Source organism: Aquabacterium humicola (assembly GCF_030167915.1).
Lineage (GTDB): Bacteria > Pseudomonadota > Gammaproteobacteria > Burkholderiales > Burkholderiaceae_C > Pseudaquabacterium > Pseudaquabacterium humicola.
In genome coordinates this window covers 55,486-167,871 of sequence record NZ_JARGNB010000008.1, presented here as the reverse complement: position 1 = coordinate 167,871, position 112,386 = coordinate 55,486, and the positions used below count along the sequence as shown (strand labels likewise).

102 protein-coding genes, 4 tRNA genes and 6 rRNA genes (2 of these 112 cut by a window edge) are annotated in these 112,386 nt (G+C 68.7%); 43 read left to right on the top strand and 69 right to left on the bottom strand.

Annotated elements, in window-relative coordinates:
- On the bottom strand, positions 1-811 hold the 5' portion of the coding sequence (locus P1K89_RS27680; RefSeq protein WP_284619767.1) for an ABC transporter substrate-binding protein. The gene continues 779 nt to the left of window position 1, outside the view; only the first 811 of its 1,590 coding nucleotides appear in the window; it begins with the start codon at positions 809-811; the stop codon falls past the left edge of the window.
- Positions 812-966: 155 nt separating this feature from the next.
- Here P1K89_RS27680 and P1K89_RS27675 point away from each other — a divergent pair, with 155 nt between their 5' ends.
- The 9 genes from P1K89_RS27675 (at position 967) to P1K89_RS27635 (ending at position 11,409) form a co-directional block, all read left to right on the top strand.
- Complete coding sequence (locus P1K89_RS27675) at positions 967-2,772, top strand: SulP family inorganic anion transporter (RefSeq protein WP_284619766.1); 1,806 nt, start codon at positions 967-969, stop codon at positions 2,770-2,772.
- 63 nt (positions 2,773-2,835) lie between these two features.
- On the top strand, positions 2,836-3,984 hold the full coding sequence (locus tag P1K89_RS27670) for a sensor histidine kinase (RefSeq protein ID WP_284619765.1): 1,149 nt from the start codon (positions 2,836-2,838) through the stop codon (positions 3,982-3,984).
- Positions 3,984-4,670, top strand: a complete 687-nt coding sequence (locus tag P1K89_RS27665) for a response regulator (protein WP_284619764.1) — start codon at positions 3,984-3,986, stop codon at positions 4,668-4,670. Before P1K89_RS27670 ends, P1K89_RS27665 begins: the two co-directional genes overlap by 1 nt.
- Before the next feature lie 143 nt (positions 4,671-4,813).
- Complete coding sequence (locus P1K89_RS27660) at positions 4,814-6,244, top strand: CmpA/NrtA family ABC transporter substrate-binding protein (RefSeq protein ID WP_284619763.1); 1,431 nt, start codon at positions 4,814-4,816, stop codon at positions 6,242-6,244.
- A 127-nt stretch (positions 6,245-6,371) separates the two neighbouring features.
- Positions 6,372-7,265 carry a nitrate ABC transporter permease gene (ntrB, locus tag P1K89_RS27655; protein WP_284619762.1) on the top strand — a complete coding sequence of 298 codons (894 nt, stop codon included), beginning with the start codon at positions 6,372-6,374 and terminating at the stop codon, positions 7,263-7,265.
- Positions 7,255-8,220, top strand: coding sequence for an ABC transporter ATP-binding protein (locus P1K89_RS27650; RefSeq protein WP_284619761.1), 966 nt, complete (start codon positions 7,255-7,257; stop codon positions 8,218-8,220). The genes ntrB and P1K89_RS27650 overlap by 11 nt, the downstream gene beginning before the upstream one ends.
- Positions 8,217-8,660, top strand: a complete 444-nt coding sequence (gene cynS, locus P1K89_RS27645; RefSeq protein ID WP_284619760.1) for a cyanase — start codon at positions 8,217-8,219, stop codon at positions 8,658-8,660. The genes P1K89_RS27650 and cynS overlap by 4 nt, the downstream gene beginning before the upstream one ends.
- Positions 8,660-9,127 (top strand): nuclear transport factor 2 family protein, encoded by a 468-nt coding sequence (locus tag P1K89_RS27640; protein WP_284619759.1) that lies wholly within the window; start codon positions 8,660-8,662, stop codon positions 9,125-9,127. The genes cynS and P1K89_RS27640 overlap by 1 nt, the downstream gene beginning before the upstream one ends.
- Before the next feature lie 95 nt (positions 9,128-9,222).
- A complete protein-coding gene (locus P1K89_RS27635; protein ID WP_284619758.1) occupies positions 9,223-11,409 on the top strand; it encodes a hybrid sensor histidine kinase/response regulator in 2,187 nt (728 codons plus the stop codon).
- A gap of 82 nt (positions 11,410-11,491) precedes the next feature.
- Here P1K89_RS27635 and P1K89_RS27630 read toward each other — a convergent pair whose 3' ends face one another.
- The 12 genes from P1K89_RS27630 to P1K89_RS27575 all read right to left on the bottom strand — a co-directional run bounded on the left by P1K89_RS27630 (position 11,492) and on the right by P1K89_RS27575 (position 22,371).
- Positions 11,492-12,865 (bottom strand): PAS domain-containing sensor histidine kinase, encoded by a 1,374-nt coding sequence (locus P1K89_RS27630; protein WP_284619757.1) that lies wholly within the window; start codon positions 12,863-12,865, stop codon positions 11,492-11,494.
- A gap of 43 nt (positions 12,866-12,908) precedes the next feature.
- On the bottom strand, positions 12,909-13,721 hold the full coding sequence (locus tag P1K89_RS27625) for a triose-phosphate isomerase (protein WP_284619756.1): 813 nt from the start codon (positions 13,719-13,721) through the stop codon (positions 12,909-12,911).
- A 7-nt stretch (positions 13,722-13,728) separates the two neighbouring features.
- The gene (locus P1K89_RS27620) at positions 13,729-14,868 is read right to left on the bottom strand and encodes an ABC transporter substrate-binding protein (protein ID WP_284619755.1); all 1,140 of its coding nucleotides are present in this window, start codon (positions 14,866-14,868) and stop codon (positions 13,729-13,731) included.
- A 7-nt stretch (positions 14,869-14,875) separates the two neighbouring features.
- A complete protein-coding gene (dhaK, locus tag P1K89_RS27615; protein WP_284619754.1) occupies positions 14,876-15,859 on the bottom strand; it encodes a dihydroxyacetone kinase subunit DhaK in 984 nt (327 codons plus the stop codon).
- On the bottom strand, positions 15,856-16,509 hold the full coding sequence (gene dhaL, locus P1K89_RS27610; RefSeq protein WP_284619753.1) for a dihydroxyacetone kinase subunit DhaL: 654 nt from the start codon (positions 16,507-16,509) through the stop codon (positions 15,856-15,858). The genes dhaK (P1K89_RS27615) and dhaL overlap by 4 nt, the downstream gene beginning before the upstream one ends.
- Before the next feature lie 23 nt (positions 16,510-16,532).
- On the bottom strand, positions 16,533-16,757 hold the full coding sequence (locus P1K89_RS27605) for a hypothetical protein (RefSeq protein WP_284619752.1): 225 nt from the start codon (positions 16,755-16,757) through the stop codon (positions 16,533-16,535).
- A gap of 33 nt (positions 16,758-16,790) precedes the next feature.
- A complete protein-coding gene (locus P1K89_RS27600) occupies positions 16,791-17,810 on the bottom strand; it encodes an ABC transporter ATP-binding protein (protein WP_284619751.1) in 1,020 nt (339 codons plus the stop codon).
- Entirely contained in the window at positions 17,803-18,909 is a 1,107-nt protein-coding gene (locus P1K89_RS27595; RefSeq protein WP_284619750.1) for an ABC transporter ATP-binding protein, read from the bottom strand. The genes P1K89_RS27600 and P1K89_RS27595 overlap by 8 nt, the downstream gene beginning before the upstream one ends.
- 11 nt (positions 18,910-18,920) lie before the next feature.
- Positions 18,921-19,094, bottom strand: coding sequence for a hypothetical protein (locus P1K89_RS27590; protein WP_284619749.1), 174 nt, complete (start codon positions 19,092-19,094; stop codon positions 18,921-18,923).
- A complete protein-coding gene (locus P1K89_RS27585; RefSeq protein ID WP_284619748.1) occupies positions 19,091-20,038 on the bottom strand; it encodes a carbohydrate ABC transporter permease in 948 nt (315 codons plus the stop codon). The genes P1K89_RS27590 and P1K89_RS27585 overlap by 4 nt, the downstream gene beginning before the upstream one ends.
- Positions 20,035-20,892: a carbohydrate ABC transporter permease gene (locus P1K89_RS27580; RefSeq protein ID WP_284619747.1), complete on the bottom strand. Its 858-nt coding sequence runs from the start codon at positions 20,890-20,892 to the stop codon at positions 20,035-20,037. Before P1K89_RS27580 ends, P1K89_RS27585 begins: the two co-directional genes overlap by 4 nt.
- A gap of 147 nt (positions 20,893-21,039) precedes the next feature.
- Positions 21,040-22,371 carry an ABC transporter substrate-binding protein gene (locus P1K89_RS27575; protein ID WP_439898040.1) on the bottom strand — a complete coding sequence of 444 codons (1,332 nt, stop codon included), beginning with the start codon at positions 22,369-22,371 and terminating at the stop codon, positions 21,040-21,042.
- A 387-nt stretch (positions 22,372-22,758) separates the two neighbouring features.
- Between P1K89_RS27575 and P1K89_RS27570 the strand changes: the two genes are divergently transcribed.
- Both P1K89_RS27570 and dhaK (P1K89_RS27565) read left to right on the top strand, forming a co-directional pair.
- Positions 22,759-23,796 carry a LacI family DNA-binding transcriptional regulator gene (locus tag P1K89_RS27570; protein WP_284619746.1) on the top strand — a complete coding sequence of 346 codons (1,038 nt, stop codon included), beginning with the start codon at positions 22,759-22,761 and terminating at the stop codon, positions 23,794-23,796.
- A gap of 62 nt (positions 23,797-23,858) precedes the next feature.
- Positions 23,859-24,842, top strand: a complete 984-nt coding sequence (gene dhaK, locus P1K89_RS27565) for a dihydroxyacetone kinase subunit DhaK (RefSeq protein ID WP_284619745.1) — start codon at positions 23,859-23,861, stop codon at positions 24,840-24,842.
- Between the two features lie 24 nt (positions 24,843-24,866).
- Here the strand turns inward: dhaK (P1K89_RS27565) and P1K89_RS27560 are convergent, their stop codons facing one another.
- A complete protein-coding gene (locus P1K89_RS27560; protein ID WP_284619744.1) occupies positions 24,867-26,933 on the bottom strand; it encodes a methyl-accepting chemotaxis protein in 2,067 nt (688 codons plus the stop codon).
- A 208-nt stretch (positions 26,934-27,141) separates the two neighbouring features.
- Between P1K89_RS27560 and P1K89_RS27555 the strand changes: the two genes are divergently transcribed.
- Together P1K89_RS27555 and P1K89_RS27550 are read left to right on the top strand one after the other, a co-directional pair.
- On the top strand, positions 27,142-28,107 hold the full coding sequence (locus P1K89_RS27555) for a porin (RefSeq protein WP_284619743.1): 966 nt from the start codon (positions 27,142-27,144) through the stop codon (positions 28,105-28,107).
- A 369-nt stretch (positions 28,108-28,476) separates the two neighbouring features.
- Positions 28,477-29,229 (top strand): DUF72 domain-containing protein, encoded by a 753-nt coding sequence (locus tag P1K89_RS27550; RefSeq protein WP_284619742.1) that lies wholly within the window; start codon positions 28,477-28,479, stop codon positions 29,227-29,229.
- 19 nt (positions 29,230-29,248) lie between these two features.
- Here P1K89_RS27550 and P1K89_RS27545 read toward each other — a convergent pair whose 3' ends face one another.
- The 3 genes from P1K89_RS27545 to P1K89_RS27535 all read right to left on the bottom strand — a co-directional run bounded on the left by P1K89_RS27545 (position 29,249) and on the right by P1K89_RS27535 (position 31,510).
- Entirely contained in the window at positions 29,249-30,295 is a 1,047-nt protein-coding gene (locus tag P1K89_RS27545; RefSeq protein WP_284619741.1) for an NADP-dependent oxidoreductase, read from the bottom strand.
- A 62-nt stretch (positions 30,296-30,357) separates the two neighbouring features.
- Positions 30,358-30,942 carry a DinB family protein gene (locus P1K89_RS27540; RefSeq protein ID WP_284619740.1) on the bottom strand — a complete coding sequence of 195 codons (585 nt, stop codon included), beginning with the start codon at positions 30,940-30,942 and terminating at the stop codon, positions 30,358-30,360.
- A gap of 94 nt (positions 30,943-31,036) precedes the next feature.
- On the bottom strand, positions 31,037-31,510 hold the full coding sequence (locus P1K89_RS27535) for a nuclear transport factor 2 family protein (RefSeq protein ID WP_284619739.1): 474 nt from the start codon (positions 31,508-31,510) through the stop codon (positions 31,037-31,039).
- A gap of 97 nt (positions 31,511-31,607) precedes the next feature.
- Here P1K89_RS27535 and P1K89_RS27530 point away from each other — a divergent pair, with 97 nt between their 5' ends.
- Positions 31,608-32,606 carry a GlxA family transcriptional regulator gene (locus tag P1K89_RS27530; protein WP_284619738.1) on the top strand — a complete coding sequence of 333 codons (999 nt, stop codon included), beginning with the start codon at positions 31,608-31,610 and terminating at the stop codon, positions 32,604-32,606.
- A 3-nt stretch (positions 32,607-32,609) separates the two neighbouring features.
- On the opposite strand, the gene P1K89_RS27525 is transcribed toward P1K89_RS27530, so the two are convergent.
- The 3 genes from P1K89_RS27525 to P1K89_RS27515 form a co-directional block, all read right to left on the bottom strand.
- Positions 32,610-33,806 (bottom strand): glycerophosphodiester phosphodiesterase, encoded by a 1,197-nt coding sequence (locus P1K89_RS27525; RefSeq protein ID WP_284619737.1) that lies wholly within the window; start codon positions 33,804-33,806, stop codon positions 32,610-32,612.
- Between the two features lie 107 nt (positions 33,807-33,913).
- A complete protein-coding gene (locus tag P1K89_RS27520; RefSeq protein WP_284619736.1) occupies positions 33,914-35,074 on the bottom strand; it encodes a 50S ribosomal protein L11 methyltransferase in 1,161 nt (386 codons plus the stop codon).
- A 43-nt stretch (positions 35,075-35,117) separates the two neighbouring features.
- Entirely contained in the window at positions 35,118-35,726 is a 609-nt protein-coding gene (locus tag P1K89_RS27515) for a 2-hydroxychromene-2-carboxylate isomerase (RefSeq protein WP_284619735.1), read from the bottom strand.
- A 142-nt stretch (positions 35,727-35,868) separates the two neighbouring features.
- Between P1K89_RS27515 and P1K89_RS27510 the strand changes: the two genes are divergently transcribed.
- The gene (locus P1K89_RS27510; RefSeq protein ID WP_284619734.1) at positions 35,869-37,014 is read left to right on the top strand and encodes a GGDEF domain-containing protein; all 1,146 of its coding nucleotides are present in this window, start codon (positions 35,869-35,871) and stop codon (positions 37,012-37,014) included.
- Here the strand turns inward: P1K89_RS27510 and P1K89_RS27505 are convergent, their stop codons facing one another.
- The 18 genes from P1K89_RS27505 to P1K89_RS27420 form a co-directional block, all read right to left on the bottom strand.
- Positions 37,015-37,962, bottom strand: a complete 948-nt coding sequence (locus tag P1K89_RS27505) for a homocysteine S-methyltransferase family protein (RefSeq protein ID WP_284619733.1) — start codon at positions 37,960-37,962, stop codon at positions 37,015-37,017.
- Positions 37,963-38,533: 571 nt separating this feature from the next.
- Entirely contained in the window at positions 38,534-39,664 is a 1,131-nt protein-coding gene (locus tag P1K89_RS27500) for an acyl-CoA dehydrogenase family protein (RefSeq protein ID WP_284619732.1), read from the bottom strand.
- A 37-nt stretch (positions 39,665-39,701) separates the two neighbouring features.
- A complete protein-coding gene (locus tag P1K89_RS27495) occupies positions 39,702-40,370 on the bottom strand; it encodes an SDR family oxidoreductase (RefSeq protein WP_284619731.1) in 669 nt (222 codons plus the stop codon).
- A gap of 12 nt (positions 40,371-40,382) precedes the next feature.
- Positions 40,383-41,561: an acetyl-CoA C-acyltransferase gene (locus tag P1K89_RS27490; protein WP_284619730.1), complete on the bottom strand. Its 1,179-nt coding sequence runs from the start codon at positions 41,559-41,561 to the stop codon at positions 40,383-40,385.
- Positions 41,562-41,598: 37 nt separating this feature from the next.
- A complete protein-coding gene (aceK, locus tag P1K89_RS27485) occupies positions 41,599-43,389 on the bottom strand; it encodes a bifunctional isocitrate dehydrogenase kinase/phosphatase (protein ID WP_284619913.1) in 1,791 nt (596 codons plus the stop codon).
- 21 nt (positions 43,390-43,410) lie between these two features.
- Positions 43,411-44,094, bottom strand: a complete 684-nt coding sequence (gene can / locus P1K89_RS27480; protein WP_284619729.1) for a carbonate dehydratase — start codon at positions 44,092-44,094, stop codon at positions 43,411-43,413.
- A gap of 42 nt (positions 44,095-44,136) precedes the next feature.
- Positions 44,137-44,826 carry a Type 1 glutamine amidotransferase-like domain-containing protein gene (locus P1K89_RS27475; protein ID WP_284619728.1) on the bottom strand — a complete coding sequence of 230 codons (690 nt, stop codon included), beginning with the start codon at positions 44,824-44,826 and terminating at the stop codon, positions 44,137-44,139.
- Complete coding sequence (locus P1K89_RS27470; protein WP_284619727.1) at positions 44,823-45,356, bottom strand: GNAT family N-acetyltransferase; 534 nt, start codon at positions 45,354-45,356, stop codon at positions 44,823-44,825. Before P1K89_RS27470 ends, P1K89_RS27475 begins: the two co-directional genes overlap by 4 nt.
- Positions 45,357-45,370: 14 nt before the next feature.
- Positions 45,371-46,552: an isovaleryl-CoA dehydrogenase gene (locus P1K89_RS27465; RefSeq protein ID WP_284619726.1), complete on the bottom strand. Its 1,182-nt coding sequence runs from the start codon at positions 46,550-46,552 to the stop codon at positions 45,371-45,373.
- 34 nt (positions 46,553-46,586) lie between these two features.
- A complete protein-coding gene (locus tag P1K89_RS27460) occupies positions 46,587-47,045 on the bottom strand; it encodes a PaaI family thioesterase (protein ID WP_284619725.1) in 459 nt (152 codons plus the stop codon).
- 81 nt (positions 47,046-47,126) lie between these two features.
- Positions 47,127-47,582, bottom strand: a complete 456-nt coding sequence (locus P1K89_RS27455; protein WP_284619724.1) for a MerR family transcriptional regulator — start codon at positions 47,580-47,582, stop codon at positions 47,127-47,129.
- Between the two features lie 70 nt (positions 47,583-47,652).
- Positions 47,653-48,552, bottom strand: a complete 900-nt coding sequence (locus tag P1K89_RS27450; RefSeq protein ID WP_284619723.1) for a M48 family metallopeptidase — start codon at positions 48,550-48,552, stop codon at positions 47,653-47,655.
- 60 nt (positions 48,553-48,612) lie between these two features.
- Positions 48,613-49,386 (bottom strand): lysophospholipid acyltransferase family protein, encoded by a 774-nt coding sequence (locus tag P1K89_RS27445; protein WP_439898039.1) that lies wholly within the window; start codon positions 49,384-49,386, stop codon positions 48,613-48,615.
- Positions 49,386-49,988 carry a D-glycero-beta-D-manno-heptose 1,7-bisphosphate 7-phosphatase gene (gmhB, locus tag P1K89_RS27440; protein WP_284619722.1) on the bottom strand — a complete coding sequence of 201 codons (603 nt, stop codon included), beginning with the start codon at positions 49,986-49,988 and terminating at the stop codon, positions 49,386-49,388. Before gmhB ends, P1K89_RS27445 begins: the two co-directional genes overlap by 1 nt.
- A gap of 37 nt (positions 49,989-50,025) precedes the next feature.
- A complete protein-coding gene (gene glyS, locus P1K89_RS27435) occupies positions 50,026-52,131 on the bottom strand; it encodes a glycine--tRNA ligase subunit beta (RefSeq protein WP_284619721.1) in 2,106 nt (701 codons plus the stop codon).
- Positions 52,128-53,057 carry a glycine--tRNA ligase subunit alpha gene (glyQ, locus tag P1K89_RS27430; RefSeq protein WP_284619720.1) on the bottom strand — a complete coding sequence of 310 codons (930 nt, stop codon included), beginning with the start codon at positions 53,055-53,057 and terminating at the stop codon, positions 52,128-52,130. The genes glyS and glyQ overlap by 4 nt, the downstream gene beginning before the upstream one ends.
- Positions 53,058-53,093: 36 nt before the next feature.
- A complete protein-coding gene (gene lnt, locus P1K89_RS27425) occupies positions 53,094-54,671 on the bottom strand; it encodes an apolipoprotein N-acyltransferase (protein WP_284619719.1) in 1,578 nt (525 codons plus the stop codon).
- Positions 54,668-55,540 carry a CorC family transporter gene (locus tag P1K89_RS27420; protein ID WP_284619718.1) on the bottom strand — a complete coding sequence of 291 codons (873 nt, stop codon included), beginning with the start codon at positions 55,538-55,540 and terminating at the stop codon, positions 54,668-54,670. The genes lnt and P1K89_RS27420 overlap by 4 nt, the downstream gene beginning before the upstream one ends.
- A 175-nt stretch (positions 55,541-55,715) precedes the next feature.
- Between P1K89_RS27420 and P1K89_RS27415 the strand changes: the two genes are divergently transcribed.
- The 5 genes from P1K89_RS27415 (at position 55,716) to hslU (ending at position 61,457) form a co-directional block, all read left to right on the top strand.
- Positions 55,716-56,777 carry a CobW family GTP-binding protein gene (locus P1K89_RS27415; protein ID WP_284619717.1) on the top strand — a complete coding sequence of 354 codons (1,062 nt, stop codon included), beginning with the start codon at positions 55,716-55,718 and terminating at the stop codon, positions 56,775-56,777.
- 125 nt (positions 56,778-56,902) lie between these two features.
- The gene (gene dksA / locus P1K89_RS27410) at positions 56,903-57,667 is read left to right on the top strand and encodes an RNA polymerase-binding protein DksA (protein ID WP_284619716.1); all 765 of its coding nucleotides are present in this window, start codon (positions 56,903-56,905) and stop codon (positions 57,665-57,667) included.
- Positions 57,668-57,674: 7 nt separating this feature from the next.
- Complete coding sequence (locus P1K89_RS27405) at positions 57,675-59,483, top strand: STAS domain-containing protein (RefSeq protein WP_284619715.1); 1,809 nt, start codon at positions 57,675-57,677, stop codon at positions 59,481-59,483.
- Between the two features lie 74 nt (positions 59,484-59,557).
- Positions 59,558-60,106 (top strand): ATP-dependent protease subunit HslV, encoded by a 549-nt coding sequence (gene hslV / locus P1K89_RS27400; RefSeq protein WP_284619714.1) that lies wholly within the window; start codon positions 59,558-59,560, stop codon positions 60,104-60,106.
- Positions 60,107-60,110: 4 nt separating this feature from the next.
- Positions 60,111-61,457, top strand: a complete 1,347-nt coding sequence (gene hslU / locus P1K89_RS27395) for an ATP-dependent protease ATPase subunit HslU (RefSeq protein WP_284619713.1) — start codon at positions 60,111-60,113, stop codon at positions 61,455-61,457.
- 45 nt (positions 61,458-61,502) lie between these two features.
- On the opposite strand, the gene P1K89_RS27390 is transcribed toward hslU, so the two are convergent.
- Entirely contained in the window at positions 61,503-62,270 is a 768-nt protein-coding gene (locus P1K89_RS27390; protein ID WP_284619712.1) for a type III pantothenate kinase, read from the bottom strand.
- Between the two features lie 167 nt (positions 62,271-62,437).
- On the opposite strand from P1K89_RS27390, the gene P1K89_RS27385 reads away from it, so the two are divergent.
- From P1K89_RS27385 to P1K89_RS27335, 11 genes are all read left to right on the top strand, one after another.
- Positions 62,438-63,175 (top strand): energy transducer TonB, encoded by a 738-nt coding sequence (locus P1K89_RS27385; protein WP_284619711.1) that lies wholly within the window; start codon positions 62,438-62,440, stop codon positions 63,173-63,175.
- A gap of 12 nt (positions 63,176-63,187) precedes the next feature.
- Positions 63,188-63,931 carry a MotA/TolQ/ExbB proton channel family protein gene (locus P1K89_RS27380; RefSeq protein ID WP_284619710.1) on the top strand — a complete coding sequence of 248 codons (744 nt, stop codon included), beginning with the start codon at positions 63,188-63,190 and terminating at the stop codon, positions 63,929-63,931.
- Positions 63,932-63,950: 19 nt separating this feature from the next.
- Positions 63,951-64,370 carry an ExbD/TolR family protein gene (locus tag P1K89_RS27375; RefSeq protein ID WP_284619709.1) on the top strand — a complete coding sequence of 140 codons (420 nt, stop codon included), beginning with the start codon at positions 63,951-63,953 and terminating at the stop codon, positions 64,368-64,370.
- A gap of 108 nt (positions 64,371-64,478) precedes the next feature.
- Positions 64,479-66,770 carry a TonB-dependent receptor gene (locus tag P1K89_RS27370; RefSeq protein ID WP_284619708.1) on the top strand — a complete coding sequence of 764 codons (2,292 nt, stop codon included), beginning with the start codon at positions 64,479-64,481 and terminating at the stop codon, positions 66,768-66,770.
- Positions 66,771-66,792: 22 nt separating this feature from the next.
- Positions 66,793-67,470 carry a Fe2+-dependent dioxygenase gene (locus tag P1K89_RS27365; protein WP_284619707.1) on the top strand — a complete coding sequence of 226 codons (678 nt, stop codon included), beginning with the start codon at positions 66,793-66,795 and terminating at the stop codon, positions 67,468-67,470.
- Positions 67,455-68,537, top strand: coding sequence for an alpha-hydroxy acid oxidase (locus tag P1K89_RS27360; RefSeq protein ID WP_284619706.1), 1,083 nt, complete (start codon positions 67,455-67,457; stop codon positions 68,535-68,537). The genes P1K89_RS27365 and P1K89_RS27360 overlap by 16 nt, the downstream gene beginning before the upstream one ends.
- 24 nt (positions 68,538-68,561) lie before the next feature.
- Positions 68,562-69,173, top strand: coding sequence for a hypothetical protein (locus P1K89_RS27355; RefSeq protein WP_284619705.1), 612 nt, complete (start codon positions 68,562-68,564; stop codon positions 69,171-69,173).
- A gap of 466 nt (positions 69,174-69,639) precedes the next feature.
- Complete coding sequence (locus tag P1K89_RS27350) at positions 69,640-69,801, top strand: hypothetical protein (RefSeq protein ID WP_284619704.1); 162 nt, start codon at positions 69,640-69,642, stop codon at positions 69,799-69,801.
- Between the two features lie 60 nt (positions 69,802-69,861).
- Positions 69,862-70,122, top strand: coding sequence for a hypothetical protein (locus P1K89_RS27345; protein WP_284619703.1), 261 nt, complete (start codon positions 69,862-69,864; stop codon positions 70,120-70,122).
- Between the two features lie 137 nt (positions 70,123-70,259).
- A complete protein-coding gene (locus P1K89_RS27340) occupies positions 70,260-71,414 on the top strand; it encodes a DUF2855 family protein (RefSeq protein WP_284619702.1) in 1,155 nt (384 codons plus the stop codon).
- A 54-nt stretch (positions 71,415-71,468) separates the two neighbouring features.
- Complete coding sequence (locus P1K89_RS27335; RefSeq protein WP_284619701.1) at positions 71,469-72,311, top strand: HDOD domain-containing protein; 843 nt, start codon at positions 71,469-71,471, stop codon at positions 72,309-72,311.
- Between the two features lie 24 nt (positions 72,312-72,335).
- On the opposite strand, the gene P1K89_RS27330 is transcribed toward P1K89_RS27335, so the two are convergent.
- Positions 72,336-72,818 (bottom strand): Lrp/AsnC family transcriptional regulator, encoded by a 483-nt coding sequence (locus P1K89_RS27330; protein WP_284619700.1) that lies wholly within the window; start codon positions 72,816-72,818, stop codon positions 72,336-72,338.
- A gap of 114 nt (positions 72,819-72,932) precedes the next feature.
- Between P1K89_RS27330 and phhA the strand changes: the two genes are divergently transcribed.
- Positions 72,933-73,844, top strand: a complete 912-nt coding sequence (gene phhA / locus P1K89_RS27325; protein ID WP_284619699.1) for a phenylalanine 4-monooxygenase — start codon at positions 72,933-72,935, stop codon at positions 73,842-73,844.
- Between the two features lie 24 nt (positions 73,845-73,868).
- Here phhA and P1K89_RS27320 read toward each other — a convergent pair whose 3' ends face one another.
- Positions 73,869-74,771, bottom strand: coding sequence for an esterase/lipase family protein (locus tag P1K89_RS27320; protein WP_284619698.1), 903 nt, complete (start codon positions 74,769-74,771; stop codon positions 73,869-73,871).
- A 107-nt stretch (positions 74,772-74,878) separates the two neighbouring features.
- Here P1K89_RS27320 and P1K89_RS27315 point away from each other — a divergent pair, with 107 nt between their 5' ends.
- From P1K89_RS27315 to P1K89_RS27305, 3 genes are all read left to right on the top strand, one after another.
- Positions 74,879-75,625 carry a DUF8198 family protein gene (locus P1K89_RS27315; RefSeq protein ID WP_284619697.1) on the top strand — a complete coding sequence of 249 codons (747 nt, stop codon included), beginning with the start codon at positions 74,879-74,881 and terminating at the stop codon, positions 75,623-75,625.
- A gap of 62 nt (positions 75,626-75,687) precedes the next feature.
- A complete protein-coding gene (locus tag P1K89_RS27310) occupies positions 75,688-77,373 on the top strand; it encodes a long-chain-fatty-acid--CoA ligase (RefSeq protein ID WP_284619696.1) in 1,686 nt (561 codons plus the stop codon).
- 9 nt (positions 77,374-77,382) lie between these two features.
- Positions 77,383-78,339 carry an MBL fold metallo-hydrolase gene (locus P1K89_RS27305; protein WP_284619695.1) on the top strand — a complete coding sequence of 319 codons (957 nt, stop codon included), beginning with the start codon at positions 77,383-77,385 and terminating at the stop codon, positions 78,337-78,339.
- 155 nt (positions 78,340-78,494) lie between these two features.
- Here the strand turns inward: P1K89_RS27305 and rrf (P1K89_RS27300) are convergent.
- The 11 genes from rrf (P1K89_RS27300) to ptsP form a co-directional block, all read right to left on the bottom strand.
- Positions 78,495-78,607 (bottom strand): 5S ribosomal RNA (gene rrf / locus P1K89_RS27300).
- 124 nt (positions 78,608-78,731) lie between these two features.
- Positions 78,732-81,605: ribosomal RNA gene (locus P1K89_RS27295) — 23S ribosomal RNA — on the bottom strand.
- Between the two features lie 295 nt (positions 81,606-81,900).
- Positions 81,901-81,976, bottom strand: a tRNA-Ala gene (locus P1K89_RS27290).
- A gap of 10 nt (positions 81,977-81,986) precedes the next feature.
- Positions 81,987-82,063, bottom strand: a tRNA-Ile gene (locus tag P1K89_RS27285).
- Between the two features lie 168 nt (positions 82,064-82,231).
- Positions 82,232-83,760, bottom strand: a 16S ribosomal RNA gene (locus P1K89_RS27280).
- 248 nt (positions 83,761-84,008) lie between these two features.
- Positions 84,009-84,121: ribosomal RNA gene (gene rrf / locus P1K89_RS27275) — 5S ribosomal RNA — on the bottom strand.
- Between the two features lie 124 nt (positions 84,122-84,245).
- Positions 84,246-87,119: ribosomal RNA gene (locus P1K89_RS27270) — 23S ribosomal RNA — on the bottom strand.
- Between the two features lie 295 nt (positions 87,120-87,414).
- Positions 87,415-87,490 (bottom strand) — tRNA-Ala (locus tag P1K89_RS27265).
- Between the two features lie 10 nt (positions 87,491-87,500).
- Positions 87,501-87,577, bottom strand: a tRNA-Ile gene (locus P1K89_RS27260).
- Positions 87,578-87,745: 168 nt separating this feature from the next.
- Positions 87,746-89,274: ribosomal RNA gene (locus tag P1K89_RS27255) — 16S ribosomal RNA — on the bottom strand.
- The 16S, 23S and 5S rRNA genes sit together here with 4 tRNA genes alongside, the layout of an rRNA operon.
- 493 nt (positions 89,275-89,767) lie before the next feature.
- Positions 89,768-91,525 carry a phosphoenolpyruvate--protein phosphotransferase gene (gene ptsP / locus P1K89_RS27250; protein ID WP_284619694.1) on the bottom strand — a complete coding sequence of 586 codons (1,758 nt, stop codon included), beginning with the start codon at positions 91,523-91,525 and terminating at the stop codon, positions 89,768-89,770.
- A gap of 129 nt (positions 91,526-91,654) precedes the next feature.
- On the opposite strand from ptsP, the gene P1K89_RS27245 reads away from it, so the two are divergent.
- Positions 91,655-92,455 (top strand): GNAT family N-acetyltransferase, encoded by an 801-nt coding sequence (locus P1K89_RS27245; RefSeq protein WP_284619693.1) that lies wholly within the window; start codon positions 91,655-91,657, stop codon positions 92,453-92,455.
- A 36-nt stretch (positions 92,456-92,491) separates the two neighbouring features.
- Here the strand turns inward: P1K89_RS27245 and P1K89_RS27240 are convergent, their stop codons facing one another.
- The 4 genes from P1K89_RS27240 to P1K89_RS27225 all read right to left on the bottom strand — a co-directional run bounded on the left by P1K89_RS27240 (position 92,492) and on the right by P1K89_RS27225 (position 95,045).
- Positions 92,492-92,761: an HPr family phosphocarrier protein gene (locus P1K89_RS27240; RefSeq protein ID WP_284619692.1), complete on the bottom strand. Its 270-nt coding sequence runs from the start codon at positions 92,759-92,761 to the stop codon at positions 92,492-92,494.
- A complete protein-coding gene (locus P1K89_RS27235) occupies positions 92,730-93,179 on the bottom strand; it encodes a PTS sugar transporter subunit IIA (RefSeq protein ID WP_284619691.1) in 450 nt (149 codons plus the stop codon). Before P1K89_RS27235 ends, P1K89_RS27240 begins: the two co-directional genes overlap by 32 nt.
- Before the next feature lie 23 nt (positions 93,180-93,202).
- Complete coding sequence (locus P1K89_RS27230) at positions 93,203-94,417, bottom strand: MFS transporter (protein WP_284619690.1); 1,215 nt, start codon at positions 94,415-94,417, stop codon at positions 93,203-93,205.
- Positions 94,418-94,601: 184 nt separating this feature from the next.
- On the bottom strand, positions 94,602-95,045 hold the full coding sequence (locus P1K89_RS27225) for a hypothetical protein (protein WP_284619689.1): 444 nt from the start codon (positions 95,043-95,045) through the stop codon (positions 94,602-94,604).
- Positions 95,046-95,282: 237 nt separating this feature from the next.
- Here P1K89_RS27225 and P1K89_RS27220 point away from each other — a divergent pair, with 237 nt between their 5' ends.
- Complete coding sequence (locus tag P1K89_RS27220) at positions 95,283-96,326, top strand: hypothetical protein (protein ID WP_284619688.1); 1,044 nt, start codon at positions 95,283-95,285, stop codon at positions 96,324-96,326.
- An 87-nt stretch (positions 96,327-96,413) separates the two neighbouring features.
- Complete coding sequence (locus P1K89_RS27215; protein WP_439898038.1) at positions 96,414-96,914, top strand: TlpA family protein disulfide reductase; 501 nt, start codon at positions 96,414-96,416, stop codon at positions 96,912-96,914.
- Between the two features lie 34 nt (positions 96,915-96,948).
- Here P1K89_RS27215 and lipA read toward each other — a convergent pair whose 3' ends face one another.
- The 11 genes from lipA to P1K89_RS27160 form a co-directional block, all read right to left on the bottom strand.
- Positions 96,949-97,935, bottom strand: a complete 987-nt coding sequence (gene lipA, locus P1K89_RS27210) for a lipoyl synthase (RefSeq protein ID WP_284619687.1) — start codon at positions 97,933-97,935, stop codon at positions 96,949-96,951.
- 32 nt (positions 97,936-97,967) lie between these two features.
- Entirely contained in the window at positions 97,968-98,657 is a 690-nt protein-coding gene (gene lipB, locus P1K89_RS27205; protein WP_284619686.1) for a lipoyl(octanoyl) transferase LipB, read from the bottom strand.
- Between the two features lie 31 nt (positions 98,658-98,688).
- Positions 98,689-99,501, bottom strand: coding sequence for a cupin domain-containing protein (locus P1K89_RS27200; protein WP_284619685.1), 813 nt, complete (start codon positions 99,499-99,501; stop codon positions 98,689-98,691).
- Positions 99,501-100,262 (bottom strand): sigma-70 family RNA polymerase sigma factor, encoded by a 762-nt coding sequence (locus tag P1K89_RS27195; RefSeq protein WP_284619684.1) that lies wholly within the window; start codon positions 100,260-100,262, stop codon positions 99,501-99,503. Before P1K89_RS27195 ends, P1K89_RS27200 begins: the two co-directional genes overlap by 1 nt.
- Positions 100,263-100,444: 182 nt before the next feature.
- Positions 100,445-100,732 (bottom strand): YbeD family protein, encoded by a 288-nt coding sequence (locus P1K89_RS27190; protein WP_284619683.1) that lies wholly within the window; start codon positions 100,730-100,732, stop codon positions 100,445-100,447.
- A 14-nt stretch (positions 100,733-100,746) separates the two neighbouring features.
- The gene (locus P1K89_RS27185) at positions 100,747-101,622 is read right to left on the bottom strand and encodes a D-amino acid aminotransferase (RefSeq protein ID WP_284619682.1); all 876 of its coding nucleotides are present in this window, start codon (positions 101,620-101,622) and stop codon (positions 100,747-100,749) included.
- A gap of 106 nt (positions 101,623-101,728) precedes the next feature.
- The gene (locus P1K89_RS27180) at positions 101,729-102,880 is read right to left on the bottom strand and encodes a D-alanyl-D-alanine carboxypeptidase family protein (protein WP_284619681.1); all 1,152 of its coding nucleotides are present in this window, start codon (positions 102,878-102,880) and stop codon (positions 101,729-101,731) included.
- Positions 102,880-103,506: an alpha/beta hydrolase gene (locus tag P1K89_RS27175; protein ID WP_284619680.1), complete on the bottom strand. Its 627-nt coding sequence runs from the start codon at positions 103,504-103,506 to the stop codon at positions 102,880-102,882. Before P1K89_RS27175 ends, P1K89_RS27180 begins: the two co-directional genes overlap by 1 nt.
- 15 nt (positions 103,507-103,521) lie before the next feature.
- A complete protein-coding gene (locus P1K89_RS27170; RefSeq protein WP_284619679.1) occupies positions 103,522-103,848 on the bottom strand; it encodes a (2Fe-2S) ferredoxin domain-containing protein in 327 nt (108 codons plus the stop codon).
- A 60-nt stretch (positions 103,849-103,908) separates the two neighbouring features.
- Positions 103,909-105,021 carry a VanZ family protein gene (locus tag P1K89_RS27165; RefSeq protein ID WP_284619678.1) on the bottom strand — a complete coding sequence of 371 codons (1,113 nt, stop codon included), beginning with the start codon at positions 105,019-105,021 and terminating at the stop codon, positions 103,909-103,911.
- On the bottom strand, positions 105,021-105,461 hold the full coding sequence (locus P1K89_RS27160) for a CopD family protein (protein ID WP_284619677.1): 441 nt from the start codon (positions 105,459-105,461) through the stop codon (positions 105,021-105,023). The genes P1K89_RS27165 and P1K89_RS27160 overlap by 1 nt, the downstream gene beginning before the upstream one ends.
- A 301-nt stretch (positions 105,462-105,762) precedes the next feature.
- Here P1K89_RS27160 and hemB point away from each other — a divergent pair, with 301 nt between their 5' ends.
- Positions 105,763-106,767 (top strand): porphobilinogen synthase, encoded by a 1,005-nt coding sequence (gene hemB, locus P1K89_RS27155; protein ID WP_284619676.1) that lies wholly within the window; start codon positions 105,763-105,765, stop codon positions 106,765-106,767.
- Between the two features lie 70 nt (positions 106,768-106,837).
- Here hemB and ybeY read toward each other — a convergent pair whose 3' ends face one another.
- Positions 106,838-107,311: an rRNA maturation RNase YbeY gene (gene ybeY / locus P1K89_RS27150; protein WP_284619675.1), complete on the bottom strand. Its 474-nt coding sequence runs from the start codon at positions 107,309-107,311 to the stop codon at positions 106,838-106,840.
- Positions 107,308-108,276 carry a PhoH family protein gene (locus P1K89_RS27145; protein WP_284619674.1) on the bottom strand — a complete coding sequence of 323 codons (969 nt, stop codon included), beginning with the start codon at positions 108,274-108,276 and terminating at the stop codon, positions 107,308-107,310. Before P1K89_RS27145 ends, ybeY begins: the two co-directional genes overlap by 4 nt.
- A 126-nt stretch (positions 108,277-108,402) precedes the next feature.
- Here P1K89_RS27145 and P1K89_RS27140 point away from each other — a divergent pair, with 126 nt between their 5' ends.
- The 4 genes from P1K89_RS27140 to ruvB form a co-directional block, all read left to right on the top strand.
- Positions 108,403-110,253, top strand: coding sequence for a sensor histidine kinase (locus tag P1K89_RS27140; protein ID WP_284619673.1), 1,851 nt, complete (start codon positions 108,403-108,405; stop codon positions 110,251-110,253).
- Positions 110,254-110,298: 45 nt separating this feature from the next.
- Positions 110,299-110,946, top strand: coding sequence for a response regulator (locus P1K89_RS27135; RefSeq protein ID WP_284619672.1), 648 nt, complete (start codon positions 110,299-110,301; stop codon positions 110,944-110,946).
- Between the two features lie 46 nt (positions 110,947-110,992).
- Positions 110,993-111,568 (top strand): Holliday junction branch migration protein RuvA, encoded by a 576-nt coding sequence (gene ruvA, locus P1K89_RS27130; RefSeq protein ID WP_284619671.1) that lies wholly within the window; start codon positions 110,993-110,995, stop codon positions 111,566-111,568.
- 67 nt (positions 111,569-111,635) lie between these two features.
- A protein-coding gene (gene ruvB, locus P1K89_RS27125; protein WP_284619670.1) for a Holliday junction branch migration DNA helicase RuvB crosses the window boundary here: on the top strand, positions 111,636-112,386 show its 5' portion. It continues 317 nt past the right edge of the window; only the first 751 of its 1,068 coding nucleotides appear in the window; the start codon lies at positions 111,636-111,638; its stop codon lies beyond the right edge, outside the window.

Genomic DNA, 112,386 nt, shown 5'->3' with positions numbered 1-112,386 from the left:
ACTCGACCCGCAGCTTGCCTTCGGACTTGAGCCGGCCGACGTCCTGGAACGGCGGGTCGAGCACGAGGTCGATCTCGCCGGACGCCAGCGCGGCCAGGCGCGTCGCGTCGCTCTTGATGGCGACGAAGCTGACCTGCTCGACATTGCCCATGCGCTTGTCCGCCGCGCCCCAGTAGCCGGCGTGGCGCTTGAGCACCAGCTTGACATCGGGCTGGTAGGCCTCGAGGCGGTACGGGCCGGTGCCCATCGCGTTGCGCACGGCGTGGGTTTCCTGCTTGCCGTTGAAGTCCTGCGCCTTCTCGACGCCGTGCTTCTGCGCCCAGGCCTTGCTCATCATCGCCACCAGCCACAGCTTCTCGGGCCACACCGCGTCGGGCGTCGCGAGGTGGAAGTCGATCGTCAGCTCGTCGACCTTCTTCACCGACTGCAGGCCCTTCAGGCTGAACGCGCGCTGCGATGTCTGGCCCAGCGCCCGCTCGATGGAGAACACCGCGTCGTCGGCGGTGAAGGGCGTTCCGTCGTGGAACTTGACGCCCGGGCGCAGCTTGAAGCGCCAGCTGGTCGGGCCGGTGGCCTGCCAGGACTCGGCCAGCGCCGGCTCGAGCTTGAACTGCTCGTCGCGGCCGACCAGGCAGTCGTGCACCTGGAAGGCGATGCGCGAGTGGTACAGCAGCGCCAGCGCATGCGGGTCCATGGTCTGCGGGTCGAAGGCGCTGGCGATGCGCAGCGTCGACGCCGTGGCGAGCGGCCCGGCGACGAGCCACAGCAGGCCGAACATCACGCTGCACGTGCGGGCGAAAAATCGGCTCATCGGCATCGGCTCCGGAAGTCGCGGGCATCACCGGGCAAGCTGCACGCCCGGTGCTGCCGAGGCGGCTCGCCGGGCCGGCGGCATGCGCGGCGCGCGGCCATTCTGACCGCCGCCATGCGCGCCGCGACTGCGGGCTTTCTAGAATGAATCGCACGATGCCGACCCCCCGCGCCGACGCAGCCCGCGCCCTGCTCGCCATAACGTTGGGGTCGTGGCTGGGCCCCTGGGTGCAGGAACTGACCCCCCGCACGCTGCGCACCGACCTGCTGGCCGGGCTGCTGGGCGCGGTGCTGGTGCTGCCGCAGGCCATCGCGTTCGCCGCGCTGGTCGGCGTGCCGCCGGCGATGGGCCTGGCCACCGCGGTACTGCCCTGCCTGGTCGCTGCGCTGGCCGGATCGAGCCGGCTGGTGCTGTCGGGGCCGACCAATGCCACCTCGCTGGCGCTGGGCGCGATGCTGCTGCCTCTGGCCAGTGGTGCCGGCGGCGATCCGGCGCGCACCGCCGCGCTGGCGGTGGGGCTGACGCTGCTGGTCGGGCTGATGCAGCTGCTGCTGGCAGTCACGCGGCTGGGCGCGGTGGCCAACTTCATCTCGCCGTCGGTGATGCTCGGCTTCACCGGCGGCGCGGCGCTGCTGATCGCCTGGTCGGCGCTGGGCCAGGTGCTCGGCGGCAGCGGACGGGCCACGCCGCTGCAGGCCTTGCAGGCCGGGGTCTCGCCGGCCGCGCTGGCGGTGGCCGGCGCCACGCTGGCCACCGCGCTGCTGATGCGCCGGCTGTGGCGGCGCGGGCCGCACGTGCTGCTGGCGCTGCTGCTGGCCATCGGCGCGACCTGGCTGATCGAGCGCCAGGGCGGCCTCGCGGGCAGCCGCGTCGCGCGCCTGGGCACGCCGCCGGCCGCCTGGCTGGGCCTGCACTGGCCGCCGCTGGACCCGGCCCTGCTCGCCCAGCTGCTGCCGATGGCCCTCGCGCTGACGATCATTGCGCTCGGCCAGTCGATCTCGATCGCCAAGCTGCTCGCCGCCCGCAGCGGCCACCCGCTGGATGCGAACCGCGAGTGTTTCGGCCAGGGGCTGGCGAACACCGTCGGCGCCTTCGCCGGCTGTTTCGTCGCCTGCGGTTCGCTGAACCGCTCGCTGCCGAACCTCGAAGCCGGCGCGCGCACGCCGCTGGCCGGCGCCAGTGCCGCGCTGTGGCTGCTGGCGCTGGTCGCGCTGGGCGCGCCGCTGCTGGCCTGGGTGCCGCTGGCGGGCGTCGGCGCGCTGCTGCTGCTGGTGGCTGCGGCACTGGTCGACCGCAGCGCGTGGCGCCGGTTGTGGCGGCTCGACCGCCGCGAGTTCGGCATCGCCGCCGCGACGCTGGTGGCCACGCTGACCCTGCGGCTGGAGATCGCGATCCTGGCCGGCGTGATGCTGTCGCTGGTGGCGTGGCTCTACCGCAGCGCGCGGCCGGCGCTGCGCACGATGGGCTTCGACCGCCCCGGCGTCGAGCGCCCGTTCGTCATCGTCGACGACCACCCGCCGGGCGCGCGCCCGGAATGCCCGCAGCTGAAGCTGCTGCGCATGGAAGGCTCGGTGTGGTTCGGCGCGGTGCCGCACGTCGCCGAGCACCTGCGCGCGCTGCGCCGCGAGCAGCCGGAGCAGCGCCACTTGCTGGTGATGGCCAAGAGCATGAACGCGATCGACCTCGCCGGCGCCGACCTGTGGGACGACGAGCGCATCCGCCGCCGCGAGGCGCACGGCGACCTCTACTTCCACCGCCCGCGGCCGCAGGTGATCACGATGTGGCGCCGCACCGGCTTCGACGAGCGGCTGGGCGTGGGCAACGTCTTCGCCGACAAGCACAGCGCGCTGCGGCACATCGTGCTGAAGCGCCTCGACGACGCGGTGTGCGCGCAATGCACGGTGCGGCTGTTCGACGAGTGCGGCCAGCGCCCCGGCGCGCCGCTGGCGCCGATGATCTGATAGCCGGCGGGCGCCGGCGCGAACGCGCGCACCGGTGGCACGCGCCTTGCGCGCAGGCCGCCCATGCGCCCCGCCGCCGACGCGATGCCCGATGGCATCGATCGCCTGACCCTGCTGCTGGAGTCGACCGGCGAAGGCGTCTTCGGCATCGACCTGGAAGGCCGGTGCACCTTCGTGAACCGGGCGGGCGCCCAGATGCTGGGCTGGCGCACCGAAGAGGTGCTCGGCCGCAACATGCATGCGCTGATCCACCACAGCCGGCCCGACGGCGCGCACTACCCCGAGTGCGATTGCCCGATCTTCAACGCCTTCCGCCGCGGCCTGCCCTGCCGCATCGACGACGAAGTGCTGTGGCGGGCCGACGGCAGCGCCTTCTCGGCCGAGTACTCGAGCTACCCGATCCTCGACGCCGGCGAGGTGCGCGGCGCGGTCGTCACCTTCGTCGACATCAGCGAGCGCAAGGCCGCGCAGACGCTGCTGCAACGCACCAACGACGAGCTCGAACGCCGCGTCGCCGAGCGCACGCGCGAGCTGCGCGAGCTGGCCAACCACCTCGAGACCGTGCGCGAGACCGAGCGCAAGCGCATCGCGCGCGAGATCCACGACGAGCTCGGCAGCCTGCTGGTGGCGCTGAAGATGGACGTCAACTGGATGGAGCGCCGCGTCGGACGCCGCGACGAGGCCGCGCGCAACGAGCTGGCCGCCAAGTGCCAGCGCATGGGCGGGCTGATCGACACCGCGGTCGACAAGGTCGGCCGCATCATCACCGACCTGCGTCCGAGCATCCTCGACCACCAGGGCCTGTGGGCGGCGCTCGAATGGCAGGCGCAGGAGTGGCTGCAGGGCGCCGCCGACGAGATCGACGGCAGCGTGCAGCTGCACGTCAGCGCCGGCGTCGCGCCGCCCGAGGGCGGCCTGGCGATCGCCGTGTTCCGCATCTTCCAGGAAGTGCTGTCGAACGTCGCGCGGCACGCGAAGGCGCGGCACGTCGCGATCCGGCTCGACGTCGACGCACCGCCCGACCCGGTGCTGTACCTCGAGGTGCGCGACGACGGCATCGGCACCACCCCGGCGGTGCTGGACGATGCGCGCAGCTACGGCGTGATGGGCATGCGCGAGCGGGCCGCGCACTTCGGCGGCCGGCTGGTGATCGACAGCGCGCCGGGTGCCGGCACCGTGGTGCGGCTGGTGATGCCGCTGGGAGGACCGTGATGGCCGAGACGATCCGGGTGCTGATCTGCGACGACCACCTGATCGTGCGCCAGGGCATCAAGCAGATCCTGGCCGACGCCGGCGACATCACGCTGGCCGGCGAGGCCGGCAACGGCCCCGAGGCGATGGCGCTGGTGCGCGCCGGCGCCGCCGAGGGCCGGCTGCCGCACGTCGTGCTCCTCGACATCGCGATGCCGCAGCGCGACGGGCTGGACGTGCTGAAGACGCTGAAGGCCGAGTTCCCGAAGCTGCCGGTGCTGATGCTCAGCACCTACCCGGACCGCCAGTACGCTGTGCGCAGCCTGAAGCTCGGCGCCGCCGGCTACCTGAACAAGAGCGCCGACAGCGAGCAGATGATCGAGGCGATCCGCAAGGTCGCGCGCGGCCAGCTCTTCATCACGCCCAGCGTGGCCGAGCAGCTGGCCGGCGCGGTGGGCGCCGGCTCGGGGCTGAAGAAGGGCCAGGGCAACGACGAGGCGCCGCTGCACGAGCGGCTGTCGCACCGCGAGTACCAGGTGTTCCGCCTGCTCGCCGCCGGCAAGAGCGTCGGCGAGATTGCCGAGCAGCTGGTGCTGTCGCCCAACACCGTCAGCACCTACCGCGCCCGCCTGCTCGAGAAGACCGGCGTGCGCAACGACGTCGAGCTGGCGCTGTACGCGGTGCGGCAGGACCTGCTGCAGGTCTGAAGGGCGTACCTCGCCGCGGGGCGCGGCTGCCGCCGGCCGCCGGCCTGTAGTGCCACCCCTACACGACAAGCCCGCGCACAACGATCGCGCGTGAAGGTCGCGCTTCCTAGCATCGGCACCAAGCTGCGCTGCCGAGGAACCCGATGAGCCCGCACGACCTGGACCCCTACGACGCCGACCGTCCCTTGCGCCTGGGCTGTGCCTGCGGCCGGCACCAATCGGCGGCCGAGCACGCCGCGCAGACGGCTGATGATGGCGCGCAGGCGGCGACCACCGAGCTGCGCCGCCGCAGCGAGAGCGCCGCGTTCGAAGCCGAGTCGAACGCCTTCGTCGAGGCCTCCCTGATCAAGGCGCTGTTCCCGCACGATGCGCTGCGGCGGCGCTTCCTGCGCGCCGTCGGCCGGCCCACCGCGATGGCGGCGATCGCCTCGGTGCTGCCGATCGCGCCGCTGCAGGCGCTGGCGCAGGACAAGGCGCTCGTGCCGGAGAAGAAGGACCTGAAGATCGGCTTCATCCCGATCACCTGCGCGACGCCGCTGATCATGGCCCACCCGCTGGGCTTCTACGCTAAGCAGGGCCTGAACGTCGAGGTCGTCAAGACCGCGGGCTGGGCGCTGATCCGCGACAAGATGCTGAACAAGGAGTACGACGCCACGCACTTCCTGTCGCCGATGCCGCTGGCGATCACGCTGGGCCTGGGCTCGACCGCGCAGCCGATGCACGTGGCGACGATCCAGAACACCAACGGCCAGGCGATCACGCTGCACGTCAAGCACAAGGACAAGCGCGACCCGAAGGACTGGAAGGGCTTCAAGTTCGCGGTGCCCTTCGAGTACTCGATGCACAACTTCCTGCTGCGCTACTACGTGGCGGAACACGGGCTCGATCCGGACCGCGACATCCAGATCCGCGTCGTGCCGCCGCCGGAGATGGTGGCCAACCTGCGCGCCGGCAACATCGACGGCTACCTCGGCCCCGACCCGTTCAACCAGCGCGCGGTGTTCGAGGAGGTCGGCTTCCTGCACCTGCTGACCAAGGAGCTCTGGCCCGGCCATCCCTGCTGCGCGTTCGGCACCTCGGCGGAGTTCATCGCCAAGCACCCGAACAGCTTCGCCGCGCTGTACCGCGCGGTGCTGACCGCCGCGGCGATGGCGCGCGAGGCCAAGAACCGCGAGCTGATCGCCAAGGTCATCGCGCCGCAGGCGTACCTGAACCAGCCCGAGACGGTGATCGCGCAGGTGCTGACCGGCAAGTTCGCCGACGGGCTGGGCAAGGTGCAGAACGTGCCCGACCGCGCCGACTTCGACCCGATCCCCTGGCAGAGCATGGCGGTGTGGATCCTGACGCAGATGAAGCGCTGGGGCTACCTGAAGGGCGAGGTCAACTACAAGCAGATCGCCGAGAAGGTCTTCCTGCTGACCGACGCGCGAAAGCACATGAAGGCGCTGGACATGAAGGTGGCCGAGTCGAAGGACGGCGGCTATCCGAAGTTCAGCGTGATGGGCAAGCCCTTCGATCCGGACAAGGCCGCGGCCTACGCCGACAGCTTCGCGATCCGGCGCTCGGCGGCATGAGCCCGCCCGGCCGTTCCGAAGGGCGAATTCCCCCCTGGGGGGACGGCGCAGAGCGCCAAGGGGGCGACATCCGCCCGCCGGGCCGCCCCAAGGGCGAATACCGGAGGGCGCAGCCCGGAGGTTCGCAATGAAGCAGGTTCGATTCAAGGCGGCGCTGCTGTCGCTGCTGCTGCTGGCGCTGCTGCTCGGCGTGTGGCACCTGGCCACGCTGCAACCGGCGGCACTGCCGAAGGCCCCCGGCCCGGCGCTCACCGCCGAGCAGATCGAGTACGCGAAGCTGATGGGCAAGGACCCGGCGGCCGGCGCGGGCGACAGCGGCACCGGCGGCGAGGTGAAGAAGTCCGGCTTCCCGACGCTCGGCCAGATGGCCGCGACGGTGGCCCGCCAGCTCGCCGACCCGTTCTTCGACAACGGCCCGAACGACAAGGGCGTGGGGCTGCAGCTGGCCTACTCGCTCGGCCGCGTCGCACTCGGCTACCTGATCGCCGCGGCGGTGGCGATCCCGCTCGGCTTCGTGATCGGCATGAGCCCGCTGGCCTACCGCGCGCTCGATCCGTTCATCCAGGTGCTCAAGCCGATCTCGCCGCTGGCCTGGATGCCGCTGGCGCTCTACACGATCAAGGACTCGTCGATCAGCGGCATCTTCGTGATCTTCATCTGCTCGGTGTGGCCGATGCTGATCAACACCGCCTTCGGCGTCGCCGGCGTGCGGCGCGAGTGGCTCAACGTCGCGCGCACGCTGGAGGTCAAGCCGCTGCGCCGCGCGTTCGAGGTGATCCTGCCCGCCGCCGCCCCGACCATCCTGACCGGCATGCGCATCAGCATGGGCATCGCCTGGCTGGTGATCGTCGCCGCCGAGATGCTGGTCGGCGGCACCGGCATCGGCTACTTCGTGTGGAACGAGTGGAACAACCTGTCGCTGCCGAACGTGATCTTCGCGATCCTCGTCATCGGCATCGTCGGCATGCTGCTGGATGCGATGTTCGCGCGGCTGCAGAAGGCGGTGACCTATGCCGACTGATCGCAACAATCGCCCTGATAGCGATGCGGCGCCGTTCCTGCAGGTCGAGCAGCTCGGCAAGACCTACCCGGGCGCTGCCGCGCCGGTCTTCGACCGTGTCAACTTCCAGATCCGCGAAGGCGAGTTCGTCTGCATCATCGGCCACAGCGGCTGCGGCAAGACGACGATCCTCAACGTGCTGGCCGGGCTGGAGACGGCGAGCGCCGGCCACGTCTTCATGGACCGGCGCGAAGTGGCCGGCCCGGGGCTCGAGCGCGGCGTCGTGTTCCAGGGCCATGCGCTGATGCCGTGGCTGAGCGTGCGCCGCAACATCGCCTTCGCGGTGCGCAGCAAGTGGCCCGACTGGACGCGCGTCGAAGTGGACGCGCATGTCGAGCGTTATGTCGCGCTGGTCGGCCTGGCCGAGGCGATCGACAAGAAGCCGCAGGCGCTGTCCGGCGGCATGAAGCAGCGCGTGGGCATCGCGCGCGCGTTCGCCATCCAGCCGCGCATGCTGCTGCTCGACGAGCCGTTCGGGGCGCTCGACGCGCTGACGCGCGGCACGATCCAGGACGAGCTGCTGCGCATCTGCGCCGAGACGCACCAGACGGTGTTCATGATCACGCACGACGTCGACGAGGCCATCCTGCTCGCCGACCGCATCCTGCTGATGAGCAATGGGCCGCAGGCGCGCATCGGCGAGATCGTGATCAACACGATGCCGCGGGACCGCCGGCGCGCGACCCTGCACCACGATCCGCAGTACTACCGCATCCGCAACCACCTGGTCGACTTCCTCGTCGCGCGCAGCCAGCAGCTGTCGCACGGCCGCGCACCCGAGCTGCCACCGAGCGTGCGCCCCGGCCTGGACGAGGGCAGCGACACGGGCAACGCCGCCGACGCGGCCGACCCCGGCGGCACGCCCGCCGGCGACGACGCCGAAGTGATCCCCTTCCATCCGAGGAGAAGTGCATGAACCGACTGGACGTCACCGAGAAGATCATCGCCACCCGCGTCGCGAAAGGCCTGAAGTGGGCCGACGTCGCCGCGAAGGTCGGCCTGAGCAAGGAATGGGTGACCGCCGCCTGCCTGGGCCAGATGACGCTGAACGAGGAGCAGGCCGGCATCGTCGCCGAGCTGTTCGGCCTGAGCGCCGAGGAGAAGCGCTGGCTGATGGTCGTGCCGTACAAGGGCTCGCTGCCGACCGCCGTGCCCACCGATCCGCTGATCTACCGCTTCTACGAGCTGGTCAGCGTCTACGGCATGACCTTCAAGGAGCTGATCCACGAGGAGTTCGGCGACGGCATCATGAGCGCGATCGACTTCAAGATGGACCTGCAGCGCGAGCCCGATCCGAAGGGCGACCGCGTCAGCATCACGATGTCGGGCAAGTTCCTGCCCTACAAGACGTACTGATGGCGCCGCCGCCGCTGATCCCGCCGTTCACCGACGAGACCGCGCGGCTGAAGGTGCGCGCGGCCGAGGACGCCTGGAATACGCGCGACCCGGACCGCGTCGTGCAGGTCTACACCGAGGACACGCGCTGGCGCAACCGGGCGGAGTTCCCGGTCGGCCGCGAGCAGGTGCGCGCCTTCCTGCGCCGCAAGTGGGACCGCGAGCTCGACTACCGACTGATCAAGGCCCTGTGGGCCTTCGGCGCCGACCGGCTCGCCGTGCGCTTCGCCTACGAGTGGCACGACGATGCCGGCCAGTGGTATCGCTCGTACGGCAACGAGAACTGGGCGTTCGACGCCGCCGGTCTGATGCGCGAGCGCCACGCCAGCATCAACGACCGGCCTATCGCCGAAAGCGAGCGTCTGTACCGCTGGCCGATCGGCCGCCGGCCGGACGAGCATCCGGGCCTGGACGCGCTGGGGCTGTAGCGCCACGGCCGGCGGCACCGCCGCCGGGGATCGGCGGCGCCGGCGGCGGGGCAAGGCGCGGTGCAGGCACGCGGCGTGCCTGCTACCGTCGACCCATGCGCATCCGCCATCAGCTCGCCCTGACGATTGCCGCGGTCGTCGCGCCGATCGCCTGCCTGGCCATCGTTTCGCTGGTCGCGCTGCAGCATGTGCAACGCGACGCGGAGTTGCGCCTGGTCGGCGAACGCGTCAGCGCGTTGCGCCTGGCGCTGGACACGGAGATCACCGCCACCGTGCGGGTGCTGCGCACGTTCGGCGATGCGCCGGCCGGCGCGCCGGTTCAGGTCCCGACCGCGCCGCTGACCCCCAACGGCAGCGGCGGTGGCGACGGCGCCGAGCCCGGCCACGACCCGCGCCTGGCCCGCCTGCTGCAGGGCAATCCGCTGTGGGAGGCGATCACGCTGCGCAGCGCGGACGGCACGGTCCTCGCGCAGGCGCGCCAGGACGGCGGCGGCCCCGACCCGGCGGCGGACACCGCGCAGCGCGCCGCGGCGGCCGACGGCGACGAGCCGGTGTTCTCCGACCTGCTGCCGGCTGGCCCCGGGCGCTACGTCACCGTCATCGCGGTGCCGCTGCGCCGCGGGCCGCAGCGCCTCGTCGTGTCGGTGACCATCGCGCAGCAGGCCTGGCTCGCGCTGCTGCGCAGGCACCCGATCGTCGAAGGTGCGACGCTGACGCTGAGCGACCGCAGCAGCCGCATCATCGCGCGCACGCTGAACAACGAACAGTGGGTGGGCAAGGCCTCGCATCCGGACTTCTGGCAGCACACCATCGGCCGGGACCAGGGCCGCTTCGTCGCGCGGGGCATGGAGGAGCAGACCTTCTACGCGGCGTTCAGCCGGCTGCGCACCAGCGGCTGGATCCTCGGCACCGGCGTGCCGTCCGAACGGGTCGACGCGGGCGTGATGGTGCCCGCGTCGCTGACCCTGGTGGGCGTGCTGGTCGCGGTCGGCTGCGCGGTGCTGCTGGCGGTGGTGCTGAGCCGGCGGCTCACGCAATCGATGCAGCGGCTGGCCGATGCCGCGACCGGCCACGCCGCACCCACCCCGCCGCTGGCGCTGGCCGAGGCCGAGGAGGTGCGCCGGCTGATGCAGGCCACGCTCGGCAACGAGGCCCGCGCCCGCGCGGAAGCCGAGCGCGCCAGCCGCGCGAAGGACGAGTTCCTCGCGATGCTCGCGCACGAGCTGCGCAACCCGCTCAGCGCGATCCGCTCGGCGATCACGCTGCTGGAGCTCGAGCGCACGACGCCGGACGTGCAGCGCCGCGCCCGCGAGGTGCTCTCGCGCCAGACCGGGCACATGACGACGCTGATCAACGAGATGCTCGACGCCGCGCGGCTGACCACCGGCAAGGTCACGCTGGACCGCCGGCCTGTCGACCTGGCCGCCTGCGCGCGCCGGGTGATCGAGGCCTTCTCGGCGGCCGGCCGGACGCAGCACCTGCGGCTGCAGATCGATCTCGCGCCGGCGCCGGTGTCGGGCGACAAGACGCGCCTGGAGCAGGTGATCGCCAACCTGCTCGACAACGCCGCGAAGTACACGCCCGACGGCCGCGCGGTGCGGCTGCGTGTCGCGCACGACGGCACCGAGGCCGTGCTGACGATCGAGGACGACGGCAGCGGCATCGCGGCCGAGCTGCTGCCGCACGTCTTCGACCCCTTCTCGCAGGCCGAGCGCACGCTCGACCGCTCTCAGGGCGGGCTGGGCCTCGGGCTGACGGTGGTGCGCGGGCTGGTCGAGCTGCACGGTGGCCGCGTCGAGGCCCACAGCGCCGGGCCCGGCCGCGGCGCACGCTTCGTCGTCCGGCTGCCGGCGCTGGCCTCCGACGGCGCGCGCAGCGACGCGCCGGCCAGCGCTGCGCCGATCCTGCCGCCGCAGCGCATCGTGCTGGTCGAGGACAACCTCGACAGCCAGGAGATGGTGGCCGCGGTGCTGCGCTCGGCCGGCCACGTCGTCAGCTGCGCGAGCGACGGCGAGGCCGGCATCGTGCTGGCCCGGCAGCAGGCGCCGGAAGTGGCGCTGGTCGACCTGGGTCTGCCGGGTACCGACGGGCTGCAGGTCGCGCGCCGGCTGCGCGAGCTGCCCGCGCTGCGCGACACCGTGCTGCTGGCGCTGACCGGCTACGGCGACCCGGCCACCCGCCGCCTGGCCGAGGAGGCCGGCTTCGACGCCTTCCTGCAGAAGCCCTTCGATGCGGCCGCCTTCGCCGAAGCGGTGCGCGCGGTGCGGGCGCGGCGGGCCTGAAGCGCCGTCATGAGGTCCCCATGTCGCTTCGCTCCTGCCCCCGGAGGAGGCACGAGCCGCCTTGGGGCGGCCCTGCGGTGGCTCAGGCGGTCGCCAGGCGCAGCGCGCCGTGGCCGCGCGGCAGGGCCGGCAGCATCACCGCGAAGCGGGTACCGCGGTCGACGGCGCTGTGCACCTCGATGCGGCCGCCCATCGCCGAGACCAGCTCGTGGCAGATCGAGAGGCCGAGGCCGTGCCCCTTGACGTCGCCGTCGTCGACGCCCAGCCGGTCGAAGGGGCGGAACAGGCGCGCGAGCTGCGGTTCGGTCATGCCGCGCCCGGTGTCCTGCACCTCGATGCACACCTGCTCGCCGGTGGCCACGCGCAGCCGCACCGCGCCCTGCTCGCGGTTGTACTTGACGGCGTTGCTGAGCAGGTTGATCGCCACCTGGCGCAGCGCGCGGCGGTCGCCGAGCACCCAGGCCGGCATCGGCGCATCGAGCTGCACCGAAATCGCGCGCGCGCGCGCATCGCCTTCGACCACCTTCAGCGCGTCGCGCACCGCGTCGGCGGCGTCGACCGGCTCGCTCTGCAGCGCGGCGCCGGCCGCGCCGGCACGGCCGATCTCCATCAGCAGGTCCAGCACGTCGACCATGTGCCAGCCGGCGCGTGCGATCTGCGCGACCCATTCGTCGACCGCGCGGCGCCCGGCATCGCCGCCCTGCTCGCCGATGCGCGCCTGCACCAGCTGCGCCAGGCCGACGATCGCGTTCAGCGGCGTGCGCAGCTCGTGGCCGACCTTGGACACCAGCATCGACTTGGCAGCGCTGCGCGCCTCGGCGGCATCCTTCGCGCGGCGCAGCAGCTCGTCGCGCCGCCACAGCCGGGCCTTCGCGTCCAGGCTCTGCGTGACGTCGCGCGCCGAGCCGCGATAACCCCGGAAAGAGCCGTCCGCGCGCCGCAGCGGCACCGCGCTGCGCGAGACGTAGCGCACGCCGTCGGGGGCCCGCTCGCGCGTCACCAGCCGCACGATGGCCTCGCCGCGCTGCAGCACCGCATGCAGGTCGCGCCGCGGCGCCTCGGGCTCGCCGAGCCAGTCGACGACCAGCCCGGCCGGGATCGGCTCGCCGACGCGCGGCGGCCGCACGCCGGGCGCCGGCGGCAGCGCGTCGTGCACCCAGGTGTAGCGGTGCCGCTCGTCGGTTTCCCAGATCCAGTCGCCGGAGGCGCGCGCGACGTCCTCCAGCCGTTCGGTCAGCAGCGCGGCATCGCGCAAGCGCTGGCGCAGCGCGGCACGCTCGCGCAGCGCGGTGGCCAGCATCAACGCCGGCGCCGCGACGGCCGGGCCGGCGCCCAACTCGATGCCGAGGGCCGGACCCTCGCTCGCAGCGTCCCCGCCGATGTCCGGTGCCGGGGCCTCGATGCGCGCCTCGACGCGCGATCGCAGCAGCTTGTCGTCGTTGACCGGAATGCACATGACGGTCTCCTGAGGGCCGGCGCTGGGGTCGAGCCGCCGGCGGTCACTCCCTGGCGCTCGTGGCAATGACTGGCCACAGGCTCGCGGCCCGCACTGGGGGGTCCCCGCAGCGGGCAGCGGCCTTGCAGATCTCGATGAAGTCGGCCGGGCGCAGCGAGGCCGCGCCGACCAGCACGCCCCCGATGCCGGGCAGCGACAGCAGCGCGCCGGCATTGCGCGCATCGACGCTGCCGCCGTAGATCACGCGCACCGATGCCGCCGACAGCCCCGCATGGAAGGCCAGCAGTTCGGCGATGGCGGCGAAGGTGTCCTCGAGCAGCCCGGGCGCGACGCAGTCGCCGCAGCCGTGCCGGCTGGCCGCCCACGGCGGCGCATAGGCCAGCACCACCGCGGCCAGCCGGCGCCCGAGCAGGCGCGCCAGTTGCAGCAGCTGGCGCCGCAGCACCGCGCTGGTCTGCTCGCCGTCGCGCTCCTCGGCGGTCTCGCCGATGCAGACCACCGGCGTCAGCCCGACGGCGAGCGCGCGCTGCGCCTTCGCGGCGATCTGGCCGTCGGTCTCGCCATGGCCGAGCCGGCGCTCCGGATGGCCGAGGATCACGTAGCGCGTGTCGAGGTCGGCCAGCAGGCGGGCGCTGACCTCGCCGGTGAACGCGCCGTCGAGCTCGGCCGAGCAGTCCTGCGCGCCCCAGCGCAGCGCGGTCGTGCCGAAGGCGGTGCGCGCGGCCGCCAGCAGCGGGTGCGGCACGCACAGCGCGGCCTCGCAGCGCGGCGGCTCGCGCAGCGCGGCGGCGGCGAACGCGCGCAGCAGCGCCGGCGTGCCGTTCATCTTCCAGTTGCCGATGACGAGCCGGGCCACGGGCCGCTCACTTCACGAACTTGCCGGTGCGCGAGAACACCGTCAGGTCGACCTGCGCCGCGGTGCGCCGCGACTTGGCGTAGAACGCGCCGACGAATCCGCCGAAGTCGCGCGGCGGCAGCGCTTCCAGCGCCGCGGCCAGCGACTGCGGCGTCGACTCGCGCGCGCGGCGCAGCGCGTCGATCACCAGCTGGGCCGCGAGGTAGGCCTCCATGCCGGCGAACGAGGGCTCGAGGCGGTGGCGCTGGCAGAAGCCCTGGAAGTGGCGGCCCAGCGAAGACGCGGTGGTCCACGGGAAGGGCACGACCTGCGTCACCGAGACGCCGGCCGCCTGCGGCCCCAGGCGCTCCATCAGCGCCGAGCCGCCGACCGTCGACAGCGTGTAGAAGAGCCCGGTGAAACCGGCAGCGCGCACGGCATCGACGAAGCGGGCGCTGGCCACGTGGTCGGCGCCGAGCAGGATCGCCTGCGGCTGCCCGGCGAGCACCGAGAACACCGCGCCCGGCAGGCTGTAGGCGCTGCCTTCATGGTCGACGCTGCTGATCGACGCGACGCTGTCGCCGCGCGACTCGAAGGCCGCCAGCAGCGCATCGCGCAGCTCCCAGCCCTGCGAGTTGTACTCGGCCACCAGCGAGACGCGCCGGATGCCGACCTGCCGCGTGTGGCGCGCGATGTAGTCCACCTCGTCGACGTGGCCCGCGCGCAGGTTGAAGACCCCGGGCAGCAGCCCCGAGCGCAGCTCCTGCGAACCGCTGAAGGCGGCGATGTAGGGCAGGCCCTCGTCGGCCGCGCCGCGTGCGCCGGCGCGGTGCGCACCGGCGCCGACGAAGCCGAACAGCCCGACCACCTGGTGCTGCGACGCGAGCAGCTTGACGTTGACCGCAGTGCGCTCGGCGCGGTCCTCGTCGTCCAGCGTGACGAGCTCGATCGGGCGGCCGTCGATGCCGCCTTGCGCATTGCAGTCGGCGAAGACCGCGCGCGCCGCATCGCGGCATTCGCTGCCGATGCGCGCCAGCGGGCCCGTCAGCGGCGCCGACTGGCCGAGACGGATCGGTGTTGGAGCACTGCGTGCGCGCACGCCGCGTGGCAGCGCCGCTGCCATCGCGACTGCACCAGGCAGGCCGAGAACCAGGGCACGGCGCCGCATGGTGGCCTCACCAGCGCAGGGACGCCGTGTGCACCGGCGCATCCCACAGCGACTTCAGCTCGTCGTCGAGCAGCGTGACGGTGAGCGACGCGCCGGCCATCTCCAGCGCCGTGGTGTGGTTGCCGACCAGCGAACGCACGACCTTCAGCCCCTGGGCGCCCAGCCGTTCGGCCGCGTTGTGGAACAGCAGGTACAGCTCCATCAGCGGCGTGCCGCCGAAGCCGTTGACATGCAGCAGCAGCTCGCGGCCCGGGGCCGGCTTCAGGTCGGCGAGGATCGATTGCAGCAGCTCGTCGACGATCAGCCCGGCCGGCTTGACCTTCTCGCGCCGGCGCCCGGGCTCGCCGTGGATGCCGACGCCGACCTCCATCTCGTCCTCGCCGATGTCGAAGGTGGTGCGGCCGGCGGCCGGCACCGTGCAACTGGTGAACGCGACGCCCATCGACGCCGTCGCGGCGTTCACGCGGTCGCCGATGGCCTTGCATTCGAGCAGGTTCGCGCCGGCCTCGGCGGCGGCGCCGACCATCTTCTCGACGATCACCGTGCCGGCGACGCCGCGGCGGCCGGTGGTGTGGGTGGAGTTCTCGACCGCGACGTCGTCGTTGACCAGCACCGTCGCGTTCTCGAGATCCATCATCTCGCTGGCAATCTGGAAGTTCATCAGGTCACCCGAGTAGTTCTTGACGATCAGCAGCACGCCGCGGCCGGAGTGCACCGCGGCCGCGGCGGCCAGCATCTGGTCCGGCGTCGGCGAGGTGAAGACCTGGCCGGCGCAGGCCGCGTCGAGCATGCCGCGGCCGACATAACCGGCATGCAGCGGCTCGTGCCCCGAGCCGCCGCCCGAGATCAGCGCCACCTTGTTCGTCGCGCGCTCGGCGCGGGCGATGAAGGTCGGTTCGAACTCGGCGCGCAGCAGCTGCGGATGCGCCGCGACCATGCCGCCGATCGACTCGCGCATGACCGACTGGAGGTCGTTGATGAACTTCTTCATGCGGCCTCCGACGACGGGGCGACCTGTTCGAGCACCGACTCGCAGACCGCGGCGATCGCCACCTGGCAGGTCTTGCAGCCGGGGTCGATGTGGCCGAGCGCGCGTTCGCCGAGGAAGGACGCGCGGCCCTTGCTGGCGATCATGTCGCGCGTGGCGAGCATGTTGCTTTCGGCTTCCTCGACCATCTGCGCGCACAGCTGCAGCAGCGGCACGTCCTCGTCGGCCAGCTTCAGCAGCAGGCGCGACGCCGGGATCAGCACGTCGAGCATGGTCTTCTCGCCGACGTCGGCCTTGCCGCGGGTCTTGATCGCCTCGACGCCGGCGGCGAAGGCGGCGGCGAACTGGCGCCGGTCGGGCTCGTCCAGGCCTTCGAGCGTCTTGCCCATGGCCATGAAGAAGCTCGAGATCAGCGGGCCCGAGGCGCCGCCGATGGTGCCGAGCAGCTTCATGCCGATCTTGTGCAGCGCCAGCCCCGGCGGCATGTCGCGCAGCTCGGGCGCCATCACGACCAGCACCTCGCAGCCGCGGCGTACGTTGATGAAGTGGTCGCCGTCGCCGATCGCGCGATCGAGCGACTCGATCTGCGCTTCGTTGGCCAGGATGGCGCGCTGCACGCTGGCGAGCGCATCGATGATCATCGGGGTGTTCAAGGTGGCTCCTTGTCTTGGTGGGGTCAGGCCGCGGCGCGGACCGCCTGCACGTCCGGCTGCGTGAACTCGCGGCCCCGGACTGCGCGGGCGTAGAGGTAGTTGTTGCGGGCACGTTCGCTGAGCGCATCCAGGTCGACCTGTCCTGCGGCATCGCAGGGGAAGACGTAGGCGCGGCCGGGCTGGAACAGCGAGCGGAAGCACAGCTGGAAGCGCCGCGGGGCGTCGTTCAGCAGGCGGGATTCGTTCATGGCGGTCTCCTCGGCAGGTGACGGCAGGGGCCCTCAGCGCGCGTCGGCCAGGCGCTGCCCGGCGGCGTCGAAGAACAGGCAACGCTCGGGCGGGAACGTCAGCTGCACGCGCGCGCCGGGTGCCAGGCCCTGGTCGAGCATCGTGCGGGCACGCACCTCGACGCCGGAGCGCTCGGCGACCACGAGGTGCTTGACCAGCGAACATTCGATGACCGCGAAGGCGTGCGCCGGATCGCCGTCCGGCGCCAGCATCACGTCCTCGGGACGGATCGCGACATGGCGCGCCTGCGGGTCGACACGGCCGGCGAACCACGCCGCCGGCAGCACGTTGACCGCCGGTGTGCCCAGGCGCTGCGCGACCTCCAGCGAGCGCGGCTCGTCGTAGACCTCGAGCGGCGTGCCGACCTGCACCACGCGCCCGTGCTCGAGGATCGCGATGCGGTCGGCCAGCGTCGTCGCCTCGACCTGGTCGTGCGTGACGTAGACCACCGTGGCACCGCTGGCGCGCTGCAGGCGCTTGAGCTCCACGCGCAGCTCCTCGCGCAGGCCCGCGTCGAGCGACGACAGCGGCTCGTCCATCAGGTAGACGCTCGGCTCGCGCACCAGCGCACGGCCGATCGCCACGCGCTGCATCTCGCCGCCGGACAGCGCGGTGGCCTTGCGCTGCAGCTTGCTCTCGATGTGCAGCGTCGCGGCCACGCGCTCGACGCGGCGGCGGATGTCGGCCTCGTCCATGCGGCGCATCGGCGCCCGCAGCGGGAAGGCCATGTTGTCGTACACGCTCAGGTGCGGGTACAGCGAGTACTGCTGGAAGACGAACGCGCAGTCGCGCTGCGCCGGCGGGGCGGCGCTCATGTCGGTGCCGTTCATCAGCACCCGGCCGGCGTCGGGCGTCTCGAGGCCGGCGATCAGCCGCAGCGTCGTTGTCTTGCCGGCGCCGCTGGGGCCCAGCAGCACGAAGAACTCGCCGTCGGCGATGTCCAGCCGCAGCTCGTGCACGGCGGTGATGTCGCCGAAACGCTTGGTGATGTCGTGCAGGCAGATGCTAGCCATGGCGCATGCTCGGTCGGTGGGCGGAGGTGGTGGCGCTGGGCAGGAGGCGCTCGGTGGCGGTGTCGAACATCACCAGCCGCGGGGTGTCGAAGGCCAGGCCGACGGCGTCGCCTTCGGCGGGTCGCACGCCCTTGTCGGCCAGCACCTTCAGCGGGCCGGCATCGGTGCGGATCCCGGCGATCCAGTGCGAGCCGAAGTACTCGACATGCTCGACGCGGCCGCCGAGCCCCTCGCCCGCCGGCTGCAGGCGCACATGCTCGGGACGCACGCCGAGCAGCGCGCCCGGCGCGTCGCCCTGCAGCGGCGGCACGGCAATGTGCTGGCCGTCGACCTGCACACGGTCGTCGCCGCCGCTGACGCCGCCGCGCACCTGCAGCAGGTTCATCGGCGGGCGGCCGATGAAGCGTGCGACGAAGACGCAGGACGGGAAGTTGTAGATGCCGTGCGGGTCGTCGGCCTGCAGGATCTCGCCGTTGTTCATCACGACGATGTGATCGGCCAGCGCCATCGCCTCGTTCTGGTCGTGCGTGACGAAGACGGTGGTGGTGCGCAGTCGCTCGTGCAGCTTGCGCAGCTCGACGCACATCAGCTCGCGGAACTCGGCGTCCAGCGTGCCCAGCGGCTCGTCCATCAGGAAGGCCTTGGGCTGGCGCACGATCGCGCGGCCCAGCGCGACGCGCTGGCGATCGCCGCCGGACAGGCCGCCGACGCGCGAGCCGAGCAGGTGCTCGATGCGCAGGATGCTCGCGACCTCGTTGATGCGGCGATCGATCTCGGCGCGCGGCACGCCCTCGTTGCGCAGCGGGAACTCCAGGTTGTCGCGCACGCCCATGTGCGGGTACAGCGCGAAGAGCTGGAACACCATCGCGATGTCGCGCTCGCGCGGCCGCAGGTAGGTGACGTCGCTGCCGTCCAAGGTGATCGTCCCGTCGGTCGGGAACTCGAGCCCGGCGATCATGCGCAAGGTTGTCGTCTTGCCGCAGCCCGACGGGCCCAGCAGCACGACGAACTTGCCGTCTTCGAGCACCAGCGAGGAGTTCTTCACCGCGGTGAAGTCGGCGAAGCGCTTCTGCAGGTTCTGGATTCGGATTTCAGCCATGGTGAGTCTCTTCAGGCCTGGGGCAGCTTGCCGGCGATCGTGTAGCCGATCACGCCGGCCAGCAGCACGGTGAAGCCGTAGCTGTAGACGTCGATCGACCATGGCTGCATCAACATCGCGAGGCCCAGGCCGATCAGCCCGGTGGTGCCGTGTTCCCACGGCGCGCGGCGGAAGTAGCGTCTCATTTGCGGATCGCTCCGAAGGTCACGCCGCGCAGCAGGTGCTTGCGCAGCAGCACGGTGAACAGCAGCACCGGCAGCAGGAACAGCGTCGTGCCGGCGGCCATCGCGGGCCAGTCGAGGCCGCCCTCGCCGATGATGGTCGGGATGAACGGGGGCGAGGTCTGCGCGGTGCCGCTCGTCAGCAGGAGGGCGAACGCGTACTCGTTCCACGCGAAGATCAGGCAGAAGATGGCGGTCGTCGCGATGCCGGTCGCCGCCTGCGGCAGCACCACCTTCAGGAAGGCCTGCCAGCGGGTGTAGCCGTCGACCATCGCGGCCTCTTCGTACTCGCGCGGGATCTCGTCCATGAAGCCCTGCAGCAGCCACACCGAGAGCGAGAGATTCACCACCGTGTACATCAGGATCAGGCCGAGGTGCGTGTCGCTCAAGCCGACGCTGCGGAACATCAGGTAGACCGGAATGGCGATCGCGATCGGCGGCATCATCCGGGTCGAGAGGATGAAGAACAGCAAGTCGTCCTTGGCCGGCACCCGAAAGCGCGAGAAGGCATAGGCCGCGAGCGTGCCCAGCACCACCGACAGCAGCGTCGAGCCGAAGCCGATCAGCAGCGAGTTGCTGTAGCGGTCGATGAAGCGCGACGGGCCGGCGAGGATCATCTGCTGCTCGCGCACGAGCTTCTCGTACCAGGTCGCGGGCGGCGGCAGCGCCGCCATCTCCTCGGCCCCGATCCGCGAACGTGTCGTGAACAGGTTGACGTAGCCGATCAGCGACTGCTCGGCGACGATCTTCGGCGGGTAGGCAATCGCGTCGTTCGGGGTGCGAAAGCCGGTCATGAAGATCCACACCAGCGGGATCAGCGAGATCACCGCGTAGGTGATGACGACGATGCCGGCGAACCACTTGGAACGCGCGCTCGGCTCGAGCGGGCTGTGAGGGACGGCTCTCATCGCTGCTTCACCTTGTTCAGGAAGTTCACCGCGACCATCGACAGACCGTAGATCGACACGAACATGATGATGGCGAGCGCCGAGGCGTAGCCGGTGCGCCACTTCTCGAAGGCCTCGCGCTTGAGCTTGATCGAGGCCAGTTCGGTCACCGAGCCGGGGCCGCCGTTGGTCAGCTGGTCCACCAGGTCGAACATCTTGAAGTTCTCGATAACGCGAAACAGCAGCGCCAGGATGATGAAGGGCATCACCATCGGCAGCGTGATGCGCCAGAAGGTGGTCCATGCCGAGGCGCGGTCGATTTCAGCGGCCTCGTAGAGATAGGACGGGATCGAGCGCAGGCCGGCCAGCAGCAGCAGCATCACGTAGGGCGTCCACATCCAGGTGTCCACCAGCACGATGGCCCAGGGCGAGAGCTGCGTGTCACCCAGCATCGTGAAGTTGCCGGGCCCGCCGAAGAAGTTGACGATGTAGTTGAAGATGCCGTATTGCGGCTCGAAGAAGAACTTCCAGAAGGTACCGACCACCGCCGGCGCGAGCATCATCGGCAGCAGGATCGCGGTGCTCCAGAAGCTGTGCGAACGGAACTTGCGGTTGAGCAGCAGCGCGAGGGCGAAGCCGAGCAGCAGCTGCAGCAGGATCGACCAAACCAGGAAGTGCGCGGTGGCGCGCATGTTCTCCCAGATGGCTTCATCGTTGAGGACGCGCTGGTAGTTGGCGATGCCCAGCCAGACGGTGTCGGCGTTGGGCCGGTTGGCGCGGTAGCCGGTGAACGAGAGGTAGATCGTCCACAGCAACGGGAATATGTTGAAGGCCAGCAGCAGCAGGATGGTCGGGCCGATGAAGAGCCAGGCCATGGCACGGTCGGAAAGGCCGTTCGCCGAGAAGAGTCGGGATTGCTTGGCGACCAAGGTTGCAGGCCCGGTGTGAACGTAGCTCATAACAGCTTTCAAGCTGGGGTGACCATGCCGGCTTGGCGCCAGGCACGGTCACCCGTGGGTCTGTTACTTGATCTTGCCGTCTTCCTTGAAGATCTGGACCCAGTCCTTCTCGAGCGCGTCGAGAGCGGCCTGCGGCGTGCCCTTGCCGGCGACGACGTAGTCGTGCACGCGGTTCTGCATCGCCAGCAGCAGCTGCGCGTACGACGGATCAGCCGGGAAGTCCTTCACCATCTTCATCGAGTCCTGGAACACCTGGGCGTACGACGTGCTCTTCGCAAAGCCCGGCTGGTTCAGGATCGAGTTCAGGCAAGTGAAGCCGCCGCCCTTCCACCACCCCTCCTGGATGGCCGGCTGCGCGAACCACTTCATGTACTCGAGCGCCATGTCCTGCTTGTCGGAGTACTTGACGACCGAGATGCCCTGGCCGCCGAGCTGCGCGTGGCTCGCGGTGCCCTTGGGAATCGCGAAGAAGCCCGTCTTCTCGCCGCCGACTTGCGGGTCCTTCGAGATGCCGGGGAAGAACGCGATGAAGTTCATCTGCATCGCGACCTGACCCGAGCGGTACGAGTCGAGGTTTTCGCCCATGTAGGCGTTCGAGTGCCCCGGAGGCGTGACGGTGTCGTACAGCTCCTTGTAGACCTGCAGACCCTTGACGGCGCCGGGGCCGTTGATGAAGCCTTTCAGGTCATACGGCTTCTTCGGGTTCATGTAGTCCATGCCGTAGGCGTACATGGTGTTCGTCACGCCCATCGTGATGCCTTCGGAGCCGCGCTCGGTGTAGAGCGCCGCGCCGTAGACCTTCTTGCCGTCGATGGTGCGGTTCTGGAAGAACTGACCGACTTCCTTGAACTCGTCCCAGGTCTTGGGCGGGGCCAGGTCACGGCCGTACTTCTGCTTGAACTCGGCCTTCAGCTCGGGGCGGCCGAACCAGTCCTTGCGGTAGGTGAAGGCCACCGCGTCGCCCATCGCCGGCAGCGCGTAGTAGTTCTTCGTGCCCTTGGGCCAGGTCGAGTAGCCCTCGACGGTGGCCGGCGCGAAGTCCGACATCTTGATGCCGTTCTTGTCGAAGAACTCGTTGAGCTTGACGTAGTGGCCCTCGGTGGCGGCCGAGCCGATCCACTGGCTGTCGCCGATCAGCAGGTCGCACAGCTTGCCCTTGGAGTTCAGCTCGTTGAGCATGCGCTGCGCGAAGTTCGGCCAGGGCACGAACTCGTACTTCATCGCGATGCCGGTCTTCGCGGTGAAGTCCTTCGACAGCTCGACCAGTGCATTGGCCGGGTCCCAGGCCGCCCAGCACAGCGTGAGCTGTTTCTGCTGTGCCTGCGCGGCGCTGCTCATCAGCGCGGCGGCGGCAAACGCACTCGCGGTGATGGCGAGGCTCTTGTTGAAGCTCATCCTCGGTCTCCTGTTCCTGTGTCACGTCGCGGCGTGATGGCCGCGGGCTGGGGAGCAATCGGGCGCGGTCGACGACCGCCCCGGCTGGGGACCCCGACTGGCTAACCAGCCGGTGACCTTGTGACACAGTCTAGGATCGACATTAAATAAATCACTCAATGAAAACCCTAAAGCGATCAATCAGCTGATGTGATGACGTGATGGAATCGACATTGATGGCTTGATGTTGTCGGCGTGCAGGCGGCGGCGTCGCCCGACGCCAGGGTTGCGCGCGCCGACCACGGACTCGGGGAAGCAGGGGTTTGACCGGCGCGCCCTTGGCCGCACCGGGCGATTCGGCGACACTTCGATCGATTTACTTCCAGGCAGCAGCGCCGCCCCGGCCCCATGACGAATCCGGTCACCATCATCAAGATCGCCGAGACAGCGGGCGTCAGCACCGCCACGGTCGATCGGGTGCTGAACAACCGGCCCGGCGTCAACCCGGTCACCGTGCGCAAGGTGCGCGAGGCGATCGCCTCGCTCGGTGGCGGCACGCCGATGCGCGGACGGCCGCGCTCGACCTCGAACTACCGCTTCGCCTTCGTGCTGCCGGCCGCGCGGCTGGGCTTCTTCGACCTCGTCGACCGTGTCGTCGCGCAGGCCGCCGGCGAGTTCCGCCACCAGCACATCACCGAGGTGACGCACCGGCTGCCGGCGGCCGACGGCGTGGCCTTCGCCGCCGAGCTGGCCAAGCTGTCGGACCTCGACGGCGTGGCGCTGCTGGCGCCCGACGTGCCGCCGGTGAAGCTGGCGATCAACGAGCTGGTGCGCGCGGGAGTGCACGTGGTGACGCTGTTCTCCGACGTGCCGGGCTCGCTGCGCGAGACCGCCATCGGCGCCGACAACCGCGCCGCCGGGCGCACCGCCGGGCTGCTGGTCGGCCGTTCGCTCGGGCGGCAAGAGCCGGCGCCTTGCGCGCTGCTGTCGCCGGTCACGCGCTACGCGGCCGAGATCGACCGCCGCATCGGCTTCCAGCAGGTGCTCGAGGAACGTTTCCCGCAGGCCCAGGCGCTGCGGCTGTTCGAGCTGCCCGAGTCGGAGGACGAAGCCTACGAGTACGCCCGGGTCGTGCTCGCGCCGGCGGCCACCGGCGGGCGCCTGCGCGCGCTGTACAACGTGGGCCCCTGCAGCTTCGGCGTCGCGCGCGCGCTCGCCGAGCACGGCTACGGCCACGACGACCTGGTGTTCATCGCCCACGACCTGCTCGAGGTGCACCGCTCGATGCTGCTGTCCGGCGCGGTGAGCTACCTGCTGCACCAGGACGTGCAGTACGCGGTGACCGCGGCCGCGCGCGTGCTGCGCGCGCTGTGCGACGGCGTGCGCGGCGCGCTGGCGATCAACAACCCGCGCGTCGAGATCCTCACCGCGGAAAATCTCGCGTGACGAACGGGCGCGGCGCGCCCAGAATTGGGGCGCCCATGCACGCCCGCTGAACGAACCCCGCGATGAAGAAGTTCGTCAACTCGCCCGAGGACCTGGTGCCCGACAGCCTCGCCGGCCTGGTGATGGCGCACGAGGACCTGCTGGCGCTGAACGAATCGCCGCTGTTCGTCTGCCGCCGCACGCCGAAGCAGGGCCGCGTCGCGCTGGTTTCCGGCGGCGGCTCCGGCCACGAGCCGCTGCACTCGGGCTACGTCGGCCCCGGCATGCTCGACGCGGCCTGTCCGGGCGAAGTCTTCACCGCGCCGGCACCGGACCAGATCGTCGCGGCCGCTCGCCGCGTCGAATGCGGCCAGGGCGTGCTGCTGCTGGTCAAGAACTACGCCGGCGACTGCGCCAGCTTCCAGGTCGCGGCCGACATGCTCGACATGGACTGCGCGACGCTGCTGATCGACGACGACGTCGCGGTCGACCGCTCGCCGCGCAGCACCGGCCGGCGCGGGGTCGCGGGCACGCTGGTGGTCGAGAAGATGATCGGCGCGGCGGCCGAATCCGGCGCCGATCTCTTCGAGTGCAAGGCGCTCGGCACGCGCGTCAACAGCTGCACCGCGTCGATGGGCGTGGCGCTGACCAGCTGCACCGTGCCCGAGGCCGCCGCCCCCACCTTCGAGATCGGGCCGTCGGAGATGGAGCTCGGCGTCGGCATCCACGGCGAGCCCGGCCGCCAGCGCCGCACGATCGAATCGGCCGACACCATCGTCACGATGCTGCTGGAGCCGATCCTGAAGGACCTGGCGCTGCAGCGCGGCCGCGAGCTGCTGCTGCACGTCAACGGCCTGGGCGGCACGCCGCTGATCGAGCTGTACCTGCTGAACCGCATCGCGACGCTGCGGCTGCGCGAGCTCGGCTTTGTCGTCAAGCGCTGGCTGGTCGGCAACCACACCACCTCGCTCGAGATGGCCGGCGCGTCGCTGACCGTCACCGCGCTCGACGACGAGCTGCTGCGGCTGTGGGACGCGCCGGTGCACACCGCCTCGCTGCGCTGGTGACGCCGCACTGAAGCCGGCGGCCTCTCAGGCCGCCTGCAGCGCGGCGGCCGCGGCGGCGGCCGCATCCACTTCTTCCGGCGCCAGCCTGAACTGCGCGATCGCGCCGACCAGCGCCGCCGCCTGCCCCTTCATGCTCTCGGCGGCTGCGGCCGACTGCTCCACCAGCGCGGCGTTCTGCTGCGTCATGCGGTCCAGCGTGGCCACCGACTCGTTGATGTGGCCGAGGCCGTCGGACTGGTCGCGCGTGCTGGCGCTGATCTCGCCCAGCGTCTGGTTGACGCGGCGCACGCCGGCCAGGATCTCCTGCACGCGCCGGCTCGCGGTGTCCGCCAGCACGGCGCCGCCCTCGACCTCGGCGACGCTGCCGGCGATCAGCTGCTTGATCTCGCGTGCCGCGGCGGCCGAGCGCTGCGCGAGGCTGCGCACCTCCGACGCGACGACCGCGAAGCCGCGGCCGCTGTCGCCGGCGCGCGCCGCCTCGACCGCAGCGTTGAGCGCCAGGATGTTGGTCTGGAAGGCGATGGTGTCGATGACGCCGGTGATCTCGGTGATGCGCTTGCTGCTGGCGCAGATGCCGGCCATCTTCTGCACCACGTCGCGCATCGCCGCGCCGCCGCGCTCGGCCGCTTCCGACGCGCTGCTGGCCAGCGCATCGGCGCAGCGCGTGGCCTCGGCGGTGTCGCGCACATTGCCGTGCACCTGCTCCATCGACGCGGTGGTCTGCTGCAGGCGCGCGGCGGCTTCTTCGGTGCGCCGGCTCAGGTCGTGGTTGCCGCAGGCGATCTCGCTGGATGCCAGCGCGATGGTCTCGGCCGACGCGCGCACCGCGCCGAGCATGCCGATGAAGCGCTGCCGCAGCTGCTCGACGCCACGCATCATCTGGCCGATCTCGTCGTCGCGGCCGACGGGCACCGGCTGCGACAGGTCGCCGCCGGCCACGCGCTCCAGCGTGCCGGTCAGCACCTTCAGCGGTTGGCCGACCCAGCGCCGCATCATCACGAACTGGCCCGCGCACAGCGCCACCGCGGCGAGCGCGAACAGCGCGAGGAAGGGCGCGAGCGTCGCCCATTGCTGGCGCATCACCTCGCCGGACGAGACCTCGCCGACCACCAGCCAGCCGGTGCCGGCGCTCGGCCGCACGACGGCAAAGCGGTCACTCGCGCCTGGGGCCAGCACGCCCGCGGCTGATTCGAGCTCGACGCCCGGCCGGCTCGCACGCAGCGCCGCCAGCAGCTGCGGCGCGCCCGCACCGGCCACCTCGGCCAAGGTGCGCCCGCGCTGCGCCGGCGGCAGCATCAGCGTCGCCTGCGAGGCTTCATCGCCGCGCGCATCGATCACGTAGACGCCGCCCGAGTCGAAGAACCGCACGCCGGCGACCATCTGCTCCAGCGAGCGATCGAACTCGCTCAGGTCGAAGGCAACGAAGAGCGCGCCGACGATGCGCTCCTGCAGGTCGCGCACCGGCTGCAACCGGGCGATGAAGGGCCGGCCGTACAGGCTCAGGCGCCCGCTCCACGGCTGGCCGCGCAGCAGCGCCGCATGCGCCGGGTGCGCGGCATCGACCGCCATGCCGACCGCGCGTTCACCCTTGGCGTTCTTCAGCGACGCGCTGATCGCGACGAAGCCGTTGCCGCGCTTCATCAGCACCGCGGCCGCGCCGCCGGTGAAGTCGCTGAACTTGTCGCAGGGGTTGTGGTAATCGTTCAGCGCGATGCCCAGCTGCGTCAGCCGGCCGCCGGCCTCGTCGAGCGTGAAGGCCTTGCCGAACTGGTCGCCGAAAACCTTGAAGAAGCGCTCGACCAGCAGCTTGGCGGTCTGGTCGTAGGCATCCATCGCCTGCGCGACCGCCTCGACCTTGGCGTCGACCCACGACACGGTGCGCTCCTGCGCACGCTTGCTGAGCATGGCCGTCATCACCGCGCAGATGCCGGCCAGCACCAGCAGCAGGAAGGCGCCGCCGAGCAGCGAGATGCGGCGCGCAACGCTGCCGCGCGTGGCCGCGCCGGTGACGGTGGCGGCGGCGGGCCGCTGGTTGTCCGCGTCGGGCGGCAGGGTGGCCGCATCAGGCGGCAGTCCGGTGGAACGGTTCATGGCTGTCTCCTTCGCCCCACGCCCGGGAACCCCATGCCCCGTACCGCTGGCTGAGGGGCATTTCGGCTTGATGTGAATTTTCTTTAGTTGATCGTCTTAGATTGATTTAATATTGCATCGTCACCGTAACACGTTGACACGGCAAGGTCTTTGTCCGAACACAGGCCGACGCCTCCACCTTGAATCCAATCATCAGGAGACTTTCGACATGAAGAAGTACGTGGTCGCGGGGCTGGCCGCGCTGGCTTGCACGGGCGGGGCCTGGGCCCAGTCCTCGGTGACTGCCTTCGGCTTCCTCGAGCTGCAGGCCGGCCGGCAGACACAGGACAAGCCGGGCACGAAGCTGTTCGACATGGGTGGCAGCCGGCTCGGCTTCAAAGGCACCGAAGACCTGGGGGACGGCCTGAAGGCCTCGTTCTACCTGGAGCACCGCCTCAATCCGGACGACGGCACCGTCGGCGGCGGCGCCACCTTCTGGAAGGGCGGCTCCTGGGTCGGGCTGAGCAGCGACGCCGCCGGCTCGCTCAAGCTCGGCCGCTGGTGGTCGCAGGCCTTCCTGAAGTCGCAGTTCGCGTCCGACCCCTTCGGCATGGGCACGCTGGGCGAAGGCACCTACGGCACGGTCGGCTGCGGGCCGGCCTTCCGCGGCGGTTGCCTCGGCGCGTTCTGGGTCAACAACGCGATCAGCTACGAGCACTCGGTCGGCGGCTTCTCGTTCGGCGCCCAGGTCTCGGCCGAGACGGTCGGCAGCGGCGACAAGAAGCGGCCGGCGAACGTGGGCCTCAGCTACGGCGCCGGGCCGGTGTTCGTGGGTCTCGGCCACGAGGTGTCGAACGACGGCGACAGCGACTCGCGCTGGACCTCGTTCGCCGCCACCTACGACCTCGAGGTCGCCAAGCTCTACTTCGGCTACGGCAGCGGGCAGGACGCGGCCAAGGTCAAGCGCAAGAACCTGATCGGCGGCTTCACGATCCCGCTGGGCCTGCACGAGCTGATCGGCTCGGTCGACCTGCAGGACCAGGGCGGCACGCGCGTCGAGCAGCTGGTGTCGCTGGGCTACAAGTACCACCTCTCGAAGCGCACCAACGTCTTCGCGGTCGTCGCCAACGACAGCAAGGCGCCCGCCGGCACCAACAAGACGGGCTACGCGCTGGGCATGTTCCACGCGTTCTGAGCCGCCGCCGGGCCGCCCCAAGGCGGCTGTCGCCCTGCAGGCCGCGCTGGTCCTTGCGGACCAGCCGTTCGCCAGGCGAGAACAGTCCACTGGACTGTTCTCGTCCGGGCTCACCCCCTCGGGGGGCAGGAGCGAAGCGACTTGGGGGCCTCATGACCTCGAGGAGGGGGCAGAGCGCGGCGCCGCGGATTGGACGGGCCCGCGGCGCCGCCCGGTGCGGCAGCGAACCTCAGGGCGGCTGCATCGGCCTCGGCGTCGCGCGGGCTGCGCGACGCCTTTTTTGCGTCCGGCGCCGGCGCGCCCCACGCGCTGAACACCGCGCCTATCATCGGACGCGCGCGGCATCGACCCCGCGCGAAAGCCGCGCCGATGAGCTCATCCGTCCCCACGCCGCCCGCCGCGCCGCGCCTGCTGGCCGGTGCCAGCGGCTTCTCGTACAAGGAATGGTGCGGCAGCTTCTACCCCGAGAAGCTGGCGGCCGATGCGATGCTCGGCTTCTACGCCGAGCGGCTGCCGACGGTGGAGATCAACAACACCTTCTACCGCATGCCCAAGCGCGAGATGCTCGAGCACTGGACCGAGGTGGTGCCGCCGCACTTCCGCTTCGCGGTCAAGGCGTCGCGCCGCATCACGCACGACGGGCGGCTGAAGGCCGAGCAGGTCGCCGAGTCGGTCGACTACCTGTACCGCAACCTGCAGTCGCTGGGTGAGCGTCGCGGGCCGGTGCTGTTCCAGCTGCCGCCGAACCTCAAGCGCGACTTGCCGCGGTTGACCGACTTCCTCGCGCTGCTGCCCGAAGGCCACCGCGCGGCCTTCGAGTTCCGCGAGCCGAGCTGGTTCGACGACGCGGTGTACGCCGCGCTGAACGCTGCCGGTGCGGCGCTGGTGCTGTCCGAGAGGGAGGACAACGCCCCGCCGCCGCTCGAGCGCACCGCCGATTTCGGCTACCTGCGGCTGCGGCTGGAGCACTACGGCGACGCCGAGCTCGCGGCCTGGGCCGAGCGCATCGCGGCCACCGGCTGGGGCGAGTCGTACGCCTACTTCATGCACGAGCCGACCGCGCCCGGCTACGCGCAGGCGCTGATGACGCTGATGGCACAGGCCGCGCCGAATCCGGGTTAGGGACGGCGCGGGCGGCCGCTCACTCGTCGGCGACCTTCAGCACCAGCTTGCCGAAGTTCTCGCCGCTGAAGAGCTTGTTCAAGGTCTCGGGGAAGACCTTCACGCCGCCCTCGACGACGTCTTCCTTGCTCTTCATGCGGCCGTCCTTGAGGTACCCGGCCATCTCGGCGATCGCCAGCCCAAAGCGGTCGGCGTAGTCGAACACCACCATGCCCTGCATGCGCGCGCGGTTGACCAGCAGCGACAGGTAGTTCTTCGGCCCCTGCATCACGCCGCCTTCGTTGTTGTACTGGCTGATCGCGCCGCAGATCACGATGCGCGCATGGCGGTTCAGCCGCGCCAGCGCGGCGTCGAGGATGTCGCCGCCGACGTTGTCGAAGTAGACGTCGATGCCCTTCGGGCAGTGCTCCTTCAGGCCGTCCTTCACCGGGCCGGCCTTGTAGTCGATGCAGGCATCGAAGCCGAGCTCCTTGACCACCCATTCGCACTTCGCCGGCCCGCCGGCGATGCCCACCGCGCGGCAGCCCTTCAGCTTCGCGAGCTGGCCGACGGTCTGGCCGACCGCGCCCGCCGCGCCCGAGACGACGACGGTGTCGCCCGGCTTCGGCTCGCCCACCTCGAGCAGACCGAAGTAGGCGGTCATGCCGGGCATGCCGAGCACGTTGAGCCATTGGGTGACCGAGCCCAGGCGCAGGTCGATCTTCGCCAGGCCCGAGCGCTTGACCTGCTCGGGCGTGTAGCTGGCGTATTCCTGCACGCCGGGGCCGCCGGTGACGATGTCGCCGACCGCGAAGCCGGGGTGCTTCGATGCGATCACGCGGCCGATGCCGCCGGCGCGCATCACCTCGCCGATGCCCACCGGCGGGATGTAGCTCTTGCCCTCGTTCAGCCAGCCGCGCATCGCCGGGTCGAGCGACAGCGCCAGCGTCTTGACCAGCACGCCGCCGTCGGCCGGCTCGGTCACGGCCTCCTCGGTGAACTGCCAGTGCTCGGGGCCGGTCTTGGCCGTGGGGCGGGCAGCGAGGCGAACCTGGTGGTTCACGAGCGAAGCGAGGGTGGCGGACATGCGGGTCTCCTGCAGGATCGAAGTCGAGCCGGGATGCTAGGCGGCGCGCCCTTGCCGGCTTGTCACGCGGGCGACGGTGGCAGCAGCTCGCCGTAGACGTCCCGCTCCAGCCACCCGAGCGCGGCCATGTCGGGCCGCCGCAGGTGCGCTTCGCTCGGCATCATGAACTCGTCGAGCTGCGGCGGCGCGATGCGCGTGCCGGCGAGCATCGCGTGCACCTGGCCGCGGTGGTGCACCTGGTGGTTCAGCAGGTGCGCCAGCACATGGCCGGCGCGGTCGCGCTGCACATGGTCGCGGCGCTGCATGCGGACTTCGGCGTCGAGGCCGGCGGCATCGAGCCGGTCGCAGAAGCCGATCAGCCGCGCATCGGCCGCGGCCTGCGCGGGGGCCAGCGTCGCCAGCGTCTCGTGCCGGGGCACCGCGTCGGCCTGCGCGACCATGTCGGCCTCGCCATGCAGCGCGGCGATGTAGTAGACGTCGACCATCAGGATGTGGTTCAGCGTCTCGATCAGGCTGGGGAAGAAGCTGGTGCGCGGCGCATGCAGCTCGTCGCGCGTCAGCGGCGCCATCGCGGTCAGCTGCCGGTGGTTCGCGAGGCGGTTGGCGTGCGCCTGGATGCGCAGGTAGTGCAGCAGGTCGAGGGCCATGCGGTGCGGCGGTCAAGGAGGATCGGCAAGTATCCGGCCGCCACCCGCCCCCGCCCGCGGCCGAGGCGGTTTGACCCGGCGCCCGGCAGCGTTTTCAGCGCCCGAGCTTGCGGCGGAACGCCGCCAGCCCCTGCGCGGCCTGGCGCTGCACCTTGCCTCGCAGCAGCGGCGTCCAGCCCAGCAGCAGGCCGGGCAGGCCCAGCGCCTGGCGCGACCAGGCCCAGAAGTCGAAGCGGTCGCGCTGCTCGACGATCAGGCCGTCGCGGAAGCGGAAGGTCGACGAAATCGGGTTGCGCACCGGCCGGCCGGTGGCGGTGAAGGTGTAGACCGCGACGCAGTCGGCGCGGCCTTCGCCGTTGGCCGCGCTGCGGCCGCCCGCCTCCAGCGTGAGGTCCGTCGAGCGTGACATCAGCATGCGCCACATGTCGCCGGGTGCGCTGCCTTCGAGCGCCGGGAACACCGGGTCGGAGAAACGCGCCTGCGGGTGGTAGCAAGCGGCCATGCCCTCGGCATCGCGACGGGCGAAGGCGGTGTAGAAACGATCGAGCAGCGCAGTTTCGGCGGACATGAAGAAGGGCTCCAGCGGCAGGCGACGGACCGCATTGTTCGCCCGCCGGGCCGGATCGGCTGTTGGCGAGATCGACAATTGCGTGTCCAATCCCGCCATGCCGACCATTGCGCTCGCGATCACCCCGCACACCGTGCCGTCCAGCCTGGCCATGGCGCTGGACGTGCTGCGGCTGGCCAACCGCCATGCCGGCCACGCCAGCGGCGGCAAGCCGCTGGCCAAGCTGCAGCGGCTGTCGGTCGACGGCCGGCCGGTGGCCTCCGCGCTCGGCCGCCTCGACGTCGACGCTGCGCTGGACGAGGCGGCCGCGCCCGACCTGCTGCTGGTGCCGGCGATCGGCCTGCCCGAGCCGGCGACCTTGCAGGCGCTGGCGCCGTGGATTCAGTGGCTGGCCTCGCGCCGGCCGCGCCGCGGCGCCGCGCTGCTGCCGCGCTTCGCCAGCATCTGCAGCGCCGCCTTCGTGCTCGGCGAGGCGGGGCTGCTCGACGGCCGGCGGGCGACGACGCACTGGTCGCTCGAAGCGCCGTTCCGGCGCCGCTATCCGGGCGCGAAGCTGCAGATCGACCAGCTGGTGACGCACGACGGCGACGTCGCCTGCTCCGGCGGCGCCTACGCCGGCATCGACCTCTGCCTGCACCTCGTGCGCCTGGCCGGCGGCGATGCGCTGGCGCGGCGCGTGGCCAACGAGCTGGTGTTCGACGACGCGCTGCGCGGCTCGCAGCGCCGCCATGCGCCGCGGTTGCCGGCGCCCGACCACGACGACGCGGCGATCGGCCGGCTGCAGCGCTGGATCGATGCCCGCCACGCCGAGCCGCTGAGCTTGGGCGTGATGGCCGAGCAGGTGCACTGCTCGCCGCGCAGCCTGCTGCGGCGCTTCAAGTCGGCCACCGGCTTGACGCCGATCGACTACCTGCAGCGCGTGCGCATCAGCGCCGCCGAGGCGCTGCTGGCCGACCCGCAGCAGACGGTCGAGGCCGTGGCCTGGGCCGTCGGTTACGAGGACCGCGCGGCCTTCGCGAAGGTCTTCAAGCGCATCACCGGCGCCAGCCCGGCATCGGTGCGGCAGCGGCCGGCCGCCGCCGCACGCGTTCAATAGGCGTTAGCGGTAGCCGAGGTCCTTCGCGACCGTGGCGCGCGCCGCGATCGCGGTGTCCGGGAAGTCCGAGAACAGGCCGTCGACGCCGAGGCGGAAGTACTGCAGGTATTCGGCCTTCGGGTCGCCGGCATGGTCGAAGGCCAGGCGCTTGCTCTCGTTGCGGAAGGTGTACGGGTGCACGAAGAGGCCGGCGCGATGGGCGTCGGCGACCAGCGTGGTCGGGGCCTGCGACCGCGCATCGCGCAGGTCGGCGACGCCGTCGCCGTTGAGGTCGCGCATGTTGCCGGCGGCATCGAACTCGCCCTTCATCGGGATGATGTAGGGCTTCCACGGGCCGATGCCGTCGGCGTAGGTCTTGATCTCGGCCAGGCCCGCCGGCGTGACCATCGCGCTGTACAGCCGCGTATCGCCCGCCTTGGTCCAGTCGTAGGGCCGGTCCCAGGGCGCGGCGTAGCTCAGGCCCCCGGTCTTGTAGTCGTACCAGTCGGCATCGATCAGCTGCACCATGCGCACATTCAGGCCCAGCGCGCGCATCTGCTTCAGGCTGCTGGGCTCGAAGCTCTGCACGAAGACCGGCGCGGTCTTGCTGTTCCAGCCGGCGGCGACGAGCATCGCAACGATCTTCGGCTCGAGCGCGAGGTTCAGGTCGCGGTGGAAGGTCGGGTTCTTGCTCTCGGGGTAGATCGCGATCGTGCGGCCCAGGCGCGTGCTCTGCGCTTTCGCGAGCTCGATGATCTCCTGGAAGGTCGGCACCTTGAACTGGCCGTTGTACTGCTGCGGCCGCTCGGCGTCGGTGGCGATCGCGCCGAGCTCGCGGATCTCGGCCAAGGTGAAGTCCTGGGCGAACCAGCCGGTCTGCTTTTCGCCGTCGACGAGATAGTCGGTGCGCTTGCGGTCGGCGAACTTCGCGATGCTGGCGACGTTGGTGCTGTAGGCCAGGTTCGGGTCGTGGCGGGCGATCAGCACGCCGTCCTTGGTGGCGATCAGGTCGGGCTCGATGGCGTCAGCGCCGAGGTCGATCGCGCGCTGGTAGGACTCCAGCGTGTGCTCGGGCAGGTATCCGGAAGCGCCGCGGTGGCCGACGACCAGCGGCTGCTGTCCGTCGAGCGTCGGCCAGGGATCGGGATCGTCGCTGCTGCAGGCGGCCAGCAGGCCGGCACAGAGCATCAGGGCGGGCAGGGGTCGCAGCCAACGGGTCATCGGGGCCTCCTCGGATCGTTCGGATGAAAGCCGACGATCTTGCGCGGCGCCGGTGACGGCGGCGTGACGGCTTGTAAGGCCTAACGGTCCAGCGACGCGGCCTAGGGTCAGCGCGCGACGGCCGTGGCCGGTACCAGCCGCCACAGCGACGTGACCTCGGCCGAGCGCGCTGCGTGCAGCGGGTCGGCCGCATCGAGCGCGCGCTTGTGTGTCGGCCGGGTGTCGATGCGGTCGGCCACCGCGAGGCCGCCATCGGCGATCCAGCCGAGCAGCTGCGCGCGTGGCCGCAGGCCGAGGTGCTCGGCGAGGTCCGACAGGATCAGCCAGCCTTCGCCGCCGGCGACGAGGTGCTGCGCGAGGCCGGCGAGGAAGCCGCGCAACATGCGGCTGTCGGGGTCGTAGACCGCCGCTTCCAAGCCGGAGCTCGGCGGCGACGGCACCCAGGGCGGGTTGCAGACGACGAGGCCCGCGCGGCCGTCCGGGAACAGGTCCGCGCGTTGCAGCGTGATGCGATCCCCGACACCGAGCCGCTCGACATTGTCCGCCGCACAGGCGAGCGCGCGTTCATCGAGATCGGTGGCGATGATCGGCTTCACGCCGCGCCGCGCCAGCACCGCGGCCAGCACGCCGGTGCCGGTGCCGATGTCGAAGGCGCCGGCCGACTTCGCCGCCGCGGGCAGCGGCGCGCGCGCGACCAGCTCGACATACTCGCCGCGCACCGGCGAGAACACGCCGTGGTGCGGATGGATCGCGCCGCGCAGCGCCGGCACCGGCACGCCCTTCTTGCGCCATTCATGCGCGCCGATGGCGCCCTGCAGCTCGCGCAGCGAGATCACGTAGGCCTCACCCACGTCGCCGAAGGCTTCGGCCGCGGCCGCGCGCACGTCGGGCGCGCGGCGCAGCGGGAGGCGGTGGTCGGCGTTCACCGGCAACAACAGCCGCCCCAGGAGCTGCGCGCGCTGCGCCTGCAGCGTGCGCTGCGCCGCGAAGGCCTCGGCCGGCGTGGCCGGCGGCTTCGCATTGCGCGACAGCCGGCGCTCCAACCGCCGGCCGAGCGCCTGCAGCAGCTGGCGCGCGTTGTGGAAATCGCCCTGCCACAGCAGGCCGGTTCCCTGCTCGATCAGCTTGTAGGCCGCGTTGGCATCGAGCCGGTCGTCGGCCAACTCGACCGCTGTCGGCGCCGGGTGGCGCGCCAGCGAAATCCAGCGCGCGGACTGCGGCTGGCCGTCGGCGTCGGTCCAGTGGATGCGCGGGGTCGGGTCGGCCATCCGGCATTCTCGCCGGGCGCTTCAGAGCGGGCTCAGAACGGGCTCAGAACGGGCCGCTGGTCAGCACGCGCTCGATCTGCGGCTTGCGGTCGTTGCCCCAGAAGGGCTCGCCGTCGACGATGAAGAACGGTGCGCCGAACACCCCGGCGGCAATGGCCTGCTCGTTGGCGCGCTTCAGGCGCTCCTTCCAGGCCGGGTCGTTCCACGCGGCCTCGGCCGCGTCGGCATCGAGGCCGGAATCGGCCGCCAGGGCCTTGAGGGCGGGCGCGTCGTTCAACGGGATCCCGCGCACGAAGAAGGCGCGAAAGGCACTGCGTGTCCATTGCGCGGCGTCGGCCGCGCCGCGCGTGTCATGCAGCCACCAGTACACTCGCGCCGCGTTGTGCGTCGGGATCGGGAATGGATCGGGCATCACGAAGGGCACGCCCTCGTAGCGCGCCGAGCGGGCGAAGTCGCGCAGGCTGTACTCGCGCTTGATCGGGTAGGACACCGGGCTCTTCAGCTCCGCCGCCTGGAAGGTCACCCCCAGCAGGATGGCGTGCCGGCGCACCGTGCGTCCGTGACGAGCCGCCAGCGCGTCGATCCACTCGTTGGCGATGTAGGAGTACGGTGACGAGAAGTCGAAGTAGAAATCGATCGAAGGGGAGCGCATGCGCGGCACCGTATCGCGTGCGGCGAAGCGTGTCCATCGGTAACGCCGCTGTGGGCTGGCCGCGCCGCGGGCCGAAATCCCCCCTGGACTCCGTCGACAATCATCCCCCCATGCCGCAACACCGCCCGTTCACCGCCGCCCGATGACCGAGACCGATCTCGCACCGCTGCAGTGGCTGGTTGCCGTCCAGATGGGGCTGTACGGGCTGCTCTGGGCGCTGGTCAGCATGCTGATGCGCGATGCGCGGCGTGCGCTGCTGCACTGGGGCCTGTTCTTCGCGCTGCTGGGCCTGGGCCTCGCGCTGGCCAGCGGCCGCGGCGAGCCGCGCCACTGGGTCTTCTACAACGGCGCGAACATCGTCGGCATCGTCAGCTTCGCGATGATGCGCCGTGGCACCGAGCTGTTCATGAAGGTGGAGCGCCACGACCGCGAGCAGCTCGCGATGCTGGCGCCGGTGATCGCGCTGATCGTCGCCGCGGGGCCGGCCGAGCACTGGTCGACGCTGCGCATCGTGCTGTCGTATGCCGCGCAGGCCTACACGGTGATGCGCACGATGATCACCATCCGCGAGGCCGCGGCCACCGAGTTCGGGCGGCCGTCGATGCTGGCCATCGTGGTGCCGGGCGGGGTGATCGCCGTCACGCTGATGCTGCTGGGCCTGATCCAGACGGTGCAATGGGCCGAGCCGATCGAGATGCTGCGCGGCGTGCCGAGCAACCTGGAGCTGATGGGCACCTACCTGACCGGCTGCGCGATGCTGAGCTTCATGTTCATCGTGATGCTGGTGCAGCGGCTCGTCTCGACGCTGCGCGAAGCCTCCGTGCGCGACGCGCTGACCGGGCTGCACAACCGGCGTGCGATGACCGAGGCGCTGAAGCGCCAGTGGCAGCGCCACCGCCGCACGCAGTCGCCGCTGGCCGTGGTGGCGATCGACCTCGACCACTTCAAGAAGATCAACGACACGCTGGGCCAGGCGGCCGGCGACAGCGTGCTGGTGCACCTGTCGAACCTGCTGCAGAACCACGTGCGCGCCGAGGACATCGTCGGCCGCGTCGGCGGCGAGGAGTTCCTGCTGCTGCTGCCCGACACCGAGCCGCAGCAGGCGACCGCGCTGGCCGAACGCCTTCGCGTGCTGGTGCGCGCCGAGGCGCTGGGCACGACGATCAGCGTCGGCGTCGCGCTCGCCCATTCGGTCGACAAGGACCCGGAAAGCCTGATCGCGCGCGCCGACGCGGCGCTCTTCCGCGCGAAGGAAGCGGGGCGCAACCGCGTCGAGGTCGCCGACTGATCAGCCCGACGTCCACGCCCGCGCGATCGCGCGCAGGTGGCGTTCATCGGTGCCGCAGCAGCCGCCCAGCACGTTGAGCCGCGACAGCGGCGCGCGCAGGCGCAGGTAGCGCCGACCCAGGTCCTCCGGATCGCCGCTGTCGATCGCGGTCGACGCGTCGAGCTCGGCGTGGCTCTTGGTCGACGCGTTCGCGCGCAACCCGCGGATGCGCTCGCGCCAGGCGGCCCCGTCGGCGAGCACGTTCTCGAAGTGGCTCGGGTGCGCGCAGTTGAGCTGGAAGTAGGCCGGCGGGTGGCCGTCGCCATCGACGCGCACGATCGCCTCGCCGAGCGTCTCGCCGCTGGGCAGGCGCCCGTCGGTCTCCAGCGTGAAGGACACGACGCAGGGCAGCCCGACCGCCGCGGCCGCGCGCGCGACGCCGCAGGCCTCGGCGCTGCCGGTCATCGTCACCGCGATCAGCATCTCGACGCCGCCTTCGCGCAGCGCCTCGGCCTGCGGCTGGTGGTAGCGCGCGGCCTCGTCGATGCTGCCGGGTTCTTCGGCGACGTAGCCGTCGCCGCGCGGGCCGATGACGCCGGCGGTGACCACCTCGCCCTCGATGCGCGGGGCCCAGGTCTTCTGCAGCTGGCGCACGAAGGTGGCGGCGTCGCGGTTCACCGCCGCCAGGCCCGCCGCGTCGAAGCCCAGCTTCGCACCCCAGTCGGCATTCGCGCGCCAGGTCGGCGTCTCGAGCACGAAGCCGGCGCCCGGCGTGCGCGCGGCGAGCGCAAGGTAGGGCTTGAAGTACTCGGCCAGCACCTGCCGGCCGGTCGGGTCACCCAGCAGCACGAAGGCCGCGAAGTGCGGCAGCGGGATGCCGCGCTGGAAGACCAGCGTCGTCTCCAGCCCGCCGTCGCTGAGGAACAGGCCGCCGCGCAGCTGCGGCAGGCCGGATTCCGTGGTCGTCATCGTGCACCTCCGAGGTCCGGATGCGCGGCAACGATAGGCCGACGGCGGGCGGTGTCAAGCCGGACGACGGCGGAGCGAACGTCAGGGGGCCTGGAAGCCGACGTGGCGCAAGGGCACCAGGCGTTTGCCCTCGCTTTGGCCGTTTTCGGCCCTGAGCGGCCGTTGGCCGCCCCAGGGCCGGAGGCCCTGCTTGCACCGCTCCCCCGCGCCCCCTCCGAGAGGGGGCTCCAGCATGTGCGACAGCTCCCCCCGAGCCCCCCTCCAAGAGGAGGGCTCCAGCATGTTCGACGAGCCGGCCTTCGGCCGGCGCCTCGTGCGGAGCGCGGCGCGTGCGGGCGGCGCGAGAGACTCCGAAGGTGTCGGTCGGCCAGCTGGCCGACTCGACATTCGAGCTGGAGCCCCCTCCCGGAGGGGGCTGGGGGAGCTGCCGACATGCTGGAGCCCCCTCTCGGAGGGGGCGTGGGGGAGCGGGGCGATAGGGCCCTCGGGCCCTGGGCGGCCAACGGCCGCTCAGGGCCGAAAACGGACAACGCGAACAGTATTGGCTCGGCTCCATGACCGTCTGCGCGCTTCAGGCCAGCGCGCGCCCGATCAGGATCTTCTGCACCTCGGACGTGCCTTCGTAGATCTGCGTCACGCGCACGTCGCGGTAGATGCGCTCGACCGGGAAGTCGCTGACGTAGCCGTAGCCGCCGAAGACCTGGATCGCGGCGGAGCACACCTGCTCGGCCATCTCGCTGGCGTTGAGCTTGGCCATCGCCGCTTCCTTCAGGCACGGCCGACCGGCGTCCTTCAGGCTCGCGGCATGCCAGATCAGCTGGCGCGCGGCCTCGATCTTGGTCGCCATCTCGGCCAGCTTGAACTGGATCGCCTGGTGCGAAAAGATCGGCTGGCCGAAGGCGGTGCGCTCCTTGCTGTAGGCCAGCGCCGCGTCGAAGGCCGCGCGCGCCATGCCGACCGACTGGCTGGCGATGCCGATGCGCCCGCCCTCCAGCCCCGACAGCGCGATCTTCAGCCCCATGCCTTCTTCACCCAGCAGGTTCGCGGCCGGCACGCGGCAGTTGTCGAAGTTGATCTGCGCGGTATCGCTGGCATGCTGGCCCATCTTGTCCTCGATGCGCGCGACCGAGTAGCCTGGCGTGCGCGTCTCGACGATGAAGGCGCTGATGCCCTTCTTGCCGGCGGCCTTGTCAGTCACCGCCATCACGATCGCGACGTCGCCGTTCTTGCCGCTGGTGATGAACTGCTTGACGCCGTTGAGCACGTAGTGGTCGCCGTCACGCACGGCCGTCGTGCGCAGCCCGTCGGCCTGCGAGCCGACATGCGGCTCGGTGAGGCAGAACGCGCCCAGCATGTCGCCGCGCGCCAGCGGTTTGAGATAGCGCTGCTTCTGGTCCTCGTTGGCGAAGGCCATCAGGATCGAGCAGACGGGGCAGTTGTTGACGCTGACCACCGTGCTGGTGGCGCCGTCGCCGGCAGCGATCTCCTCGAGGATCAGCGCCAGCGACAGGTAGTCCAGCCCCGCGCCGTCGTAGTCGGTCGGCACCGCGACGCCGTAGCAGCCGAGCGCGGCCAGGCCCTTGAGCTCCGCGGCCGGGAAGTGGTGGCTCTTGTCCCAGGCCGCCGCCTTCGGGGCGATCTCGGCCTGCACGAACTCGCGCACGGCGTCCTGCACGGCGCGGTGGTCGTCGCTCAACAACATCGAAAGTCTCCGGAAGTCTTGGTGTCGATCGACCCGCTCACCAGTCGAGGTGCTGGCCATCGTGGTTGAGGAAGCTGCCGCTGTCGGCGAGCGTCAGGCCGGCGACGGTCGCGCGCAATTCGGCAACGCTGCGTTCGACGGCCAGGTCGGCGCCCTCTCCGCCCATGTCGGTGCGCACCCAGCCCGGGTGCAATGCCACGCAAACGGCGCGGCCATCGAGCGCCAGCGAGGCGTCCGTCACCACCGAGTTCAGCGCCGCCTTCGACGCGCGGTAGAGCCAGCCGTTGGCGTTGCTGCGCAGGCCCATCGAGCCCATGCGCGACGACAGCACCGCGATGCGGCCGACCGGCGCCAGGGCCTGGGCCAGCGTGGGCAGGAGGCGCATCGCGGCCAGCACGTTGGTGTGCATCACGGCGTCGAACTCGGCCTCGGTCGGCGGCTGCAGGCCGGTCGTGCGCGGGCCGTAGACGCCGGCGACGAACCACACGGTGTGGAAGGCTTCGCCGTCGATCCGCCGGCCGAAGTCCGCGGCACCGGCGCTGTCGGTCACGTCCAGCCGCAGCGCCGTCGCGCCGAGCGCGGCGGTGCGCGCGAGGCCCGCGTCGTCGCGCGCCGTGGCAACCACGCGGTCGCCGGCTGCGTGGTGCTGGCGCACCAGCTCCGCGCCTATGCCGCGCGAGGCGCCGATGACGAGCACGTCAGCCACGGGGTCCGACCGTCAGAACAGCTCGACCGCCATCGCGGTGGCTTCGCCGCCGCCGATGCACAGCGACGCGACGCCGCGCTTGAGGCCGCGCTTCCTCAGCGCGCCCAGCAGCGTGACGACGATGCGCGCGCCCGACGCGCCGATCGGATGGCCCAGCGCCACCGCTCCGCCGTGCACGTTGACGATCTCGTGCGGCAGCTTGTACTCGGCCATCGCGGCCATCGTCACCGCGGCGAAGGCCTCGTTGACCTCCCACAGGTTGACGCTCTTGGCATCCCAGCCGGCCTTCTTGAGCACCTTCTCGATCGCACCGGCGGGTGCGGTCGAGAACCACTCGGGCGCCTGCGCGTGCACCGCGTGCGAGACGATGCGCGCCACCGGCTGCAGGCCGAGCTGCCTGGCGGTGGACTCGCGCACCATCACCAGCGCGGCGGCGCCGTCGGAGATCGACGACGAGGTCGCCGCGGTGATCGTGCCGTCCTTCTTGAACGCGGGCTTCAAGCCGGCCACCTTGTCGAGCTTGGCCTTGAAGGGCTGCTCGTCGCGGTTGACGCTCACGTCGCCGGCCTTGCCCGGCAGCGTGACCGGCGCAATTTCCCAGTCGAAGCTGCCGTCTTCATTGGCTTGCTTCGCGCGCGTCGTCGAGGCGATCGCGAACTGGTCCTGCGCCTCGCGCGTGAACTGGTACTTCGCGACGCAGGCCTCGGCGAACACGCCCATCGCCTTGCCGCGCTCGTAGGCGTCTTCCAGGCCGTCCATCGCCATGTGGTCGTACATGGCCGTGGCGCCGTACTTCACGCCCTTGCGCGCGAACATCAGGTGCGGCGCGTTGGTCATGCTCTCCATGCCGCCGGCGACCATCACGTTGGCCGAGCCGGCCGCGAGCATGTCGTGCGCGAACATCATCGCGCGCATGCCGGAGCCGCACATCTTCGACAGCGTCACCGCGCCCGTCGCATCGGGCAGGCCGGCGCGGCGCATGGCCTGGCGCGCGGGCGCCTGGCCCTGGCCGGCCATCAGGCAGTTGCCGAGCAGCACCTCGTCGATGGCATCGCCGGGCACCTTCGCGCGCTCGACGGCGGCCTTGATGGCGACGGCGCCCAGCTCCCAGGCCGCGAGCGACGAGAAGTCGCCCAGCAGGCCGCCGATCGGCGTGCGGGCGGCGGAAACGATGACGATGGGATCGGCCATGGCGTTGCTCCTGGATCAGGTCGGTCGAAAGAGGGGGTCAGGCAGGCACCAGCGGCGTGGCGGCGGCGGGATGCACCTGGCGCTGATGGACGAAGCGGCGGTTCGCTTCATAGGGAAACACATCATGCACATGCCCGGCCTTGATGCGGTCCTTGTGGGCTTGCCAGAAGGCCGGGTCGAGCAGGTCGGCGTGGTGCTTCATGAACACCTCGCGCACGGCCTGGTTGCCGAGCAGGAAGGGGCCGAAGGTCTCGGGGAATATGTCCTTCGGGCCGACCGCGTACCAGACCTCGCCGGACATCTCCTCCTCCTCGGTGCGCGGCTCGGGCACCTTGCGGAAGTTGCAGTCGGTCAGGTACTCGATCTCGTCGTAGTCGTAGAACACGACCTTGCCGTGCCGCGTGACGCCGAAGTTCTTCCACAGCATGTCGCCGGGGAAGATGTTGGCGGCCACGAGGTCCTTGATCGCGTTGCCGTACTCGATCACCGCATGCTCGATCTGCTCGCGGGTCGCGTCGTGCAGGTAGATGTTCAGCGGGATCATGCGCCGCTCGATGTACAGGTGCTTGATGATCAGCGCGTCGCCGTCTTCCTCTACCTGGCTGGGCGCGAAGTGCATCAGCTCGGCCACCAGTTCGTCGGACACGCGCGAACGCGGGAACGCGACGCTGGTGTACTCCAGCGTGTCGGCCATGCGGCCGACGCGGTCGTGCGACTTCACCAGCAGGTACTTGGCCTTGATCTGCTCGCGCGTGGTGTCCTTCTGCGGCGGGTAGAAGTCCTTGATGACCTTGAAGACGTAGGGGAACGACGGCAGGTCGAACACCAGCATCACCATGCCCTTGATGCCGGGCGCGATGCCGAACTTGTCGCTCGAATGGCGCAGGTGGTAGAGGAAGTCGCGGTAGAAGGCGTTCTTGCCCTGCTTCTGCAGGCCGAGCGCCGAGTAGATCTCCGAACGAGGCTTCCTCGGCATCAGGCTGCGCAGGAACTGCACGTAGGCGCTGGGCACCGCCATCTCGACCATGAAGTACGCCCGCGCGAAGCTGAACAGCATCAGCAGGTCGTCCTGCGTGAACAGCGCGGTGTCGATCACCAGCTGGCCGCGCTCGTTGTGCAGGATCGGCAGCACCATCGGCGTCTCTGAGAAGCCGTTGACGATGCGGGCGATGAGGTAGGCGCCCTTGTTCCTGTAGAACAGCGACGACAGCACCTGGATCTGGAAGTTCGCGCGCAGCCGCACCTGGCCGGTGTGGCGCGACAGCGCGGTGAGCACCTGGTCGATGTCGCGGCCCAGGTCCTCGAACTCGCGCTTCAACTGGAAGTTGGTGACGATGCGCAGCAACGTCTCGCGCAGCGTGTCGCGCGTCGGGTAGTAGGCGCGGTAGGTCGGGAGCGACGCCGGCTCGTCGTTCTCGATGTACTCGGTGGACACCGCCGGCCGCACGAAGAGGAAGTCGTTGCGGAAGTAGCGGCGGTGCAGGATCTTCGTCGTCACCGAGTTGAAGAAGGTCTCGGCGAGCTCGGGCTGCTGGTGGTTCGTCAGCAGGCCGATGTAGTGCAGCTTGGTCTGCGCCCAGGTGTCGTCGGACAAGGTCGCGACGTCGAACTCGGTCTGCAGCCGTTCGACGCATTCGTCGACGCGCGTGTCGTAGAACTCGATGCGCTCGCGCTGCGCACGCTGCTGGCCGTGCCAGTCGGCGGCCTCGAACCGCGCCTTGGCCTCGCGGTTGGTCTCGGTGAAGAGGCGATAGTGGCGGTCGAAACCCTCGATGATCGCCAGCGCGACGTCGAACGCGCGTGAATCCGTCAGCCGGTGCGGGAACAGCGCGCGCATCGCTTCAGGTCCTCAGGCGGTGAGCTGCGCCTGGCGCTGCCGCCAGCGCTGCTTCAGCTGCGCGAGCGCGGTGTCGTAGGCCAGGCCGACGTCGTCGTTGCTCGCGGCGGTGATGTGCAGGTCCTCCAGCAGGCCGTTGTGCAGCCCGTAGACCCAGCCGTGCACGACGACCGACTGGCCGCGCTGCCAGGCATCGGCCACCACCGTGGTGCGGCAGACGTTGCGCGCCTGCTCGAGCACGTTCAGCTCGACCAGCGCGTCGACGCGCAGCGATTCGTGCAGCCCGGCGAGGAAACCGTCGTGCAGGTCACGCACGTCCTGCACGTGGCGCAGCCAGTTGTCGACGAGGCCGGCGCGGCGGTTCTCCAGCGCCGCACGCACGCCGCCGCAGTTCGAGTGGCCGACCACGATCACGTGGCGCACCATCAGCGCGTCGACCGCGTACTGGATCACCGACAGCGCGTTGAGGTCCGAGTGCACCAGCAGGTTGGCGACGTTGCGGTGCACGAACAGCTCGCCCGGCAGCAGGCCAACCAGCTCGTTGGCCGGCACGCGGCTGTCGGCGCAGCCGATCCACAGGTACTGCGGCGTCTGCTGCTGCAGCAGGCGGGTGAAGAAGCCCGGCTCGCGCGTCTCGGTGGCCGCTGCCCAGTCGCGGTTCTTCTGGAAGAGCTCTTGCAGGTTGTCGGCGGTCATCGGTCAGGGCACCCGGTTTACAGCGATGTTGCAGTGCACAGTTTACGAAGCGGCGAGCAGGCGCGTTGGCAGCGGCACAGGCTTCGCGGCATCGGTGCGACGCACGGCCTCGCGACCTTCGAGCGACGTGACCGCCTCGGCGAAGCGGGTGCCGTCGAAATGCAGCATCACGCCATCGGGCGCGCCGAAGGCCGGCAGCGCGCGCACCTCGGCGAGCACCGGCTGGCGCCAGGCTTCGCTGTCGAGGTGCGGACAGAAGGTGCCGGGCAGGAAGCCGAGGCCGGCTCGCACGCCGCCGCCGGGCACGCTGTCGGTGATGTACTGCTCGAACCAGCAGTTGGCGCCGGCGGAGATGCCGGCCAGCACGGTGCCGGCCTGCCAGACCTCGCGCAGCGTCGCGTCGAAGCCGAACTCGCGCCACACCGCCAGCATCGCCGGCGTATTGCCGCCGCCGACGTAGACCAGGTCCGCGTCGCGCACGGCCTGGTGGTAGTCGCGCTTCATGTCGTACTGGAAGAACGGCAGGGTCGCGGGTTCGCAGCCGAGCTGCACGAAGTGGTTCATGAAGCGCAGCTGCATGCGCTCGCTGTCGCCGGCCGCCGTGCCGACGTACAGCACGCGCGGCCGTTGGCGGCGCTCGCGCAGCAGCGACAGCAGGTAGCGCTCCTGTCGGCCGGTGGTGTCGTCCATCAGGAAGCCGCCACCCCCGATGGCGACGATCGATCCGCTCATGCGTGGTCCTCGCGGTAGGTTGCGTACTGGACGATGTCGAGCACCTGGCCGTCGCGGATCATCGAGCGCGGCAGCAGCGCCTCCCGCTGATAGCCTGCTTTCTCGACCACCCGCTGCGAGGCCGCGTTGCGCACGAAGATCGGCGCGTACAGGCGCGTCAGCCTCGGCAGCGCATCCCACGCCCAGCGCGTCGCCAGCTCGAGTGCCTCGGCCGCGATGCCGCGGCCCCAGTGCGCCTGGCCGATCCAGTAGCCGACCATCGCGTTGCAGGCCAGGAACCCCGGCTGCGGCATCACGCCGAGGCAGCCGACTGCCTCGCCGGCGACATCGATCGCGAACACGTGCCCGTACTGCGGCTCGCGATGCTGCGGCCCGCACCAGGCTTCGGCGTGCGCCAGCGTGTACGGGTGCGGAAACCCTTCGAAGAGGTTGCGCACCACGGCGGCATCGTTGGCATGGCGCGCGATCGACGGCGCGTCGGCGCTCGTCAGCGCGCGCAGGGTGCAGCGCTCACCGGCGAGCACGGGCACGGGCCCGGCGTGCGTCACATCGTCTCCGCGAACAGCTCGCGGCCGATCAGCATGCGGCGGATCTCGCTGGTGCCGGCGCCGATCTCGTAGAGCTTGGCGTCGCGCCACAGGCGGCCGAGCGGGAACTCGTTGATGTAGCCGTTGCCGCCGAAGACCTGGATGCCCTCGCCGGCCATCCAGGTGGCCTTCTCGGCGCACCACAGGATCACGCTGGCGCAGTCCTTGCGCACCTGGCGCACGTGGTCGGTGCCGAGCTTGTCGAGGTTCTTGCCCACCGTGTAGCAGAACGCGCGCGCGGCCTGCAGCACGGTGTACATGTCGGCCACCTTGCCCTGGATCAGCTGGAACTCGCCGATCGACTGGCCGAACTGCTTGCGGTCGTGGATGTAGGGCACCACGTTGTCCATCACCGCCTGCATGATGCCGATCGGCCCGGCGGCGAGCACCGCGCGTTCGTAGTCGAGGCCGGACATCAGCACCTTCGCGCCGCCGCCGACCGCGCCCAGCACGTTCTCGGCCGGCACCTCGACGTCCTGGAACACCAGTTCGCCGGTGTGCGAGCCGCGCATGCCGAGCTTGTCCAGCTTCTGCGCGATCGAGAAGCCCTTCATGCCCTTCTCGATCAGGAAGGCGGTGACGCCGCGCGCGCCCATCTGCGGATCGGTCTTCGCGTAGACCACCAGCGTGTCGGCATCGGGGCCGTTGGTGATCCACATCTTGCTGCCGTTGAGCACGTAATAACCGCCCTTGTCCTCAGCCTTCAACTTCATGCTGATGACGTCGGAGCCGGCGCCGGGCTCGCTCATCGCCAGCGCGCCGACATGTTCGCCGCTGATCAGCTTGGGCAGGTACTTGGCCTTCTGTGCCTCGCTGCCGTTGCGCTTGATCTGGTTGACGCAGAGGTTCGAGTGCGCGCCGTAGCTCAGGCCCACCGAGGCCGATGCGCGGCTGATCTCCTCCATCGCCACCATGTGCGCGAGGTAGCCCATCGCGGCGCCGCCGTACTGTTCGGGCACCGTGATGCCGAGCACGCCGAGCTCGCCCATCTTGCGCCACAGGTCCATCGGGAACTGGTCGCTGGCGTCGATCTCGGTGGCGCGCGGCGCGATCTCGGCCTGCGCGAAGTTGCGCACGGCGTCGCGCAGCGCGTCGATGTCCTCGCCGAGCTGGAAGTCGAGTCCGGGCAGATTGCTCATGGTGTCTCCGTGGTGCTGTCGTGCAGAAGTGGAATCAGTGCTTCAGCCCTTCGCGGCCCCGCACCGTCATCACGGTGGCGGTCATCGTCGCGACGCGGGTCTCGCGGCCGTGTTCGTCGGTCTGCCAGGCGCTGCCGTCGACGACGCTGATGGTACGGCCGGCCTTGCCCACGAGGCCTTCGAAGCGGAAGCGGGGCCCGCGCGCGGGCGCGAGCAGGTTGACCTTGAATTCGATCGTCAGCACCGCGGCGTCGGCGGGCATCAGCGAGAAAGCGGCGTAGCCGCAGGCCGAATCGAGCGCGGTGGAGACGATGCCGGCGTGCAGAAAGCCGTGCTGCTGCGTCAGCTCGGCGCGGTGCTGCATCGTGATCACGACGCGACCGGGCTCGATGGTCTCAAGCCGCGCGTCCAGGGTGCGCATCACCGCCTGGCGCGCGAACGATTCCCGCACCCGCAGCTCGTAGCCCGGTTCCGCCTCGAACGCTGTCGTCATGCCGATCCGCCTTGCCGTTGAGGACTGCTCAATTGACGTTTACGTAAACGTCAATCATACCCGCCGGCGCGGCGCCGCGGCTCAGCGCTCGGCGGCGGCGGCAGTGCGCCGGCGCTTCGGCGCCGCGGCGGCCGGCCGCTGCGCGGCCAGCAGGCGCTCGCAGCGGTCCTCGTGCTGGGCGATCTCGGCCAGCGTGACCTGCAGGTCTTCCAGCTGCTGCTCGAGCTGCTGGCGGTGCTTCATCAGCGCCTCGCGGAAGGCCTCGAGCTGCGGCGCGGTGTCGGACGGCGACTCGTACATCGTCACCAGCTGCCGGATCTCGGTGAGCGAGAAGCCCAGCCGCTTGCCGCGCAAGGTCAGCTTCAGCCGCGTGCGGTCGCGCTGGGTGTAGACGCGGTTGCGGCCGGCACGCGACGGCGACAGCAGGCCGACGTCCTCGTAGAAGCGGATCGCGCGCGGCGTGATGTCGAACTCCTGCGCGAGCTCGGTGATGGTGAACGTGCGGTCGTCCTTCGAACGGGCGGGCGTGGCGGTCATGACGACGGATCGGCGATTGACGTTTACGTCAATGTAAACCAGACGCCGGCCGGCCCGCCGGCGGGCGCGGTCAGTCGAAGGACGGCAGCAGCTCGCTGCGCAGCAGCCCGCGACGCTGCTCGAAGTCCGGCAGCACCGAGCGCACGACGTCCCAGAACGCGGCGCTGTGGTTCATCTCGCGCAGGTGCGCGAGCTCGTGCGTAACGACGTAGTCGATCACCGGCAGGCCGAAATGCACGAGGCGCCAGTTCAGCCGCACCGAGCCGTCGGCGCTTGCCGAGCCCCAGCGCGTCGAGGCCGAGCTCAGGGACAGCCGCTTCATGCGCACGCCCAGCCGCGGCGCGAACAGCGCGCAGCGCTCCTCGAAGATGCGGCGCGCCTGGCGCTGCAGCCAGCTCTGCACGGCCTCGCGGATCTGCGCCTCGCCGGCGGCCTGCGGCAGGCCGACATGCAGCGTCAGCTTCGGCACGCCCGGCAGCGCGTCGGCGGCGCTGTGCAGCACCGCGCCGGTCACGCGCGGGTCGAGCACGAGGATCACCGTCTCGCCGAGGAACGGCAGGCTGGTGCCGTCGTGCCAGCGCACGCGGCTGGCCTGGAGGCGCTCGGCGCGCTGCTGCTGCTCGTGCAGCTTGCGCAGGATCCAGCCGGCCTTGGCCTGCAGCGCCTGCTCCACCTCGCCGACGCCGACCCAGCGCGGGGCGCTGACGCTCAGCCCCTCGGCGCTGACGACGAAGCCGATGCTGCGCCGGCGGGCGCGGCGGAACTCGTAGGCGACGCGGTGCTCGCCGAGGTCGATGTGGCGCTGCGCGCGCGGGTGGTGGAAGCGGGCCATGGGCACTGGCGCCGGTGCGGCGGCCGGGCCGATCGCGGGCGGCGCGGCCGGCCGCGCGACGGGCGCGGGCGACGGTGCATCGAACAGCGACAGCTGCTCGGGATCGGTCGACTCGGGCGGAGCGTCGGGCCGCGGCATGGCGGCTCATTCTACGAAGGGATGTACGAAGGGGCGATGACCGTGTCGTGAGCGGCCACTCTAGCGGGGCGACAGGGCGGCCGCGGCCTCGTTCGTATAAGCCTCCGGGTCGATGCGCCGCATCTCGGCCTCGATCCAGGCCTCGACCTCGCGCATCAGCTCCTCGGGCTCGCGGCCTTCGACCGGGATCGGCTTGCCGATCACGATGTCGATCACGCCGGGCGTCAGCAGGAACTGCTTGCGCGGCCAGCAGCGCGCGGAGTTCACCGCGATCGGCACGATCGGCGTGCCGGTGGCGATGGCCAGCCGGCTGGCGCCGTTCTTGTAGGTGCCCTGGCTGCCGCGCGCGCTGCGCGTGCCCTCGGGGAACATGATGACCCACAGGCCCTGCGACATCAGCTGGCGCCCCTGCTCGGCCACCTTGTTCCAGGCTTCGGTGCGCTTGCTGCGGTCGATGTGGATCATGTCCAGCCGGCTCATCGCCCAGCCGAAGAAGGGGATGTACAGCAGCTCGCGCTTGAACACGTAGCACAGCGGGTGCGGCATCAGCGTCGGGAACGCGAAGGTCTCCCAGGTCGACTGGTGCTTCGGCGCCAGCAGCACCGCGGCCTTCTCGTCGTCGGCCTTCGGCAGGTGCTCCATGCCCTGGATGCGGTGGCGCACGCCGCAGATCACGCGCGCACCCCACACCGCGACGCGCAGCCAGCCGACGCACAGCCAGTACACCGGCCGCCCGCGCACGAAGATCGAGAACACCAGCACCGTCAGCGCCCACGGCACCACCGTGACCGCCATCCACAGCACGAAGAGGAAGGATCGGACCGCCGACAGCATCAGTGCAGCTCGCCCGGACCCGAGATCGGCGCGTGGTCGCGCCGCAGCAGGTACTCGGCGAACGCGTTGAGGTTGGCGTGCACTTCCGCGCCGTTCGGCACCTGCGCCAGCAGGCGCTGGATCTGCGCATCGTCCAGCCCCGCCGAGCGGCCCGACAGCACGAGGTGCGCCTCGCAACCCGCCGCGCGCGCGGCCTGCATGTCGCGCAGGGTGTCGGACACCATCGGCACCGACTTCAGGTCGATGCCGTAGCGGCGGCCGATCTCGCGCATCAGCCCGGGCAGCGGCTTGCGGCAGTCGCACTGGTCCTGCGGCGTGTGCGGGCAGAAGAACACCGCGTCGAGGCGGCCGCCGGCGGCCATCAGTCTTTGCATCATGTGGCTGTGCACCGCGTTCACCGAGGCCATGTCGATCATGCCGCGGCCGATGCCGCTCTGGTTCGTCGCGACGACGACGTGCCAGCCGGCGTGGTTCAGCCGCGCCACCGCCTCGAGCGCGCCGTCGATCGGGTGCCACTCCTCCGGCGACTTGACGTGGTCGTCCCGGTATTCGTTGAGGATGCCGTCTCGGCCCAGGATCACCAGCTTGACCACCGGTTGCATCGCGGATCTCCTCGTGATTCGGGTTGCGCCGCGGCGCTCAGGCCGCCAGGCGCGACAGGTCGGCGACGCGGTTCATCGCCGCATGCAACCGACGCAGCAGCGCTAGGCGGTTGTTGCGCAGCGCGGCATCGTCGGCATTGACCATCACGCCGTCGAAGAAGGCGTCGACCGGCACCTTCAGCGCGGCCAGCGCCAGCAGAGACTCGGTGTAGTCGCCGCGCTCGAAAGCCGCGTCGGCGGCCGGCTGCACGGCGCCCAGCGCGTCGAAGAGCGCCGCTTCGGCGGCTTCCTTCAGCAGCGCCGGCTGCACGTCGACCGCCGCGCCGGCTTCCGATTTCTTCAGGATGTTGCCGACGCGCTTGTTCGCGGCGGCCAGCGACGCGGCTTCCGGCAGCGCCGCGAAGGCGCGCACGGCCGCCAGCCGCTTCGGGATCTCTGCCCAGCGCTCGGGACGCGACTCGACCACCGCCTCGACCTCCTGCACGCTGTAGCCCTGCTCGCGCAGCCAGCCGGCGAGTCGTTCGCGCAGGAAGAAGCCGACCTCGGCCTGCGCCTGGCCGTGCGCCGGGCCGAACGCGGCGAAGGCATCGCCGACGAGCCGGTGGATGTCCAGCGGCAGCCCGCCCTCGACCAGCATGCGGATCACGCCGAGCGCATGGCGGCGCAGCGCGAACGGGTCCTTGTCGCCGGTGGGCACCTGGCCGATGCCGAAGAGGCCGGCCAGCGTCTCGAGCTTGTCGGCCAGCGCCACCGCCAGGCCGACCGGGTTGCGCGGCAGCGCGTCGCCGGCGAAGCGCGGGCGGTAGTGGTCCTCGATCGCCAGCGCGATGTCCTCGTGCTCGCCGTCGTGGCGGGCGTAGTAGCCGCCCATCACGCCCTGCAGCTCGGGGAACTCGCCGACCATGTCGGTCAGCAGGTCGGCCTTGGCCAGCAAAGCGGCGCGGTCGGCGGCATCGGCCAGCACCGCGCCGCCGAGCTGGTCGCCGATGCGCCGCGCGATGGCCCGCACGCGCCCGGAGCGTTCGCCCTGCGTGCCGAGCTTGTTGTGGTAGACCACCTTGTCGAGGCCGCCGACGCGGTCGGCCAGCGAGCGCTTGCGGTCCTGGTCGAAGAAGAACTTGGCATCGGCCAGGCGCGGGCGCACGACACGCTCGTTGCCGCCGGTCACCGCCGACGCATCGGCCGGCCGGATGTTGCTGACGACCAGGAACTGGTGCGTCAGCCGGCCCGCCGCGTCGAGCAGCGGGAAGTACTTCTGGTTGGCCTTCATCGTCAGGATCAGGCATTCCTGCGGCACCGCGAGGAACTCGGGCTCGAAGCGGCACAGCAGCACGTTCGGCCGTTCGACCAGCGCGGTGACCTCGTCGAGCAGCGCCTCGTCGTCGATCGGCTGCAGGCCCTGCTCCGTCGCCTTGGCCGCCAGCTGGCGCGCGATCTCGGCGCGGCGCGCATCGAAGCTCGCAATCACGGCGCCTTCCGATTCCAGCTGCGCGGCGTAGCTGTCGGCATCGCGCAGCGTGACCGGGCTGACGGCGGCTTCGAAGCGATGGCCCTGGGTCGTGCGGCCGGCACTCAAGCCGAGCGCCTTGATCTCGACGACCGCCTCCCCATGCAGCGCGACCAGCCCATGCGCCGGGCGCACGAAGTTCACGCTCGACCAGCCGTCGGCCAGCTGGTAGCTCATCACCTTCGGGATCGGCAGCTTCGCGATCGCCTCGTCGAGTGCACGCTGCAGGCCTTCGGCCAGCGTCGCACCGGGCACCACGCTGTCGAGGAACAGGGCTTCGGCCTTGCCGTCGCCGGTGCGCTTCAGGTTCGGCACCGCGGAGGCGTCGGCGCCCAGCGCGGCCAGCTTCTTCAGCAGCGCCGGCGTCGGTGCGCCGGAGGCATCGAGCGCCACCGCCACCGGCATCAGCTTCTGCTGCACCGCCTTGTCGGCGGCCTTGCCGGCGACACCTTCGACATGCACCGCCAGCCGCCGCGGCGAGGCGAACGGCGTCACCTTCGCACCCGCGGCCACCAGGCCTTGCGACTGCAGCGAGGCCGCCAGCGTCGATGCGAAGGCCTCACCGAGCTTCTTCAGTGCCTTCGGCGGCAGTTCCTCGACGAACAGCTCGACCAGCAGGTTCTTGTTCGTGCTCATACGGTCAAGCCACCTTCATCTTTTCCAAGTCGGCCAAGCACTTCGGCGGCCCAGGCCTTCGGCGCCATCGGGAACCCGAGGCGCGCGCGGCTGTCGACGTAGCTCTGCGCGACCGCACGCGCGAGGTTGCGGATGCGGCCGATGTAGCCGGCGCGCTCGGTGACGCTGATCGCGCCGCGTGCATCGAGCAGGTTGAAGCTGTGGCCGGCCTTCAGCAGCTGCTCGTAGGCCGGCAGCGCGAGCTGCGCTTCCATCAGGTGCTTGCTCTGGCGCTCGTGCGCCGAGAAGGCCTGCAGCAGGAACTCGACGTCGCTGTGCTCGAAGTTGTAGGTGCTCTGCTCGACTTCGTTCTGGTGGTAGACGTCGCCGTAGCTCAGGGTGTCCGTCCACTTCAGCTGGTAGACGCTCTCGACGCCCTGCAGGTACATCGCCAGCCGCTCCAGGCCGTAGGTGATCTCGCCGGTGATCGGCTTGCAGTCGATGCCGCCGACCTGCTGGAAGTAGGTGAACTGCGTCACCTCCATGCCATTGAGCCAGACTTCCCAGCCCAGGCCCCAGCAGCCGAGCGTCGGGTTCTCCCAGTCGTCCTCGACGAAGCGGATGTCGTTCTTCTTCAGGTCGAAGCCGACGGCTTCCAGCGAGCCGAGGTAGAGCTCCAGGATGTTCTCGGGCGCGGGCTTCAGCACCACCTGGTACTGGTAGTAGTGCTGCAGGCGGTTCGGGTTCTCGCCGTAGCGGCCGTCCTTGGGGCGGCGGCTGGGCTGCACGTAGGCGGCTTTCCACGGCTCGGGGCCGAGCGCGCGCAGGAAGGTCGCCGTGTGGCTGGTGCCGGCACCCACTTCCATGTCGTAGGGCTGCAGCAGCGCACAGCCTTGGGCGTCCCAATAGTCCTGGAGGCGCAGAATCAGTTGCTGGAAGGTGAGCATCGGGGGCTCGTCGGCGACGAAGACAAACCCCGAAGTTTACCGACGCGGTCGCCAGCCGAAGATCAGCAGCAGGGCCCAGGCCGCGATCAGCAGCGGCCACAGGCCGAGCCGGCCAACCCACACGGCGTACGGCGTGCGGCCGTCGCGGCCTTCGACGCTGCCCTTGAGCACGTCGCGCGTGAAGGGTGCCAGCTGCGCGGTGACCCGGCCCGTGTGGTCGACGATGGCCGTCGCGCCGGTATTGGTCGCGCGCAGCATCGGCCGCTGCAGCTCCAGCGTACGCATGCGCGAGATGTTCAGGTGCTGGGTGACGGCGATGGTGTCGCCGAACCAGCCGATGTTGCTGACGTTGGCCAGCATCGTCGGCGCGGTGCCCTCGCGAAGGAAGCGCAGCGCGAGCTCCTCGCCGAACAGGTCCTCGTAGCAGATGTTCGGCGCGATGCGTTCACCGGCGACCGCGAAGGACGGCGCGTCGGGCCGGCCGCGGGTGAAGTCGCCGAGCGGGATGTTCATCAGGTCGGTGAACCAGCGGAAGCCGGTCGGGATGAATTCGCCGAAAGGCACGAGGTGCACCTTGTCGTAGCGGTACGGCGCGCTGGGGCCGAGGCCGACGACGGCATTGCTGTAGCTTGCTTCCAGGTCGCCCAGCGGCACACCGACCAGCGCCGCCGGCTTGCCCGCCGCCTCGGTGAAGTGGTTGCGCAGCGCCGGCCAATACCCGGGGTCGAACGCATCCAGCTGCGCCGGCAGCAGCGGCACCGCGGTCTCGGGCGCGATCACCAGGTCGCCTCCAGCCGAACGCAGCGCACCGGCCACCCAGGCCAGCGCGGCCGGCAGGTGCTCGACCGCGAACTTCTGGTCCTGCGCGACGTTGGTCTGCAGCAGCGTCACCGCCAGCCGCCGGGTCGGCCGGGTGAAGTCGATGGGGCCGATCGCTTCCGACAGCAACCACACGCCCGCGGCGATCAGCAGCGACAGCGCGGTGCGGATGCGGGCGGCGCGGGTCGCGACCGCCGCACCGCGCTCGACCATCGCCCGCCACCAGCTCGACGCGCCATAGGCGACCAGCGCGGCGCTGAAGGCGAGCAGGCCGCCGATGCCGTAGACACCGAGCCACGGGGCCCAGGCGGCCAGCGGCCCGTCGACCTGCGCATAACCGCTCGCGACCCACGGGAAGCCGGTGAAGAGCAGCCCGCGCGCGAGCTCGGCGCCGACCCAGGCCAGCGCGAAGAGCGCCGCATCGGCGATCGGCGGGCCGCGCCGGCCGCGTGCGAACAGTGCCAGCGCCAGCGCCATGTACAGCGCCAGCGCCGCCGACAGCAGCCCGACCGCGGCGGCGGCCAGCGGCGCGGCCAGGCCGCCATAGCGGTGCATGCTGATGAACAGCCACCAGGTGCCGGCGACGCCCCAGCCGAGGCCGAACAGCCAGCCGATCCACGCCGCGCGGCCGGTCGACGAGCCGCGTGCGGCGGTCGCCAGCCAGATCAGGCACAGCAGCTGCAGCGGCCACAGCCAGGAGGTCTGGACGAAGGCCAGCGTCTGCAACGCACCAAGCGTCAGGGCCGTGAGGCCGTCGGCGCGCGCGGCCGGGCCCCGCCCGGTCTGCGGGTTCAAGCGCCGTCGCCGTCGCCCGCGGCGACACGCGTGGTCTTGAACCAGCGCACCGCGCCGCCGCGCGTCAGCATCACCTGGAACGCGAGGCCGCCGACCTCGACCGTCTCGCCGCGCCGCGGCACACGACCCATCTCGTGCGCGACCAGGCCGCCGATGGTGTCGAACTCGTCCGACGGCAGCGCGGTGGCGAAGGCCTGGTTCACCGCGGCGATCGTCGTGTCGCCGGCGACGCGCTGCGTGCCGTCGGCCAGCGTGTAGATGCCGCTCTCGGCCTCGTCGTCGTCGAACTCATCCTCGATCTCGCCGACGATTTCCTCCAGCACGTCCTCGATCGTCAGCACGCCGGCGATGCGGCCGAACTCGTCGATGACGATCGCCAGGTGGTTGCGGTTGGAGCGGAAGTCCCGCAGCAGTTCGTTCAGGTTCTTCGACTCCGGCACGAAGACCGCCGGCCGCAGCAGGGTCCGCAGGTTCAGCTCCGGTGCGCGCTGCAGCTTCAGCAGGTCCTTCGCCAGCAGGATGCCGATGATGTTGTCCCGCTCACCCTCGTAGACCGGGAAGCGCGAGTGGCCGGTCTCGATGACGGCATTGAGCACCTCGTCGTAGGGGGCATCGATCGCCAGCAGGTCCATGCGCGGCGCGGCGACCATCACGTCGCCGGCCGTCAGGTCGGCCATGCGGATCACGCCCTCGAGCATGATCCGCGACTCCGGCGGGATCAGCTCCCGATGCTCGGCGTTGGCGAGCGTCTCGATCAGCGCGTCGCGCGAATCGGGCCCGGGCGAGACGAACTCGACCAGCCGTTCGAAGAAGCTGCGCTTGTCACCGCCGGCACGTTGGGGATGCCGGCCGGAAGGGGGTTCTGACACGTCGGGTGTCGCTAGTCGCGATGGGTTGGAGAATACCCCAGCCCGGCGGCAGGGACGGTCCGGAAGGCGGTTGACAGGGCCTGGCCCTTGCAACACAGTTCGCCGCCCCCAGATGGCCGGGCTGCCCCTTTCTGTTCCCGTGCCTTCTCTGCAGCCCCTCGTTCCCGGAGCCTCCATGTCCAACGGCCTCATTCCCGCGACCATCCTGACCGGCTTTCTCGGCAGCGGCAAGACCACCCTGCTCAAGCGCGTGCTGACCGAGGCCCACGGCCAGAAGATCGCGGTGATCGAGAACGAGTTCGGCGAGGAGAACATCGACAACGACATCCTGGTGATGGACTCGAACGAGCAGGTCATCCAGATGAGCAACGGCTGCGTCTGCTGCACGATCCGCGAGGACCTGCGCTCGACGCTGTCGGACCTGGCCGAGAAGCGCCGCAAGGGCGAGCTCGACTTCGAGCGGGTGGTGATCGAGACCACGGGCCTCGCCGACCCCGGCCCGGTCGCGCAGACCTTCTTCATGGACGACGAGATCGCCGAGAGCTACCTGCTGGACTCGGTGCTGACGCTCGTCGACGCCAAGCACGCCGACCAGCAGCTCGATACGCGGCAGGAAGCGCGGCGCCAGATCGGCTTCGCCGACCAGATCTTCATCAGCAAGACGGATCTCGTCGACGAAGACGCCGTGCACGCGCTGACGCACCGCATCAAGCACATGAACCCGCGGGCGCCGCAGCAGAAGGTGCACTTCGGCGAGGTGCCGCTGTCGCAGGTGTTCGACCTGCGCGGCTTCAACCTCAACGCCAAGCTCGAGATCGACCCGGAGTTCCTGACGGCCGCCGACGATCATGACCACGATCACCATGGTCATGACCACGATCACGACCATGATCACGAGCACGGCGAACACTGCGACCACCCGCACCACCACGCCCACGACGACGACGTGAAGTCGATGGTCTTCCGCTCGGACCGGGCCTTCAACGCCGCCAAGCTGGAGGATTTCCTCGGCTCGATCGTGCAGGTCTACGGCCCGAAGCTGCTGCGCTACAAGGGTGTGCTGTGGATGAAAGGTGCCGACCGGAAAGTGATCTTCCAGGGCGTGCACCAGTTGATGGGCAGTGATCTGGGCCCGAAGTGGCTGCCGTCCGAGAAGAAGCAGAGCAAGATGGTCTTCATCGGCATCGACCTGCCGCGCGACATCCTGCAACAGGGCCTCGAAGGCTGTCTCGTCTGAGATGAGCAACGGCGGCGGATCCCCCCCAAATCCGTGCCTACAATCCGCGCGCCCAAAACCGACGCCGACAAAGCAACCCCGGCCGAGGCAGATACAGGTATAAAGCCAGTGCGAGGAGTTCCGAAGTGAGCAAGACCTCGGCCAAGAGCCCAGCCACCGAGAAGCCCGCCGCACCCCGCAAGACGGCCGCGGCGGCAACGGCGGCGCCTGCGCCTGCCGCAAAGACCCCAACCAAGGTCGCGTCGGCGAAGGCGCCTGCTGCCAAGCACGCCGAAGCGCGCGGACCGGCCATCGAGGCCGCGCATGCCGACCAGGCCGTGCAGGTCGCCGTCGCCGCGCCGGCGCCGGGCAACCGGTTCTCGGACCGGTTTTCCCCTCCGAAGCCCCCTGCTCGTGGATTCCCCGAACCGATGGAAACTGTGAAGCCTGCCGTCAAGGCAGACCCGAAGCTCGCGAACGCCTGGAAATCCAAGGCCGGCCGAGACCTGACCGAACCCGAGCTGCTGGCGATGCCGGACAGCGAGTACATGAACGACAAGCAGCTCGACTTCTTCCGCGCCCGCCTGCAGGCGCTGAAGGACGACCTGCTGTCGAACGCCGGCGAAACCACCGAGCACCTGCGCGAAGACACGTCCATCGTGCCCGACCCCGCCGACCGCGCGACGATCGAGGAAGAGCATGCACTCGAGCTGCGCACCCGCGACCGCGAGCGCAAGCTGCTGAAGAAGATCTCGCAGTCGCTCGGCCGCATCGAGGCCGGCGACTACGGCTATTGCGACGAGACCGGCGAACCGATCGGCCTCGGCCGCTTGCTCGCTCGGCCGACGGCGACCTTGTCGCTCGAAGCCCAGCAGCGCCGCGAGCTCAAGCAGAAGATGTTCGGCGACTGAGCAACGCATGGCCGACTCCAAGGACGGCGAAAGCTTCCTGCGCAAGGTCGTGCGCTTCGTGGCTAACCCGGCCACGGACTGGTCCGACATCAACTCGCGCCAGGAAGACAGCCGCGACCTGGACCTGGAGCGGTCCGAGCTGAAGGCGATGGTCGAGCGCAAGCGGCGCAACGACTTCGTCCGCAAGCGTGAATTCGACATGCTGCGCCGCCTGCGCCGCGAAGGCCTGTCGCCCGAGCAGCTGGCCGCGCTGGGCGGCTCGTCGCGCATCGACGATTCCGAAGTGCGCCTGGCCGAGGGCGGTGCGCGCCAGGACGTGCGCGTGAAGGCCAAGATCGACGAGATCGAGCAGCAGATGGTCGGCGAAGGCGTGCGCCCGTCGAGCACCAAGCGTTCGCCGGGCTTCTACAACGCGCCGACGCAGCCGGTGGCCTTCCATCCCAGCCAGGTGCCGGCGGACGAAGGCGACAGCGGCGGCGAGGACGACGGCGAGCGCCTGCCCGCGCTGCCGCCGCTGCCGGCCTTCGACGTCCCCCCTGCGGCCGCGCCCGCACCGGTGGTGATGGGCGCGGGCATGGCGCCGCTGCGTCCGGCCGAGCCGGGCCGTCCGGCCCCTTCCCTGGCGGCCGCGCCGACGCCTGCGCCGGCGAAGGCGCCCGCCCCGGCCCCCGCGCCGGCGGCCCGCCTGAACGATTTCGGCTCCAACCTTGCCGTCGAGGTCAGCGAGGTCGTGCACGACCCCGAACTCGACGAAGCGGTCATCGCCTTCGCGAATGCCGACTTCACGAGCTGCGAGGACGCGCTGACCCAGCTGGTCAAGGAAGGCAGTCCGCGGTATCAGCACACCGAGACCTGGCTGGTGCTGTTCGACCTGTACCGGGCGATCGGCCAGCAGCAGAAGTTCGAGGCGCTGTCCTTCGACTTCTCGAACCTCTTCGGCAGTTCGTCGCCGCAGTGGTACTCGCTGCCCAAGCGGGTCGCCGACGCCGCGGCCGTCGAAGAGCGGCCGAAGGCGCCGCGGGCGCCCACCGGTGACGTCGGCTGGGTCTCGACCGAGGTGCTCGACATCGATGCCGTCGCACGCCTGCGCTCGGCCACGCTGCAGCTGCCGCTGCCCTGGGTGCTCGACTGGTCGGCGCTGCGCCACATCGAGGCCGAAGCGGCGTCGCAGCTGACCGACCTCTTCCGCCAGTGGGCGAAGCAGCGCATCGAGATGCGCTGGCAGGCGGGCGAGCAACTGTTCACCACGCTTCAGGAAGCCGCGCCGACGGGCGTGCGCGATGCCGACCCGATCTTCTGGATGTGCCGGCTCGAAGCCCTGCGCCTGACCAACCGGCCCGACCAGTTCGACGAGACCGCGATCGACTACTGCGTGACCTACGAAGTGTCACCGCCGTCCTGGGAGCGCAGCGAATGCACGGTGCGCCTGGCCGGCAGCACGCATTCGAGCAGCGGGCAGCCGATCTCCACCGTCAACGAGGTCTCCACGGGCTTCCTCGAGTCGAGCCTGCTCGACGACCCGCAGGGCGGGCAGCAGGTGGCGAACGTCGACCTGTCCGGCCAGCTGATCGGCGACATCGGCGCGACGCTGAAGGTCATCGACGCCAAGCTGGCCGCGGCGCCGCTGGTCACCGTGTCCTGCGCCCGCCTGATCCGCGTCGACTTCATCGCCGCCGGCGACCTGTTGAACTGGGTGCTGGCCAAGCGCGGCCAGAACCGCAGCGTCACCTTCACCGAGGCGCACCGCCTCGTCGCGCTGTTCTTCGGCGCGATGGGCATCAACGAGCACGCGCGCGTCCAGGTCCTGCGCGACTGAGCCGTCGTGCAGCGGCCGCGCGACGCGGCCCGCGCGCTTGCAGGCGCCGCCGCCACCTCCACCTGAATCCCTCTATGGAACCCTTCCACGGCACCACCATCGTCAGCGTGCGCCGGCAGACGCCGCAGGGCTGGCAGGTCGCCCTCGGCGGCGACGGCCAGGTCACGCTGGGCAACATCGTCGTCAAGGCCAGCGCGCGCAAGGTGCGCAAGCTCTACCGCGACCAGGTGCTCGCCGGCTTCGCCGGCGCCACCGCCGACGCCTTCACGCTGTTCGAACGCTTCGAGGCCAAGCTCGAGAAACACCAGGGGCATCTGGTGCGCGCGGCGATCGAGCTGACCAAGGACTGGCGCACCGACCGCGTGCTGCGTCGGCTGGAGGCGATGCTGGCGGTCGCCGACCTCGAGGCGAGCCTGATCATCACCGGCAATGGCGACGTGCTGGAGCCCGAGCTCGGCATCATCGCGATCGGCTCGGGCGGCGCCTATGCCCAGGCCGCGGCGCGCGCCCTGCTGCAGCACACCGATCTCGGCGCGGCCGACATCATCAAGCAGTCGCTGGTGATCGCCGGCGACCTGTGCATCTACACCAACCAGAATCACACCATCGAGACGCTGGGCTGACCCGATGAGCATGACCCCGCAGGAAATCGTCTCCGAGCTCGACCGCCACATCGTCGGCCAGGCCGCCGCCAAGCGCGCGGTGGCCATTGCGCTGCGCAACCGCTGGCGCCGCCAGCAGGTCGACGAGAAGCTGCGTGCCGAGATCACGCCGAAGAACATCCTGATGATCGGCCCGACCGGCGTCGGCAAGACCGAGATCGCCCGCCGTCTGGCCAAGCTCGCCGATGCCCCCTTCATCAAGGTCGAGGCGACCAAGTTCACCGAGGTCGGCTACGTCGGCAAGGACGTCGACACCATCGTACGCGACCTCGTCGACATGGCGGTCAAGCAGGAGCGCGAAGCGGCGATGAAGCGCCAGCGCGCGCTGGCCGAGGACGCCGCCGAGGAGCGCATCCTCGACGCGCTGGTGCCGCCGGCACGGGACGCGGCGGCGGGTTTCGGCTTCGCGGCAGCGCCGGCCGCGCCCGCGCCGGACAGCACCGCGCGCCAGGTGATGCGCAAGCGCCTGCGCGAGGGCACGCTGGCCGACAAGGAGATCGAGATCGAGCTTGCCGAGATGCGCCCCGGCATGGAGATCATGACGCCGCCGGGCATGGAGGAGATGGCCGAGCAGCTGAAGGGCATGTTCTCGCAGCTCGGCGGCGCGCGGAAGAAGACCCGCAAGCTGAAGATCGCCGAGGCGCAGAAGCTGCTGATCGACGAGGAAGCGGCGAAGCTGGTCAACGACGAGGAGATCAAGACCCGCGCCCTCGCCAATGCCGAACAGAACGGCATCGTCTTCATCGACGAGATCGACAAGGTCGCGTCGCGCAGCGAGCACGGCGGCGCCGAGGTCTCGCGCCAGGGCGTGCAGCGCGACCTGCTGCCGCTGGTCGAGGGCACGACGGTCAGCACCAAGCACGGCATGGTGAAGACCGACCACATCCTGTTCATCGCCTCGGGCGCCTTCCACCTGGCCAAGCCGAGCGACCTGATCCCGGAGCTGCAGGGCCGCTTTCCGATCCGCGTCGAGCTGGGCTCGCTGTCGGTCGACGACTTCGAGGCCATCCTGACCAGCACGCACGCCAGCCTGATCAAGCAGTACCAGGCGCTGCTGGCCACCGAGGGCGTGACGCTGGAGCTGTCGCCGGAAGGCATCCGGCGTCTGGCGCAGATCGCCTACGACGTCAACGAGCGCACCGAGAACATCGGCGCACGCCGGCTGTCGACGGTGATGGAGCGGCTGCTCGACGAGGTCAGCTTCGACGCGCCGAACCGCGCCGGCCAGACGGTGAACATCGACGCCGCGGCGGTCGACGCGAAGCTCGGCGAGCTTGCCCGCAACGAAGACCTCTCGCGCTACATCCTCTAGCACGCAAGGTACGCGTCCCGGCGGTCGCGACGCAAGCCGCGGGCGCTACAGCGCCAGCCGGTGCGACTGCAGCACCAGCAGGCCGTCGAAGATCAGCGAATCGACGAGCTCGTGCTCGAGCTCCATCGACGGCGCGACCTTCCAGCCGGCACCGCCGGTGACGATCGTCAGCGGCGGCTCGCCGCAGTGCGCCGCGAGGTGGCGGTGCATGCGCTCGATCGCGCCGGTGATCGCGTAGGTGCCGCCGCTGGTCAACGCGTCGCTGGTATTGGTCGGGAACTTCACCACGTCGCCGGTCGGCACACGCAGGCCGGCCGTGCCGCTTTCCAGCGCGCGCAGCATGATGCCGTGGCCGGGCAGGATCAGCCCGCCGAGGAAGTTGCCGTCGGCGTCCACCGCGTCGACCGTCACCGCGGTGCCGATCATCACCACCAGCACCGGCCGAACGACCCCGCGCGAGAGCACGTGGTGGCGGGCGCCGATGTGCGCGACGAAGCGGTCGGTGCCGAGCCGCCCGGGGTGGTCGTAGCCGTTGTGGATGCCTCCCGCGTGGCTGCTGGAGACGACCCAGCGCGGCTCGATGTCCCACAACTCGAGCTGTTCCTCGACGCGCCGACGTATCGCATCGCCGGCGACATTGCAGCCCAGCACGCTGGCCGGCGGCGCCAGCGATTTCCAGTCGCCCTCCGCCAGGTGGTCGATGTTCTCGAGGAAGACCGCTCCGTGCGACAGCACCGCCGCGCCCGGCTGCGGCGAGCCGTAGAGCGACCACTTCAGCCGCGTATTGCCGATGTCGATGGCGAGGAAGCTCATGGCCGGCAAGCGTAGCAGGGGCGCTGCCGCGTGGTGATCCGCTGGGCGACAGGGGCGGCGGCACATGTCGCCTCCGGATTACGATCCTATTTACGAATCATTCGCATTCCCGTTATGATCCGCGAGATCCAAGGGACCCTTCGCTGCCGCTGATCGACAGCCGCGTCATGAACTCCACCGCATTGCCGCTGCCAGCCGCCGCCACGGGGTCCGGCCCTGCCCCGTCGCCGCTGCCGCTGGCCGCCAGCCGCAACGAGCTCGGGCGCAACGAACGCCGCCTGCTGGTCGCCGGCGTCGCGAGCGCCCACTTGTTCGCGCTGTGGGGCCTGCTGCAGATCGACGCGGTGCGCGATGCCGTGCGCGAGGTGTCGCCGCTGGTCGTCGATTTCATCGCCGTCGAAGCGCCGCCCAAGCCGGAACGGCCATCGCCACCGCCGCCGCGCCCGCCGCTGCCGCAGCCCCGCGTGACACCGGCGCCGGTCATTGCCACCGCGCCGACGCCGGTGCCCGCGCCCGCACCGTTCGTCGTGCCGGCACCGCTGCCCGCGCCCGCACCGGTGGCGGTGGTCGACGCCCCGCCCGCACCCCTGGCCCCGCCCGCGCCCGTGCCGCCGGCACCGGCGAAGCGCCTGCCGCCCAGCGCGGTGCGCTACCGCGTGCAGCCGCCGATCGAGGTGCCGATGGCCTCGCGCCGGCTCGGCGAGTCCGGCACCGTCGTGCTGCGCGTGCTGGTCGGCATCGACGGCCGGCCGAAGCAGATCACGCTGCACAAGTCCTCCGGCCACCAGCGCCTGGACGACCAGGCGCTGCAGGCGATGCGCCGCGCGCAGTTCGAGCCCTACAGGGAAGACGGCACAGCGCTCGAAGGCGACGTGCTCGCGCCGCTGGAATACACGATCGAATAACGCTTGAACGACATGGACAACCCGACCCTCGGCTTCGGCCACTTCCTGACCCAGACCGACGGCCTGGGCAAGACCCTGCTCGCGATCCTCGTGCTGATGTCCGTCGCCTCGTGGGCGCTGGTCGCGGTCAAGGGCCTGGTGCAGTGGCGGCGTCGTCAGCGCGGCGCCTCGTTCCTCGCGACCTTCTGGAACGCGCCGACGATGGACGCGGTGCGCCACGAGCTCGCGACGCACGGCGCGCACGACCCGTTTTCGCACCTCAGCGCCCACGCGTTGCATGCGCAGGAGCACCACGCGCGCCACGGGGCGACGCGCCTGGCCGATGCGGGCAGCGCCAGCGACTTCATCACCCGCACGATCCGCAAGGTGCTCGACGAGGAGACGATGCGCATGGAAAGCGGCCTGACGACGCTGGCCACCGTCGGTGCGACGGCGCCCTTCGTCGGCCTCTTCGGCACGGTCTGGGGCGTGTACCACGCGCTGGTGGCGATCGGGCTGTCCGGCGCCGGCACGCTCGACAAGGTGGCCGGCCCGGTCGGCGAAGCGCTGATCATGACCGGGCTCGGCCTCGCGGTCGCGATTCCCGCCGTGGTGGCCTACAACGCCTTCACCCGCAGCAACCGCGTGCTGGCCGCGCAACTCGATGCCTTCGCGTTCGAGCTGCACAGCTTCCTGACCCTCGGCGAAGCCCCGGGCGCGGCGGCGGCGCAGGCCGACGGCGGCAAGGTGCGGCCGCTGAAGGCGGCGGCCGCCTGATCGCCGCAAGGAGCGCACGATGGCCTTCGCCTCCTTCGACGGCAAGCGCGGCGCCGCGCCGATGGCCGAGATCAACATGGTGCCGCTGATCGACGTGATGCTGGTGCTGCTGGTGATCTTCATCGTCACCGCGCCGCTGCTGACGCATGCGGTCAAGCTCGACCTGCCCAAGGCCAGCGCCGAGGTCAACCAGCTGAAGCCGGACAAGATCGAGTTCGCGATCGATGCCGCCGGCACACGCTTCTTCAATGGCCAGGTGGTGAGCCGCGCGCAGGCCGCCGAGCGCTTCGCGCGGGCCGCCAGCCATCAACCGGCGCCCGAGCTGCACCTGCGCGCCGACCAGACCGTCGCCTACCGCGCCGTGGCCGAAACACTGGCCGACGCCTCGAAGGCCGGGCTGACCAAGATCGGCTTCGTCAGCGAGCCCGAAGCGCGCTGAACCCGGCCGGCGCGACGCGCCGGCTTCCCCATCCCCAGCCAACGCGGCCGCCGCCTGTTCGGCCGTGCCAGCCAGTGTCTTGTCCGAACGTCCACTGGAGTTGATTCGATGTCCCGAGATAAACAACGCCACCTGCCTCTGCTGCCGCTGGGCGCGCTGGCGGCCGGCTTCGGCCTGGGCGGCGTCGCTGCCGCGCAGACCCCCGCCACCGCCCCGACGCCCGCGGCTTCGGCCAGCGCCGCCGGCGACGGCAAGGAGGCCGTGCTGCCGACCGTGAAAGCCAAGGCCCGCGCGGTGCGCCAGGGCAAGGACACCGTGCAGGCGACGACCACCTCGATCGGCAAGGGCACGCAGGAGCTGCGCGACATCCCGCAGTCGGTCACCGTCGTCACCGAGCGCCTGATCGACGACCGCAACCTCGACACGCTGAAGGAGGCGCTGCACAACACCGCCGGCATCAGCTTCCAGGCGGCCGAAGGCGGCGAGGAGGACATCCGCCTGCGCGGCTTCTCGCTGAACTCCACCGGCGACATCTTCATCGACGGCATCCGCGACCCGGCGTTCTACGAGCGCGACACCTTCAACGACGACCGCATCGAGGTGATGCGCGGCTCGGCGTCGATGCTGTTCGGCCGCGGCTCGACGGGTGGCGCGGTGAACCAGGTCAACAAGCAGCCACTGCTGTTCGGCCGCAACGAGGTCGACCTGACGATCGGCAACGGCAAGTACACGCGCGTCACGGCCGACATGAACCTGCGCACCGGCGAGAACGCGGCGCTGCGGGTCAACGCGATGAAGACCGAGGCCGACAACTGGGGCAACTTCGTCGACAAGGAAGGCCTCGCGGCCACCTACGCGCTGGGCATCGGCACGCGCGACGAGTTCAGCGTCGGCCTGTACACCCTGGACAACCACAACGGGGTGAACTACGGCATGCCGTGGCTGGCGCCGAGCGCGGGCGCCACCGACCGCGTGCTGGTGCCGGTCGACCCGCGCAACTACTACGCCGCCGCCAGCGACTACAGCGACGGCGGCGCGAAGTACGGCACGCTGGCGCACATCCACCGCTTCGGCCAGGGCAGCGAGCTGAAGACGGTGCTGAGGCGCGCGAACTACGACCGCGACCTGCGCGCCAGCGCGATCCGCTTCTGCACCCGGAGCAACGCGAACCCCGAGTGCCCGAACGCGACCACCGACCCGGTCACGCTGCAGAACATCGGCCCGAACACGATCCTGACGCGGGGCAACAACGTCAAGATCCAGGAGCTCGACACGCTCAACTTCCAGAGCGACTACAGCGGCCGCTTTCACTTCGGCGGCCTGAAGCACGCGGTGCAGGCCGGCGTGGACTACGCGCACGAGGAGTTCGTCAACTTCGGCGCCAGCGCGCTGCCCGCGGCCAAGCCCAAGACCACGCTGGGCGCCCCCAACGCCGGCGGCGGCGTCGACGAAGCCGCTCGGCTCGTGACGATGAACCGGACCTTCGACGCCAAGGCGCTGGGCGTCTACGCGCAGGACCTGATCCAGATCACGCCGCAATGGAAGCTGCTGGCCGGCCTGCGCTGGGACCGATTCGAGGGCGACTACAACACCCCGCAGATCGGCACCACGGCACCGACGCACCGTGCGCGCAAGGACGCCTTGTGGAGCAAGCGTGTCGGCGTGCTCTACCAGCCAGACGCATTCCAGTCGTACCACCTCTCGTACGGTACCTCGTTCAACACCTCGGGCGACACCTACCAGTACGACCTGCTGGGCAGCAATACGCCGCCCGAGGGCAGCAGGAACTTCGAGCTCGGCGGCAAGCTCGACCTGGTCGACGGCAACCTGAGCGTGCGCTTCGCGCTGTTCCACTCGGTGAAGACCAACGAGCGCAACCGCGACGCCGACACGGTCCTGCAAACGCCGACGGCCTACCTGCTGTCCGGTCAGCGCCACGCGAGCGGCATCGAGCTGGACCTCGCAGGGCGCATCACGCCGGCCTGGGAAGTCTTCGCGTCATACGCGTTCATTCCCGACGCGGAGATCGACAAGGGATCGCCGCCGGCCACCGATCCGAACGGCATCCCGGTCAGCCTGCAGGGCGAACAGGTCGGCAGCCGGCCCGGCGGCACGCCGCGGCACAGCGGCACGATCTGGTCCACCTACCGGCTCGGCGCCTGGCGCTTCGGCGGTGGCCTCAACGCGCGCAGCGCCGACGCGCCGCCGCTGGTCAGCACCTTCAAGGCCCCGGCCTACGTCACCGGCGACCTGATGGCCGAGTACACGTTCAACGACCTGACGTTCAAGCTCAACGTCACCAACGTCACGAACAAGCTGTACGCGGACATGCTGTACCGGGGCCACTACATCCCCGGCAAGCCGCGCACCGTGCAGCTGACCACCAGCTACCGCTTCTGACGTCCGAAAGACGCGTCCTGCCATGCTGCTTCAGATCCCCGACGTGCTCGACGCCGATGCGCTGGCCCACGCGCGGGATCTGCTGGACGGCGCGGCGTGGACCGACGGCCGGCGCAGCGCCGGCCCGCAGGCGGCGCGGGTCAAGCACAACCAGCAGCTCGATGCCGACAGCGAGACCGCCCGCGCGCTGCGCACGCTGGTGCTGCAGGCGGTCGAGCGGCATGCGGTGTTCTTCTCCGCGGCGCTGCCCAAGCGCGTGCTGCCACCGCAATTCAACCGCTACGCCGGCACCGCGAACCACTACGGCGACCATGTCGACCAGGCGATCCGCTACGCCGGCGAGCAGCGCGTGCGCACCGACCTGTCGTGCACGCTGTTCTTCAGCGATCCGTCCGAGTACGACGGCGGCGAGCTGGTCATCGAGCAGGGCTTCGGCTCGCAGCGCGTCAAGCTGGCGGCCGGTTCGCTGGTGCTGTACCCCGGCACCAGCGTGCACCGCGTCGAACCCGTCACCCGTGGCGAGCGGCTGGCAAGCTTCTTCTGGATCGAGAGCATGGTGCGCCGCGACGACCAGCGCCAGCTGCTGTTCGACATGGACATGGCGCTGATGCGCCTGCGCGCCGAGCACGGCGAGTCGGCGGAGACGGTGCGGCTCACCGGCACGTACCACAACCTGCTGCGCATGTGGGCGGACAGCTGAGCGCGATCAACCTGCAGGACTACGAGGCGCTGGCCGAAGCGCGCCTCGATGCCGCGGCCTGGGCCTACCTGGCCGGCGGTGCCGCGGACGAGATCACGTTGCGCGCCAATCGCGCGGCCTGGGATGGATTGCGGCTGCTGCCGCGCGTGCTGCGACCGCTCGCCGGGGGCCACACCCAGCTCGACCTGTTCGGCCGCCGCTGCCCGCACCCCATCCTGCTGGGCCCGGTGGCCTACCAGCAGCTCGCGCACGCCGACGCCGAGTGCGGCAGCGCGCTGGCCGCCGCCGCGCAGGGCGCCGGCTTCGTGCTGAGCACGCTGGCCAGCGCGCCGCTCGAGGCGGTGGCCCGGCTGACGGCGACCGACGCCGGCCGCGGCCCGCTGTGGTTCCAGCTCTACTGGCAGCACGACCGCGGCTTCACCGCCGACCTGGTGCAGCGCGCCGAGAGCGCCGGCTACGAGGCGATCGTGCTGACGGTGGATGCCCCGACCAGTGGCGCGCGCGACCGCGAGCGACGCGCCGGCGTGCGCTTGCCGCCGCCGGTCAACCTGCAGGGGCTGCCGCCGCGACCGACGCGCGCCGCCGGCGCGAGCGCGCTCTTCGACGACCTGCTGCACGACGCGCCCACCTGGGACGACCTCGCCTGGCTGCGCGGCCGCACGCGCCTGCCGCTGCTGGTCAAAGGCGTGCTGCATCCCGAAGACGCGCGGCAAGCGGCGGCTGCGGGCGCCGACGGCGTGATCGTCAGCAACCACGGCGGGCGCACGCTCGACACGGCGCTGCCGACCGCCGACGCGCTGCCGCGCATCGCCGACGCCGTCGGCGGCGCGCTGCCGCTGCTGGTCGACGGGGGCATCCGCCGCGGCACCGACGTGCTGAAGGCCCTGGCGCTCGGTGCGCGCGCGGTGCTGATCGGGCGCCCGTTCGTGATGGCGCTCGCGGCGGCGGGGCCGCGGGGTGTCGCGCACGTGATCCGCCTGCTGCGCGACGAGTTGGAGATCGCGATGGCGCTGACCGGCTGCCGCACGCTCGCCGACATCGCGCCGACCCTGCTCGACCGTCGCTGAGCAAGCACCGTTTATCATCTGGGCATGTCTTCCGTGCCTGACGTCGCGCGCATCCGCCTCGACAACGCGATGCTGCTGTTCGACGAGTTCGTGCAGGCCACCATCAGCCATCCTGACGCGGCGACGCTGCGTGGCCTGGAACGCCGCTTCGCCGAACGCCTGCAGATCCAGCCCAGCTACTGGAGCCAGATCAAGGGCCGCTCACGCCAGATCGGCGAGCGACTGGCGCGCCAGTTCGAGCACCTGTGCCGCAAGCCGGCCGGCTGGATGGACGTGCCGCACGGGCCCGGCAGCCCGGACACGCCCGCCGCCCCGGCGGCGCCGGCGTCCGGTTCGACGATGACAACGGATGCCGGCCCGCTGCCGCAGGACGACGATGAGCGCTTCATCGTCGGCCTGGTGCTGACCTACTACCGGCGCCACCCGCAGCGCGCACGCACGCGCCTGCTCGATCTGCTCGGCGAAGTCCTGACGCCCACGCCCGCGTCGTCGACGCCGGCCCCCGTGTCGTCGCGACCGGCGCCGCGCGCTGGAACCCGCCCGACGGGATACCCGCCGGCGCCCGCCCCGGTCGACGATCACAGCCTCTGGCAAAGCACCCAGGCCGGTGTCGCGCCGCTGAAGCGCAAGCGCTGAGCCGTCGCGGGCGCACCAGGCGCACCGGGCGCACCGGGCGCCTATCACGCTCGCGAAGCGGCGATCGCATGCGCATCTCGGGACTTTCCCTGATCCCCAGCCCTAGGGGCTTGCGCAAGATAAATGAATGTTTATCATCTGCGCAAGTCGTTGATCAAGGCAAGCGGTAACGCCCCTCAGCGACGATCCCCACCGATCAACCAACCGTCCGAGTCTGCGCTGTCCATGTTCGTTTCGCTGTCCTGTTTCACCTTCCTCGCCATGCCGTGCGCATCGGCGACGGCAGGTCATCAGGCAGCGTCGCGAGGTCAACGCGGCGCTCGAGTGCATGCAGGCGCACCGCCGGGCGCCATGGCTGGCTGAACGCGACACACCGTCGCTGTCCACCACCACGGCCCGGGCTGCCTGCAGCGCCCGGGCCGTTGTCATTCGGACTGCCGATTTCTCCTTGCCCTGGAGGCAACCCATGAAGATCACCGTCAAGACCCTCAAGCCCCGCAATCCGCTGGTGGCTGCCTGCCTGCATCGCCACGCCGGCGCCCACCGACGCGGTACCGCCGCCCTGCGCAACGCCGCCAAGCGTGAGCTGCAGCGCGAGCTGATGAAGGAACGACATCCCTGCACCTGAACAACGCGGCATTCGTCCCGGCCATGGTCGGCGAGCGGCGAATGTCCGATGGAGACGACCATGAGCAAGAGTCTGTACGGCTACTACGGCCCCTTCGCCGCCCCGAGCGGTGGTGTGTTGCGGCGCAGCGCGGCCTTCGCGCTGCGCGGCGCGAGCAAGGCGCTCGCGAAGTTGTCGCGGCGCCTGCGCGCCGATGACGTCGGTCGCGGCGCACAGCGTGCGCCGGAGCTGGAGTTCTACGCCGAAGCCGGCGCGCCCGAAGGCGCGCTGTACGTGAACGGCGAATACGTCGGGCATGTGTCCGGCGTGCGCCGGCTGTGAGGCCGCTGGACGCGGGCGCCGGGCACGGCGCCCGCCCCAGCCCGTTCATCCCGGCGGGCCCTCGTCCACCGGTGATGTCCCGCTCGACCGCTGCCCCTCGGCGGACCGATGATCGGCTGCTGCACGAGGAGCCCCTGATGGCTGCGATCGACGAACCGCTGCGCCTGCTGGTGCATCGCCAGAACCTGCGCGAGACCTGCTTCGCGCCCGACACCGACGCCCACCGGCCGCTGGCCGAAGGCCAGGCCCGCCTGCGCATCGAGCAGTTCGCGCTGACGGCCAACAACATCACGTATGCCGCTTTCGGCGACGCGATGAAGTACTGGGACTTCTTCCCGACCGACCAGCAGATGCACGGGTGCATTCCGGTCTGGGGCTTCGCGACGGTGGTGGAGTCCCGCGCCGGCGGCGTGGCGGTCGGCGAGCGCTGTTACGGCTACTGGCCGATGGGCAGCCACCTCGTCGTCACGCCGGTGCGCGTCGATGCGCGCGGCTTCGTCGACGGCAGCGCCCACCGCGCGAACCTGCCGGCGGTCTACAACCATGTGCAGTTCTGCCGCGCCGACCCCGCCTACCAACCGGCGAACGAAGCGCGCCAGGCGCTGCTGCGGCCGCTGTTCGTCACGTCCTTCCTGATCGACGATTTCCTCGCCGAGCAGGATTTCTTCGGCGCCGGACAGGTACTGCTGTCCAGTGCGTCGAGCAAGACGGCCTACGGCACGGCGCTGTGCCTGTCCGCCCGCAAGCACGACGCAGGCATCAAGGTCACCGGGCTGACCTCGCACGCCAACCTCGACTTCACGCGCTCGCTGGGCTGCTACGACGAGGTACTGGCCTACGACGACCTGGCGAAACTGGATCGCGCGGTGCCCACCGTCTACGTGGACATGTCCGGCAGCGCGGCGCAGCGCCTGGCCGTGCACACGCACTTCGATGGCGCGCTGAGCTACAGCTGCTCGGTGGGTGGTACGCACTGGGACGAACTGGGCTCCGGCGGCGGACTGCCCGGTCCGCGGCCGACGCTGTTCTTCGCGCCGAGCCAGATGCGCAAGCGGCTGGGGCCGCCGCCTGAAGGCTGGGGGGCCGCCGGCCTCCAGCAGCGCGTCGACGCCGCGTGGCAGCGGCTGATGCAGGCGATGGATGGCGCCAGCCAGTCCCCGTGGCTCGTGGTCGAGGAAGGATACGGCGCCGCCGAGGTGCGCCGCAGCTACCTCGAGCTGCTGGAAGGTCGCAGCGACCCGCGGGCAGGCCATTTGCTGTCGTTCCAGCAGCCGCCGCTGACCGCCACTTAAGTGCGGCGGGACGTCGGCCGAAATCACGGTTGACGATCCGCCGAACTGGCTGCCATGTCCACCACCGACCCGCCGTTCCTGACCAGCCCACCGGCTGGCGTCGACAGCTGGCTCGCGAGCTTCCAGCAGCGCGACATCCCGGTGCTGGCGGAGACGACGCAGGCCATCGCCGCCCTGGGCGCCAACGAAGACGCGGTGGATGCGCACACGCTGGCCGAAGCGGTGTCCGACGATCCGCTGATGGTGCTGAAGCTGCTGCGCCACGTCGCCGAAAGGCGGTCGGCGCGCGCGCAGACCGATGTCGAGACGGTCACCGCGGCCATCGTGCTGATGGGCGTACCGCCCTTTTTTCATGCCTTCGGCGGCCTGCCGTCCATCGAGGACCGGCTCGCCAACCATCCGCACGCGCTGGATGGTTTGCAGGGCGTGCTGGCCCGTGCGCGCCGTGCGGCGCGCTTTGCGCTGGGTTTTGCCGTCCATCGGCTCGACCACGACGCCGCGGTGATCCACGAAGCGGCCCTGCTGCATGATTTCGCCGAGATGCTGCTGTGGATCCATGCACCGGCACTCGCCCAGGAGATCGCTCGACGCCAGCTTGCCGAGCCCTCGCTGCGTTCAGTGGACGTCCAGCGCGAGCTGCTGCACGTCACGCTGTCGGACCTGCAGCAGGCGCTGATGAAGGCCTGGCGCCTGCCGGAACTGCTGGTGCGCATCAGCGACGACCACGCGAGCACCTCGCCGCAGGTGCGCAACGTGCAGCTGGCGATCCGAGTCGCCCGCCACAGCGCGCGCGGCTGGGACAACCCCGCGCTGCCCGACGACATCAGCGACATCGCCCAGCTGCTCAACCTCGGCCGGGAGCCGGCATTGCAGCTGCTGCACGAGATCGACGACTGAACCGGGACCGGCCCGACCGCGCTGCTACAAGGGCGTCGCCGAGGGTCCCTTGATGCGCTCCAGCATGAAGCTCGACTTGCAGTCCTGCACGCTCGGATGCTTCAGCAGCGTGTCCATCACGAATCGCGTGTAGTGCGCCATGTCGCGCACGACGACACGCAGCAGGTAGTCCATCTCGCCGGTCAGCGAGGCGCACTCGACGACCTCCGGCCACGTCTGCACCGCCGCCTTGAAGACATCCATCGGGTTGCGCTTGCTGCTCTCGGTCTGCTTCTCGAGGCGCACGTTGATGTACGCGGTCAGGGCCAGGCCGATGCGCTCGGGCGGGACCAGCGCCACGTAGCCGGCGATCGCGCCCGCTTCCTCGAGGCGGCGCACGCGCCGCAGGGTGGCCGAGGCCGACAGGCCGATCTGCGAGGCGAGCGCATCGAAGGTCGTGCGGCCATCGTCCTGCAGAACGCGAAGAATGCGTCGATCCAGACCATCGAGCAGGATGGGGTCGTCCATGGCGAGTATTCTGCAGGATTCCGGCGCCCACCACGACCACGGCGCCGGAAGACGCATGAATGCTGCTGGCAAAGCGGCCTACAGTGATGGGGTTCCCAAGGAGACCGCTGAGCCATGAGCCCCGTACTGCAGTTCGACTTCCATGACGGCGTCAACAAGGGCGTATCGCCCGTCACGTACGGGCAGGGCGACCGGCCGCCGCGTGGCGACTACGCGCGGGCGCACGTCGACTACACCTGCGACCAGCAGTCCGACTACACCAGTGCTGAACACGCGCTCTACCAGCGCCTCTTCGAGCGCCAGGCCCGTCAGCTCGACGGCCGCGCATGCGACGAATTCGTCCGCGCGCTGGCCCTGCTCGGCGAGCCGACGCACATTCCGCGCTTCGACCAGGTCAGCCAGCGCCTGCGCAGGGCTACCGGCTGGGAGATCGTCGCCGTGCCCGGCCTGATCCCGGAAGAGGCCTTCTTTTCGTTGCTGGCCGAGCGCCGCTTCCCGGTGACCGACTGGATCCGCAAGCCGGAGGAATTCGACTACGTCGTCGAGCCGGACGTGTTCCATGACCTGTTCGGCCACGTGCCGCTGCTCTTCGACCCGGTCTTCGCCGACTACATGCAGGCCTATGGCGCCGGTGGCATGAAGGCAAGCCGCCTCGATGCCTGCGAGCAGCTGGCGCGCCTGTACTGGTACACGGTGGAGTTCGGCCTCATCAACACGCCGCAGGGCTTGCGCGCGTATGGCGCCGGCATCCTCTCGTCAGCCGGCGAGTTGCGCTACAGCGTCGAGAGCCCGGCGCCGGCGCGCATCGGCTTCGACCTGCAGCGCCTGATGCGCAGCCGCTACAAGATCGACGACTACCAGGCCAACTACTTCGTGATCGACTCGTTCCAGCAGCTGTTCGATGCGACTGCGCCCGACTTCACGCCGGTCTATGAGGCCGTGCGCCAGCAGCTGGAGATCGACGCCGGCACCGTGCTTCCGGGCGAGCGCACCTTCGCCGTGAGCGCGCCGTCGATCGGAGGCTGAGCACTCCGCTGCACTGGCACCCGCTCAGGCCTGCACCCGGGACAGTATGGCATCGAAGATCTCGGGGCTCGACAGCATGTGCACGTGCGCGAGCCCGGGCAGGTGCCGGTTGTCGGCGCCGGGCAGGGTCGCCGTCGCCGCGGGGAACACGATGTTGTCACAGTGGCCGTAGAAGCAGATGAACGATGCCATGGCCGGACCGGCGTTCGCGAGCGCCGCGAGCCACGCGCTGCCGCGCTGCATCTGCCGGGCGTTGTGGCTGAATGCGAAGCGCGCGAGCCAGGTTCCGTGGTGCGGCGAACCGACCGTCACGATGCCGGCACAGCGCGAAGCGCCATCGCATGTCTGCAACCAGTGGCGTACCGCGAGACCGCCCATGCTGTGGCCGACGATGAGCGGCTGTTGGCCGGTGGCCGCCTGCAGGCGGCGGACCGCCGCGTCGATCGTCCCGGCGTACTCGTCGATCGAGCCGAACGGTGGCTCCATCGTCACGGCGATGAACGGCACGTCAAGTCGGCGCAACCGCCGCATCCAGGGATTCCACAAGCCGCGGTTGCAGACGTAGCCGTGCACCAGCAGCACCCCGCGACGGCCGACATCCGTCGGTGCGCGCGCGGGCAAGTGGTCAGGCACGGCGTTGGCACGAAAAGGCTGGCGCCAGCCGAAGGTCTGCACGCCCCAGAGCACTTCTCCCGCCCAGGCGCGAACCAGCGCCCAGGCGGAGGGCCGCGGGGCCGGGTGATGGTTGCCGAAGACGGCCAGCAGCACGAATTCGAATGCCAGGACCGGTGCGTGCGGCAGCAGGATCAATATCGCGACCGTGATGCGCCAAGGCCAGCCGACCCCTTGCACGCCACTGGCCCACCACCAGCCGCCGGCCGCGGCCAGCACGGTGAACACCAGCAGGCGTTGAAGTCGCGCGATCATCCAACCAAGTCTCGCACCGACCTTCGCGCTTGTTGTCACGCCTCGGTAGGGCGGAGCCACTAGCCCAACCGGCGGAGCCTGTCCTCGCGCTACGCTCCAGCCTTGCGATGAGTCCAGCCGGCCAACAGATCCTCGAACAGCTCGCCGTGGTCGAGCAGCTGCGCGCGGAGCGCCGTCACGAGCCGGCGCATGCCGAGCGCGTGCGCATGGTGAAGGCCTACCAGGCGTCGCGCTTCGAGCGCGGGTACGCCGACCTGCTGACCGATCCGCGTTATCGCGGCGCGGCCCGCTTCTTCCTCGAAGAGCTCTACGGCCCTCAGGAATTCGCCGCGCGCGACGCCCAGTTCGGGCGCATCGTGCCGGCGCTGGTGCGCATGTTCCCGGACGAGATCGTCGGGACAGTTGCATCGCTCGCACGTTTGCATGCCCTGTCCGAATCGCTCGACGACGCGATGGCCCGCGCGCTGGACGGCCCGGCGATCGATGCGGCCACCTATCGCCGCCTCTGGCAACGCACCGGTCGCCCCGAAGATCGCCAAGCGCAGATCGACCTGACGCTGCGCATCGGCGAGGCGCTCGATCGCTACACCCGCAGCCACCTGCTGCGAGGTGCGCTGCGGATGATGCGCAAGCCCGCACAAGCCGCGGGCCTCGGAGAACTGCAGCGATTCCTCGAGAACGGCTTCGACACCTTCGGCGCCATGAAGGGGGCCGGTGACTTCCTGGCAATCGTTCGGCAACGCGAAGAGGCGCTGGCGCGAGCCCTCTTCGGTGGGGACGCAGTCACGTCCGCGACAAGCGCCTCGGGGGGTGCGTCTATGGATGATGCAGCCGCGCTAGGACAATTACCGTAGTGCGGCGCCGCAGTGCCCGGGACGATGCGGAGCCTGATCCCGCCCCCGACTCCGGAGCTCCTGTGCAAAGACCCTGGCTGAAGAACTACCCCGACGGTGTACCCAGCGAGATCGATCCGTCGATCTATTCATCCTTGGTGGAACTGCTGGAGGAGGCCTTCCGCAAGCACGCCAATCGGCCGGCGGCGGAGTGCCTGGGCAGCCGCCTGCGATTCCGCGAGGTCGACGAGCTGTCGGAGGCGCTCGGCGCCTGGCTGCAATCCAAGGGCCTGGATCCGGGCAGCCGCGTCGCGGTGATGATGCCGAACCTGCCGCAGTACATGGTGGCGATCGCCGCGATCCTGCGCGCCGGGTTCGTTGTCGTGAACGTCAATCCGCTGTACACGCCGCGCGAACTCGAGCACCAGCTGAACGACTCGGGCGCGCAGGCGATCATCGTGCTCGAGAACTTCGCAATCACGCTCGAGGAGGTGATCGACAAGACGGCCATTCGCCATGTCGTGCTCGCCAGCATGGGCGACCTGCTTGGCTTCTGGAAAGGCCTGCTCGTCAATTTCGCGGTCCGGCACCTGCGCAAGATGGTGCCGGAGTACCGGTTGCCGCTCGACCAGGGCCGCAGCGTCACCCGCTTCAACATGGCGGTGGCCGAAGGTACGCGGCTGAACCTGAAGCGGCCCGTGCTCAGCGGCGACAGCGTCGCGTTCCTGCAGTACACGGGCGGCACCACCGGTGTGTCGAAGGGCGCGACGCTGCTTCATCGCAACGTCGTTGCGAACATTCTGCAGACCGAAGCGTGGTTCAAGCCGATGCTGGACACCTTGGGGTCGCAGCAGATGACGGTGGTGTGTGCATTGCCCCTGTATCACATCTTCGCGCTGACCATCTGCTACATGATGGGCGCGCGGCTCGGCATGCTGAACCTGCTGATTCCCAATCCGCGCGACATCCCGGGGTTCGTGAAAGCCTTGCAGGGGCATCGCGTGAACATGTTCCCAGCGGTGAATACGTTGTTCAACGCCTTGGCGAACGATCCGGCGTTCTGCCGGCTGGACTTCTCGGGCCTCGTGGTTTCCAACGGCGGCGGCATGGCTGTGCAACAGGCCACGGCCGAACTGTGGCGCAAGGTCACCGGCTGCTCGATCGTCGAGGGGTATGGCTTGTCGGAGACTTCGCCCGTGGCCACATCCAACCGGCTGGACATCGACGGTTTTACCGGCACCATCGGTCTGCCGGTTCCGTCGACACACATCGCGATTCGGGACGACGACGGCCGCGATGTGCCGCTCGGCGAAGCGGGAGAGATCTGCATCCGCGGGCCGCAGGTGATGGCCGGCTACTGGAACCGCCCCGACGAAACCGCGAAGGTGATGACCGAGGACGGCTTCTTCCGGTCGGGTGACGTGGGCGTCATGGACGAACGCGGCCACACGCGCATCGTCGATCGCAAGAAGGACATGATCCTGGTGTCCGGCTTCAACGTGTACCCGAACGAGATCGAACAGGTGGTCAATCTGCATCCGGGTGTCATCGAATGCGCTGCCATCGGGATCCCGGACGCCAAGTCAGGGGAATCCGTGAAGCTGTTCGTCGTGCGGCGCGACGGCACGTTGTCGGAGTCTGACCTGATGAGCTATTGCAAGGACAACTTCACCGCGTACAAGCGGCCCCGCTACATCGAGTTCCGCGACGACCTGCCCAAGTCCAACGTCGGCAAGATCCTTCGGCGGGAGTTGCGCTCGGCTGCGTGACGCAGCGTGATGTCGATGCTCCGCGACGGCCCGCGACCGGCCGGACTACCCGGCGGCGTTCACCTGCTCCAGCGGGGCTGGTTGTCCGCGAACAGCATCGTCTTCGCGGGAAGGGATGATGATGCAGGTGTCGTAGACACCGGCTATGTGAGCCACGCGACGCAAACGGTTTCGCTCGTCGAACACGCCATTGGCACGAGGCCGTTGAGCCAGATCGTCAATACGCACCTTCACAGCGACCATTGCGGGGGCAATGCGGCACTGCAGTTACGCTGGCCCTCGGCGTCGATCACCGTGCCGCTTGGCTACCGCTCCGCAGTCGACCCCTGGAATGAAGAGCAACTCAGTTTCGTAGAGACGGGACAGCGCTGCGCGCGCTTCTGTGTCGATGGTTACCTGCAGGACGGGGATGAGTTGGCACTTGGCGCAAAGGTGTGGCAGGTACATGCCGCCCCGGGGCATGACCCTCACGCTCTGATGTTTTTCGAGCCACACAGCCGTACGCTCATCAGTGGCGATGCCCTGTGGGAGCATCGGCTCGCCATCATCTTTCCGGAACTGCACGGTGACAGTGGCTTCAACGAGGCCTTCATCGCACTCGACCGCATCGAGCGACTCGCGCCGAGACGAGTTCTACCCGGACATGGTGCCGCGTTCACAGACGTGGCAGCGGCGTTGGCCCAATCGCGGCAACGGCTGGAACGGTATGTACGGCTGCCGCACCGCCACCGAGACCATGCCGTCCGTGCGCTTGTCGTCTATCACATGCTTGAACACCGTCGCCGCGAGCTCAACGACTTGACGGCATGGATTGTGGCCACACCGATCTTCCGTGCCGCGAACGCGTGGGGAACCGAGGCGGGCGGGTCAGCACTCGCCGCCGCGGAGGTCGTTGAATCGCTGATGCAGGACGGTCTGCTGAAGTGTGACGGCTCGGTGGTGACGATTCCGGAGGCTGAGATGTGAGGTTAACTGCTCGGATTCTCGGATTCACAGCATTTGTTGCGCGCACAAGAGTATCGGCGTACACGAGCCATTACCGGGAATGGCTGTTCCTCGTGACCCAGGAGCCGGAAATGGAAAAGGCCCGAACTCATGGAGTTCGGGCCTTCTGTATATTAGCCTGACGATGTCCTACTTTCACACGGGAACCCGCACTATCATCGGCGCAGAGGCGTTTCACTGTCCTGTTCGGGATGGGAAGGAGTGGGACCACCTCGCTATGGTCATCAGGCTTAACTTGTTGCCGGGCTGAACGGTTTCAGCCCGACGAATTCATAGAGGTCGAATCAGATTTTGATTGCGTCGCCCAGAATGGGCATAACGAGAGTTTTGACGAATGTTGTCGTCAAAATTATAGGGTCAAGCCGCACGAGCAATTAGTACTGGTTAGCTTAACGCATTACTGCGCTTCCACACCCAGCCTATCAACGTCCTGGTCTAGAACGACTCTTCAGGGGGCTCAAGGCCCCGGCAAGACTCATCTTGAGACGAGTTTCCCGCTTAGATGCTTTCAGCGGTTATCTCTTCCGCACTTAGCTACTCGGCAATGCCACTGGCGTGACAACCGATACACCAGAGGTGCGTCCACTCCGGTCCTCTCGTACTAGGAGCAGGCTCTCTCAATCTTGCAGCGCCCACGGAAGATAGGGACCAAACTGTCTCACGACGTTTTAAACCCAGCTCACGTACCTCTTTAAATGGCGAACAGCCATACCCTTGGGACCGGCTACAGCCCCAGGATGAGATGAGCCGACATCGAGGTGCCAAACACCGCCGTCGATATGAACTCTTGGGCGGTATCAGCCTGTTATCCCCAGAGTACCTTTTATCCGTTGAGCGATGGCCCTTCCATACAGAACCACCGGATCACTTAGTCCTACTTTCGTACCTGCTCGACTTGTCAGTCTCGCAGTCAAGCACGCTTATGCCTATGCACTATGAGCACGATTTCCGACCGTGCCTAGCGTACCTTCGAACTCCTCCGTTACGCTTTGGGAGGAGACCGCCCCAGTCAAACTGCCTACCATACACTGTCCCCAACCCGGATAACGGGCCAAGGTTAGAACCTCAAACACACCAGGGTGGTATTTCAACGTTGGCTCCACCGGAACTAGCGTCCCGGCTTCAAAGCCTCCCACCTATCCTACACAGATCTGTTCAAAGTCCAATGTAAAGCTACAGTAAAGGTTCATGGGGTCTTTCCGTCTTTCCGCGGGGAGATTGCATCATCACAAACATTTCAACTTCGCTGAGTCTCTGGAGGAGACAGTGTGGCCATCGTTACGCCATTCGTGCAGGTCGGAACTTACCCGACAAGGAATTTCGCTACCTTAGGACCGTTATAGTTACGGCCGCCGTTTACTGGGACTTCAATCAAGAGCTTGCACCCCATCATTTAATCTTCCAGCACCGGGCAGGCGTCACACCCTATACGTCGACTTTCGTCTTTGCAGAGTGCTGTGTTTTTATTAAACAGTCGCAGCCACCGATTCTCTGCGGCCTCATTGGGCTCCCCCTGTACGGGTTCACCTACTAAAGGCACACCTTCTTCCGAAGTTACGGTGTCAATTTGCCGAGTTCCTTCTCCAGAGTTCTCTCAAGCGCCTGAGAATACTCATCACGCGCACCAGTGTCGGTTTGCGGTACGGTCGTCTATAGCTGAAGCTTAGTGGCTTTTCCTGGAAGCAGGGTATCACTCACTTCGGCGGCAAGCCGCCTCGTTATCACCCCTCATCTAAGCCCGGCGGATTTGCCTACCAGGCACGACTACAGGCTTGAACCGGGACATCCAACACCCGGCTGAGCTAACCTTCTCCGTCCCCACATCGCACTATAGATCGGTACAGGAATATTGACCTGTTTCCCATCAGCTACGCATCTCTGCCTCGCCTTAGGGGCCGACTCACCCTACGCCGATGAACGTTGCGTAGGAAACCTTGCGCTTACGGCGAGGGGGCTTTTCACCCCCTTTAACGCTACTCATGTCAGCATTCGCACTTCTGATACCTCCAGCAGGCCTCACGACCCACCTTCACAGGCGTACAGAACGCTCTCCTACCGCGCGTATTGCTACGCACCCGCAGCTTCGGTTACTGGCTTAGCCCCGTTACATCTTCCGCGCAGGACGACTCGATCAGTGAGCTATTACGCTTTCTTTAAATGGTGGCTGCTTCTAAGCCAACATCCTGACTGTTTTAGCCTTCCCACTTCGTTTCCCACTTAGCCAATATTAGGGACCTTAGCTGGCGGTCTGGGTTGTTTCCCTCTTGTGTCCGGACGTTAGCACCCGGTGCACTGTCTCCCAAGCTGTACTCATCGGTATTCGGAGTTTGCAATGGTTTGGTAAGTCGCCATGACCCCCTAGCCATAACAGTGCTCTACCCCCGACGGTAATACTTGAGGCACTACCTAAATAGTTTTCGGAGAGAACCAGCTATCTCCAGGTTTGTTTAGCCTTTCACCCCTATCCACAGCTCATCCGCTAGTTTTGCAACACTAGTCGGTTCGGACCTCCAGTGCGTGTTACCGCACCTTCATCCTGGCCATGGATAGATCACCTGGTTTCGGGTCTACACCCAGCGACTGAACGCCCTATTCGGACTCGGTTTCCCTGCGCCTTCCCTATTCGGTTAAGCTTGCCACTGAATGTAAGTCGCTGACCCATTATACAAAAGGTACGCCGTCACCCTTGCGGGCTCCGACTTTTTGTATGCATGCGGTTTCAGGATCTATTTCACTCCCCTCCCGGGGTTCTTTTCGCCTTTCCCTCACGGTACTTGTTCACTATCGGTCGATTACGAGTATTTAGCCTTGGAGGATGGTCCCCCCATATTCAGACAGGGTTTCACGTGCCCCGCCCTACTTGTTCCGCACCTAGTACCACCACCGACTTTTTCCATACGGGACTATCACCCTCTTTGGTCGGCCTTTCCAGACCGTTCTGATAAGTCGATGGCTATCATGCGCAGGCTGTTCCGATTTCGCTCGCCACTACTTTCGGAATCTCGGTTGATGTCTTTTCCTCGAGTTACTGAGATGTTTCAGTTCTCCCGGTTCGCCTCGCACACCTATGTATTCAGTGTGCGATACCCTTACGGGTGGGTTTCCCCATTCGGAAATCTCCGGATCAAAGCTTATTTGCCAGCTCCCCGAAGCTTATCGCAGGCTATCACGTCCTTCATCGCCTGTAATCGCCAAGGCATCCACCACATGCACTTAGTCACTTGACCCTATAATTTTGACGCCGCGGACAAGGCGGCATCGTCAAGGACTCGAATTGAGTAATTCGCGTTATGCCGTTCTTCAAATCTCTCGGATCTTTCGATTTTCGAGTTGAAGTCTGGTGACGCAATCAAATGTCATCGACGGCACGGTGCGCTGCAGCCCCTTTACGAACTGAGGCGCTTTCCGTCGACAACGCTGATTCGACTCTATGAATTGTTAAAGAACAGCAGCCGACTTACGACGGCTGACCCAAGCGCCTGAGATCAGGCGCTTGGGTCAGCATCGAGCAACTTGGTTTTATGGTGGAGGATGACGGGATCGAACCGACGACCCCCTGCTTGCAAAGCAGGTGCTCTCCCAGCTGAGCTAATCCCCCGACGAATGGGTGGTGGGTCTGGTTGGATTCGAACCAACGACCCCCGCCTTATCAAGACGGTGCTCTAACCGACTGAGCTACAGACCCGCGCATTCGTTCAACTGAAGCGCCCCAGGGTCGGTGTTCAAGCACAAGCGCCAGGCTAGGCCATCGCTTGTCGACGCTCACCAGGCTCACGCTCCACTCAAGTTTGTCTATTGCTGTCAAGACAACAGCCGATAAGTGTGGGCGCGAGAATTTGAGTGCTTTTTCCAGAAAGGAGGTGATCCAGCCGCACCTTCCGATACGGCTACCTTGTTACGACTTCACCCCAGTCACGAACCCTGCCGTGGTAATCGCCCTCCTTGCGGTTAGGCTAACTACTTCTGGCAGAACCCGCTCCCATGGTGTGACGGGCGGTGTGTACAAGACCCGGGAACGTATTCACCGCGGCAAGCTGATCCGCGATTACTAGCGATTCCGACTTCACGCAGTCGAGTTGCAGACTGCGATCCGGACTACGACCGGTTTTCTGGGATTGGCTCCCCCTCGCGGGTTGGCAGCCCTCTGTACCGGCCATTGTATGACGTGTGTAGCCCTACCCATAAGGGCCATGAGGACCTGACGTCATCCCCACCTTCCTCCGGTTTGTCACCGGCAGTCTCATTAGAGTGCCCTTTCGTAGCAACTAATGACAAGGGTTGCGCTCGTTGCGGGACTTAACCCAACATCTCACGACACGAGCTGACGACGGCCATGCAGCACCTGTGTCCTGGCTCTCTTTCGAGCACTCCCACATCTCTGCAGGATTCCAGGCATGTCAAGGGTAGGTAAGGTTTTTCGCGTTGCATCGAATTAAACCACATCATCCACCGCTTGTGCGGGTCCCCGTCAATTCCTTTGAGTTTCAACCTTGCGGCCGTACTCCCCAGGCGGTCAACTTCACGCGTTAGCTACGTTACTGAACAGCAAGCCGTCCAACAACCAGTTGACATCGTTTAGGGCGTGGACTACCAGGGTATCTAATCCTGTTTGCTCCCCACGCTTTCGTGCATGAGCGTCAGTGCAGGCCCAGGGGATTGCCTTCGCCATCGGTGTTCCTCCGCATATCTACGCATTTCACTGCTACACGCGGAATTCCATCCCCCTCTGCCGCACTCCAGCTGTGCAGTCACAAGTGCAGTTCCCAGGTTAAGCCCGGGGATTTCACACCTGTCTTGCACAACCGCCTGCGCACGCTTTACGCCCAGTAATTCCGATTAACGCTCGCACCCTACGTATTACCGCGGCTGCTGGCACGTAGTTAGCCGGTGCTTATTCTTCAGGTACCGTCATCCCCCCGAGGTATTAGCTCAGAGGATTTCTTCCCTGACAAAAGCGGTTTACAACCCGAAGGCCTTCTTCCCGCACGCGGCATGGCTGGATCAGGCTTGCGCCCATTGTCCAAAATTCCCCACTGCTGCCTCCCGTAGGAGTCTGGGCCGTGTCTCAGTCCCAGTGTGGCTGGTCGTCCTCTCAGACCAGCTACAGATCGTCGGCTTGGTAGGCCTTTACCCCACCAACTACCTAATCTGACATCGGCCGCTCCAATAGCGCGAGGTCTTGCGATCCCCCGCTTTCACCCTTAGGTCGTATGCGGTATTAATCCGGCTTTCGCCGGGCTATCCCCCACTACTGGGCACGTTCCGATGCTTTACTCACCCGTTCGCCACTCGTCGCCAGGTTGCCCCGCGTTACCGTTCGACTTGCATGTGTAAGGCATGCCGCCAGCGTTCAATCTGAGCCAGGATCAAACTCTTCAGTTCGATCTTGAAATTACTGCTCAAAGAATTGAAGTGAACTTCACTTGCATGAAAATTCAATTCAGTGAGCGTTTAAGGTCAGAAGACCTCGAAGCCTTTCGACTTCTTGGCACTCGCCTTCAAACGCCCACGCTTATCGGCTGTTGATTTTTAAAGAACTATAGCTTTCGCTAAAGACTGCGATCTCTTTCGATCACACTCTTTAGAGAAGAAAACGCCCGGCTTTCACCGGGCGTTCCCTCACTATATTAGCCTGACGATGTCCTACTTTCACACGGGAACCCGCACTATCATCGGCGCAGAGGCGTTTCACTGTCCTGTTCGGGATGGGAAGGAGTGGGACCACCTCGCTATGGTCATCAGGCTTAACTTGTTGCCGGGCTGAACGGTTTCAGCCCGACGAATTCATAGAGGTCGAATCAGATTTTGATTGCGTCGCCCAGAATGGGCATAACGAGAGTTTTGACGAATGTTGTCGTCAAAATTATAGGGTCAAGCCGCACGAGCAATTAGTACTGGTTAGCTTAACGCATTACTGCGCTTCCACACCCAGCCTATCAACGTCCTGGTCTAGAACGACTCTTCAGGGGGCTCAAGGCCCCGGCAAGACTCATCTTGAGACGAGTTTCCCGCTTAGATGCTTTCAGCGGTTATCTCTTCCGCACTTAGCTACTCGGCAATGCCACTGGCGTGACAACCGATACACCAGAGGTGCGTCCACTCCGGTCCTCTCGTACTAGGAGCAGGCTCTCTCAATCTTGCAGCGCCCACGGAAGATAGGGACCAAACTGTCTCACGACGTTTTAAACCCAGCTCACGTACCTCTTTAAATGGCGAACAGCCATACCCTTGGGACCGGCTACAGCCCCAGGATGAGATGAGCCGACATCGAGGTGCCAAACACCGCCGTCGATATGAACTCTTGGGCGGTATCAGCCTGTTATCCCCAGAGTACCTTTTATCCGTTGAGCGATGGCCCTTCCATACAGAACCACCGGATCACTTAGTCCTACTTTCGTACCTGCTCGACTTGTCAGTCTCGCAGTCAAGCACGCTTATGCCTATGCACTATGAGCACGATTTCCGACCGTGCCTAGCGTACCTTCGAACTCCTCCGTTACGCTTTGGGAGGAGACCGCCCCAGTCAAACTGCCTACCATACACTGTCCCCAACCCGGATAACGGGCCAAGGTTAGAACCTCAAACACACCAGGGTGGTATTTCAACGTTGGCTCCACCGGAACTAGCGTCCCGGCTTCAAAGCCTCCCACCTATCCTACACAGATCTGTTCAAAGTCCAATGTAAAGCTACAGTAAAGGTTCATGGGGTCTTTCCGTCTTTCCGCGGGGAGATTGCATCATCACAAACATTTCAACTTCGCTGAGTCTCTGGAGGAGACAGTGTGGCCATCGTTACGCCATTCGTGCAGGTCGGAACTTACCCGACAAGGAATTTCGCTACCTTAGGACCGTTATAGTTACGGCCGCCGTTTACTGGGACTTCAATCAAGAGCTTGCACCCCATCATTTAATCTTCCAGCACCGGGCAGGCGTCACACCCTATACGTCGACTTTCGTCTTTGCAGAGTGCTGTGTTTTTATTAAACAGTCGCAGCCACCGATTCTCTGCGGCCTCATTGGGCTCCCCCTGTACGGGTTCACCTACTAAAGGCACACCTTCTTCCGAAGTTACGGTGTCAATTTGCCGAGTTCCTTCTCCAGAGTTCTCTCAAGCGCCTGAGAATACTCATCACGCGCACCAGTGTCGGTTTGCGGTACGGTCGTCTATAGCTGAAGCTTAGTGGCTTTTCCTGGAAGCAGGGTATCACTCACTTCGGCGGCAAGCCGCCTCGTTATCACCCCTCATCTAAGCCCGGCGGATTTGCCTACCAGGCACGACTACAGGCTTGAACCGGGACATCCAACACCCGGCTGAGCTAACCTTCTCCGTCCCCACATCGCACTATAGATCGGTACAGGAATATTGACCTGTTTCCCATCAGCTACGCATCTCTGCCTCGCCTTAGGGGCCGACTCACCCTACGCCGATGAACGTTGCGTAGGAAACCTTGCGCTTACGGCGAGGGGGCTTTTCACCCCCTTTAACGCTACTCATGTCAGCATTCGCACTTCTGATACCTCCAGCAGGCCTCACGACCCACCTTCACAGGCGTACAGAACGCTCTCCTACCGCGCGTATTGCTACGCACCCGCAGCTTCGGTTACTGGCTTAGCCCCGTTACATCTTCCGCGCAGGACGACTCGATCAGTGAGCTATTACGCTTTCTTTAAATGGTGGCTGCTTCTAAGCCAACATCCTGACTGTTTTAGCCTTCCCACTTCGTTTCCCACTTAGCCAATATTAGGGACCTTAGCTGGCGGTCTGGGTTGTTTCCCTCTTGTGTCCGGACGTTAGCACCCGGTGCACTGTCTCCCAAGCTGTACTCATCGGTATTCGGAGTTTGCAATGGTTTGGTAAGTCGCCATGACCCCCTAGCCATAACAGTGCTCTACCCCCGACGGTAATACTTGAGGCACTACCTAAATAGTTTTCGGAGAGAACCAGCTATCTCCAGGTTTGTTTAGCCTTTCACCCCTATCCACAGCTCATCCGCTAGTTTTGCAACACTAGTCGGTTCGGACCTCCAGTGCGTGTTACCGCACCTTCATCCTGGCCATGGATAGATCACCTGGTTTCGGGTCTACACCCAGCGACTGAACGCCCTATTCGGACTCGGTTTCCCTGCGCCTTCCCTATTCGGTTAAGCTTGCCACTGAATGTAAGTCGCTGACCCATTATACAAAAGGTACGCCGTCACCCTTGCGGGCTCCGACTTTTTGTATGCATGCGGTTTCAGGATCTATTTCACTCCCCTCCCGGGGTTCTTTTCGCCTTTCCCTCACGGTACTTGTTCACTATCGGTCGATTACGAGTATTTAGCCTTGGAGGATGGTCCCCCCATATTCAGACAGGGTTTCACGTGCCCCGCCCTACTTGTTCCGCACCTAGTACCACCACCGACTTTTTCCATACGGGACTATCACCCTCTTTGGTCGGCCTTTCCAGACCGTTCTGATAAGTCGATGGCTATCATGCGCAGGCTGTTCCGATTTCGCTCGCCACTACTTTCGGAATCTCGGTTGATGTCTTTTCCTCGAGTTACTGAGATGTTTCAGTTCTCCCGGTTCGCCTCGCACACCTATGTATTCAGTGTGCGATACCCTTACGGGTGGGTTTCCCCATTCGGAAATCTCCGGATCAAAGCTTATTTGCCAGCTCCCCGAAGCTTATCGCAGGCTATCACGTCCTTCATCGCCTGTAATCGCCAAGGCATCCACCACATGCACTTAGTCACTTGACCCTATAATTTTGACGCCGCGGACAAGGCGGCATCGTCAAGGACTCGAATTGAGTAATTCGCGTTATGCCGTTCTTCAAATCTCTCGGATCTTTCGATTTTCGAGTTGAAGTCTGGTGACGCAATCAAATGTCATCGACGGCACGGTGCGCTGCAGCCCCTTTACGAACTGAGGCGCTTTCCGTCGACAACGCTGATTCGACTCTATGAATTGTTAAAGAACAGCAGCCGACTTACGACGGCTGACCCAAGCGCCTGAGATCAGGCGCTTGGGTCAGCATCGAGCAACTTGGTTTTATGGTGGAGGATGACGGGATCGAACCGACGACCCCCTGCTTGCAAAGCAGGTGCTCTCCCAGCTGAGCTAATCCCCCGACGAATGGGTGGTGGGTCTGGTTGGATTCGAACCAACGACCCCCGCCTTATCAAGACGGTGCTCTAACCGACTGAGCTACAGACCCGCGCATTCGTTCAACTGAAGCGCCCCAGGGTCGGTGTTCAAGCACAAGCGCCAGGCTAGGCCATCGCTTGTCGACGCTCACCAGGCTCACGCTCCACTCAAGTTTGTCTATTGCTGTCAAGACAACAGCCGATAAGTGTGGGCGCGAGAATTTGAGTGCTTTTTCCAGAAAGGAGGTGATCCAGCCGCACCTTCCGATACGGCTACCTTGTTACGACTTCACCCCAGTCACGAACCCTGCCGTGGTAATCGCCCTCCTTGCGGTTAGGCTAACTACTTCTGGCAGAACCCGCTCCCATGGTGTGACGGGCGGTGTGTACAAGACCCGGGAACGTATTCACCGCGGCAAGCTGATCCGCGATTACTAGCGATTCCGACTTCACGCAGTCGAGTTGCAGACTGCGATCCGGACTACGACCGGTTTTCTGGGATTGGCTCCCCCTCGCGGGTTGGCAGCCCTCTGTACCGGCCATTGTATGACGTGTGTAGCCCTACCCATAAGGGCCATGAGGACCTGACGTCATCCCCACCTTCCTCCGGTTTGTCACCGGCAGTCTCATTAGAGTGCCCTTTCGTAGCAACTAATGACAAGGGTTGCGCTCGTTGCGGGACTTAACCCAACATCTCACGACACGAGCTGACGACGGCCATGCAGCACCTGTGTCCTGGCTCTCTTTCGAGCACTCCCACATCTCTGCAGGATTCCAGGCATGTCAAGGGTAGGTAAGGTTTTTCGCGTTGCATCGAATTAAACCACATCATCCACCGCTTGTGCGGGTCCCCGTCAATTCCTTTGAGTTTCAACCTTGCGGCCGTACTCCCCAGGCGGTCAACTTCACGCGTTAGCTACGTTACTGAACAGCAAGCCGTCCAACAACCAGTTGACATCGTTTAGGGCGTGGACTACCAGGGTATCTAATCCTGTTTGCTCCCCACGCTTTCGTGCATGAGCGTCAGTGCAGGCCCAGGGGATTGCCTTCGCCATCGGTGTTCCTCCGCATATCTACGCATTTCACTGCTACACGCGGAATTCCATCCCCCTCTGCCGCACTCCAGCTGTGCAGTCACAAGTGCAGTTCCCAGGTTAAGCCCGGGGATTTCACACCTGTCTTGCACAACCGCCTGCGCACGCTTTACGCCCAGTAATTCCGATTAACGCTCGCACCCTACGTATTACCGCGGCTGCTGGCACGTAGTTAGCCGGTGCTTATTCTTCAGGTACCGTCATCCCCCCGAGGTATTAGCTCAGAGGATTTCTTCCCTGACAAAAGCGGTTTACAACCCGAAGGCCTTCTTCCCGCACGCGGCATGGCTGGATCAGGCTTGCGCCCATTGTCCAAAATTCCCCACTGCTGCCTCCCGTAGGAGTCTGGGCCGTGTCTCAGTCCCAGTGTGGCTGGTCGTCCTCTCAGACCAGCTACAGATCGTCGGCTTGGTAGGCCTTTACCCCACCAACTACCTAATCTGACATCGGCCGCTCCAATAGCGCGAGGTCTTGCGATCCCCCGCTTTCACCCTTAGGTCGTATGCGGTATTAATCCGGCTTTCGCCGGGCTATCCCCCACTACTGGGCACGTTCCGATGCTTTACTCACCCGTTCGCCACTCGTCGCCAGGTTGCCCCGCGTTACCGTTCGACTTGCATGTGTAAGGCATGCCGCCAGCGTTCAATCTGAGCCAGGATCAAACTCTTCAGTTCGATCTTGAAATTACTGCTCAAAGAATTGAAGTGAACTTCACTTGCATGAAAATTCAATTCAGTGAGCGTTTAAGGTCAGAAGACCTCGAAGCCTTTCGACTTCTTGGCACTCGCCTTCAAACGCCCACGCTTATCGGCTGTTGATTTTTAAAGAACTTCGCCTGCTTGGCGTCGCTGAATCATGTTCAGCAGAGAGGGGCGATTATGACTTGAATTTCGAATCCCTGTCAACACCCCCGCTCGACTTCTTGTGACTCGTTTCGCTTTGCGACCGTCGCCACCGCTCATCGGGCGAAGCCTGTGATTCTGGCACAGACTTTATTGCCTCGCAATCCCCTACGATTCCCGCGGTTTTGAGACGCGCGCTGCGTCTCGTCCCTTAGTCATCACCGTTGAAAGCGAAGCCGATCAGTATACACAACTCTCAGCTGTGGTTGCGGCCGGCGGCAACCGCTTGGGCAAGTCGCCCCCTGGGGACACCCCGTCGCATCGCCTAGTTCGTGCCGCCCAGCGCCCGCCGCCACTCGGAGGCCGGATCGTCGCTCGACAGCGTTGTCGGCAGCGCGAGCGCCAGACGGGCCCCGTCCGCTCGCAGGATCCGCTGCTTGATGGACGACAGTTGCGCGGGATGCATGGAGTAGCTGCGCAGCCCCATTGCCAACAGCAGTTCGGCGAAGGCCACGTCGCCGGCCATTTCGCCGCAGACGCTCACATGTTTCCCCGCGGCATTGGCCGTCGCGATCACGTCCGAGATGAGGCGCAACACGGCCGGATGCCAGGGGTCGTACAGGTGCGCCACCGATTCGTCCGCGCGATCGATGGCCAGCGTGTACTGGATGAGGTCGTTGGTCCCGATGGATACAAAATCGAAGTAGCGCAGCAGGTGCGGCAGCGAGACGGCGGCGGCCGGGATCTCCACCATGGCGCCGATCTCGACGTCATTGAACGGAACACCGGCCTCAGTCAGTTGCTGCTTGGCGCGTGCGACTGCTTCCAGCGTCGCCCGCGCCTCGCCCGTGTGGGCCACCATCGGAACGAGCATTCGCACCTTGCCGTAGGCGCTCGCGCGCAGGATGGCTCTGATCTGCTGGCGGAACATCGCCGGCTCGGACAGGCTCCAGCGGATCGCGCGCAGACCAAGGGCTGGATTCAGCGCGTGCTCGTGCCGCAACTCGTGCACCGTTAACCGGTCAAGCGGCTTGTCGGCGCCGATGTCCACCGTTCGGATGGTGACCGGCATGCCGTGCATGCCCTCGACGGCGCTGCGGTACGCCTCGAACTGTTCGTCCTCGTCGGGCAGTTCGCCGTTGCGGTTCATGAACAGGAACTCGCTGCGGAACAGCCCGACACCGACCGCGCCGGCCGCCAGTGCGGCGGCGGCATCGCCGGGGAGCTCGATGTTCGCGAGCAGCTCGACGGCCTCGCCGTCGAGCGTGACCGAAGGCATGTGCCGCAGGCGGTCCAGGCGGGCACGCTCCAGCGCACTCTGCCGCTGCCGGAAACGGTACTCCTCCAGCACGATGGGTGACGGGTTGACCACCACGACGCCAGCATCGCCATCGATGATGAGCCAGTCGTCCTGACGCACGATGCGACTGGCCTCGCGCGCGCCGACGACGGCCGGGATGTCCATGCTGCGGGCGACGATCGCGGTGTGCGAGGTACGGCCACCGACGTCCGTGACGAAGCCCGTGAAGACGCTGCCCTTGAACTGCAGCATGTCGGCAGGCGCAATGTCGTTGGCGACCAGCACGAGGGGGTCCTCGCCGGCGAAGTCGCGCGCCGTTCCGGACAGCGGCATCAGCGGCTGCGCCTTCGCCAAGGCGCCAAGCAGGCGTTCCGCGACCTGCTCGATGTCCGCCTTGCGCTCGCGCAGGTACTCGTCCTCCATCTCGTCGAACTGGCGCGCGAGCACTTCGGTCTGCGCGGACACCGCCCATTCGGCGTTGTAGTGGCGGTCCTGGATCCAGTGCTTGGTCGCGTCGGCCAGCGTTTCGTCGTGCAGCAACATCAGGTGCACGTCGAGCAAAGCCGCCAGTTCGCCCGGCGCATCCGGCGGTAGTTCACGCTTCAAGGTGGTGAGTTCGTTCGCCACCACGTCGCGGGCCTGGCGCAGGCGCGCGATTTCGGCGTCGGCGCGCTCGGGCTCGACGAAGTAGTGCGCGACGTCGACGCGGCTCGAGGCCACCAGCACCGCGCGGCCGATGGCCACACCGCGTGACACAGGCAGTCCGAAGACCTGGATGCTCATGCGAAGGAATGTAGCAGCGAGGCAGCGCACCCGACCGCCACCCGCGTCATCGCGGCGTCATTGCGGGGTCATGGCGCGGTCACCGCGGGACCTCAGCATCGTGCCATCCCGACCCCCGGCGTCATGTCCATGGAACTCCCGCGCCCGACCCTGCCGCTCGCCGGCGTCCATCCGGCGGCCTGGCGCCGCCCCGAGACCGACATCGAGGTCGTCTGGGCACGCCACCTCGACGAGGTGCGTGCAGCACAACGACTGCGCTACAGCGTGTTCGTCGACGAGATGGGCGCGCGACCATCGGCGCCACCGGGAACGCCCGACGGCCACGACGCCGACCTCTTCGACCGGTTCTGCGAGCACCTGCTGGTGCGAACGCGGGGCGATGACCGAGCGCCGGGCCAGGTGGTCGGCACCTACCGGGTGCTGACGCCGTGGGCGGCGATCCGGGCCGGCGGCCTCTACAGCGACACCGAATTCGACCTGACGCGCCTGCGGGCGTTGCGCCCCAAGCTGGTCGAGCTCGGCCGCTCCTGCGTTCACGCGGACTGGCGCCAGGGCGGTGTGATCCTTGCGCTGTGGGCCGCCCTGGGGCAGTTCATGGAGCGCAACGGCCTGCACACGATGATCGGATGCGCCAGCGTCGGCATGCGCGACGGCGGTCACGTCGCCGCCAGCCTGTGGTCGCGGCTGCAGAAGACCCATCTTGCGCCGGTCGACCGCCACGTGCGCCCGCGCTTGGCCCTGCCGGTGGAGCAGCTCGACAGCCACCTGGATGTCGAGCCTCCGCCGCTGATCAAGGGCTATCTGCGCTGCGGTGCGAAGGTGCTGGGTCCGCCGGCCTGGGATCCGGAGTTCAACACCGCGGACCTGCCATTGATGATGCGCCTGGACGACCTGCCGGCGCGCTACCGCCGCCACTTCCTCGCGCAGTGATGGCGGGTTGAGCAGCCACCCGCGGGAGGCCGACGCTCACTGCCCTTCGCCGAACTTGTCGTCGATCAGCGCACGCAGCGCACCCATCGCGGCTTCTTCGTCCGCGCCGTCGGTCTCGATTTCGACCTCGGTGCCCACGCCCGCGGCCAGCATCATCACGCCCATGATGCTCTTGGCATTGATGCGCCGGCCGTTGCGCGCCATGTGGATGTCGCACTGGAAGCTGCCGGCCAGCTTGGTGAGCTTGGCCGACGCGCGGGCATGAAGGCCCAGCTTATTGCTGATCGTGATGGTGGTCCGGATCATGACTCGCGGGTTTGATCGCCTGATTCTGCGGGCGAGCGCTGGCCAGTTGCATCACGCCCTGGGTCGCGCCGGCAGCCGCCAGCGCAGTGAGCTTCTCGAGCGGCTCGTGCAGGTGACCCAGCGCCCGCCACATCATCGGCACGTTCACGCCGGCCAGCACGCGCGTGCCCGCACGCTCGCCGAGCCGCCGCGCGACGTTGCAGGGCGTGGCGCCGAAGACGTCCGTCAGGATCAGCCACTCGGCGTCGCCGGCCGGCCCCATCTGCTGCAGCGCGGCCTGCTCGACCTGCTCGGCCGACTGGTCGCCCGAGACGTCGTAGATCGCCATCGCCGCCGCCTGGTCGGGAAAGATGTGCGCCGCGACCTCGCGCAGGGCACTGGCCAGCGGGGCATGGGCGATGACGAACAGGCGGGGCATCGTGCGGACCTTGAAGCGGCTGATTATCCGCGTGCCCCGCCGGCGTCCCACGTGCTGCGCGAACGGTGCCAGACATGCCACAGGAACGACGTCAGGCAGGCAGCGAAGAACAGTCCGAACGCAAGGCGGTAGCTCTGCAGCGGGCTCCAGCCCAGCCCGCGCAGCACGTCGAGCAGCAAGCCGATGCCCCACTGCACCGCGAATACGCCGAGGAAGATGACGAGGTTGAAGGCCGACAAGGCTCGCCCGGCCAGCGACGCCGGGAAGGCCTGCGCGACCGCCGGCTGGCTCAGCGACACGACGCTGGTCAGCACGCACCAGGCGGACCAGGCGATCGCTGCAGCCGAAGGGCCGAGCCACAGGTTGGCCGCCAGGCAGACGATTCCGAGCGGCCAGCCCACGCCGATGATGCGCTCGGCGTCCCATCCGGCGCGCACCAGGCGTGGCATGCACAGGCCCCAGCACAGGAAAGCCACGAGCATGCTCAGGTTGACGACGAACAGCCCGCGGGCCGCCTCGGCCGCAGTGTGGCCGGCGACCTGCGTGAGCCAGGGCCCGATCCACAGCGACTGCATCGCCACCATGCCGCCATAGACGAAGAAGCCGAACGGCGCCATGCGGACGAAGGCCGGGTGGCGGAACACGTCGCGGTAGCCCCCTGACGCCGGCGCCGCCGCGGGGGCCGCAGGCGGCTCGTCCCCGGGGACGAACCAGGCGATCGCCGCGATCGCCAGCAGCAGCAGACCGGCGATGGCGATGAAGAGACCGCGCCAACCCAGCACGGGCAGCAGCCACTGCACCGGCAGGGTCGACGACAGCATGCCGAGCGAGCCTGTCATCAGCATCCACGAGTTGGCACGCAGTTGCGCCGTCGGTCCGAAACGCCGGCGGTAACTCGTCAGCGGGGCCATCAGACACGCGGACACGCCCATGCCGATCAGGAAGCGCGCCGCCAGCAGCTGCGGCAGGTCACGCGCCGCACCGAAGCCTGCGCACCCGAGCACGGCCACCGCCAGCAAGACCATCAGCACCCGTTTGGGGCCGAAACGGTCGAGTGCGCTGCCCAGCGGCAGCTGCAGCGCGGAGAACCCGAGAAAGTACGCGCCGGCAAGCAGGCCGAGCGCGCCGGCGCCCAGGCCCAGCTCGACGCTGAACACAGGGGCCAGCGTCGCGGTCACTGCGCGCAGCAGCGCCGAGAAGAAGTAGGCGAAGGCAAAGGCGAGGAACACCCGGGCCATCATGGCGCCGGTCGACGCGGCCTCCGTCGGAGGACCTGGATCGACGGCCGAACTCACCGCCGTCCCTCCCGGTGCCGTCCGGGGGTCATGCGTGCTCACCGGGTTGCCTCCGTGCTGCGCACTGCGGTGCGAGCCCCTGAGCCTGACGAGGCCCCTGTGGGTCCGGGAACGGCCGGGCGGCGGCTCACGGCCGTACCGCGAGCGCATGCTCGAAGTGGGCTGTCAAGCCTTCGTCGAGCGTGGTCCCGACGACGCTCGCCTGGTAGACGCGCGTGCCGAACGCGAAGACGGTCACCGAGGACGTCACCGGGCGGCCGTCCGGCAACTGGCCGACCAGACGCCAGTGCCGTGCTGCGTCATGCGGCGTCATGCCCGGCACCGCAGCCGCTTCGTCCCTTTCGACGCGGCCGTTCAGGTTGCCCCGCGCCGCATCGCCCAGTGCTCGCAGCGCCGTGCCGACGCGCGCCGGATCGGCCACGTCCGAATGGCTCAACGCAAAGGTGGTGTCGTATACACGGCAGACGTACAACCGCATCGTCACGGGCTGCCCGGCCAGCGACAGCGCGCGCTGCTGGCTGGACGGGCGACAGGGCATCGCCAGCGCCAGCTGGGCGCCTTCGGGACGCATCTCACGCCAATCGATCGCCGGCGCGCAGGCGATGAGCCCCAGCGCCAGTCCATGCGGCGCCAGGCGCCCCCACCATCGCTTCATCGCTCGACAATGCGTTGCGTGCACGGGTCAGTGCACGTGAAAAATGTCACAGGCGGCGAAGCCCCCCCGGACGCGCGGGGTGGACACCGCAGGGGCCGGGTCCGAGCATGCGCCACCGCATTCCGGTCAGATTGTGCGGGCAACGGAGACAGCATGAAGATCCAGGAAGCGCCAGTGGCGGGCAGCCTGCTGCACGACGTGCTGGGCCAGCTGGCGGCCGAAGTCGCGGAGCCGCTGACCCGGGCCCTCGAGCGCCTGCGTGCATTCCAGGCCGGTCAGGTGCCGGACGCCCGCCAGCTGCAGATCCTGCAGGACGAGCTGGCACGGGCGCGCCGGATCGGCATCCTGGGCCAGCAGATCGCTCGCCTGGCCTCCGGCGCGGTGCGCCAGGTGCCCGAACCGACCGACCTGTGCGCGATGCTCGACGAGTTGATCGACGACCGGCGCAAGGCCGCCGTGCCGGGGGCCGCACCGGTGCACGCCACGCTGGCACCGGCCGCTGTCGTCGCCGACACCGGCATGACCGGCGCCCTGCTGGGCGCGATGCTCGACTGGTGCGACGACTGTGCGCGGTCGACGATCGAGCTCCGCCTGGACCCGCGACCCTCCTCGGCCCAGGCCGTGCTGCTGTGCCGTTTCAACCGCAAGCCGCGCCCGGCGGGCGCCGCTGAACCCTTGGCGTGGCAGCTGATGCACCTGGCGGCCGCCGCTCTCGGCGCGCGCGCGACGATCGAGGAGGACGGCACGGCCGTCACGCTGGCGCTGCACTTCGAGCGGCTGGTGACCTTGAGCGCGCATGCAGAACCGAGCGCCACGGACACGCGCCGCCTCGCCGGCTGCCAGTTGTTGGTGCTGGCGCCGGAACGGGACATCCGCAACCAGGTCCGCCTGGCGGTGCAGGGCCTGGACCTGCTGGTCGACTACGTCGGTTCGGTCGATGCGGCGGTCGACTACTGCGCCGACGGCCTGCCGCAGGCGGTGGTCTACGCGTCGACTCTGGCCGGTGCGCCGCTGGAGCGCCTGCGCCGGCGCCTGAACGCAGAGAGCGGTGCGCCGCCGTTCATCGAGATCACGCCGGAAGGCCACGGCTTCGAACCGCTGCGGCCAGGCGACGAAGCGGTCGCTCGCGTCGGGCTCGACGGGCTGGCGCAGGCCCTGCCGGCTGCACTGGTGATCGAGCTGACGCGGCGGCGCTGATCGGGGCACGCGGCAAGTCCCCGCACGCGCCGCGGTGCGGGGTCGGCGCGTAAACTGCCGCTGCCTCCTATGGAATTGCCCTCCGCCATGAAGCCGTCGCCCCGCCGCCTCGTTCTGTCCGCCGCCCTGATCGCCGCTGCGGCGATGGCCGGCTGCGGCGTCGCGCAGCAACCGGCGCCGCAGGTGGACTACACACTGCTCGACGGCAGCAAGCACAACACCGCGCAGCTGAAGGGCAAGGTGGTGCTGGTCAATTTCTGGGCCACGAGCTGCACCACCTGCGTGGCCGAGATGCCGCACATCGCGTCGACCTTCCAGAAGTACCGCGGCCAGGGCTACGAGACGCTGGCGGTGGCGATGGAATACGACGCGCCGGCCTACGTCGCCAACTTCGCGGAGACGCGCAAGCTGCCGTTCGGCGTAGCAATCGACAACACCGGCGAGATCGCCGAGAAGTTCGGCGGCGTGAAGCTGACGCCGACCTCGGTGCTCATCAACAAGCGCGGCGAGATCGTCAAGCGCTACGTCGGCGCGCCGGATTTCGCGGCGCTGCACACGCTCGTCGAGAAGCTGCTGGCCGAGACCTGAAGTCCCGCGCCCGGGCGCCTCGCGCCTGGCGCCCTCAGATCGCGACGCCCGCGCCGGCCGCCTGCCGGTCCGCGTGGTAGCTCGAACGCACCAGCGCGCCGACCGCGGCGTGCGTGAAGCCCATCTTCTGCGCCTCGGCCTCGAACATCCTGAAGGTGTCCGGGTGCACGTAGCGGCGCACCGGCAGGTGGTGGCCCGACGGCGCCAAGTACTGCCCGATCGTCAGCATGTCGATGTCGTGCGCGCGCATGTCGCGCATGACCTGCAGCACCTCGTCGTCCGTCTCACCCAGGCCGACCATGATGCCGCTCTTGGTCGGCACATCGGGATGCAGCGCCTTGAACTTCTTCAGCAGGCTCAAGCTGAACTGGTAGTCGCTGCCCGGGCGCGCTTCCTTGTACAGGCGCGGCGCGGTCTCCAGGTTGTGGTTCATCACGTCCGGCGGCGCGGACTTCAGGATCTCCAGCGCACGGTCGTCGCGGCCGCGGAAATCGGGCGTCAGGATCTCGATGCGCGTGGCCGGCGACAGCTCGCGCACGCGGCGGATGCAGTCGACGAAGTGGCCGGCGCCACCGTCGCGCAGGTCATCGCGGTCGACGCTGGTGATCACCACGTACTTCAGCTTCAGCGCGGCGATCGTCTTCGCCAGGTTCTCCGGCTCGTTGACGTCCAGCGGGTCGGGCCGGCCATGGCCGACGTCGCAGAACGGGCAGCGCCGCGTGCACTTGTCGCCCATGATCATGAAGGTCGCGGTGCCGTGGCCGAAACACTCGCCGATGTTCGGGCAGGAGGCTTCCTCGCAGACCGTGTGCAGCTTGTGCTCGCGCAGGATCTGCTTGATCTCGTAGAAGCGTGTCGACGGCGAGCCCGCCTTCACGCGGATCCAGTCCGGCTTCTTCAGCGTTTCCGCGGGCACCACCTTGATCGGGATGCGCGCCGTCTTGGCCTGGGCCTTCTGCTTCGCCGTGGCGTCGTAGGAGGCGCTGTCGGCAGGCTGGTGGACGACGTTGTCGGTGGCCATCGTTGCTCGCTGAAGAAAGGGAAGAAGCGGGTTCAGCGGCTGAACTGCGTCGCCAGGCGTTCGCCCAGCTGCCGTGCCACCGTGTCCCAATCGGTAGAAACCCCGAGTGTAAGCAGGTCGACCGTCTGCAGTCCTGCGTAGCCGCACGGATTGATTCCACCGAAGGGTCTCAGGTCCATCGCGACGTTCAGCGCGACGCCGTGGTAGGTGCAGTGGCGGCTGACCTTGATGCCCAGCGCCGCGACCTTGCCCAGGCCGCGGAACGGCTCGTCGGCCGGACGTGGCCCGGTCAGCGCGGCATGGCCGCGCGGATCGTCGAGCCGCACGTAGATGCCCGGCGCACCGGCGACGCGGTGGCCGGTGATGCCGTGCGCCTCCAGCACCTTCAGCACGCAGTGCTCGAGCCGGTAGACGTATTCCTTGACGTAGATGCCGTGGCGCTTCAGGTCGATCAGCGGGTAGGCGACCACCTGGCCGGGGCCGTGGTAAGTCACCTGGCCACCGCGCTGCGTCTCGATCACCGGGATGCGCCCGGGATCGAGCAGGTGCTCGGCGCGGCCCGCCAGGCCCTGCGTGTAGACCGGCTCGTGCTCGACGAGCCAGATCTCATCCTCGGTGTCCGGCCCACGCGCTTCGGTGAACGCGCGCATCGCCTGCTCGATGTCGCCATACGGCCGGCGGCCGAGCGTGACGAGGCGAGGGCGAAGCGTCGTGGCGGACATCGCCGCACTGTAGCGGCGGCCGCCCACCGGCTCAGGCCGTGCGGATATCCAGGTCGAGGTCGCCGTGCGCGAACAGCACGCCGCCGGTGTCGGTGCTGACGCCTTCATGCGCGGTGCCAGCCGGCGCCAGCTGCCAGTCGCCGCGGCACAGCAGCAGGTCGTCGAGGAAGACCTCGCCGTCGAGCATCAGGCATTCCTCGTCGTGCCCGTGCCCGTGCTGCGGCACCGCGGCACCCGGATCGGCCAGGTACAGCAGCGCGGCCTCGCGGCCGTCGGTCCACAAGACGCGGCGGCGGATGCCCGGCGCGAAGTCCTGCCAAGGCGTGCACGCGTCGAGCACGGTCGACCGGGCCTCACCCGGCGCGGCAGAAGACTCGCGCAGGTACAGCCGCGCGCCGGTCGGGCTGTGCAGCACCGGTGCGGTCTCGTTCGCCGGCCGGCGCTGGAAGTCGCGCGTCTGCAGCAGCGCACCGTCCATGTCGAGGGCACCGTCCATGACCAGCCACTCGCTGACCGCGCCGCACAACGGGTCCGCCTGCCAGCGCGCACCGGCGGCCAGCTCGATGATGCGCACGCGGGCCGGCTCGCCGGGGCGGGGCGCCGTGCCGGCCGTTTCGTACAGCGCGCGCGCCAGGACGCCCTCGGCCAAAGGCATCGCACGCGCGCGCCGCGTCCGCACGGTGACGAACGCCCGGCTCGCTTCCGCACTGCGGCCGATGCGCTGGAGCACGCGCTCGCGCAGCGGCCCGGGACCGGCGCCGGCCATCGGCTGGGCCAGCAGGTCCAGGCAGTCGTCGTCGAGCGCAGCCCCGGCGCGGCCGGGCGGGAGTGGGTCGGTGCTCATCACGGGCTCGGGGAGGTCGTCGCGGGTTGGTCGAGCAGTTTGCGCAACTGCAACAGCGCGCGCCGGATCAGGGACTTCACGGTGCCCAGCGGCAAGGCCGCTTGCGCCGCGATCTCCTCGTGCGTCAGCCCGCGAAAGAAGGCCAGCGCGACGAGTTGCCGCGCGCGCGGCTCGAGCGCGGCCACCGCCGCGTGCAGGCGCTGGTGGTCCCGGGTCGCGTCGAGCAGGTCGGGCACGCCGGGGAACGATGCGTCGCCGCCTGCAGCTTCCGCGTCGTCGCTCAGTTCATCGTGTTGGAAGCGTTCATCGCGGCGCAGCGCGTCGATCGCGCGCGAGCGGGCGATCGCCAGCAGCCATGTCAGCACGCGCCCGCGCTCGGCGTCGAAGCGCGGCGCCTGACGCCAGACCTGCCAGTAGGTGTCCTCGACGACCTCCTCGGCGAGCGCGGTGCTGCGCACGATGCGCCGCACGAGGCCGTGCACGCGCGGGCTGGTGGCGTCGTAGAAGGAGGCCAGCGCGCGTTCGTCACGGTCGACGACGCGCTCCATCAGCTGGCGCAGCGCCTCGTCGTCGGCTGCCAGCCGCCCCGCGCGCCGCGTATCGGCCGCGGCCATTGCCGCCTCGGCGTCGGCCTCGGGCGCCGATGGCTCGCAGCCGTCAGGCGCTTCGCCGTCCGCCGGCTCGGCTGCGTCCAGCACCGCGAGTGGATGCGGGCCTGGTGTCAGCCAGGGCTCGTCGTCCTGCAGCGACAGCGCGTGCATCACGACCGCACCCGCGGCACCGGCGCCTCGGCCGGCAGGATCGTCGTCAACAGGCTGGTCAGGCGCATGCGCGGTCTCCGTCGTGTGACTGCCACGCCGCGAAGATCCGGCATGGCCACGACGTCTCGTCTACGCCGGCCCCCGGCCGTCGGATGAATCCCTCTGTTCCAGTCGGGTATCGGCTACAGGACGACCTTGACCATCGGGTGCGTCGACAGCGTGCGGTAGAGCTCGTCGAGCTGCTCGCGGCTGGTCGCGGTGATGGTCAGCGTCACGCCCAGGTACTTGCCGGTGCTGCTGGGTCGGCGCTCGATCGTCGAGGGGTCGAAAGCCGGGTCGAACTGCCGCGCGACGACGACCAGCGCGTCGACGAAGCCCTCGACCTGCGCGCCCATCACCTTGATCGGGAAGGCGCTCGGGTAGGTGATCAGCGACTGTTCCGGCGGAATGTCGGGCGGGATCTCGGGCATCGGCGACAACTTCTTCAGATCGACTGTTCGCGCTTGGCGCGCTGGTAGGCCTCGTACAGGCGGGCGTACACCGGGCCCGGCTTGCCTCGCAGCGCGCCGTGGCCGACCAGCTCGCCGTCGAGCCGGGTCACGGGCAGCACTTCCTTGCTGGCCGAGCTCAGCAGCAGCTCGTCGGCGGCGAAGACATCGGCCTCGGCCAGCGGGCGCAGGTTGTAGGCGATGCCGCACTCCTCGCACAGCTCGGCCAGCAGCCCGACGCGGACGCCTTCGAGCAGGTGCTCGCTCTTCGGTGGCCCCAGCAGCGCGCCCTCGTGCACCACCCAGACGTTGCTGCTGGAGGCCTCGGTCAGCCAGCCGTCGCGAAACAGCACGGTCTCGACCGCGCCATGGTCGGCCGACATCTGGCGCGCCATCACGTTGCCCAGCAGCGAGGTGCTCTTGATGTCGCAGCGCTCCCAGCGGAAGTCGCGCGCCGTCGTGCAGGCGACGCCCTGATGCCGCTGCTCGGCGCTCGGCTGCTTCAGCGGGTTGCTCATCGCGAAGACCGTCGGCGCGAGCCCTTCGAGCATCACGTGGTCGCGCGGAGCGACCCCCCGGGTGACCTGCAGGTAGAGCATCTGGTCGTCCGCCGGATGCGCGGCCACCAGCTCGCGCACCAGCGCCAGCCAGGCCTCGCGCGGGTGAGGGTTGACGATGCGCAGCTTCGAGAGGCTGCGCTCCAGGCGCGCCATGTGGTCGTCGAAGCGGAACAGCCGGCGCCCGTAGGCCGGGAAGGCCTCGTAGACGCCATCGCCGAACAGGAAGCCGCGGTCCAGCACCGAGATCCGCGCGTCGCACAACGGCAGGGTCTGGCCGTTCAGGTGGCAGAGCGTGTCGGGCAGGCTGGGCATCGCGGGCCTTTCGAAGCAGGCTGGCAGTGCAGCTTAGCCCATGCGGGCCCGGCCGCAAGCCGACGTTTGCAGATCGTGAGGCGGGCGGGGGCCGGTCACCGCACCGTCACTTGATCCACAGGCGGATCGAATCCCACGCGCGGCCCAGCAGCCCGGCCTGCTCGACCGGCTCCAGCACCACCAGCGGCACGGCCGCGACCGGCGCACCGCCGGCCGTCGTCACACGCAGCGTGCCGACGCGCTGGCCCTTGGCGAGCGGCGCCACCAGCGGATCGGTGCGCTCGATGCTGGTCTTGAGCTTGTCGCCCTCACCGCGCGGCACGGCCACCGACATGCCGCCGGCCGCGCCGAGGTTCACCGTCGGCGCCGCGCCCTTCCACACCGGCACCGTCGCGGCGGCCTTGCCGCTGTCGAACAGGCGCACGCCGTCCCACGCGGTGTAGCCCCAGTTCAGCAGCTTCTGGCTCTCGCCGGCGCGGGCTTCGCGCGACGCGGTGCCCAGCACCACCGACAGCAGCCGGCGCTTGCCGTTCGGGAACTCGCGCTGCGCGCTGGCCACCAGGCAATAGCCGGCGCTCTCGGTGTAGCCGGTCTTCATGCCGTCGACCGACGGGTCGCGGCCGAGCAGCATGTTGCGGTTGTCCTGCTTGATGTTGTTGAAGCTGTACTGGCGCAGCGAGTAATAGCTCGTGTAGTACTCGGGGAAGTCGCGCAGGATGTGCGCGGCGATGATGCCGATGTCGCGCGCGCTGCTGTAGTGGCCGGCTTCGGTCAGGCCGGTGACGTTCTTGAACTGCGTGTTCTTCAGGCCCCAGGCCTGGGCCTGGCGGTTCATCATCGCGACGAACGTGTCCAGCGAGCCGCCGACGCCCTCGGCCAGCGCCACCGCCGCGTCGTTGCCCGAGACGGCGATCATGCCGCGCAGCAGCTCGTCGACCTTGGGTGTCATCTTCGGGTCGATGAACATCAGCGAACCGCCGCCCTTGCGCTCGGACCACGCGCGCACCGACACCGGCAGCGTCTGCTCCAGCGTCAGCTTCTTGGCCTTCAGCGCGTCGAAGACCAGCCAGGCGGTCATCAGCTTGGTCAGCGACGCCGGGTCGACCTGCACGTCGGCCTGGCGTTCGGCGAGCACCTGGTCGCTGCCGACGTCCAGCAGCACGAAGTTGCGGGCGGCCACCTCGGGCGGCGGCGGCAGCTGGGCCCAGGCGGAGACCATGCCGGCACAGGCCAGCACGAAAGCAAACAGTCTTTTCATCAGGAGCGGGGTTGATGCCAGGCCTGCACGACCTGGCTTTTCAGCAGCGTCAGCTGCCCGTGGAAGAAATGGCCGACACCCGGCAGCACGATCACCGGCAGTGCCTGCGGCCGCGCCCAGTCGAGCGTCGCGGCCAGCGGCACCACGTCGTCGGCCTCGCCGTGGATCACGACAGTGTCGCTCGGCACCGGCGGCAGAGCGAAACGGCTGGTAGCCGGGCCGACGAGCACCAGGCGCTCGATCGGCGCCTCGGCGGCGAGGCGCGCGGCGGCATGCGCCGCGACGTAGCCGCCGAACGAGAAGCCGCCCAGCGCCAGCGGCAGCGCCGCATCGCGCTGATGGGCGATCACCGCCAGCGCGTCGTCGATCTCGCCGCGGCCCTCGTCCCAGGTGCCGGTGGACCCGCCGACGCCGCGGAAGTTGAAGCGCACCGCGCGGTAGCCCAGTTGCACGAAAGCGCGGGCCAGCATCTGCACGACCTTGTTGTCCATCGTGCCGCCGTGCTGCGGATGCGGATGGCACAACACGGCGACGCCGCGCAGCGTGGCGCCGGCGGGTTCGTCGATCGCGAGCTCGATCGTGCCGGCGGGGCCGGCGATCTGCAGGCGGCGGGTCTCGCGGTTCATCGGTCGCCGCGGATGTCAGCGGCCGACGTTCGGCGGCAGCACGAGGCGCTCGACGACCTGGCCCTTCTTCAGGTGCGACTCGACGATCTCGTCGATGTCGTGCTGGTCGACGTAGGTGTACCAGACCGCTTCCGGGTAGACGACAGCCACCGGCCCGCCGGCGCAGCGGTCCAGGCAGCCGGCCTTGTTGATGCGCACGCCACCCGGCCCGGCCAAGCCCTCGGCCTTCACGCGCTTCTTGCAGTGGTCGAAGGCCGACTGCGCGTCGTGGTCGGCGCAGCAGGCCTCGCCGTTGTCCCGCTTGTTCAGGCAGAAGAAGACGTGGTGCTGGTAGTAGCTCATCGGGCCGGATTGTAGGGAGTGCGGGTTAACCAGAAGCCAGAATCCCCCGGCGTCGGCGTCTCAGGCACTGCGGCCGAGCCGCACCAGCAGCCAGGCCATCGCGGCATAGGGCCACAACCAGCCCACCCAGCGCGCGAGGCCGTGGAAGCGGATGAAGCGGCCCTGCTCCCAGCCCTGCAGGCTCTGCGCGAAGTACGGGTCGGTCGGCGCCTGGTGCACCAAAACCACCAGTCCGGTCATCGCCACCAGCGCCAGTCCGGCCGCGAGCCGAGGGCTGATCCAGCTGAGGCCCAGCGCGAGGGCGGCGCCCACGCCGAGCGCCGTCAGCGCACCCGGGGTCGACCAGGCGAAGGCGTGGTCCGGGCCGAAGTTCAGCGCGGTCGACAAGGTCGTCGCCGCCAGCGCCACCAGCGGTGCCCCCACGGCCAGGCCGATGCGCCGCCATTGCGACGGCGCCACGGTGTAGGCCACCAGGCACGGCGCCAGCAGGCCGAGCACCGTGGTCAGCCCTTCGGCAAAGCGCGACAGCGGCCGCGCCGCGCTGCTCGGCGACTCCAGCCAGGCCAGCGCCGCTTCGGCCCACGCCACGTCCTTCACCGCGGCCAGGGCCCATTCCTGCAGCAGCCCGCCCACCTGGCCCAGCCCCAGCGGCATCGGCGTCGGGAACAGCAGCGCCACCGGCCACAACATCAGGAGCACCGCGGCGCTGCTGCCGCGATCGCCGAGCCAGCGGTTGTGCAGGCGTTGCCAGCGCGTCGGCAGCCCCGCGGCGAACATCGCCTGCGCCAGCAGCGCGCCGAAGGCGGCCCCTGCGCTGTTGAGCACCCAGTCCATCAGCGACGGCACGCGCTGCGGCAGCAGCTGCTGCGTCACTTCGAGACCGTAGGACAGCAGCATGCCGGCACCGGCACCGAACGCGAACGCCGCCGCACGGCCGCGCCCGTCGCGCAGCGACGCCAGCGCCAGCAGCAGCCCGATCGGCAGGTAGCCCAAGCCGTTGGCGACGACGTCGAAGCCGCCCCACCAGCGCGGCCAATGCAGCGTCAGCAGGTCGCCGAGCGACGCGCCCGGCGGGAAGCGCCAGCCCTCGAAGGGAAACAGCGTGGCGTAGACGACCAGCGCGATCCACAGGCCGGCCAGCGGCCGGGCGGCGGCGCGCGGCGCAGGCGGCATCAGAAGGGCTTGACGACCACCAGCACGATGATCGCCGAGAACAGCAGCACGCTGGTCTCGTTGAAGACGCGGTACCAGCGCTCGCTGCGGCGGTTCGCCGACTGCTCAAAGCGGCGCAGCAAGACACCGCAGACATGGTGGTAGCCGACGACGGCGACCACCAGCGCCAGCTTGGCATGCATCCAGTACTGGCCCGGACCGCGGCCGATGCCGTAGTACAGCCACAGCACGAGGCCCAGCGTCAGGCCGATGCCCATCAGGATGTTCGCGAAGCGGTACAGCTTGCGGGCCATCAGCAGCAGCCGTTCGCGTTCGGCATGGCTGTCCGGCGGCACCTGCGCCAGGTTGACGAAGATGCGCGGCAGGTAGAACAGCCCGGCGAACCAGGCGGCGATGAAGACGATGTGAAAAGCCTTGACCCAGAGGACGATGCTGCTCATCCGGGGCATTATCCGGGGCTGGTCCGCGGGGCTCGAAAAAAAGAACCCCGGCCACGGGCCGGGGTCGCAAGCCTTAACGCTGTCATCACGGTAAGGCACCTGCTCAGGGAGGAAAAGCAGGGAACGACCGCCTTGCGACGTATCATTCGCTGTCAATATTAGCATATCGGTCCAGTTTTCAAGCAGGCGGGCGCTAGGGCAAACGAGGATTTGTTCGCTTTCGGACGGTCCTTGACAGTTCTGTGACCACTTGTTTCGGGGGTTGGACCGCCTCACTCGCGACCTCTGGAGCCCCGAGCCGATGCGCACCCCGCCGCCCTTCCCCGCCAGCCGGCCGCGCCGCCTGCGCCGCGATGCCTTCACCCGTGACCTGGTGCGGGAAAACCGCCTGCATGCGTCCGACCTGATCTACCCGGTCTTCGTGCTCGACGGCCGCGACCAGGTGCAGGACGTCGCCAGCATGCCCGGCGTGCAGCGGCTGACGCTCGACCGCCTGCTGCCGCTGGCCGAACAATGCGTCGCGCTGGGCGTGCCGGTGATGGCGCTGTTTCCGGTGCTCGACCCCTCGCTGAAGACGCCGGACGGCCGCGAGGCAACCAACCCGGACGGCCTGGTGCCCCGCGTGGTGCGCGCGCTCAAGGAGCGCTTCCCGACGCTCGGCGTGATGACCGACGTGGCGCTCGACCCCTTCACCTCGCACGGCCAGGACGGCCTGCTGGACGACACCGGCTACATCCTCAACGACGAGACGGTGGCGGTGCTGCGCGCGCAGGCGCTGGTGCAGGCCGAGGCCGGCGTCGACATCGTCGCGCCCAGCGACATGATGGACGGCCGCATCGGCGCGATCCGCTCGGCGCTGGAGGAAGCCGGCCGCATCCACACCCGCATCATGGCCTACAGCGCGAAGTACGCGTCGGCCTTCTACGGGCCGTTCCGCGACGCGGTCGGCTCGAAGGCCAACCTCGGCAAGAGCGACAAGAAGGTCTACCAGATGGACCCCGGCAACAGCGACGAGGCGCTGCGCGAGGTGGCGCTGGACATCGCCGAAGGCGCCGACATGGTGATGGTCAAGCCGGGCATGCCGTACCTGGACATCGTGCGCCGGGTCAAGGATCAGTTCCGCGTGCCGACCTTCGCCTACCAGGTCAGCGGCGAGTACGCGATGCTCAAGGCCGCCGCCGCCAACGGCTGGCTCGACCACGACGCGGTGATGATGGAGTCGCTGCTGGCGTTCAAGCGCGCCGGGGCCGACGGCGTGCTGACCTACTTCGCGCTGGACGCAGCGCGCAAGCTGCAGAAAGCCTGAACGGCGGTGACCCGCCGGGCGGGATCAACGCCGGGCCTGCCCGGGTCCGCCCGGGTCCGCGCGGGTCCATTCACCGCCGCCCCGCGTAGGGTTCGTGCAGCCCGAGGCCGTGCAGCAGCGCGGACTCGCGCGCTTCCATCACCTCGGCCTCGTCGTCGGCCTCGTGGTCGTAGCCCTGCGCATGCAGCGCACCGTGCACCAGCAGGTGCGCGTAGTGCGCGGCGATGTCGATGCCGAGCTCGGCCGCCTCGGCCTCGACCACCGGTGCGGCGATCACCAGGTCGGCGATGACCACCGGTTCCTGCGCGTAGTCGAAGGTCAGCACGTTGGTCGGATAGTCCTTGCCGCGGAACTCGCGGTTCAGCGCGCGGCCCTCGTCGGCATCGACGATGCGCACGGTCAGCTCCGCCGGCGCTTCCAGCGCCGCGCGCAGCCAGCGCACGACCTTGTGGCGCGGCAGCAGCGCGCGGTGGCGCGCATCGGCAAACTGCAGCGACAGCGACAGCGCCGGCGCCGCGGCGGCCGCGCTCCGGCGCGCCGTCATGCCGGCGAAGCCTTCTTCTGCTTCGCCGCGTCGTAGGCCTCGACGATGCGCGCGACCAGCGGGTGGCGCACGACGTCGGCGGCGGTGAAGCGGCTGATGGCGATGCCGCGCACGCCGTCGAGCACACGCTCGGCATCGATCAGGCCGCTGGCCGTGCCGCGCGGCAGGTCGACCTGGCTGACGTCGCCGGTGATCACCGCGCGCGAGCCGAAGCCGATGCGCGTCAGGAACATCTTCATCTGCTCGGGCGTCGTGTTCTGCGCCTCGTCGAGGATCACGAACGAGTGGTTCAGCGTGCGCCCGCGCATGAAGGCCAGCGGCGCGATCTCCAGCGCGCCCTTCTCGAAGGCACTGGTCACGCGATCGAAGCCCATCAGGTCGTACAGCGCGTCGTACAGCGGCCGCAGGTAGGGGTCGACTTTCTGCGCCAGGTCGCCGGGCAGGAAGCCCAGGCGCTCGCCGGCCTCGACGGCCGGGCGCGTCAGCACGATGCGCTGCACCGCGCTGCGCTCGAGCGCATCGACCGCGCAGGCCACCGCGAGGTAGGTCTTGCCGGTGCCGGCCGGCCCGATGCCGAAGCTGACGTCGTGCTCGAGGATATTGTGCAGGTAGCGCACCTGGTTCGGCGTGCGGCCGCGCAGGTCGGCCCGCCGGGTGTGCAGCACGATCTCGCGCTCGCGCGGGCCGCCGGCGGCGGCGACCTCGCCGGCCACCCGCGCCTCGACCAGCGCCAGCTGCAGCGCCTCGGCCGCGATCGGCCGGGCCGCGCGCTCGTAGAGCGACTGCAGCAGCGCCAGCGCGCGTTCGGCCGCGGGGCGTTCGCCCTCGATCGCGAAGTGCGCCTCGCGGCGGGTGACGCGCACGTCGAGCGCGATCTCGATCGTGCGCAGGTGCTCGTCGAGCGCACCGCACAGGTTGGCGAGGAAGGTGTTGTCGACCGGTTCGAAGTGGTGGCGAAGAATCACGCGAGGCCCATGCAAAACTGCCCGGATTGTCCGCTCTCCCGGGGCAGGCCGCGTGCCGGCCCGCACGGCCCGCTCCGGCAGAATCGCGCGCCTATGCCGAAGTCCCCGAGCGCCTGGCCCCGTGCCGTGGTCCGCCTGCTCCCGTGGCTGCTGTGGCTCGGCCTGCTCGGTGCACTGGGCCCGGCCCAGGCCCAGACGCTGGTCTTCCGCCACGCGCTGACGCTGGAGCTGAAGCCTGGCGTCACGCCCGACTGGACCCTGGCGCGCAGCATCGCGCTGCCCGACGACTGGGCCGCGAGCCGTCCGCGCTTCAGCGGCACCGCGGCCTACCGGGTGCTGTTCGACGCCGAGTCCTCGGTGGGGACCAACGCCTTGTTCGCCATCTACGTCGAACGCGCCTGCAGCGCGCTCGAGGTGCATGTCAACGGCCAGCTCGCCTACCGCGGCGGCCAGATGACCGAGCCGGTCTCGCGCAACTGCCAGCGTCCGCAGCTGGTGCCGCTGCCGTCGGCGCTGCTGCAGGCCCAGGGCAATGTGCTGGAGCTGCGGGTGCGCGGCTTCGCGCTCGACGAAGTCGGCTCGCGCCAGCGGGCCGGCGGTCTGTCGCCGATCGAGCTCGGCGCCCACGACGCCCTCGCGCAGCGTCACCGCTGGCGCACGGCCTTCGCGATCCGCCTGCCCGAGGTGGTCAGCGGCACGCTCGCGCTGATGGGCCTGGGCCTGTTCGTGATGGGCTGGCTGAACCGGCGCCAGAGCTACCTCGCCTACTTCGGCGCGCTGATGGTCGGCTGGGCCCTCGCGCTGTCGCGGTTGTGGCTGACCGAGCTGCCTTGGCCGCATGCCACCAGCGAGCTGCTGCTGGCCGTGCTGATGAGCGTGACCACCTGGGCGGCGGTGCAGTTCCTGCTGCGTTACGCCGGCCGCCGCATCCGCTGGCTGGACATCGGGTTGCCGGCGCAGGGCGCGCTGATGGTGGTCAGCCTGCTGGTGGCCGGGCCGCAGCGGCTGTACCCGGTCGCCAGCGTCTGGTTTGCGCTGCTGTCGCTGGAGATCGGCGTCGCCGCGGCCTACTACCTGCTGGACACGCACCGCCGGCGCCAGCGCCAGCTCTGGCTGATGGGCCCGCTGCTGGGCATCGTCGGCGTCGCGCTGGCCACCGAGTTCCTCGCGCAGCAGACGCGGCTGGACGTGCGCATCGGCTACGTCGCGCAGCTGGTGCCGTCGCTGATCTTCATGGCGCTGGGCCTGCGGCTGGTGCAGCAGTACGGCCGCGCGCTCGAGTCGGCCGAGCAGGGCCGCGCCGAGCTCGAGGTGCGCATCCGCGAGGCCACCGCGCAGATCGAGCGCAACTTCGCGCAGCTGTCGGAGCTGAAGGTCGAGCAGGTGACCGACCGCGAGCGCAAGCGCATCGCCGCCGACCTGCACGACGACCTCGGCGCCAAGCTGCTGACCATCGTGCACACCAGCGACAACGAACGCATCTCGACGCTGGCGCGCGAGGCGCTCGAGGAAATGCGGCTGTCGGTGCGGGGCCTCACCGGCAAGCCGGTGCGGCTGGCCGATGCGCTGGGCGACTGGCGCGCCGAGGTGATGTCGCGGCTGACGCAATCGGGCGTCGAGGGCGAATGGAGCGCGCCGTCGGACGACGACGTGCCCGGCACGCTGTCCGCGCGCGCCTACGTGCAGACCACACGCATCCTGCGCGAGGCGGTCAGCAACATCATCAAGCACAGCGGCGCGTCGCGCTGCTCGGTGCGCTGCACGATCGCCGAGGGCGACTTCCAGCTGGTGATCCAGGACAACGGCAACGGCATTCCGCTGGAGCTCGACGGCCGGCTGGACAAGGGCCACGGCATGGCCAGCATGAAGGGCCGCGCGAAGCAGCTGCAGGGCCAGTGCCTCGTCGAATCGGGTCCCGGCTACGGAACCGTGATACGTCTCACGCTGCCGCTCGATCGGCATGTCACCGCGACGTAAGCGACTGCTACGATCGCGCCGCCCCTGCTGCCGGTGCCTCCCGCGATGAATCACATCCTGCTGCTCGAAGACCTGCACGAGATCCGCGCATGGCTGCGCAGCCTCGTGCTGCAGGTGTTCCCCGCCGCGCAGATCACCGAGTGTTCGCGCGTGCACGATGCGCTGGCGCATGTCGCGGCGATGAAGTTCGACCTCGCGCTGATCGACCTCGGCCTGCCGGACGGCTCGGGCACCGACGTGGTCGCCGCACTGCGCGATGCACAACCGGACGCGCAATCGGTCGTCGTCACCATCCACGACGACGACGAACACCTCTTTCCGGCGCTGCAGGCCGGCGCCTACGGCTACATCCTGAAGGAGCAGTCGCGCGAGCTGATCACCGAGCAGCTGCAGCGCATCAGCCAGGGCGAACCGCCACTGTCGCCGTCGATCGCGCGCAAGGTCATCAAGTACTTCGCGTCGATGGCCAAGCCGCAGGCGTCGGCGATGCCGGACGTCTCGCTGACCGAGCGCGAGAGCGAAGTGCTGCTGCGCGTGGCCAAGGGCTTCACGCTGCCGGAGATCGGCGTGCAGCTGGGGCTGTCGCGCCACACGATCGCCGACTACGTCAAGCAGATCTACCGCAAGCTCAACGTGAGCTCGCGCGCCGAGGCGGCGCTGGAGGCGCAGCGCCTCGGGCTCTTCCGTCGCTGAAGACCCGCCCGCGTCCGCCGCGGGCGCGCTCCGATAATCGCCGCCCATGATTGGTCGGCTCACCGGCATCCTGGCGGAAAAGGCCCCGCCGCAAGTCCTGATCGACGTCAACGGCGTCGGCTACGAAGTCGACGTGCCGATGTCGAGCTTCTTCAACCTGCCCTCGCTCGGCGAGCGCACGACGCTGCTGACGCACTTCGTCGTGCGCGAGGACGCGCAGCTGCTGTACGGCTTCCTGACGCATGAAGAGCGCAGCACCTTCCGGCAGCTGATCCGCATCTCCGGCATCGGGCCGCGCACCGCGCTGTCGATCCTCTCGGGGCTGTCGGTGGCCGAGCTCAGCCAGGCCGTGACGCAGCAGCAGGCCGGCCGGCTGGTCAAGGTGCCGGGCATCGGCAAGAAGACCGCCGAACGCCTGCTGCTGGAGTTGAAGGGCAAGCTCGGCCCCGAGCTCGCCGCGCCGGGGGCGGCGGTGACCAGCGACGCGCAGGTCGACATCGTGCAGGCGCTGATCGCGCTGGGCTACAACGAACGCGAGGCGGCCGCGGCGCTGAAGGCGCTGCCGGCGGACGTCGGCGTCGCCGAGGGCATCAAGCTGGCGCTGAAGGCGTTGTCGAAGTAGACGCCGCCAAGGTGACGCGGGTCGGCCCGGGTGGCCGCCGCGCCCCGCGGCGAGCGACAATCGCTGTATGGGCATACAGACCGATCACTTCGAAGCCGCCCCGCCGCTGCCGCGCGTCGTCGCCGCCGCGCGCCAGTCGCCGCAGGAAGAAGCGCTCGAACGCGCGCTGCGGCCCAAGCTGCTGCAGGACTACATCGGCCAGGTCAAGGCGCGCGAGCAGCTGGAGATCTTCATCGGCGCCGCGAAGAAGCGCAGCGAGGCGATGGACCACGTGCTGCTGTTCGGCCCGCCCGGCCTCGGCAAGACGACGCTGTCGCACATCATCGCCGCCGAGCTCGGCGTCGGCCTGCGCCAGACCTCCGGCCCGGTGCTCGAGAAGCCGAAGGACCTGGCGGCGATGCTGACCAACCTCGAGAAGAACGACGTGCTGTTCATCGACGAGATCCACCGGCTGTCGCCGGTCGTCGAGGAGATCCTGTACCCGGCACTCGAGGACTACCAGATCGACATCATGATCGGCGAAGGCCCGGCGGCGCGCTCGATCAAGCTCGACCTGCAGCCCTTCACGCTGGTCGGCGCGACCACCCGCGCCGGCATGCTGACCAACCCGCTGCGCGACCGCTTCGGCATCGTCGCGCGGCTGGAGTTCTACACGCCGGCCGAGCTCGGCACCATCGTCAAGCGCTCGGCCGGGCTGCTGAACGTGCCGATCCAGGCCGAAGGCGCGTTCGAGATCGCACGCCGCTCGCGCGGCACGCCACGCATCGCGAACCGGCTGCTGCGCCGGGTGCGCGACTACGCCGACGTCAAGGGCGAGG

Coding starts and splice junctions, on each gene's coding strand:
- P1K89_RS27245 (WP_284619693.1), top strand. CDS start 91,655: ATGGAACTCCCGCGCCCGACCCTGCCGCTCGCCGGCGTCCATCCGGCG.
- P1K89_RS27535 (WP_284619739.1), bottom strand. CDS start 31,510: ATGTCCGCCGAAACTGCGCTGCTCGATCGTTTCTACACCGCCTTCGCC.
- lipA (WP_284619687.1), bottom strand. CDS start 97,935: ATGGCCACCGACAACGTCGTCCACCAGCCTGCCGACAGCGCCTCCTAC.
- P1K89_RS27195 (WP_284619684.1), bottom strand. CDS start 100,262: ATGCACGCGCTGTCGCTGCAGGACGACGAGCCCTGGCTGACACCAGGC.
- P1K89_RS27215 (WP_439898038.1), top strand. CDS start 96,414: ATGAAGCCGTCGCCCCGCCGCCTCGTTCTGTCCGCCGCCCTGATCGCC.
- P1K89_RS27530 (WP_284619738.1), top strand. CDS start 31,608: ATGCCGACCATTGCGCTCGCGATCACCCCGCACACCGTGCCGTCCAGC.
- P1K89_RS27575 (WP_439898040.1), bottom strand. CDS start 22,371: ATGAGCTTCAACAAGAGCCTCGCCATCACCGCGAGTGCGTTTGCCGCC.
- P1K89_RS27160 (WP_284619677.1), bottom strand. CDS start 105,461: ATGAGCAGCATCGTCCTCTGGGTCAAGGCTTTTCACATCGTCTTCATC.
- P1K89_RS27175 (WP_284619680.1), bottom strand. CDS start 103,506: ATGAACCGCGAGACCCGCCGCCTGCAGATCGCCGGCCCCGCCGGCACG.
- P1K89_RS27455 (WP_284619724.1), bottom strand. CDS start 47,582: ATGACCGCCACGCCCGCCCGTTCGAAGGACGACCGCACGTTCACCATC.
- P1K89_RS27335 (WP_284619701.1), top strand. CDS start 71,469: ATGTCCACCACCGACCCGCCGTTCCTGACCAGCCCACCGGCTGGCGTC.
- P1K89_RS27520 (WP_284619736.1), bottom strand. CDS start 35,074: ATGGCCGACCCGACCCCGCGCATCCACTGGACCGACGCCGACGGCCAG.
- P1K89_RS27590 (WP_284619749.1), bottom strand. CDS start 19,094: ATGAGACGCTACTTCCGCCGCGCGCCGTGGGAACACGGCACCACCGGG.
- P1K89_RS27355 (WP_284619705.1), top strand. CDS start 68,562: ATGTCTTCCGTGCCTGACGTCGCGCGCATCCGCCTCGACAACGCGATG.
- ruvA (WP_284619671.1), top strand. CDS start 110,993: ATGATTGGTCGGCTCACCGGCATCCTGGCGGAAAAGGCCCCGCCGCAA.
- P1K89_RS27370 (WP_284619708.1), top strand. CDS start 64,479: ATGTCCCGAGATAAACAACGCCACCTGCCTCTGCTGCCGCTGGGCGCG.
- P1K89_RS27405 (WP_284619715.1), top strand. CDS start 57,675: ATGGCCGACTCCAAGGACGGCGAAAGCTTCCTGCGCAAGGTCGTGCGC.
- P1K89_RS27330 (WP_284619700.1), bottom strand. CDS start 72,818: ATGGACGACCCCATCCTGCTCGATGGTCTGGATCGACGCATTCTTCGC.
- hslV (WP_284619714.1), top strand. CDS start 59,558: ATGGAACCCTTCCACGGCACCACCATCGTCAGCGTGCGCCGGCAGACG.
- P1K89_RS27415 (WP_284619717.1), top strand. CDS start 55,716: ATGTCCAACGGCCTCATTCCCGCGACCATCCTGACCGGCTTTCTCGGC.
- P1K89_RS27665 (WP_284619764.1), top strand. CDS start 3,984: ATGGCCGAGACGATCCGGGTGCTGATCTGCGACGACCACCTGATCGTG.
- ptsP (WP_284619694.1), bottom strand. CDS start 91,525: ATGAGCATCCAGGTCTTCGGACTGCCTGTGTCACGCGGTGTGGCCATC.
- P1K89_RS27365 (WP_284619707.1), top strand. CDS start 66,793: ATGCTGCTTCAGATCCCCGACGTGCTCGACGCCGATGCGCTGGCCCAC.
- P1K89_RS27595 (WP_284619750.1), bottom strand. CDS start 18,909: ATGGCTGAAATCCGAATCCAGAACCTGCAGAAGCGCTTCGCCGACTTC.
- gmhB (WP_284619722.1), bottom strand. CDS start 49,988: ATGCAACCGGTGGTCAAGCTGGTGATCCTGGGCCGAGACGGCATCCTC.
- P1K89_RS27600 (WP_284619751.1), bottom strand. CDS start 17,810: ATGGCTAGCATCTGCCTGCACGACATCACCAAGCGTTTCGGCGACATC.
- P1K89_RS27505 (WP_284619733.1), bottom strand. CDS start 37,962: ATGACGACCACGGAATCCGGCCTGCCGCAGCTGCGCGGCGGCCTGTTC.
- P1K89_RS27200 (WP_284619685.1), bottom strand. CDS start 99,501: ATGAGCACCGACCCACTCCCGCCCGGCCGCGCCGGGGCTGCGCTCGAC.
- P1K89_RS27675 (WP_284619766.1), top strand. CDS start 967: ATGCCGACCCCCCGCGCCGACGCAGCCCGCGCCCTGCTCGCCATAACG.
- P1K89_RS27350 (WP_284619704.1), top strand. CDS start 69,640: ATGAAGATCACCGTCAAGACCCTCAAGCCCCGCAATCCGCTGGTGGCT.
- P1K89_RS27305 (WP_284619695.1), top strand. CDS start 77,383: ATGTCGATGCTCCGCGACGGCCCGCGACCGGCCGGACTACCCGGCGGC.
- P1K89_RS27320 (WP_284619698.1), bottom strand. CDS start 74,771: ATGATCGCGCGACTTCAACGCCTGCTGGTGTTCACCGTGCTGGCCGCG.
- P1K89_RS27190 (WP_284619683.1), bottom strand. CDS start 100,732: ATGCCCGAGATCCCGCCCGACATTCCGCCGGAACAGTCGCTGATCACC.
- P1K89_RS27550 (WP_284619742.1), top strand. CDS start 28,477: ATGAGCTCATCCGTCCCCACGCCGCCCGCCGCGCCGCGCCTGCTGGCC.
- hslU (WP_284619713.1), top strand. CDS start 60,111: ATGAGCATGACCCCGCAGGAAATCGTCTCCGAGCTCGACCGCCACATC.
- P1K89_RS27450 (WP_284619723.1), bottom strand. CDS start 48,552: ATGCCGCGGCCCGACGCTCCGCCCGAGTCGACCGATCCCGAGCAGCTG.
- P1K89_RS27510 (WP_284619734.1), top strand. CDS start 35,869: ATGACCGAGACCGATCTCGCACCGCTGCAGTGGCTGGTTGCCGTCCAG.
- P1K89_RS27240 (WP_284619692.1), bottom strand. CDS start 92,761: ATGATCCGGACCACCATCACGATCAGCAATAAGCTGGGCCTTCATGCC.
- dhaK (WP_284619745.1), top strand. CDS start 23,859: ATGAAGAAGTTCGTCAACTCGCCCGAGGACCTGGTGCCCGACAGCCTC.
- phhA (WP_284619699.1), top strand. CDS start 72,933: ATGAGCCCCGTACTGCAGTTCGACTTCCATGACGGCGTCAACAAGGGC.
- P1K89_RS27525 (WP_284619737.1), bottom strand. CDS start 33,806: ATGACCCGTTGGCTGCGACCCCTGCCCGCCCTGATGCTCTGTGCCGGC.
- P1K89_RS27540 (WP_284619740.1), bottom strand. CDS start 30,942: ATGGCCCTCGACCTGCTGCACTACCTGCGCATCCAGGCGCACGCCAAC.
- P1K89_RS27345 (WP_284619703.1), top strand. CDS start 69,862: ATGAGCAAGAGTCTGTACGGCTACTACGGCCCCTTCGCCGCCCCGAGC.
- P1K89_RS27340 (WP_284619702.1), top strand. CDS start 70,260: ATGGCTGCGATCGACGAACCGCTGCGCCTGCTGGTGCATCGCCAGAAC.
- P1K89_RS27475 (WP_284619728.1), bottom strand. CDS start 44,826: ATGAGCGGATCGATCGTCGCCATCGGGGGTGGCGGCTTCCTGATGGAC.
- P1K89_RS27580 (WP_284619747.1), bottom strand. CDS start 20,892: ATGGCCTGGCTCTTCATCGGCCCGACCATCCTGCTGCTGCTGGCCTTC.
- P1K89_RS27500 (WP_284619732.1), bottom strand. CDS start 39,664: ATGTTGTTGAGCGACGACCACCGCGCCGTGCAGGACGCCGTGCGCGAG.
- P1K89_RS27570 (WP_284619746.1), top strand. CDS start 22,759: ATGACGAATCCGGTCACCATCATCAAGATCGCCGAGACAGCGGGCGTC.
- P1K89_RS27225 (WP_284619689.1), bottom strand. CDS start 95,045: ATGCGTCCCGAAGGCGCCCAGCTGGCGCTGGCGATGCCCTGTCGCCCG.
- P1K89_RS27230 (WP_284619690.1), bottom strand. CDS start 94,417: ATGGCCCGGGTGTTCCTCGCCTTTGCCTTCGCCTACTTCTTCTCGGCG.
- P1K89_RS27235 (WP_284619691.1), bottom strand. CDS start 93,179: ATGCCCCGCCTGTTCGTCATCGCCCATGCCCCGCTGGCCAGTGCCCTG.
- P1K89_RS27135 (WP_284619672.1), top strand. CDS start 110,299: ATGAATCACATCCTGCTGCTCGAAGACCTGCACGAGATCCGCGCATGG.
- ntrB (WP_284619762.1), top strand. CDS start 6,372: ATGAAGCAGGTTCGATTCAAGGCGGCGCTGCTGTCGCTGCTGCTGCTG.
- P1K89_RS27545 (WP_284619741.1), bottom strand. CDS start 30,295: ATGTCCGCCACCCTCGCTTCGCTCGTGAACCACCAGGTTCGCCTCGCT.
- P1K89_RS27560 (WP_284619744.1), bottom strand. CDS start 26,933: ATGAACCGTTCCACCGGACTGCCGCCTGATGCGGCCACCCTGCCGCCC.
- P1K89_RS27465 (WP_284619726.1), bottom strand. CDS start 46,552: ATGAGCAATCTGCCCGGACTCGACTTCCAGCTCGGCGAGGACATCGAC.
- lipB (WP_284619686.1), bottom strand. CDS start 98,657: ATGTCCGCCACGACGCTTCGCCCTCGCCTCGTCACGCTCGGCCGCCGG.
- P1K89_RS27585 (WP_284619748.1), bottom strand. CDS start 20,038: ATGAGAGCCGTCCCTCACAGCCCGCTCGAGCCGAGCGCGCGTTCCAAG.
- P1K89_RS27490 (WP_284619730.1), bottom strand. CDS start 41,561: ATGGCCGATCCCATCGTCATCGTTTCCGCCGCCCGCACGCCGATCGGC.
- P1K89_RS27445 (WP_439898039.1), bottom strand. CDS start 49,386: ATGCTGTCGGCGGTCCGATCCTTCCTCTTCGTGCTGTGGATGGCGGTC.
- P1K89_RS27460 (WP_284619725.1), bottom strand. CDS start 47,045: ATGACGACAGCGTTCGAGGCGGAACCGGGCTACGAGCTGCGGGTGCGG.
- P1K89_RS27375 (WP_284619709.1), top strand. CDS start 63,951: ATGGCCTTCGCCTCCTTCGACGGCAAGCGCGGCGCCGCGCCGATGGCC.
- P1K89_RS27385 (WP_284619711.1), top strand. CDS start 62,438: ATGAACTCCACCGCATTGCCGCTGCCAGCCGCCGCCACGGGGTCCGGC.
- P1K89_RS27640 (WP_284619759.1), top strand. CDS start 8,660: ATGGCGCCGCCGCCGCTGATCCCGCCGTTCACCGACGAGACCGCGCGG.
- P1K89_RS27635 (WP_284619758.1), top strand. CDS start 9,223: ATGCGCATCCGCCATCAGCTCGCCCTGACGATTGCCGCGGTCGTCGCG.
- P1K89_RS27180 (WP_284619681.1), bottom strand. CDS start 102,880: ATGAAAAGACTGTTTGCTTTCGTGCTGGCCTGTGCCGGCATGGTCTCC.
- P1K89_RS27185 (WP_284619682.1), bottom strand. CDS start 101,622: ATGCCCAGCCTGCCCGACACGCTCTGCCACCTGAACGGCCAGACCCTG.
- ybeY (WP_284619675.1), bottom strand. CDS start 107,311: ATGACGGCGCGCCGGAGCGCGGCCGCCGCGGCGCCGGCGCTGTCGCTG.
- glyQ (WP_284619720.1), bottom strand. CDS start 53,057: ATGCTCACCTTCCAGCAACTGATTCTGCGCCTCCAGGACTATTGGGAC.
- P1K89_RS27620 (WP_284619755.1), bottom strand. CDS start 14,868: ATGCGGCGCCGTGCCCTGGTTCTCGGCCTGCCTGGTGCAGTCGCGATG.
- hemB (WP_284619676.1), top strand. CDS start 105,763: ATGCGCACCCCGCCGCCCTTCCCCGCCAGCCGGCCGCGCCGCCTGCGC.
- P1K89_RS27165 (WP_284619678.1), bottom strand. CDS start 105,021: ATGCCGCCTGCGCCGCGCGCCGCCGCCCGGCCGCTGGCCGGCCTGTGG.
- P1K89_RS27515 (WP_284619735.1), bottom strand. CDS start 35,726: ATGCGCTCCCCTTCGATCGATTTCTACTTCGACTTCTCGTCACCGTAC.
- P1K89_RS27605 (WP_284619752.1), bottom strand. CDS start 16,757: ATGAACGAATCCCGCCTGCTGAACGACGCCCCGCGGCGCTTCCAGCTG.
- P1K89_RS27315 (WP_284619697.1), top strand. CDS start 74,879: ATGAGTCCAGCCGGCCAACAGATCCTCGAACAGCTCGCCGTGGTCGAG.
- dhaK (WP_284619754.1), bottom strand. CDS start 15,859: ATGAAGAAGTTCATCAACGACCTCCAGTCGGTCATGCGCGAGTCGATC.
- P1K89_RS27670 (WP_284619765.1), top strand. CDS start 2,836: ATGCGCCCCGCCGCCGACGCGATGCCCGATGGCATCGATCGCCTGACC.
- P1K89_RS27170 (WP_284619679.1), bottom strand. CDS start 103,848: ATGAGCTACTACCAGCACCACGTCTTCTTCTGCCTGAACAAGCGGGAC.
- P1K89_RS27650 (WP_284619761.1), top strand. CDS start 7,255: ATGCCGACTGATCGCAACAATCGCCCTGATAGCGATGCGGCGCCGTTC.
- can (WP_284619729.1), bottom strand. CDS start 44,094: ATGACCGCCGACAACCTGCAAGAGCTCTTCCAGAAGAACCGCGACTGG.
- P1K89_RS27390 (WP_284619712.1), bottom strand. CDS start 62,270: ATGAGCTTCCTCGCCATCGACATCGGCAATACGCGGCTGAAGTGGTCG.
- cynS (WP_284619760.1), top strand. CDS start 8,217: ATGAACCGACTGGACGTCACCGAGAAGATCATCGCCACCCGCGTCGCG.
- glyS (WP_284619721.1), bottom strand. CDS start 52,131: ATGAGCACGAACAAGAACCTGCTGGTCGAGCTGTTCGTCGAGGAACTG.
- P1K89_RS27555 (WP_284619743.1), top strand. CDS start 27,142: ATGAAGAAGTACGTGGTCGCGGGGCTGGCCGCGCTGGCTTGCACGGGC.
- P1K89_RS27380 (WP_284619710.1), top strand. CDS start 63,188: ATGGACAACCCGACCCTCGGCTTCGGCCACTTCCTGACCCAGACCGAC.
- P1K89_RS27630 (WP_284619757.1), bottom strand. CDS start 12,865: ATGTGCATTCCGGTCAACGACGACAAGCTGCTGCGATCGCGCGTCGAG.
- P1K89_RS27220 (WP_284619688.1), top strand. CDS start 95,283: ATGAAGATCCAGGAAGCGCCAGTGGCGGGCAGCCTGCTGCACGACGTG.
- P1K89_RS27660 (WP_284619763.1), top strand. CDS start 4,814: ATGAGCCCGCACGACCTGGACCCCTACGACGCCGACCGTCCCTTGCGC.